Source organism: Ralstonia sp. OTU4908 (genome assembly GCF_038440115.1).
GTDB classification, from domain to species: Bacteria; Pseudomonadota; Gammaproteobacteria; order Burkholderiales; family Burkholderiaceae; genus Ralstonia; species Ralstonia pickettii.
In genome coordinates this window covers 1-112,864 of sequence record NZ_JASATD010000009.1, presented here as the reverse complement: position 1 = coordinate 112,864, position 112,864 = coordinate 1, and the positions used below count along the sequence as shown (strand labels likewise).

Genomic DNA, 112,864 nt, shown 5'->3' with positions numbered 1-112,864 from the left:
TTGTCTCGTCGGCTTGACGCCCAGTTGCATGTGCCTGATCTAAGATCGCTGGGTTACCGGCTCATCGGCGGACGGCAGACGGTCGTGGCCGATGCGCCCACGGCCATGCTGATGTATGAGGGGCCCGGCGGCACGCGCATCTCCGTGCAGTTGCGGCGCATGCCGAGCAATCGCGATACCGGCTTCCGGCTGGAGACGCTCGCCCCCGACAACCGTGTGCTGCAGGCGATCCATCCTGCCGTCGATCACCCGCCGCCGATGGCGTTCTATTGGGCGGATCACGGCCTTGGGTTTGCAGTCGCTGGCCCGCTTGCGCGGGCGCAGTTGCTGGAAGTGGCGCGGGTCGTGTTTCGGCAGTACAGCGAATTCACCGGCCCGGCGCCGCGCAAGGAATAGCGCTACATTTTTTTCGCCATGCGTTGTCAGGTCGGCAGCGCTGGAACGACCAACGCACATGGGACAGCGTTCCCGCACAACGAGGACCACGAATCATGTTGATTAAGACTGACCGCTGGCTGCGTGGCGACGACATCCCCGCCAGCGAGATCACGCCGCAGCACATCTTCGAGCAGCGCCGCCGCTTTTTGGCCGCTGCTGCCATGGGCGCTGCGGGTGCAACGCTGGCGCCTTGGGCGTCGCGCGAAGCCTTTGCCGCCAACCCGCCACTCGCCAAGTTGCCTGGCAAGCCGAATCCGGCGTACACGACTGTGGAAAAGGCCACCCCGTACGACCAGGTCACCACGTACAACAACTTCTACGAATTCGGCACCGACAAGGCCGACCCGGCGCGCTATGCCGGCACGCTGCGCCCGCACCCCTGGCAAGTCAGCGTGGAGGGTTTGGTGAAAACCCCCAAAACCTACGACCTGGACGACCTGATGAAGCTCGCGCCGATGGAAGAGCGTGTCTACCGCCTGCGTTGCGTCGAGGGCTGGTCGATGGTGGTCCCGTGGGTGGGCTTCTCGCTGGCCGAGTTGATCAAGCGGGTGGAGCCCCAGGGCAGCGCCAAGTACATCCAGTTCATCTCGCTGGCCGACAAGCGGCAGATGCCCGGCATCAGCAGCCCCGTGCTCGAGTGGCCGTACAGCGAAGGCTTGCGTCTGGACGAGGCGATGCATCCTTTGGCGCTGCTCACCTTTGGCCTTTACGGCCAGGTGCTGCCGAACCAGAACGGTGCGCCCGTGCGCGTGGTCCTGCCGTGGAAGTATGGCTTCAAGAGCGCGAAGTCCATCGTCAAGATCCGCTTTGTCGACAAGCAGCCGCCGACGAGCTGGAACATTGCCGCGGCCAATGAATACGGCTTCTATTCCAACGTGAACCCGACCGTGGACCATCCGCGCTGGAGCCAGGCCACCGAACGCCGCATCGGCGAGGACAAAGGCGGTTTCGGTGGCCTGTTCGCGCCCAAGCGCAAGACGCTGATGTTCAACGGTTACGACCAGGTGGCCCCGCTGTACGCCGGCATGGACCTGCGTAAAAACTTCTGAGGCCGACATGACATTGCTGCCGCCGATGTTGGCGCCCAAGCCATTGCGTGTGGTGAAGGCGATCGCATGGATCGTGGCGCTGCTGCCGTTCCTGCGCATCGTCTTCCTGGGCGCGACAGACCAGTTCGGGGCCAACCCTCTGGAGTTCGTCACGCGCTCGACCGGCACGTGGACGCTGGTGCTGCTGTGCTGCACGCTGGCCATCACGCCGCTGCGCCGCATCACGGGCATGAACTGGCTGATCCGGCTTCGTCGTATGCTCGGGCTGTACACGTTCTTCTACGGCACGATCCACTTCCTGATCTGGTTGCTGGTGGATCGCGGGCTCGATCCGGCGTCGATGCTCAAGGACATCGTCAAGCGGCCCTTCATCACCGTCGGCTTTGCGGCGTTCGTGTTGATGATCCCGCTGGCCGCCACGTCGACCAACGCGATGGTGCGCAGGCTCGGCGGCAAGCGCTGGCAGTGGCTTCACCGGCTGGTCTATGTGACCGGTGTGCTGGGCATCCTGCATTACTGGTGGCACAAGGCCGGCAAGCATGACTTTGCCGAGGTGTCGATTTACGCGGCAGTGATGGCGTTGCTGCTGGGCCTGCGGGTCTGGTGGGCCTGGCGCTCGCAGCGCAGTGCGATCACCGGAGCCGCGATGCCAGCCCGCGATTGATGCCGATCGCGCCCACAAAAAAAGCCGACGTTTGCGCGTCGGCTTTTTCTTTTTGCGATGCGGGCTTATGCCGGGAACAGATGCTCGCCGCGGATCAAGTCTTCGAAGCACTCGCGCTCGCGCGCCAAGTGGACTTTGTCGCCATCAACGATGACCTCGGCCGCGCGATTGCGCGTGTTGTAGTTCGAACTCATCGTGAAACCGTACGCGCCGGCCGACAGGATCGCCACCACATCGCCCGGCTGCACGGCCAGCGAACGGTCGCGGCCGAGCCAGTCGCCGGATTCGCACACGGGGCCCACCACGTCGTAGACGACCGGCGCGCTTTGGCTTTCGCGCACCGGCACGATGTGGTGATACGCCTCGTACATCGCCGGGCGGGCCAGGTCATTCATGGCCGCATCCACGATGCAGAAGTTCTTGCTCGCCCCAGGCTTGAGGTATTCGACGCGCGTGAGCAGCAGGCCGGCGTTGCCCACCAGTGACCGGCCCGGCTCGAACAGCACGGTGCGATCGCCAAAACCGCGCTGCTCGACGCGGTCCAGCAGCGTGCGCGCGAAGGCCGTGATGTCCGGCGGCGTCTCGTCCGTGTACGTGATACCCAGACCGCCGCCCACATCGATGTGCGCGAGGCGGATGCCCTCGGCGTCGAGCTGCGTCACCACGTCGAGCACCTTGTCCAGCGCATCCAGATACGGCGATACCTCGGTGATCTGCGAGCCGATATGGCAGTCGATGCCGACCACGCGCAGGTTCGGCATCGCAGCGGCTGCGCGGTAGGTCGGCAGCACTTCGTCAAACGCCACGCCGAACTTGTTGCCCTTCAGGCCCGTCGAGATATACGGATGCGTTTTGGCATCCACGTCCGGGTTGATGCGCAGCGACACGGGCGCGACCTTGCCCATCGATGCGGCCACGTCATTCAGCCGGTGCAGCTCGGGGATCGACTCCACGTTGAAGCACGCCACGCCCACTTTCAGGGCGAATCGCATTTCGTCCGCGCTCTTGCCCACGCCCGAGAACACCACCTTCGCGGCCGGCGCACCGGCGGCCAGCACACGCTTGAGTTCGCCGGCGGACACGATGTCAAAGCCTGCGCCAAGCTGGGCGAATACCTGCAGCACGGCCAGGTTCGAGTTGGCTTTCATGGCGTACTGCACATGCGCGTTGCGGCCCTCGCATGCGGCGGCGTAGGCGCGATAGTTGGCAGTGAGGGCGGCGCGCGAGTACACGTAGGTGGGCGTGCCGAACTGCGCGGCAATCGCGTCGAGCGCGACGCCTTCGATCATCAGCGCGCCTTCCTGGCGGATCAGGGACTCGGACATGAGTGGGAGCATTCTGGGCGTCGCCCCGGATAAGGGCGTCGCCGGTTGAGCAAAAAGACGGGATTAGCGGTTCGTGGGTACCGCGCTGGCCGCATCTGCGGCTGCGGGTTTGGCGCCCGGAACCGGGGGCTGCGGCACGGCGTTCGGGCCGGCGATGCCGGGGTCAGTGGTTTGCGGCGCGGTTGGCGCCGGCGGCACCTTGGGCATGTACAGCGGCCCGCGAATCCCGCAGCCGGATAGGCCTGCGACCGTCAGGGTCAGGCCGACAGTGGCTACAATGGCGGCGGTTCGTATCATCGGATGATGGTGCAGAAAGGATGCCCCAGGGTGTGACCCTTGCGGCGATCGGAGTCATATGGGACGAGGCGCCTGCTGGTCAGGACGGGCCGCAAATGGCCGCCACGCAACGTCCGCGCAAGATTTTGGAGTGTAGCATGCCCCCCCTGAGCGAATCGGAGTTCCTGGCGCTGGCCGAAGCGGAACTCACCCGCATCGAAAACATCGTCGAAACGGCTGCCGACGAGGCCGGTGCCGACATCGAGGTCAATCGCACCGGTAACGTGCTGACGCTGGAATTCGACGATGGCTCCAAGATCATCATCAACAGCCAGGCGCCGATGCAGGAACTGTGGGTGGCAGCGCGTGCCGGCGGTTTCCATTTCCGCCGGGGCGACGACGGCCGCTGGGTCGACACGCGCAGCAAGGAAGAGCTCTATGTGGCGCTCTCGCGCTATATCAGCCAGCAAAGCGATGTGGATGTGACATTGGCCGCCGGCTGAGCGTAACCGTCTCGTCGCATGACAAAAAGAAAAGCCGCCTCGAAGGGCGGCTTTTTCGTGGGCGCGACGTTCAGTTGCCGCGGAACATGTCGAGAATCTTCTGTTTCTCCTGTTCCTGCGTCGGCGCCAGGTTGATGCCAGGCTGTTGCGATTGATCGCCGGCCGGTGCGGAGCCTCCCGGCATCGCATCGCCCAGGCCAACCGAGGCCACGCCCTGGCCGTTGGCGTATTCCTCGTAAGCCCAGTCGCCGGCCATCTGCACGACGCCTTCGGGCGGCTGGCGCTCGGTCTGGGGTTCGCCCTTGAGCGCGTAGCTCATGTAGTTGATCCAGATCGGCAGGGCCAGGCCGCCACCGGTTTCGCGATCCCCCAGGCTGCGCGGGTTGTCGTAGCCCATCCAGGCCACGCCGACCAGCTTGGGCGTGTAGCCGCAAAACCAGGCGTCGAACGAGTCGTTGGTGGTGCCGGTCTTGCCTGCCATGTCGTTGCGGCCCAGCTTGACCTTGGCCTGGTAGCCCGTGCCGTTCGACACCACGCTGCGCAGCAGTGAATCCATGATGAAATCGTTGCGCGGATCGATCACGCGCACGGCGTCCTTGCCGGCGGTCATCGGATGGCTTTGCTGGACGACCGTGCCGCGCGCATCCACCACGCGATCGATGATGTACGGGTTCACGCGGTAGCCGCCGTTGGCGAACACCGAGTAGCCGCTCGCCATCTGCAGCATCGTCACCGAGCCTGCGCCCAGCGCCATCGGCAGATAGGCCGGGTGCCGATCGGCGTCGAAGCCGAAGCGGGTGATGTACTGCTGCGCGTACTGCGTACCAATCGCGCGCAGGATCCGCACCGACACCAGGTTCTTCGATTTCTGCAGCGCGCGGCGCATCGTCATCGGGCCGTCATAGCCGCCGCCGTAGTTCTTCGGCTCCCACACCTGGCCGCCCGTGTCGCCGGTCGGGATCGAGAGCGGCGCGTCGTTGATGACCGTAGACGGCGAGAAACCCTTGTCCACCGCCGCCGAGTAGATGAACGGCTTGAAGCTCGAACCCGGCTGGCGCCAGGCCTGCGTGACGTGGTTGAACTTGCTGCGGTTGAAATCGAAGCCACCCACCATCGAGTAGATCGCGCCCGTCTGCGGATCCAGCGAGATGAAACCCGAGGCCACTTCCGGCAATTGCGTGATCGACCACTTCTGCGTCTTCGTGTCCTCGATCACACGGATCACCGCGCCCGGGCGCAGCTTGATCTTGGGCTGTGCATTGTTCGACAGGGCCGCCTGTGCAAAGCGCAGGCCGTCGCCTGCCAGGTCGATCGTCTCACCGGTCAGCATCGTCGCGCGCACCAGCTTGGGTGTCACGCTCACCACCACGGCCGATTGCAGATCGTCGCTGTTCGGGTGTTCCAGCAGGGCGTCGTCGATGGCCTGTTCACGCTCCTCTGCATCGGAGGGCAGGTCGATGAACGCTTCAGGGCCGCGATAGCCGTGACGGCGCTCGTAATCGAGAATGCCGCGGCGCACGGATTGATAGGCGACGTCCTGGTCGGCCTTGCGCAGCGTGGTGTAGACGTTCAGCCCGCGCGTGTAGGTTTCTTCGCGGTATTGCGCGTACATGAGCTGGCGTACCATTTCGGCCACGTATTCGGCGTGCACGTCGAACTCATGGCCCTCGCCACGCACCGGCAGTTGCTCATTGACAGCCTGGGTGTACTGCTCCGGCGTGATGTAGTGCAGGTCGCGCATGCGTTGCAGGATGTACTCCTGACGCACCTTGGCGCGCTTGGGGTTCACCACGGGGTTGTACGCCGATGGCGCCTTGGGCAGGCCGGCCAGCATGGCCGCTTCGGCCAGGGTGATGTCCTTGATGTTCTTGCCGAAGTAGATCTGCTCGGCGCTGGCAAAGCCGTATGCACGCTGGCCCAGGTAGATCTGGTTCATGTACAGCTCGAGGATCTGATCCTTTGTCAGGCTCGCCTCGATCTTGTACGAGAGCAAGATCTCGTAAATCTTGCGCGTGTACGTCTTCTCGCTCGACAGGAAGAAGTTGCGCGCCACCTGCATCGTGATGGTCGACGCACCTTGAGAGAGACCGCCATGCAGGTTCGCCAGGCCCGCGCGCAGCACGCCGATGAAGTCGACGCCGCCGTGTTCGTAGAAGCGGTCGTCTTCGATCGCCAGGACCGCGCGCTTCATCACATCGGGCATCTGCGTGATCGGTACGAAGCTGCGGCGCTCCTCACCGAATTCACCGATGAGGACGTTATCGGCGGTGTAGACGCGCAGCGGAATCTTCGGACGGTAATCGGTGATGGCGTCGAGCGACGGCAGGTTGGGCGCGGCGACGAGCAGGGCATAGCCCAGCAGCAGCGCCCCGACGACCCCCATCGCAACGAACAGGCCGAGCATCCAGAGAAGCAGTCGCGCCCACAGCGGGCGGCGGGCTTTGGGCGGCTTGGGCGAAGCTGGGGTGGTTTGGGCAGTAGCCATTACGGGTGGGCACCGGGGGTGTCAGTCAGCGTGGCGGCGATTATATCGTTGGGGCTTCCGCAGTCCGGCCGCATCGGACGTAACAGCACGTAACGAGTGTCACCTCTGCTAACCAGACTGCACTTGTGCGCCGCGTCATGCGGGGCTAACGCGCTAAATTGTGCGTCTGCGGTCCCTTGATTCAAGGCGGCTAAGAATCCGCCGTTAGAAGTAGGCGAAGCGGAAATCAAGTCAGACGAAAGGGGTATCCCCCGACCGTGGGGTTTTGACAACGCTTTCGGAAAGGCATGGCGCGAAATGCGTCGCGGTCTGCCAGAGCGTTTGCCTGTTCTAAAGGATTTTGTGAGAATCCAGCAGCAAATCTAAGCAGGCTATGGCGCACGTTGGATTTGCGGCGGGCGCCAGGGTTCAAAAAACTATAAACGGTGGGGTGTCTCTGTGCGACGGGGTTTGTTGTCCGGCCTGCTGCGCCGCAATATCGTCGGGATAGATATCGGGTCTTCCAGCGTCAAGGTGGTGGAGTTGTCCGCCAACGGCAAGCAGGGAGATTTCCGTCTCGAAAAATGCGCCAGCGAGCTGATTGAACGCAGTGCCGTCGCTGACGGCAATCTGGTGAATATCGATGCGGTGGGCAATGCGGTCAAGCGCGCCATCGCCAAGGCCGGCATTCGCGGTAAGGAAGCCGTGCTTGCCATTCCCGCGAGCCTGACGGAATCGCAAACCGTCAGCCTGCCCGACAACCTGACCGAAGACGAGCTCTTCGTGCAGGTCGAGAGCGAAGCCAACCGGCTGTTTCCGCCCTCGCAGAACGTCAATTTCGACTATGTCGTGATCGGTCCGTCCGAAACCGAAGGCGGGATCGGCGTGCGCGTCACGGCAACGGTGTCCGAGCGTGTGACCGAGCGCGTGACCGCCGCCGAGATGGCCGGTCTGAAAGCGATCGTCATGGACGTGGAAGAAAACGCCATCCAGCGCGCCATGACGCACATGCTGGCCGTCAAGCCGGACGCCAACGAAATTGAAACGCGCGACATGCCCGTCGTGGCAATGTTCCACTTGGGTGGTGCGCGCTCGCACGCACTGTTCTACCAAGGCTGGAAGGAACTGTACGAGCAGCCGATGTCCGGCTCGGGCGACCAGCTCACGCAGAGCATCTCGCGTCTGTTTTCCCTCGATCTGCTCAAGGCCGAGGTGAAGAAGCGCAAGAACACTCTGCCCGACGAATACCGCAGTCAGCTGCTCAAGCCCTCGCTCGAGACGCTGGCCATGGAAGTCGGTCAGGCCATCCAGAATTTCCTGTCGACCTCGAGCGTCGGCCGCGTGGACGAGATCGTGCTCTCGGGCGGTCACGCATCGTTGCTGGGCGTGCAAACCGCCATCCAGCAGCAGACGCAGATCAATACGACGCTGGCCAACCCGTTCGCCAACATGGGCGCGGCCAAGAACGTCAACGCGCGCTATCTCCAGCGCGATCTGCCGGCCTACATCGTCAGCGCGGGCCTTGCCCTGCGCGGGCTGCAATAAGGAGCTGACGATGGCCAATGAAAGCGCGAATGCAGTGAATGCGCTCCCGAACGTCAACCTGCTGCCGTATCACGCAGAGCGACGCGCCGGCAAGCGCAAGAAAGTCTTCATGAGCCTGGGCGGCGCGGCCGTTGCGGGCGCGGTGGTGGTGTTCCTCGGCGGCATGGTGATCGATCACCAGACGGAAGAGGCGCAACGCATCAACGACATCCTCACGCAGAAGAACGCGGAGATGGACAAGCAGATCACCGAGGTCAACACCCTCAAGAAGGACATCGACGATCTGCTGCAGCGTCAGCAAGCGGTAGAAGGCCTGCAGAACCAGCGCAACCGCCCGGTCCAGTTGCTTGAAGAGCTGGTGCGCCAGGTGCCCGACGGGATCTATCTCACCTCGCTCAAGCAGGAAGGCGAGCGTTACACCGTGTCGGGCGTGGCGCAGTCCAACGAGCGCGTGTCGGACCTGCTGCGCAACTTGGGCGCGGTGCCTTGGCTTGATCATGCCGAACTGGGCGAATCGGTAGCCACCACCATGACGAACAACCTGAAGGAACAGCGTCGTCTGTTCAACTTCACGATCCGCTTCCAATGGAAGGCCGAGCCGGCAGCGCCGGCCAAGCCCGGTGCGGCCACGGCGGGGAAATAACCATGGCGCTCTCGACCGAAATTTCGTTGGAAGACCTGGTCAGCCAGTTCCGTGGCCTGAACCTGAACGAGCCGGAAACGTGGCCGATCGCGCCGCGCATCCTGTTCATGATTCTCTCTGCCGTGCTGGTGATCGGCCTGGGCTGGCAGTTGTATTGGAGCGGCAAGTTCGACGAGCGCGACGCCAAGCGCACCGAACAGGCCAACCTCAAGTCGGCATACCAGAGCAAGCTTGCGCAAGTAGTGAATCTGGAAGCGCTGCGCAAGCAGAAGGCTGAGGTCGAGCAGCGTGTCGCTAAGCTCGAACTGCAACTGCCCAACAAGACCGAGATGGATGCGCTGCTGGCCGACGTCAACCACGCCGGTATCGCGCGTGGCCTGACCTTCGACCTGTTCCGTCCGTCTGGCGCAGTGGTCAAGCCTTACTACGCCGAGATCCCGGTGGCGGTGAAGGTGAATGGCCGCTATCACGACATGGCGCTGTTTGCGGCCGACGTGGCGGCGCTGTCGCGCATCGTCACGCTGCAGAACATCTCGCTGACAGGCACCAAGGATGGCAGCATGGTGATGGAAACGCGTGCCGAGGCCTACCGGGCACTCGATGCCGATGAGCAGGCCGCGCAGCGCAAGGCGAACGCCGCCGCCAAGGGAGGCGCCAAATGAGGGGCCGCACCATGAGCCGTCGCCGCATGTCGCATGTTCTGCGTCTGTCGCCGCTGTGCCTGGCCGTCGTGCTGACGGCCTGCGGCGCGAGCGAAGACGATGAATTGCAGCAATGGATGCAGCAAGCGCGCCAGAGCGTCAGTACGACCGTGCCGCCGCTGCCCGAACCCAAGCCTTACGCGCCGCGCGAATACACGACCACCAAGCAGACTGATCCGTTCAGTGTGCAAAAGGTGGCAGAACTTTCGCGCGCGCAAAACGAATCGCCGGAACCGAATCGCCGTCGCGAGCCGCTGGAAGACTATCCGCTGGAAGCCTTCAAGCTGGTCGGGACGATGAAGCGCAATGGCGAGACGGAAGCCGTCGTGTCTGTCGGGGACAAGACGCAGCATGTGCATGTGGGGCAGTACATCGGACAAAACTATGGTCGCATCCTCCGCATCGGAGACCAGGAACTCACCCTGCGTGAGCTGGTGCGCGAAGGCACGACCGAATGGAAAGAAAAAATGACGACCCTGAAAGTTCAGGAGAGCGCGCAATGACGATGCGTCTTGTGAAGGGCGGCCTGTCGCAGGCAGCCCGAGTGGCCCGGGGGGGCGCGGTGGCATGGCTTTCGCTGTGCCTGTTCATGGTGGCCGGTCAGGCGGTCGCCCAGCAGGCAGCGCCTGCGGCGGCCGTCTCCGGCAACACGATCGAAAAGGTGGAGCAGGCCACGGCCGGTGAATCCACCGTGGTGACGGTCACGCTCAAGAGCGCGCCGACGCAGAAACCGGTGGAGTTCAGCACGCAGCAGCCTGCGCGTATCGCCATCGACTTCTTCGGGGCCAGCTTCGCGCAGGGCCGCGCCAATTACCAGTACGGCGGCAAGCTGCTGCGTTCGGCGAACGTCGTGCAGATCGGCGACCGTACCCGCGTCGTGCTCGATCTATCGCGCCAGACGCAATACAAGTCGGAGGTGCGTGGCAACCAGTACGTACTGACGCTGGAAGCTGCGCCAGTGGCGGCGGCTGTCGCGGCGCCGACATTCTCGGCCCCGGCACCCGTCGCGGGCGCTGAGCGCCCGGCGGTGCGCAATGTTGATTTCCGCCGTGGCGAGGACCTTGCTGGCCGCGTGGTGGTCGATCTGTCGACTGCCAACTCGGCGATCAACATCGCCCAGCAAGGCCAGAACCTCGTCGTGGACTTCGTCGGTGCGACGCTGCCACAGTCGCTGCGCCGTCGCTATGACGTGAGCGATTTCGGCACGCCGGTGCAGGCCATGCGTGCCACCGACAACGGCACAGGTGCACGCCTGATCATCGAGCCGCGCGGTAACTGGCAATACAGCTCGTACCAGACCGACACGCAGTTCGTGGTGGAGGTGCGTCCGACCAAGGAAGACCCGAACAAGCTGATTTCTGGCCCCGGCTACCGCGGTGAGCGCCTGTCGCTGAACTTCCAGAACATCGATGTGCGTTCGCTGCTGCAAGTCTTCGCCGACTTCACGAACCTCAACATCGTGACCAGCGATAGCGTGACGGGCACCCTTTCGCTGCGCCTGAAAGATGTGCCCTGGGATCAGGCACTGCAGATCGTGCTCGATTCGAAGGGGCTGGCATCGCGTCGCAACGGCAACGTCCTGTGGGTTGCCCCGCGCGGTGAGCTGGCCACGAAGGAAAAGGCCGAGCTTGAGTCGCAGCAGCAAGTGACCGAGCTGGAGCCACTGCGCAGCCAGGTGTTCCGCCTGAACTACCAAAGCGCTGGGGATGTGCGCAACATGCTGCTGGGTGCCGGCGCCGCGGGTGGGGCAGGCGGTGTCGCTGGCGGTGTCGCGACTTCCCGGATCCTGTCCAAGCGCGGCTCGCTCACCGCGGATACGCGGACGAATCAACTGTTCGTCTCCGACATCCCGAGCAAGCTTGAAGAGGTGCAGGCCTTCCTCTTGAAGATCGACATCCCGGTTCGCCAGGTGATGATCGAGGCGCGCATCGTCGAGGCGGACGACACGTTCAGCCGCAACTTGGGTGCGAAGCTGGGCTTCGCGTCGAAGACGAATGGCGCTGGTTACGGCAATACCTACACCAACGTGGTGTCGCCGATTACGCAGGGTGCCACGTGGGACAACAGCCCGGCGATCAGCTTCCCCGCCAATGGCATCAACGGCGTGAACGCAGCCAGCGTGGCCGTGAGCCTGTTTAACGCCGGTGCCGGCCGCTTCCTGGCGCTGGAGCTGTCTGCGCTGGAAGCTGACGGCCGCGGCAAGATCGTCTCCAGCCCGCGCGTGGTCACTGCCGACAACATCAAGGCGCTGATCGAGCAAGGTACTGAGATTCCGTACCAGCAGGCGACGTCTTCCGGTGCGACTTCGGTGTCGTTCAAGAAGGCCAACCTGAAGCTGGAAGTGACGCCCAAGATCACGCCGGACGGCAACATCTTCCTGGATGTGGACGTCAACAAGGACAGCGTAGGTATCCAGACCACCAACGGCTTCGCCATTGACACCAAGCACGTGCAGACGCAGGTGCTGGTCGAGAATGGCGGCACGGTCGTGATCGGCGGTATCTACACGCAGAACGAGCGGACCGACATCAACAAGGTGCCGCTTCTAGGCGACATTCCGGTACTCGGCAATCTGTTCAAGAGCACGAGCAAGATCAACAACCGCACCGAGCTGCTGGTCTTCCTGACGCCGCGTGTGCTGTCCGATCAACTGTCGCTGAAGTAACCCACGGCGGCGTTTCGCTCAAAAGGCCCGGCCTCCTGAATGGAGCGCCGGGCTTTTTTGTGTCCTGCGGCGGGGTTTGTGCGGGATGGCGTCCAAATGCCACTACAATCAGGCTCAAATTCCTGATTTCACGTGATTTTGTCTGTTTCGAACGTATTTTTCGTCGGCTTGATGGGCGCGGGCAAGACCACGGTCGGCCGGGCGGTGGCGCGCCGGCTCGATCTGCCGTTCTTCGACTCCGACCATGAGATCGAGGCGCGGTGCGGCGTGCGCGTGCCGGTTATTTTCGAGCACGAAGGTGAGGTGGGCTTTCGCGATCGAGAAACCCACATGATCGACGAGCTGACCGCGCGCGATGGCGTGGTCATCGCCACGGGTGGGGGCGCCGTGTTGCGGGCCGAAAACCGGGCGTTCCTGCGCGAGCGTGGCACGGTGATCTACCTGCGCGCCAATCCGCATGACCTGTATCTGCGCACGCGCCACGACAAGAACCGGCCGCTGCTGCAGACAGAGAACCCGCGCGCCAAGCTGGAGGAGCTGCATGCGATCCGCGATCCGCTGTACCGTGACGTGGCGCATTTCGTCATCGAAACCGGCAAGCCCACCGTCGCGCAGCTTGTTAATATGGTCTTGATGCAACTCGAAGTGGCCGGCATTGTGGCTCCGCCCGCAGGCTCTTCCACCTCCTCGCAAGTCTCCCCACAGTCATGATTACCGTTGATGTTGACCTTGGCGATCGCGCCTATCCGATCCATATCGGCTCGGGGCTGTTGTCCAAGGCCGAGTTGTTTGCCCCACACATTCGCGGCGCGCGTGCCGTGATCGTCACCAACGAGACCGTCGCACCGTTGTATGCGGCGAAGGTCGAAGCGGCCATTCGTTCGCTCGGCAAGGCGGTCGACACGGTTGTATTGCCTGATGGGGAATCGTTCAAGAAGTGGGACACGCTCAACCGCATCTTTGATGCGCTGTTGAAGGCGGGTGCGGATCGCAAGACCACGCTGATCGCGCTGGGCGGCGGCGTTGTCGGCGACATGACCGGCTTTGCCGCCGCCTGCTACATGCGCGGTGTGCCGTTCATCCAGGTGCCGACGACGCTGCTCTCACAAGTCGACTCTTCGGTGGGCGGCAAGACGGGCATCAACCACCCGCTGGGCAAAAACATGATCGGCGCGTTCCACCAGCCGCAGGCGGTGCTGGCCGATATCGATACGCTGCGCACGTTGCCTGCCCGAGAGCTGGCGGCCGGTATGGCCGAGGTCATCAAGCATGGCGCAATCGCCGATGCGGGGTACTTCGCCTGGATCGAGCAAAACATCAAGGGTCTCAACGGTTGCGATACCGGCCTGATGGCCGAAGCCGTGCGTGGCTCGGTGCGCATCAAGGCCGCAGTCGTGGCACAGGATGAGCGCGAGACCGGCCTGCGTGCCACCCTCAATTTCGGTCACACCTTTGGCCACGCCATCGAGGCCGGCCTGGGCTACGGTGAATGGCTGCACGGCGAAGCCGTCGGCTGTGGCATGGTGATGGCGGCGGATCTGTCGCATCGACTGGGCTTTATCGACATCGACACGCGCAACCGCATCACCGCGCTCACGCGTGCGGCGAACCTGCCGACGGTGGCGCCGGACCTCGGCGTTGATCGCTTCATCGACCTGATGCGCGTCGACAAGAAGGCCGAAGCCGGCGAGATCAAGTTCGTGCTGCTGCGCAAGCTGGGCCAGGCTTTCGTGACCGCGGTGCCCGATGCGGACTTGCGCGCCACCTTGCAGCACGCCGTCCTGCGACCACCGACCGAAGCACCCATCGCCTGATACGAGACGAGATGGCCCGATGAACGACCGATTTGATGTGCCGTCCGCGCCGTTCGATCTCGAAGGCCCTCTCGCTCCCTACGCCGCGCATTCGGCGCAGACGCGCGGCCGCGTCCACGCCGAGCCGCCGTCCACGTCGCGCACCGAGTTCCAGCGTGACCGCGATCGCATCATCCACAGCACCGCTTTCCGCCGGCTCGAATACAAGACGCAGGTCTTCGTGAATCACGAGGGCGACCTGTTCCGGACGCGGCTCACGCACAGTCTGGAAGTCGCGCAGATCGCCCGTTCGATCGCGCGCAGCCTGCGCCTGAACGAGGATCTCGTCGAAGCGATTTCGTTGGCACATGATCTGGGCCACACGCCGTTCGGCCATGCCGGGCAGGATGCGCTGAACGATTGCATGAAGCCGTACGGCGGGTTCGAGCACAACCTGCAGAGCCTGCTCGTGGTCGATCGGCTGGAAGAGCGCTACGGCGGTTTCGACGGGCTGAACCTGACGTTCGAAACGCGCGAGGGCATCCTCAAGCATTGTTCCCGCAATAACGCGGCGACGCTGGGTGACTTGGGGCGGCGCTTTCTCGAAGGGCAGCAGCCTTCGCTGGAGGCGCAGCTCGCCAACCTCGCCGATGAGGTCGCGTACAACAACCACGACATCGACGACGGCCTACGCTCCGGCCTGATTACGCTGGAGCAACTCGAAGACGTGCCGCTGTGGGCCATCCATCGGCGCGAAGCCGAGGCGGCATTTCCGGACGTTAGCGGCCGACGCCTGATCAACGAAACCATTCGTCGCATCATCAACGCGCTGATCGTCGATCTGATCGGCACCACGCGCACGGGCATCGCTGAAGTGGCGCCGCAATGCATCGACGATGTGCGCGCCGCGCCGCCGCTTGTTGCGTTCTCCGAGCCGATGCGCGAAGAGGCGCGCGCGCTCAAGCGTTTCCTGTTCGATAACCTGTATCGGCATTACCTCGTGATGCGCATGGCGGCCAAGGCACGCCGCATCATCGACGATCTGTTCGGCGCGTTCATGGATGACCCGCGTCTGCTGCCGCCGCAATACCAGGCAAAAGCCAACCCTGAAGAGCAGCCGCGCTGGATTGCGCATTACATTGCCGGCATGACGGATCGCTATGCCATCAAGGAGCATCGCCGCATCTTTGCGGTGGATGCAGTTTGAGCGACGGCGCCGGTGGGGCGGCCACTCGCTCGCTTGGCTCCCTAACCATCAGGCAGCGGATCTAAACCGAGCGCCCAAAAAAAATGCCCGGCCGCCCCAACGCATGCCGGGCCGAACGCGCCAACCACCGCCGACGAGCGCCCCCGCCGTCGACGGCCCCTGCGGCACGTCGGTAAAAGTCGATCAGGACAGTGTCAGTTCGCTGATCGTCCTCCCTTAAAAGCGATAGCCCAGGCCGACGCCCAGCAGCCACGGGTCAACCTTGACTTTGCTGATGGTCTGGCCGCCCATCTTCACGTCGGCGCTGATCCAGGTCTTCTTCAGGTCGACGTTGAAGTAGAGGCGTTCGGTCAGGCGATAGTCGAAGCCGACCTGCAGCGCGGGGCCGAAGCTGTTCTTGCTGAGGTCCAGCGAACCAACGCCGGGCACCTGGAGATCGACATTCGAGATGCGCGTGTAGTTGATGCCGGCGCCCACGTACGGCTTGAAGCGCGACTCGGGCGTGAAGTGATACTGCATCGTCAGGATGGGCGGCAAGTGGCGGAAACTGCCGATCTTGGTGGGGCCGCCCAGCGCGCTTCGCATGACCGTGACGTCCTGCTGTTGCGGGTAAGTCAGGATCAGCTCGGCGGCCAGATGTGGCGTAAAGAAATACGAGATGTCCAGTTCGGGCAGGACCTTGTTGTTGATCTGAATGGCGTCAGCCGGAATGGCCAGTGCAGGCACCGGATCGGATTTGTTGGCGGCTGTCAGGTTGACGGCGCGCAGACGTACCATCCAATTACCGGAGGCCGGCGGCAAATCCGTGCCCTGCGCAAAGGCGGCCTGGCTGAACCCGGCGGCAAGCATTCCGGCGGCAACAGCTACAACGGCTAGGCGGTGAAAAGCCATCAATCGCTCCCTCTCGTGTCGTCTTGTGATGTAGTGGGAGCCAGTCTCGCGGGGAAGTCGCCCGGCCGATTTGCTTGGGATCAAGTTGGACCAGTCGTCGATAGCGCATAGGGCCGCCGATTTGACGGCACGCAAACTTCTCCGTTGCGCCCCGACGACAGCGCTATGCAAGCGTTTGCGCCCTAAAAATTGGGGACAGATTCACGCGCTCCGGCTACGATGGCGCTTTTCTCCACCCGTTTTTCCATGGCTCGCCTGCCTCGTCTCAGCCCAATCGATGTCCCGGTGCACGTGTTGCAGCGCGGCAACAATCGCCAGACCGTTTTCCGCGGCGACGACGACTACGCGTTCTATCTCGACACGCTGCGCATGGCCGCCCGCGAGCATGACTTCGCCATCCATGGGTTTTCGCTGATGCCGAATCACGTCCATCTGGTGGGGACACCCAAGGTGGCGGACAGTCTTTCGCGAACGCTGCAGGCTGTGGGACGGCGCTATACGCGCTACTTCAACGCTGCGGCGGATCGCAGCGGCACGTTGTGGGAAGGGCGTTTCCGATCGACGGTACTGGACCCCGCCGAGTGGGTGCTGCCGATCCTGTTGTATGTGGAATCGAACGCGGTGCGCGCGGGGCTCGTCAGCACGCCGGAAGAAGATCGATGGAGCACGTATCGTCACCACGTCGGCATTCAATCCATTCCGTGGGTGAGTGACCACTTCTGTTACTGGCGCCTTGGCAACACGCCTTTTGAGCGCCAGTCGCGCTACCGAACGTTGTGGCATGAAGGTTTGGGCTCCGACCAGTTCGCGCAGATTCGCCAGCATGTGCACAGTGGTTGGCCGCTCGGCAATGAGGCGTTTCTCGCGACACTTGCGCGCACCGGAGGCCGTCGCGTTGCGCCATTGCCCAAGGGGCGGCCGCCGCGCCAAACCACGGCGGTGGAAGCGGAGGGCAGCGCGCGCACCGAATAGCGGGATGGCGGCGCTGTCATGTATGGGCGCATCGATTCGGGCGGTTTTAATCTGTCCCTATTAAAAAGCCCGCACTGAGACTACGCATTTATTAATTTACTCCGACCCCATTTAAAAAATTTTGCCTGTTACGGGCCACTCTTTTATATTCGTTTCACCCCGCATTCATGGTGCGGCGCGCCATTGCCTGTCTGCCTTCGCATCCGCACGATCGCGAGGGCCTTCTGCGGCGCGTTGTACCTACAACCTCGGAAGATCGCCGTGGAACAACATTCCTTCCCCATCACGCCGTCGGCCCAGGGTCTGTACGACCCGACCAATGAACACGACGCTTGCGGCGTCGGCTTCGTCGCCCACATCAAGGGCAAGAAGAGCCACGAGATCGTCCAGCAGGGCTTGCGCATCCTGCACAACCTCGACCACCGGGGCGCTGTGGGCGCTGACCCGCTGATGGGCGACGGCGCAGGCATCCTGCTGCAGATTCCCGACCAGTTCTTCCGTGAAGAAATGGCCAAGCAGGGTATCAACCTGCCGCCGGCCGGCGAATACGGCGTCGGCATGATCTTCCTGCCGAAGGAACACGCTTCGCGCCTGGCCTGTGAGCAGGAACTTGAGCGCACCGTGCGTCTGGAAGGCCAGGTTGTGCTGGGCTGGCGCGATGTTCCGGTCGACAAGACCATGCCGATGTCGCCGACGGTGCAGAAGACCGAGCCGGTGATCCGCCAGATCTTCATCGGGCGCGGCCGCGACATCATGACCACCGACGCGCTGGAGCGGAAGCTGTACGTGATCCGCAAGACCGCCAGCCACGCCATCCAGGCGCTCAAGCTCAAGCACGGCAAAGAATACTTCGTGCCCTCGATGTCGGCGCGCACGATCGTCTACAAGGGCCTGCTGCTTTGCGAACAGGTCGGCCGGTACTACCAGGATCTGGCTGATCCGCGCACGGTGTCGGCGCTTGCGCTGGTGCACCAGCGTTTCTCGACCAACACGTTCCCTGCATGGGAACTGGCGCACCCGTACCGCATGGTTGCGCACAACGGCGAAATCAACACCGTCAAGGGCAACGTCAACTGGATCAACGCACGTACGGGCGGCATCTCGTCGCCGGTGCTGGGCGATGACCTGCCCAAGCTGTGGCCGCTGATCTATCCGGGCCAATCCGATACGGCTTCGTTCGACAACTGCCTCGAACTGCTGACGATGGCGGGCTATCCGCTGGCCCAGGCGATGATGATGATGATTCCGGAAGCGTGGGAACAACACACGCTGATGGACGACAATCGTCGCGCCTTCTACGAATACCATGCCGCGATGATGGAGCCGTGGGACGGCCCCGCCGCCATCTGCTTTACCGACGGCCGCCAGATCGGCGCAACGCTCGACCGTAACGGCCTGCGTCCGGCGCGTTATTACGTGACCGATGACGACATGGTCGTGATGGCTTCGGAAGCCGGCGTGCTGCCGATTCCCGAGTCCCGCATCGTCAAGAAGTGGCGTCTGCAGCCGGGCAAGATGTTCCTGATCGACATGGAGCAGGGCCGCATCATCGACGACAAGGAACTCAAGGACAATCTGGCCAACGCCAAGCCGTACAAGAGCTGGATTGATGCCGTGCGCATCAAGCTCGACGAGCTGGAAGCCAAGCCTGAAGACGTGGCCGCCGAGACCAAGCCGGCCGCCAAGCTGCTTGACCGTCAGCAGGCGTTTGCCTACACCCAGGAAGACGTCAAGTTCCTGATGGCCCCGATGGCCGCCAACGGCGAAGAGGCCGCCGGCTCTATGGGCAACGACAGCCCGCTGGCCGTGCTGTCCTCGAAGAACAAGACGCTCTACAACTACTTCAAGCAACTGTTCGCGCAGGTCACGAACCCGCCGATCGACCCGATCCGCGAAAACGTGGTGATGTCGCTCGTCTCGTTCATCGGGCCGAAGCCGAACCTGCTTGAGCTGAACAACATCAACCCGCCGATGCGCCTTGAAGTGAGCCAGCCCGTGCTGGACTTCAAGGACATGGCGAAGATCCGCAACATCGAGCACTACACCGGCGGCAAGTTCATGGCTTACGAGCTGGACATCTGCTATCCGGTGGCGTGGGGCAAGGAAGGCATCGAAGCGCGCCTGGCTTCGCTGTGCGCCGAGGCTGTCGATGCGGTCAAGTCGGGCTACAACATCCTGATCGTTTCGGACCGCGCGGTCGACGAGAAGCAGGCCGCGATTCCCGCGCTGCTGGCCACGTCTGCCATCCACCATCACCTGGTGGACAAGGGCTTGCGCACGAGCACGGGTCTGGTCGTTGAAACAGGTTCGGCCCGTGAAGTGCACCACTTCGCACTGCTGGCCGGCTACGGTGCAGAAGCCGTGCACCCGTACCTGGCAATGGAAACGCTGGCCGAACTCGCGCCGAGTCTGGGTCTGACGGCCGAGAAGGCCATCTACAACTTCACCAAGGCGATCGGCAAGGGCCTGCACAAGGTAATGTCCAAGATGGGCATCTCGACGTACATGTCGTACACCGGCGCGCAGATCTTCGAAGCGATCGGCCTGTCGCGCGAACTGGTCGACAAGTACTTCCAGGGCACGGCATCCAACGTGGGCGGCATCGGCATCTTCGAGGTGGCTGAAGAGGCGCTGCGCCTGCACCGCGACGCCTTTGGCGATGCACCGGTGCTGGCGAACATGCTGGACGCCGGCGGCGAATACGCCTACCGCGTCCGCGGCGAAGAGCACATGTGGACGCCGGATTCGATCGCCAAGCTGCAGCATGCGACGCGCGCGAATTCGTACCAGACGTACAAGGAATACGCGAACCTGATCAACGATCAGAGCAAGCGCCACATGACGCTGCGCGGCCTGTTCGAGTTCAAGGTGGACCCGGCGCGCGCGATTCCGCTGGAAGAAGTCGAACCGGCCAAGGAGATCGTCAAGCGCTTCGCGACCGGCGCCATGTCGCTGGGTTCGATCAGCACGGAAGCGCACACCACGCTGGCCGTGGCGATGAACCGTATCGGCGGCAAGTCGAACACGGGCGAAGGCGGTGAAGACGAGCGCCGTTATCGCAACGAACTGCGCGGCATTCCCATCAAGCAGGGCACGAAGCTGTCGGACGTGATCGGCCGCGAAGTGGTCGAGCGCGATCTGGAACTGCAAGAGGGCGATTCGCTGCGCTCGAAAATCAAGCAGGTAGCCTCGGGCCGCTTTGGCGTGACGGCCGAGTACCTGGCGTCGGCTGATCAGATCCAGATCAAGATGGCGCAGGGCGCCAAGCCCGGCGAGGGCGGTCAACTGCCCGGCCACAAGGTGACGGATTACATCGGCAAGCTGCGTTATGCAGTGCCGGGCGTGGGCCTGATCTCGCCGCCGCCACACCACGATATCTATTCGATTGAAGATCTGGCGCAGCTCATCCACGATCTGAAGAACGTGAACCCGCGTTCGGACGTGTCGGTCAAGCTGGTGTCGGAAGTCGGCGTGGGTACGGTGGCGGCAGGTGTCGCCAAGGCCAAGGCAGACCACGTGGTGATCGCCGGTCATGACGGTGGCACGGGCGCCTCGCCGTGGTCGTCGATCAAACACGCCGGTACGCCCTGGGAACTGGGCCTGGCCGAGACGCAGCAGACGCTGATGCTCAACGGCCTGCGCAACCGCATCCGCGTGCAGGCTGACGGCCAGATGAAGACCGGGCGCGACGTTGTGATCGGCGCGCTGCTGGGCGCTGACGAATTCGGCTTTGCGACCGCCCCGCTGGTCGTCGAAGGCTGCATCATGATGCGCAAGTGCCACCTGAACACCTGCCCGGTGGGCGTGGCGACGCAGGATCCGGTGCTGCGCAAGAAGTTCTCGGGCAAACCTGAGCACGTGGTGAACTACTTCTTCTTCGTGGCCGAGGAAGTGCGCGAAATCATGGCGCAACTGGGCATCCGCACGTTCAACGAACTGATCGGCCGCGCCGACCTGCTGGACACAAAGGCCGGTATCGAACACTGGAAGGCCCGCGGCCTGGACTTCGCGCGCATCTTCTACCAGCCGGCCAAGAAGGAAGGCGAGCCGTGCTACCAGGTCGATGTGCAAGACCACGGTCTGGATCGTGCACTGGATCACCAGCTCATCGAGAAGTCCAAGGCTGCGCTGGAGAAAGGCGAGCGTGTTTCGTTCATCCAGCCGGTGCGCAACGTCAACCGCACGGTCGGCGCGATGCTCTCGGGAGAAGTCGCCAAGCGTTATGGCCACGAGGGTTTGCCCGATGACTCGATCCACGTGCAGATGCAGGGCACGGCCGGCCAGTCGTTCGGCGCGTTCCTGGCGCATGGCATCACGCTGGACCTGGTGGGCGACGGCAACGACTACGTGGGCAAGGGCCTGTCGGGCGGCCGCGTGATCGTGCGTCCGCCGCACGAGTTCCGCGGTGAGCCGACCAACAACATCATCGTCGGCAACACCGTGCTGTACGGTGCGCTGGCTGGTGAGGCGTTCTTCAACGGCGTGGCCGGCGAGCGCTTCGCGGTGCGCAACTCCGGCGCCACCACGGTGGTGGAAGGCACGGGCGACCACGGCTGCGAATACATGACCGGCGGCACGGTTGTCGTGCTCGGTGCCACCGGCCGCAACTTCGCGGCAGGCATGTCGGGCGGCGTGGCTTACGTCTATGACGAAGACGGCCTGTTCGACAAGCGCTGCAACACGGCAATGGTGGCGCTGGAATCCGTGCTTTCGGCGGCCGACCAGGAGAAGGCCCACACGCCGTCGACCTGGCACAAGGTGAACGGCGAGCGCGTGCTCGACGAGCAACTGCTCAAGGCGCTGGTGGAAAAGCACTTCCGCTACACCGGCTCTGAGCGTGCCAAGGAACTGCTGGCCGACTGGAACAATGCGCGCCGTCGTTTCGTCAAGGTCTTCCCGACCGAGTACAAGCGTGCACTGACCGAGATGTACGAGCGGGAACAGGAAGCGGGCCGCGAACAGATCGCCGCCTGAACCTGATTCCAAGCGACTTGGCGGGTGGTCGATCGATGATCGGCGCCCGCCGCCACTAAATACAACGCAACCTCACAAGACAGGCTCGACGCCTCGCCAGCACCGCTGTGCCGGCAAGGTCGAGACAGGAAGGACACCATGGGCAAGGCGACTGGTTTTCTCGAATTTCCCCGCCAGAACGAGGCATACGAAGCGCCCGAAGCGCGCGTGAAGCATTACAAGGAATTCGTGTTCGCGCTGGCGGACAACGAAGCCAAGATTCAGGGCGCACGCTGCATGGACTGCGGCATTCCGTTCTGCAACAACGGCTGCCCGGTCAACAACATCATCCCGGACTTCAACGACCTGGTATATCGCCAGGACTGGAAGACCGCGATTGAAGTGCTGCACTCGACCAACAATTTCCCCGAGTTCACGGGCCGCATCTGTCCCGCACCGTGCGAAGCGGCTTGCACGCTGGGTATCAACGAGCTGCCGGTCGGCATCAAGTCGATCGAGCACGCCATCATCGACAAGGCCTGGGAAGAAGGCTGGGTGACGCCGCAAGTGCCGAAGCACAAGACCGGCAAGACCGTGGCCGTGGTGGGCTCCGGCCCCGCTGGCATGGCCGCGGCGCAGCAACTGGCACGCGCCGGGCACGACGTGACGCTGTTCGAAAAGAATGACCGCATTGGCGGCCTGCTGCGCTACGGCATCCCCGACTTTAAGCTGGAGAAGGCGCAGATCGACCGCCGCATGCAGCAGATGGAAGCCGAGGGCGTGACGTTCCGCACCGGTGTGATGGTGGGCGACAAGACGGTTCCGGCCGGCATCACCAACGATGCCCGCGAGACCATCGCCGCGGAAGATATCCTCAAGCAATTCGACGCCGTGGTGCTGACGGGCGGTTCGGAAGTGCCGCGCGATCTGCCGGTGCCCGGCCGTGATCTGGATGGCGTGCATTACGCGCTCGAATTCCTGATCCCGCAGAACAAGGAAGTGGCCGGCGATGCGCCGAACCCGATCCGCGCCGATGGCAAGCACGTTATCGTGATCGGCGGCGGCGACACGGGCTCGGACTGCGTGGGCACGTCCAACCGCCACGGCGCCGCATCGGTCACGCAGTTTGAACTGCTGCCGCGTCCGCCCGAAGAAGAGAACAAGCCGCTGGTGTGGCCGTACTGGCCGATCAAGCTGCGCACGTCGTCGTCGCATGATGAAGGTTGCCAGCGCGACTGGTCGGTCGCCACCAAGGCGCTCATCGGCGAGAACGGCCGCGTGACGGGCCTCACCGCCGTGCGCCTGGAGTGGAAGGACGGCAAGATGGTCGAGGTGGCAGGCAGCGAGTTCACGCTCAAGGCCGATCTCGTGCTGCTGGCGATGGGCTTTACCAACCCGGTCGGCGGCTTGCTGGATGCCTTTGGCGTGACGAAGGACGCGCGCAACAACGCGCGTGCCGCCACCGAAGGCGACAACGCCTACGCCACCAACGTGCCGAAGGTGTTCGCTGCCGGCGATGTGCGCCGTGGCCAGTCGCTCGTCGTGTGGGCGATCCGGGAAGGCCGCCAGGCTGCCCGCTCGGTTGATGCGTTTCTCATGGGTCATTCGGACCTGCCGCGCTGACCACGCGGTTGACCGTTTGACTCAGGCCCGCCTGCCTCGGCGGGCCTTTTTGTTTGTGCCGCGTTTGCTGAGGCACAAGCGTCATGCCTCATGGTTTACGTCGACATGGTTTACATGAGTGCAGGGCGGACAGGCGGATTTCTAGAATGAGATTTCCCCGTGATCCCCAACTGCCTCATGCGACCTCGCGCCCGCAATGTGCGTGCAGATGTGCCCCACGCGCCCGATGTGCCGGATCGGCAGCGGAGGCGAGCGCTTGCGTGGCTTGGCATGCTGCCGGCGATGCTGGCGTCGCCCGCGCGTGCTTTGCTGCAAGGCTATCCGTCGCAACCGCTGCGTCTGGTCGTGCCGGCGGCGGAAGGCAGCGCGTTCGATGCACTGGCGCGCGCACTCGCGACGCAACTGCAGCAGCAGGTCGGCCGCGAGGTGGGCGTCGAGGATCGCCCGGCAGCCAATGGCATGGCCGCCGGCGAGGCCGTCGCCCGCGCGCCCTCCGATGGCCATACGTTGCTGCTCCAGCAGACCACGTTCGTCGCCCAGCCCGCGCTCGAGCCGGCGTCGTATGACCCGCTGCGCGATTTCCAGCCGGTCGCGATGGTGGCCACGCTGCCCCTGTTTCTCGCGGTCGATGCGCGCTTGCCGATCTATTCCGTGACCGATCTGCTCGCGCAGGCGAGCGGTGAGTCCGTCACGGTCAATTGCGGCTCGGATATCGTCGGCACGTGGTCGCACCTTGTCGCCGAGCAGTTTGTGCGCGACTACGCATTCCATGCGCCGCATGTGGCCGTCCGCGGTGAAGCAGGGCTCGTGCAACAGATCCTGGCTGGGCGCATGACGGCGTGTTTCGCCTGCTATCCGAGTGTGGCGGCCGCCGCGGCCAATGGCCAGCTACGGTTGCTCGGGGTGACGGGAGGGGCTCGCTCGCGTTTCGCACCCGCTGTGCCGACCCTGCGCGAAGGCGGTCTCGCCGGATTTGATCGCAGCGCCTGGATCGGCTCCTTCATGCCGGCACGCACTCCCCGGTCTTTCTCGATGCGCGCGGCGGCCGAATTGCGGCGCGCCGTCGCTTCAGGTGATGTCCGCGCTACGTTGCGTGCCGGCGGCTTCGAACCCGAATGGGATGCCCCCGACACGTTCGCCCAGACCGTGCGCCATGACGCCACGCACTGGCAGGGGGTGATTCGCCAAGCCGACCTACGGCTGGATAGCGGCGAGTAGGCTGCTCCTGCTGTCGCCTGCAGGTACCAACGCCAGCTGCGCAGGCGCACCACTTTCAGCAGCCCCGCAAGACCCGGAAACCCCCAGCGCGGCGAACAAGCCACACAAACTGTCGGTAAGCACGGCGTGACTGACGGGCTACGCGGGTTTCCACCTATAATGGCGGGCCGCGCGAAGCTGCGTCTGTTGGCGAGCCAGCGGTAGTCAAGACAACGAGATGCGGCAGCATGAAGCCGCCAACCTGCCGAGCCCTCTGCACCGATCTCCACCGTGTCCACCCAGCCTTCCAACGCCGTTGTCGAACTCGATCAGGTCGATTTCGCCTATCAGCCAGGCGCGCGGCGCATCCTGTCCGGCCTGTGCATGCGCGTGCCCAAGGGCAGCGTGGTGGCCGTCATGGGCGGCTCGGGCTGCGGCAAGACGACGATTCTGCGGTTGATTGGCGGCCAAGTGGCCGCTGCCGCCGGCACTGTACGCGTGCACGGCCAGGACATCGGCGCCATGGACAAGCGCGCGCTGTACGCTGCGCGCCGCCAGATGGGCATGCTGTTCCAGTTCGGGGCGTTGTTCACCGATCTGTCCGTGTTCGACAATGTGGCATTTCCACTGCGCGAACATACCGAACTGCCCGAACTGCTCATCCGCGATCTGGTGCTGATGAAGCTGAACGCCGTCGGCCTGCGCGGTGCGCGCGACCTGATGCCTTCGGAAATTTCCGGCGGCATGGCCCGGCGCGTGGCGCTGGCGCGGGCGATTGCGCTGGATCCGTCGCTCATCCTCTATGACGAGCCGTTCGCTGGGCTGGACCCGATCTCGCTGGGCCTGACCGCGTCGCTCATCCGCAAGCTGAACGACGCGCTCGGCGCGACCAGCATCATCGTCTCGCACGACGTGCAGGAGACGTTCCACATTGCCGATTACGTCTACTTCATTGCCAACGGTGGCATTGCTGCCGCAGGCACGCCGGCTGAGCTGACCGCATCGACCGATCCGTTCGTCCGTCAGTTCGTGCACGGAGAGGCGGACGGTCCCGTGCCGTTCCACTATCCCGGGGCACCGCTGGCAGATGACTTCGGTCTGGGCAAGAGCGGAGGCGCACGATGATTTCCACCATCGGCCGCTTTGTTCTGGTGCTGATCAGCCGCTTCGGCTATGCCGCACGCACGTTGATTTCGCTCATTGGCGCTTCGGGCGACGTGCTCCGTCGCCCGCGCCTGGTGCTCGAGCAACTGCGCTTCATCGGCAATGATTCGTTCATCATCATTGCTGTGTCGGGTCTGTTCGTTGGCTTCGTGCTTGGTTTGCAGGGCTACAACACGCTTAACCGCTACGGCTCCGAGCAGGCGCTGGGTTTGCTAGTGGCGCTGTCGCTGGTGCGCGAGCTGGGGCCGGTGGTGACGGCCCTGCTGTTTGCCGGTCGCGCCGGTACGTCGCTCACGGCCGAGATTGGCCTGATGAAAGCCGGCGAGCAGCTGATCGCCATGGAAATGATGGCAGTCGATCCGCTGGCCCGCGTGCTGGCGCCGCGTTTCTGGGCGGGCTTCATCGCCATGCCGTTGCTGGCCGCGATTTTCAGTGCGGTGGGTATTTTGGGCGGATACTTCGTCGGGGTCGGACTGATTGGTGTGGACCCCGGCGCGTTCTGGTCGCAGATGCAGGCCGGCGTCGATGTCATGGACGACGTGCTCAACGGCGTCATCAAGAGTGTCGTGTTTGGTGTGGCGGTCACCTTCATTGCGCTGTATCAGGGTTATGAGGCGAAGGCCACGCCGGAAGGCGTCTCGCGCGCGACTACCCGGACGGTGGTGATCGCGTCGCTCACCGTGCTGGCGCTGGATTTCGTGCTCACGGCGCTGATGTTCAGCTGAGCCGCCGGTTGTCGTTAGCGTTCAACGAGAAAAGATCATGCGTAAAAGCGTCCTCGATTTCTGGGTCGGCCTGTTCGTTCTGGTGGGCATCATTGCGCTGCTGTTCCTGGCGCTCAAAGCGGGCAATATGAGTTCGTTCTCGTTTGCCAAGACTTACCAGGTGAAGGCGGCCTTCGACAATATCGGCGGGTTGAAGGTGCGGGCGCCGGTCAAGAGTTCGGGTGTGGTGGTCGGCCGTGTGTCGCAGATACTGTTCGATGACAAGAGCTACCAGGCCATCGCGGTGCTCGACATGGATCAGCGCTATCAGTTTCCGAGAGACAGTTCGGCCAAGGTCCTGACCTCGGGTCTGCTCGGTGAGCAATACATTGGCATTGAACCGGGCGGCGACTCGGCCATGCTTGCCAGCGGCAGCAAGATCACCATGACGCAGTCGGCGGTGGTGCTGGAAAACCTGATCAGCCAGTTCCTCTATAGCAAGGCCGCGGATGCCGGTGCCGGCAGCGCGAATGGCAGTGCCGGCGGAACCAAGCCGGCCGAGGGTAGCGGGAGCACTAAGCCATGAAAATAACAACATCCATCCAAATGCTGCGCGGCTTTGCGCTGGCTGTGGCTGCAGGCGCCACGATGCTGGCCGGCTGTGCGACGGGGCCGAATGCCAATCCGGCTGACCCGATCGAACCGTTCAACCGCGAAGTCTTCCGCATCAACGAAGACCTCGACAAGGGCGTGCTGAAGCCGGTTGCGCAAACGTATGTCGATGTGGTGCCGTCGCCAGCGCGCACGGCGGTGTCGAATTTCTTCTCGAATGCGGGCGATGTCTATTCGGCCGTCAACAACCTGCTGCAATTGAAGGGCACCGCCGCGCTGGAAGACACCATGCGCGTGGCGATCAATACCGTGCTGGGTCTGGGTGGCCTGATCGACATTGCGTCGGACGCCGGCCTGCCCAAGCACAAGGAAGACTTCGGCCAGACGCTGGGCGTATGGGGTGTGCCGTCGGGTCCGTACGTCGTGTGGCCGCTGCTCGGCCCGAGCACTGCACGTGACACCGTGGGGTTCCTGGTCGACTGGCAGATGGACCCGCTCACGTACTGGCACGACAGCGCGATCACCTACTCGCTGGCCGCGTTGCGCGTGGTTGACGTGCGCGCGAACCTGCTTGGAGCCAGCAATGTGTTCGAACAGGCCGCGGTCGACAAGTACACCTTCCTGCGCGATGCCTATTTGCAGCGCCGCCGCTACCTGATCTATGACGGCAACCTGCCGGAAGACCAGGACAACACGAAGTCGCCGGATACCGGTGACGCGACGGTCTCGCCGTACCATCGCTTCACCCCCAACTGGCCGGTGTTCCGCCGCTGATCGGCACACGTAACAAGGTCGCCTCAAAGGTGACAAGGCGTAAAAGTGGCCGGCCCGCACGAACTTGGCTGCGGGCGGTCTGTTCTAATCGCCAACAAGATTGCCGCGCATGCGCAGCAAGCGACCCGAAAATCACACTATAAGGACGCGATATGTTGAAGAAGCTTTTCCGCACCCTGTTCGCCGGCCTCACGCTGACGGCTGCCGTGGCAGCCGCGCCGGTCCACGCCCAGGACGCCGACGCACAGGCGACGGTCAAGACGGCTGTGGACGACGTGCTCAGCACCATCAAGAGCGATCCGGAACTGCGCGGCGGCAACATGACCAAGGTGTTCCAGCTGGTGGATCAAAAGATTGTGCCGCGCGCCGATTTCAAGCGCACCACACAGATCGCGATGGGCCGTTTCTGGAACCAGGCGTCGCCGGAGCAACAGCAACAGATCCAGGAAGGCTTCAAAACGCTGCTGATCCGCACTTACGCCGGCGCCCTGTCGAATGTGAAGAACCAGACCGTTTCGTATAAGCCGTTCCGGGCGGCCGCAGATGACACCGATGTGGTGGTGCGCTCAACCGTGAACAACAACGGCGAACCAGTGGCCCTGGACTACCGTTTGGAAAAGACGGCCGGTGGCTGGAAGGTGTACGACATCAACATCAGCGGCCTCTGGCTGTCGGAGACGTACAAGAACCAGTTTGCCGATGTCATCAGCAAGCGCGGCGGCGTGGCTGGGCTGGTGAGCTTCCTGAACGAGCGCAACTCGCAGCTCGAGAAGGGTCCGGCAAAGTAAGCCACCTTCCGGTAGAATTCTCGCAGCGGTCAACTCTGGCCGCTGTTTCTTTTTCAGTGCCCCCATTCCCATCATGTTGACCTTGTCCGGCCCGCTGACTCACCGCGAAGCGCCGCGCGTTCTGCGCGAGGGCGAGGCTCAGCTCGGCCAAGCGCGCGAAGCCGGCAATGCCGCGCTGCACATTGATTGCGCCGGCTTGTCGCAGGTCGATTCGTCAGCGCTGGCGGTGCTGCTGTCGTGGCAGCGCACGGCGCAGGATGCCGGTATCACACTCGATATCGCAGGCGCTCCGCAGGCGCTGTCCAATCTCGCCACGCTGTACGGCCTGGAATCTCTGCTGGCTATCGCGCCCGCCTCTGCTGCGCACCATCACGCTCGACATTGAGGCGGCGTCCGGTGCGGGCGCGGGGTGATTGCTCCGAACCCGTCATCGCGATGCCGCGCTCCGGGCCGGGGTCGTGCGCACCCCTGTCATTCGCGGTTCGGCGTCTTCAGTGGTGACGCCGTGAGTTGGTCCAGTTCCCCTATAATTCTGGGTTTGTCGCTCTGCCGCCGCCGTGTGCGGCGTCCGCTGCCGTGATCGCCACGTCGATTCATGGCCACGATATGCGCAGGGTAGTTCACTTTGTCGGCCATGAAAGCCATCGAAATCGCTGACGTCCGCAAGCGCTACAAGTCATTGCAAGCGCTCAAGGGCGTGAGCCTGTCTGTCGAGCAGGGCGAGTTTTTCGGCCTGCTGGGCCCCAACGGCGCGGGCAAGACCACGCTGATCTCCATCCTCGCGGGCCTGAATCGTGCTGATTCCGGCAGCGTGCGCGTGCTCGGCCACGACGTCGTTTCCGACTACCGCACCGCGCGCCGCAAGCTGGGCGTGGTGCCGCAGGAACTGGTGTTCGATCCGTTTTTCACGGTGCGCGAAACGCTGCGCCTGCAGTCGGGCTACTTCGGCCTGACCAAGAACGACGACTGGATCGACGAGGTCATGGCCAATCTGGACCTGACCAACAAGGCCGACGCCAACATGCGTGCGCTCTCCGGTGGCATGAAGCGCCGCGTGCTGGTGGCGCAGGCGCTGGTACACCGGCCGCCCGTGATCGTGCTGGACGAGCCGACTGCCGGCGTGGACGTCGAGCTGCGCCAGACGCTGTGGAAATTCATCTCCCGCCTGAATCGCGAGGGCCACACTGTCGTGCTGACCACGCACTATCTGGAAGAGGCCGAATCCCTGTGCGACCGCATTGCCATGCTCAAGTTTGGCGAGGTGGTGGCGCTCGATCGCACGGCGAATCTGCTGTCCCAATTTGCCGGGTTGCAGCTGGTGCTGAGCTTTGCGAAGGGTGCGTTGCCGGCATCGCTCGAAAGCCTTCGCCTGCCGGGCAACCATGGCGAGCGCGGCGTGCGTCTGCGCCTGTCGGGCTACGGCGAGGTCGAACAGATTCTCTCCACGTGCCGCCTTGCCGGCTGCGAGATCGACGACATGGAAGTCGCCAAGGCCGATCTGGAAGACGTGTTCGTGCAGATCATGCGGCGCGAAAGCGGATTGCCCCTCGGGCCTCAGGCGCCTGCCATTCCTGATTCTGCGCTGGAGCCCGCCGCATGAACGTCATTCCCGAGAGCATGCCGGGCCGTTGGGTCGGTTTCCGTACGCTGCTGTACAAGGAAGTCCTGCGTTTCTGGAAAGTGAGCTTCCAGACCGTGGCCGCGCCGGTGCTGACCGCGCTGCTGTATCTGCTGATTTTCGGCCACGTGCTGGAAGACCGCGTCAAGGTGTTCGACCAGTTGAGCTACACCGCTTTCCTGGTGCCGGGTCTGGTAATGATGAGCGTGCTGCAGAACGCCTTCGCAAACAGCTCGTCGTCGCTCATCCAGTCGAAGATCACCGGCAACCTGGTGTTCATCATGCTGCCGCCGCTGTCGCACTGGGAGATGTTCGGTGCGTATGTGTGCGCGTCGATCATTCGAGGTCTGGCCGTGGGCACCGGCGTGCTGATCGTGACGACGCTGTTTGCGCACCTGCATTTCGCGCAGCCATTGTGGATCATCGTGTTTGCCGTGCTGGGCGCGAGCGTGCTGGGCACGCTGGGGCTGATCGCGGGCATCTGGGCTGAAAAATTCGACCAGCTTGCGGCGTTCCAGAACTTTCTGATCGTGCCGGCCACCTTCCTGGCGGGCGTGTTCTATTCGATTCATTCACTGCCGCCGTTCTGGCAGGCGGTGTCCCACGCCAACCCGTTCTTCTACATGATCGACGGCTTCCGCTACGGCTTCTTCGGCGTGTCCGATGTGCCGGTGGCGACGAGCCTCGGCGTGATGCTGATCGCGCTGGTCGTAGTGGGGGGAGTGGCCCTGCAGATGCTGCGCACGGGCTACAAGCTGCGCCATTGATGCGTCGATAACAAAACGAACGACGCTCACCCTAACGTTTTGCAGGAGAAGGGACGGCCATGTTGCCCACACCCGAACAAGTCAAGCAGTACATCGAAACCGGCCTGCCGTGCGAGCACCTCGAAGTCGAGGGCGACGGTCAGCACTTTTTTGCCACCATCGTCAGCGCGCAGTTTGAAGGCAAGCGGTTGATCCAGCGTCACCAGCTCGTCTATGCCGCGCTGGGTGAGCGGATGCGCGCCGAAATTCACGCGCTGTCCATGAAGACGCTCACCCCGGCGGAGTGGCAGCCCTGATGGCCGAGCTTGATCCTACCCCGGTTACCGTTTCAACGGATTCCGACCTTGCGCTCGCCGAGCGCCCCTTCCACAGTGATCGACGAGACGTCTCGCTCATGGACAAACTGCTGATCGAAGGCAATGGCCCGCTCTCGGGCGAAATCCGCGTGTCTGGCGCCAAGAACGCCGCGCTGCCCATCATGTGTGCCGCGCTGCTGACGGCCGAGCCGCTGGCGCTGAGCAACGTGCCGAATCTGCAGGACGTGCGCACGATGCTCAAGCTGCTGCGCCAGATGGGCGTGGAAGGCGTGCTCGACGGTCACAACCTCACGCTCGACGCTGCCACCATCCACACGCCCGAAGCTTCGTACGACCTGGTGAAGACCATGCGTGCGTCGATCCTGGTGCTGGGCCCGCTGCTGGCGCGCTTCGGCCATGCGCGTGTGTCGCTGCCGGGCGGTTGCGGCATCGGCGCGCGTCCGGTGGATCAGCACATCAAGGGGCTGCAATTGATGGGCGCCGAGATCGTCATCGAGCACGGCTACATTGAAGCCAAGCTTGCCGATGGCGCAAAGCGTCTGCGCGGCGCGCGCATCGTCACCGACATGGTGACGGTCACGGGTACGGAAAACCTGCTGATGGCAGCCGCGCTTGCCGACGGCGAGACCGTGCTGGAAAACGCCGCGCGCGAGCCTGAGGTCACCGACCTCGCCAATCTGCTCGTGAAGATGGGCGCGCGCATCGAAGGCATCGGCACCGACCGCCTGGTCATCCAGAGTGTTGAAGCGCTGCACGGCGCCGCGCACACGGTGATTGCCGATCGTATTGAAGCCGGCACATTCCTGTGTGCCGTGGCTGCGGCCGGTGGCGACGTGACGCTGCGCGCCGTGCCGCCCGGCATTCTCGATGCCGTGCTCGACAAGCTGCGCGAAGCCGGCGTGACGCTCACCACGGGCGATGACTGGATCCGTGTGCAGATGACCGGCCGCCCGAAGGCGGTGAGCTTCCGCACGTCGGAATACCCGGCGTTCCCGACCGACATGCAGGCTCAGTTCATGATGCTCAACGCCATCGCCGAGGGCTCTGCCACGGTGACGGAGACCATCTTCGAAAACCGCTTCATGCACGTGCAGGAACTGAACCGCCTGGGCGCCAATATCGTGATCGAAGGCAAGACGGCGGTGGTGACGGGCGTCGAGCAATTGTCGGGTGCAACCGTCATGGCCACCGACCTGCGCGCCTCGGCCAGCCTCGTCATCGCCGGGCTGATCGCGCAGGGCGAGACGCTGGTCGACCGCATCTATCATCTTGATCGCGGTTACGACCGCATCGAAGACAAGCTGTCCGCCGTCGGCGCCAAGATCCGCCGCATCCAGGGGTAAGCCGGCCATGAACGCATTCCAGTCCGCCTCCAACCAGCTCACGCTGGCGTTGTCCAAAGGGCGCATCTTTGAAGAGACGCTGCCGTTGCTGAAGGCTGCCGGCATCGAGGTGACCGAAGACCCGGAAACCTCGCGCAAGCTGATTCTGCCGACGTCCGATCCGGCGCTGCGCGTGATCATCGTGCGTGCCTCCGACGTGCCGACCTACGTGCAATACGGCGCGGCGGATTTCGGCGTGGCCGGCCGCGACGTGCTGATGGAGCACGGCATGGCGGGCCTGTATGCGCCCATCGACCTGAATATCGCCCGCTGCCGCATGTCGGTGGCGGTGCCCAAGGGCTTCGATTACGCCAACGCGGTGCGCCAGGGTGCGCGCCTGTCGGTGGCGACGAAGTATCTGAATACCGCGCGCGAACACTTCGCCAAGAAGGGCGTGCACGTCGACCTGATCAAGCTGTACGGCTCGATGGAGCTGGGCCCGCTGGTGGGCCTGGCTGACGCCATCGTCGACCTGGTCAGCACGGGCGGCACGCTGCGCGCAAACAACCTCGTCGAGGTGGAAGAGATCGTGCAGATCTCGTCCCGACTGGTCGTCAACCAGGCCGCGCTGAAACTCAAGCGTGACAGGCTGGCGCCCATCCTCGACGCTTTCGAGCGCGCCTCCGCGACGGACGCGCGTGTTGGGGAAGCCGCATGAGCCTGACCATCCGTAAACTGGATTCGGCCGACGCCGGATTCGCGGCGCAACTGCGCCAGGTGCTCGCGTTCGAAGCGAGCGAAGACGAAGCCATCGACCGCGCCGCTGCGCAGATCCTGGCCGACGTGAAGGCGCGCGGCGACGCCGCCGTCCTGGAAGCCACCCGCCGCTTCGACCGCATCGAAGCCGAGAGCGTAGCCGCGCTGGAGCTGTCGCCCACCGTGCTGCAGACCGCGCTGGACGGCCTGGAGCCCAAGCGCCGCGCGGCTCTGGAAGCCGCCGCCGCCCGCGTACGTGCGTATCACGAGAAGCAGAAGATCGAGTGCGGCACGCATAGCTGGGAATACGCCGAAGCCGACGGCACGGTGCTCGGCCAGAAGGTGACGCCGCTCGACCGCGTGGGCATCTACGTGCCAGGCGGCAAGGCGGCGTACCCGTCGTCGGTGCTAATGAACGCGATTCCGGCGCGCGTGGCCGGGGTCAAGGAAATCATCATGGTGGTGCCCACGCCGGGCGGCGTGCGCAACGAGCTGGTGCTGGCTGCGGCCTGCATTGCCGGGGTGGACCGCGTGTTCACCATCGGCGGCGCGCAGGCCGTGGGTGCGCTGGCTTATGGCACGGACACCGTCCCCGCCGTCGACAAGATCGTCGGCCCGGGCAACGCCTATGTGGCGGCCGCCAAGCGCCGCGTGTTCGGCACAGTGGGCATCGACATGATTGCCGGTCCGTCGGAAATCCTCGTCATCTGCGATGGCACGACCGATCCGGACTGGGTGGCGATGGACTTGTTCTCGCAAGCCGAGCACGACGAGCTGGCCCAGTCGATCCTGCTGTGCCCGAACGCCGAGTTCATCGCGCAGGTGGAAGCCAGCATCAACCGTCAGCTTGAAGACATGCCGCGCCGTAGCGTGATCGCAGAATCGCTGTCGGGCCGTGGCGCGCTGGTCAAGGTGCGCGACATGGACGAGGCGTGCGACATCGCCAACGACATCGCGCCGGAGCATCTGGAGATTTCGGCGGAGAACCCGCGCCAGTGGGCCGAGCGCATCCGGCACGCCGGCGCGATCTTCCTCGGCAAATACACCAGCGAATCGCTGGGCGATTACTGCGCGGGCCCGAACCACGTTCTGCCCACGTCCCGCACGGCGCGCTTCTCGTCGCCGCTGGGCGTGTACGACTTCATCAAGCGTTCTAGCCTGATCGAGGTGAGCGAAGCCGGCGCGCAGATGCTGGGCGAGATTGCTGCCGAACTGGCTTACGGCGAAGGCCTGCAAGCGCATGCCCGCAGCGCCGAATATCGCCTGCAACGCCCAACCTCCGAATAACGCCTGCAGCACGACGATGAACGCCACAGCTCCGGCCCAAGCCTCTCTGGATGACCTACTCGCCCGCATCGTGCGCGACGACGTCCGCGCCATGGGCGCGTACCACGTGCCCGACGCGACCGGCATGGTCAAGCTGGACGCGATGGAAAACCCATATCTGCTGCCGGCGATGCTGCGCGACGCGCTGGGCAAGCGCCTGGCCGAAGTCGCGCTCAACCGCTACCCGGTGCCGACCGCCGACGCGTTAAAGGCGCAGCTCAAGCAGGTGATGCATGTGCCGGCCGGTGCCGAGGTGCTGCTGGGCAATGGTTCGGACGAGATCATCAGCCTGATCGCCATTGCGGCGGCCAAGCCGGGCGCGACCGTGCTGGCGCCGGTGCCGGGTTTCGTGATGTACGCGATGTCGGCGCAGCTGCTGGGCCTGAACTTTGTCGGCGTACCCCTCAAGGCAGACCTGACGCTGGACCGTGAAGCGATGCTGGCGGCCATGGCCGAACATCAGCCCGCCGTCATCTACCTGGCGTATCCGAACAACCCGACGGGCAACCTGTTCGACGCGGCCGACATGGACGCGATCATCCGCGCCGCGCGCGGCCCGGTCTGCCAGAGCCTGGTGGTGGTCGACGAGGCGTACCAGCCGTTCGCGCAACATAGCTGGATGCCGCGCCTGCGCGATTTCGATCACCTGTTGGTGATGCGCACCGTCTCCAAGCTGGGCTTGGCGGGCATTCGTCTGGGCTACGTAGCCGGCCACCCGAAGTGGATTGCCGAGCTGGACAAGGTGCGCCCGCCGTACAACATCAATGTGCTGACCGAGGCCACCGCCCAGTTCATGCTCGAACACGTGGACGTGCTGGATGCCCAGGCAGCGACTTTGCGGGCCGAGCGCACCAAGCTGATCGACGCGCTGGCTGCGCTGCCGGGTGTTGAAGTCTTCCCGAGCGCCGCCAACTTCATCCTTGCGCGCGTACCCGATGCAGCGGGAATGTTCGATCGCCTGCTAAAACGGCGTGTTCTCATCAAAAACGTCAGTAAAATGCACCCGTTGTTGGCCAACTGTCTGCGCGTGACGGTCAGCAATCCCGAAGAAAACGCGCAATTTATCGATGCCTTTGTCGCATCGATGCAGGAAGCCCCATGAACCGCCGTGCCGAGGTCACTCGCAACACCTCTGAAACGCAGATCCGCGTCGCCCTTGATTTGGACGGCACGGGCAAGCAGACGCTGAACACCGGCGTCCCCTTCCTCGACCACATGCTCGACCAGATCGCCCGTCACGGCATGGTCGACCTGGACGTCTCGGCCACCGGCGATACCCATATCGACGATCACCACACCGTGGAAGACGTCGGCATCACGCTGGGCCAGGCCGTCGCCGAGGCCATTGGCGACAAGAAAGGCATCGTGCGCTACGGCCACAGCTACGTGCCGCTGGACGAGGCCCTGTCGCGCGTGGTCATCGATTTCTCCGGCCGTCCGGGCCTGGAGTTCCACGTGCCGTTCACGCGCGCACGCGTGGGCAACTTTGACGTTGACCTATCCATCGAATTCTTCCGCGGGTTCGTCAACCATGCCGGCGTGACGCTGCATATCGACAACCTGCGCGGCGTCAACGCGCACCACCAGATCGAAACCGTGTTCAAGGCCTTTGGCCGCGCGCTGCGCATGGCGGTAGAGATCGATCCGCGCGCTGCCGGCACGATTCCGTCGACCAAGGGCGCCCTGTAAATCACTGCGTCGGCCTGGCCGCGCCTACCCGACTCCAAAACCGGCCGCCGATCCGATGGATCTGACCAAAAGCTTTTTCTCGCTGCTCGCGCTGATCAACCCGATCGGCGCGATCCCGTTCTTCATCAGCCTGACCGAGAGCCAGACGGATGAGGAGAAGCGCCGCACCATCAAGGTCGCGTCGATTTCGGTGGCAATCGTGATCGGCCTATCGGCGTTGCTGGGCGAGCAGATCATCAGCTTTTTCGGGTTTTCGGTGGGTTCCCTGCAGGTGGGCGGCGGGATCATCATGATCATGATCGCGCTGAACATGCTCAATGCGCAGACCAGCCGCACCAAGGCCACGCCCGAAGAAGAGGACGAAGCCGGTGCCAAGGCCAGCATTGCGGTCGTGCCGCTGGCGATTCCGCTGCTCACGGGCCCGGGCTCGATCAGCACGGTCATCGTCTATGCGGGCAAGACGAAGCACTGGTGGGACTTGTTTCTCCTCGCTGGCGTCGGTGTGGCGATCGCAGTCGTGGTCTGGATCGTGCTACGCGCGGCCGAGCCGATCGCCCGTGTGATCGGTCGCACCGGCATCAACGTCGGGACGCGGCTGATGGGCCTGATCCTGGCGGCGCTGGCCGTGGAATTCATCGTTGATGGGCTGAAAACCCTGTTGCCCGTACTTAGGGCCTAAATTGAGTCATGACTAAGATCGCAATCGTCGATTACGGCATGGGCAATCTGCGCTCGGTGGCGCAAGCCCTGATCGCCGTTGCTCCCCAGGCCGATGTGCGCATCAGTGCGCAAGCGGATGAAATCCGCGCCGCCGACCGCGTCGTCCTGCCAGGGCAAGGCGCCATGCCCGACTGCATGGCCGCGTTCGACCGGTCCGGCCTGCGTGATGCCGTGCTGGAGGCATCGCGCAGCAAGCCGATGCTCGGCGTATGCGTGGGCGAGCAGATGCTGCTGGAGCGCAGCACCGAGGCGCGCCCCGGGCAGCAACACACCGAAGGGCTGGGCCTCATCAAGGGCGATGTGGTCCGCTTTGATCTGGACGGCAAGTTGCAGCCGGACGGTTCGCGGTACAAAGTGCCCCAGATGGGCTGGAACCGCGTGCACCAGAGTCGTGCCCACGCCCTTTGGGAAGGTGTGCCGGACCAGAGCTACTTCTATTTCGTGCACAGCTACTACGCGCGGCCCGCGAATGCCGACGAATCGGTCGGAGAGACCGAATACGGCGTGCGGTTTACCTCCGCCATCGCCCGGGATAATATTTTTGCAACACAGTTTCACCCGGAAAAAAGTGCGCAAGCCGGTCTGCAGATCTACCGGAACTTCGTGCACTGGAACCCGTGAACTCGGGCTCACAGTCGCAACCGAATCCCTTTTGCCCGTTTAACCTCACCCCCTCAACTTTGTCGTTACGACTATGCTGCTCATCCCGGCCATCGACCTGAAGGACGGTCAGTGTGTGCGCCTCAAACAAGGCGATATGGATCAAGCCACCGTATTCTCGGAAGACCCCGCTGCCATGGCGCGGCATTGGGTCGAGCAGGGTGCGCGCCGCTTGCACCTCGTCGACCTGAATGGCGCTTTCGCGGGCAAGCCGCGTAACGAGGCGGCCGTCAAGGCCATCCTCGCCGAGGTGGGCGACGAGATCCCCGTGCAACTCGGCGGCGGCATCCGCGATCTGGGCACCATCGAGCGCTGGCTCGACGACGGCTTGTCGTACGTGATCATCGGCACGGCGGCGGTCAAGGACCCGGGCTTTCTGCGGGACGCATGCACGGCGTTCGGCGGCCATATCATCGTCGGGCTCGATGCCAAGGACGGCAAGGTGGCGACCGACGGTTGGAGCAAGCTCTCGGGCCATGAAGTCGTTGACCTCGCGAAGAAGTACGAGGATTACGGCGTCGAAGGCATCATTTACACCGACATCGGCCGCGACGGCATGCTGCAGGGCATCAACATCGATGCCACCGTCAAGCTGGCGCAGTCGGTGAAGATTCCTGTCATTGCCAGCGGCGGCCTGTCGAACCTGAAGGACATCGACCACCTGTGCGCAGTCGAAGAGCATGGCGTGGAAGGCGTGATCTGTGGTCGCGCGATCTACTCCGGCGACCTGAACTTCAAGGAAGCGCAAGCCCTCGCGGACAAACTCGGCGCGGCCTGATTGTTGATCCAGCCGTGCACAACGGGCGCTCCGGCGTCCGACCCATCATGCTAGCCAAACGAATCATCCCCTGCCTGGACGTGACCAACGGCCGGGTGGTCAAGGGCGTCAACTTTGTCGAATTGCGCGACGCCGGCGACCCCGTAGAAATCGCACGCCGCTACGACGAGCAGGGCGCCGACGAAATCACCTTCCTCGACATCACGGCCACCTCCGACGGGCGCGACCTGATGCTGGGCATCATTGAAGCGGTGGCGTCGCAGGTGTTCATTCCGCTGACGGTGGGCGGCGGTGTGCGTGCGCTGGAAGATGTGCGACGGCTGCTCAATGCCGGTGCGGACAAGATCAGCATGAACTCCTCGGCGGTGGCGAATCCGCAGCTCGTGTCGGACGCCAGTGCCCGCCATGGCGCGCAGTGCATCGTCGTGGCCATCGACGCCAAGAAGGTGTCGGCCGAAGGCGAAGCGCCGCGCTGGGAAGTCTTCACGCACGGCGGCCGCAAGGGCACGGGCCTGGACGCCGTGGCATGGGCGCGTGAAATGGCACAGCGCGGCGCCGGCGAAATCCTGCTGACCAGCATGGACCGGGACGGCACCAAGGCCGGCTTCGATCTGGAACTCACGCGCGCCGTGTCGGACGCAGTGCCGGTTCCGGTCATCGCCTCGGGCGGCGTGGGCAACCTGCAGCATCTGGCTGACGGCATTCAGCGAGGTCACGCCGATGCGGTGCTGGCCGCCAGCATCTTCCACTACGGCGAATACACCGTTGGCCAGGCCAAGCAATTCATGGCAGAGCAAGGCATTCCAGTACGGATCGGATCATGAGCAAGAAGTGGCTGAACAAGGTCCACTGGGACGACAACGGCCTGGTGCCGGTGATCGTGCAGGAGCAGGGCAGCAATGACGTCCTGATGTTCGCCTTCATGAACCGCGAGGCGCTTCAGAAGACGGTGGAAACCGGCGAGGCCGTGTTCTGGTCGCGCTCGCGCAAGCGCTTGTGGCACAAGGGCGAGGAGTCCGGCCACATCCAGAAGGTGCACGAGATCCGCCTCGACTGCGATGAAGACGTGATCTTGCTCCGCGTCACACAAATCGGCGGCATCGCCTGCCATACTGGCCGCCACGCGTGCTTTTTCCAGAAGTTCGAAGGCAATGTGGAAGACGGCGATTGGCACACCGTCGAGCCGGTGCTCAAGAACCCCGACGACATTTACGCCGGCAAGCCCGGCCACAATCATGAGTGACACCCTGCGCCGCCTGGGCGAGGTGCTCGAATCCCGCAAGCTCGCCAACGGCGGCGACCCGGAAAAGAGCTACATCGCGCGCCTGTTCAACAAGGGCGACGATGCCATCCTCAAAAAGATCGGCGAAGAGGCCACCGAGACCGTGATGGCCGCCAAGGATGCCCGGGCCGCGGGCATGACCGCCGAGGCGCGCAGCAAAGTCGTCTACGAAGTAGCCGACCTGTGGTTCCACACCATGGTGCTGCTATCGCACTTCGACCTCACGCCGGATGACGTGGTGAGCGAACTGGCCCGCAGAGAGGGGCTTTCGGGTCTCGAAGAGAAGGCACTGCGCAAGTCCCAGGCGCGCGACGCGGCGGGTGACTGACTACGGTGACGAATCGTCGCAGGGAGGCAGTGTGGACAAATACGCAGCGGCAGTGGTGGTGACGGACGACGCGGAGCGCCTAGCCGGGCTGCGTCGCCTCACGCATATTTTGTATGCGCTCTACGCCATTTTTTGGCTGACCGGCGGTATCACTGCATTGATTGCCATCATCGTCGGCTATGTCAAGCGTGACGATGTGCGCGGCACGCTGTATGAGTCGCACTTTCGTTGGCAAATCCGTTCGTTCTGGTGGTGCGTACTCTGGGGTGTTGTCGGCGTGCTGCTCATTCCCGTCGCCTTCATCGGCTTTGCCGTGCTGTGGGCTCTGGGCATCTGGATGCTGTATCGTATTGTGAAAGGTTGGCTGTATCTGAATGACAGCAAGCCGATGTACGCAAATCCGTAAACTCAACCAATGGCGCCGCCATCGTTGCGGCGCCGCCAGCCGTATTTACGTGGGAGTAGGACATGGGTTCCTTTAGCATTTGGCACTGGCTGATCGTGCTGGTGATCATCATGATGGTGTTCGGCACGAAGAAGCTGCGCAACATCGGTTCGGATCTGGGCAGCGCCGTGAAGGGCTTCAAAGACGGCATGCGCGAAGGTCAGGAAGACAAGCCGGCCGGTTCGCAACAACCACAACAGACCGCCGGCCAGCCGCCGCGCGAGCTGCACGATTCGACGACGATCGACGTCGAAGCGCGCGACAAGTCCAAGCAAGGCTGAACACAGACGCCCCGCTGACCGATGATCGATCTCGGCATTTCCAAGCTGGCGCTGATTGGCATGGTGGCGCTCGTCGTCATCGGGCCGGAGCGTCTTCCCAAGGTGGCGCGCACCGCTGGCGCCTTGCTTGGCCGCGCACAGCGCTACATCGCCGATGTGAAGGCCGAGGTCAGCCGCGAAATCGAGCTCGAGGAACTGCGCAAGATGCGCACCGACTTCGAGCAGGCCGCGCGCAATGTGGAGCAGACCATCCACCAGGAGGTCAGCAAACACACGACGGAGATCAACGAGCGCCTGAACGAGGCGCTGGGTGACCCGGCCCAGACGTCGACCTCCGCGCCCGACTGGCGCCCCGCGCCGGGCAAGTCGCGCAACGGCCGTAACAGCTGGCGCAACAAGCAGCTCTCGATGCCCAAGTGGTACCGCCAGAAGCAGGGCGTGCGCATGTGGGCGCAATCGGGTGCGGCACGCGTCAAGCGCCATCGTCCGCCCATCGTTGCCGCACAGTCGCGTGCGCGCTCCTTCTTCGAATGATCTTCCGGGCGCGAGCCGTGTCTGCGGTGCCGCGTCCTGACTTCTCTCTTTTCCACCCGACATGAGTGCCGCTCCGCTCGATCCGCAAGAGTCGCCCGAGGATGGCGCGCAGGAAACCTTCATTTCGCACCTGGTCGAGCTGCGTGAGCGCATCGTCAAGGCGGGTGCCGGCGTGCTGCTGATTTTTCTGGGCCTGGTCTACTGGGCGCCGGATATTTTCAACCTGTTCTCGCGGCCGCTGATCCAGGCGTTGCCCAAGAACGGCCACATGATCGTCACCGACGTCACCGGCTCGTTCTTCGTGCCGATGAAGGTAACGCTGCTGGCTGCCTTCCTCATCGCACTGCCTTGGGTGCTATATCAAATCTGGCGTTTTGTAGCGCCGGGGCTGTACACGCACGAAAAGCGGATGATCATGCCGCTGGTGGTGAGCACTTATGTGCTGTTCCTGTGCGGCGTGGCGTTTGCATATTTCCTGGTCTTTCCGACGGTGTTCAAGGTGATGGCGCACTACAACGCCCCCCTGGGTGCCGAGATGTCCACCGACATCGACAAGTACCTGAGCTTCGCCATGACGACGTTCCTTGCCTTCGGCATCACCTTCGAAGTGCCGGTGGTGGTGATGGTGCTGGTGCGCTTTGGCATCGTGAGCCTGGAGAAGCTGCGGCAGGCGCGGCCGTACGTGGTGGTCGGCGCCTTCGTGATCGCCGCTGTTGTGACGCCGCCGGACGTGATGTCGCAGTTGCTGCTGGCGGTGCCGCTGTGGCTGCTGTATGAGCTGGGGCTGATCTTGGCGGCCATCTTCATCCGTAACACCACGGCACCGGAAAACAATCCGGAGCACCTGCCGGTGGTGAAGGACTGACCGACCGGTCCAGTATCAGCCAAAGAAAAAGGCAGCCGAGGCTGCCTTTTTTTTGTTGCCGATGAATCGGCGGTTACTGCTGTTGCTTCAAGCGGCGTACAGCCAGAACTGTTCGCGCGGGAAGGTCAGCGCGTACTTGCCGTCGCTGGGCGCGCTGGCGGAGTAGGCGCGCAGGCCTGTGCCCGTCGCGCCGCTGTCGTCGGTGGCGCGGAAGAGGCATTCCCACCGGTCTCCCAGGTACATGCGCGTGGCGAGCGGCAGGTGGATGGTGTTGTCGGCGTTGTCGATGCCCACCCGAACCTGTTCGAGCCGGATCACGCCGTGTGCTGAAGCACCCGGCTTCAGATCACCGCGCGCCACGCCCCATAGCGACCAACCTCCCGTTTCGTCTACCAGGCGGGCCATGCCATCACGCACTTCCGCAATCTTGCCGTTGACACGGTTGTTGCTGCCCATGAACTCGGCGGTGAAGAGCGTCTGCGGCGCGCCGTACATTTCTTCGGGCGTCCCTTGCTGTTCGATCACGCCGTTGTTGAGCAGCAGGATGCGATCGGACATGGCCATCGCTTCGCTCTGGTCGTGCGTGACCATCAGGGCCGACAGGCCCAGGCGGACGATCAGCTCGCGCAGGAACGCACGCGCTTCTTCGCGCAGCTTGGCGTCGAGGTTCGACAGTGGCTCGTCGAGCAGGATCACGGGCGGGTTGTAGACCAGCGCACGGGCAATCGCCACGCGTTGCTGCTGGCCGCCGGAGAGCTGGCTCGGGAAGCGTTCGCCCAGATGGCCGAGGCCCAGTTGCTGCAGCACGGCTTGTACGCGTTCCTTGATCTGCGAGGCGGGCGTCTTGCGCAGCTTGAGCGGGTAGGCGACGTTCTCCGCCACGGTCTTGTGCGGCCACAGCGCGTACGACTGGAACACCAGGCCCAGGTTGCGCCCTTCTGCCGGCACGTCGAGCTTCTTGGCGCCGTCGAACATGACCCGATCGCCGATCTGGACGGTCCCTTGACTGGCCTGTTCGAGGCCGGCGACAGCTCGCAGCAGCGTGGTCTTGCCCGAACCGGACGGGCCCAGCAGCGAGACGACCTCGCCCTTGTGCAGCTGCATCGAGACACCCTTGAGAACCGGGTTGTTGCCGTATTGCAGGTGCAGGTCGTTGACAGTGAGTTCAATCATGGAGCTTCACTCCGAAACGCAGTGCGATGCCGAGGCCGACGGCCACCAGCACGATATTGACGAAGGACAGCGCGGCAACGATATCGATGGCGCCGCCCGCCCACAGGGAAACCAGCATCGAGCCGATCGTCTCGGTGCCCGGCGACAGCAGATACACACCGGTCGAGTACTCGCGCTCGAAAATCAGGAAGATCAGCAGCCACGCGCCGAGCAGGCCGTAGCGCGTGAGCGGTACCGTCACGTCGCGCGTGGTGCGGGCGCGGGTGGCGCCGACCGAGCGTGCCGCCTCTTCCAGTTCCGGACCGACTTGCAGCAGCGCAGCCGAGATCAGCCGCAGGCCATATGCCAGCCACACGACCGTGTAGGCGATCCACACGCTGAAAATCGTGCTGCGCAGGTCGCGCAGGCTCGGCACGACGTTCTCGATGATCCAGTTGGCGAACGGCAGGCCGCTGTCGGTCAGGCCGGTCTCGATCCAGTTGGGCACGAACAGGAACACCCACAGGAACGCCAGGCCAGCCAGGAGACCCGGAATGGCACGGGGCACCAGCACGCTGTAATCGAGGAAGCGCGTCAAGCCATCCGGCTTGCGGTGCATGGCCAGGCCGATGCAGGTGTAGCAAGCCACGGCGATGGCGCCACCGATTACGCCGATCAGTACCGTGTTGACCATGGCGCGCAGGAATTGCGGCTGCGCGAAGATCTGCTGGAACGCGGTGGTCGAGAAGGCCTCCACCAGCGACACCCCTTCACCCCAGTTCGATACGAAGGCGCGCAGCGCGATGCCCGACAGCGGCACCACCACCGTCACGAAGAACCACAGCACCACGACAGCCCAGGCCGGCCAGCGCCACGAGCCCAGCGGCAGCGGGCGGCTGCGCGTGACCTTGCCCTTGACGGTGACGAAGCGATTGGCCGAGCGCAGCATGTAGCGTTGCAGCAGCACCAGCGGGAACGTCACCATCACCAGGCAGACCGCCACGGCGGCCATCAGGTGATAGGCCGGCGTGCCGAGCTTGTTGGTCAGCTTGTACAGGTACGTGGCGAGCACCAGATGGCCTTCCGGATCGCCCAATACGAGCACCAGGCCGAAGACCTCGAAGCCCAGGAAGATCACCAGCACGGCTGCGTACAGCAGGGCCGGGCGCACCATCGGCAGGCTCACGTTGAGCGCCACCGACAGCGGCGATGCCCCCGCGATACGCGCGGCTTCTTCCACATCCGAACCGAGGCTGCGCAGCGCTGAAGAGACATACAGATACACGTGGGGCACGTGCGTCAGGCCCGCAATGATGATGATGCTGGTGAACGAATACACGTTCCACGGCGCACCGCCAAACAGGCTCTTGAACCACACGGTGTAGAAGCCCACCGGGCCGGCGGAAACCACGTAGCCGAACGCCAGCACCATCGGCGAGACGAACACCGGAATCATCAGTAGCGGTTCGAGAATGCGGCGGCCCGGCAGGTCCGAACGCACCATCAGGAACGCCAGGATGCCGCCCAGCGGTACCGAGATCACCGCCAGCCCGAGAGCGAGCGCGGCGGATTTCTCGAAGGCGTGCCAGAAGTCCGAATCCGTAAAGATGAAGCGATACGCATCCAGCCCCGCCAGCGCGTCGGGCATGAAGAACGGCGCAGAAAGAAAGCTCTGGTAGAAGATCAGCGCCAGCGGCGTGAAAATCGCCAGCGCGGTAAGCAGAATGACCACGCCGCGCGGCAAAGCCTGTCCCACACGCGTCCAGGGCGAGCGCTTGAGGGTGGCTTGGCGAGCGGCGGCACGGTCTTGCGCTAGAGAACGCATGGTGCCTCCAGAAGGAACCGGCGCCAGATACGGATGGCGCCGGCAGGTCGGTCAGATGATAGGTGTGCCGGTGAACTGCGGATCAGGTCTCAGATCAACGGCCGGCGGCGGTGCGCCATTGCTTGATGAAGTCCAGGCGCTTCTTGGGTTCCAGGAACGCCAGGATCGATTCGTCGACCGGAATCGGCTTGATGCTGTTGCCGAGAATCTTCTTCAGGCCGGCGGCGGTGGCTTCGCCCGTCACGTCGTCCCGCAGCGAGTGCAGATCCGATTTGTTGGCGAGGATTTCCTGGCCGCGCTTGGACAGGATGTAGTCCAGCCAGAGCTTGGCCGCGTTCGGGTTCTTCGCCTTCTTGGCGATCATCGCCACGCGCGACACCACCAGCGTGTAGTCCTTCGGATAGACGATGCCGATCGACGGATCCTTCTTGGCGCGTGCAATCGCGTACGAGCCCAGGATGTTGTACGCCACCAGGTTTTCGCCCGAGGCCACGCGCTCCATCATCGTGCCGGTCGAGGACTGCAGCACCAGGTTCGGGCCCACTGCCTTGACGAAGTCGAAGTACTGCGGCGAATCGAGATTGTCCTGCGCAGCCATCATGAAGCCCACGGCCGACTTCTCGATGTCGTACGTCGTGACCTTGTTCTTGAAGCGCTCGGGTTGGCTGGCGACCAGCTTGGCGAAATCGGCGTGCGTTTGCGGCGCTTCCGAATCCTTGATCAGGCGCTTGTTGTACAGGAACACGGCGGGCTCGTACGTCGTGCCGTAGGCCAGGCCCTTGTAGACAGCCCACTTCGGCACGTTCGGCACTTCCGGCGAGTCGTACTTCATCGCGTAGGTCTGCGCCAGCTTGAGCTGCGAGTCCATCGACGAGTTCCACATCATGTCAGCCGAGGCGCCGCCGGCAGCCTGCTCACTGATGAAGCGGTTGTACAACTCGCTGCTGTTCATGTCGTTGTACTCGACCTTCACGCCGGGGTAGAGCGACTCGAAATCCTTGATCAGCGGGTCGGCGGCCTTGGTGTCGGTCGTCGCATACACCACCACCTTGCCTTCCTTCTTGGCGGCGGCAATGGTTTCGGCATAGCTGGCGGGGTAGCCGGCCGGGACTTGCGCGAAGGCGGCGGCGCTGAGGGTCAATGCGGCAGCTGCGATTGAAGCGAGAGCGGCGTGCGCAGGCGTAAAGCGTCCACGAAGCATGGGTTTGTCTCCTGTTTGCTTGTGATGGTGTGGGGCCGGCTACTTATGGCGTGTTGCTTGTAGCTTGGACGGATGGCCCCAGGTGCGGCGGATTATAGAAATCGCGCGCTTTCGCCACGCTTTCATTACGGCTGTTGCGTCGCAGCATGCTCGGTCGAGGCTGCCGCATCCGCCAGCGGCACGCGGATTCGCGCCGACAAGCCAACGCCGCCCTGCTCGTTCCGCTCCCCGTCGGCCAGCTCGATTTGCCCGCCGCTACGCGCTGCATAGGCTCGCGCGATGGCCAGACCAAGGCCGGAACCTTCGGCGGCGTAGCGGGCGTCTTTGGGCGCGACTTTGGGTTTACCCGAGTGACTTGCGCCCTCGTGCGCTCGGCGGAAGCGCTGGAACGCGTGTGCGCGCTCGTCGGCGTTCATGCCCGGCCCGGTGTCGTCCACGCAGACCAGCGCGGCATCGCCGTCAGCCGTGGCGCGTACGGTGATGCGTCCGCCGGCCGGCGTGTAGCGGATGGCGTTGTGCACGAGGTTGGAGAGCGCCTCGCGCAGGAAGGCCGGATAGCCGATGACGGGCAGCGCCATGACGAGGCCGCCGTCATCCCACCCGAGGTCCTGCTGTTTTTCACGCGCCAATGGCAGCGCATCGACCACCACGTCGCGTGCCAAATCACCCAGGTCGAAGGTTTCGGCTGGCGCATCCTGCCCCGCATGCCGGGCGCGGGCGAGGGCGAGCAGCTGTGTGGTCAGCCGGTTCGTCGACTGCAGGCGCGCGATGATGGCGGACAGACTTTCGCGCACGCGCACCGGGTCGGTTTCGCGCAGTGCGTATTCCGCTTGCGTGAGCAGCACGGCCAGCGGCGTGCGCAACTGGTGCGACGCATCGGCCAGAAACTGGCTTTGCGCCTCCGCAAGTTCGGCATAGCGATGAATGTGGTGGTTGATCGCATCGACCAGCGGGCGGACTTCGGCGGGCACGTCCGTGGCATCGAGCGGGCGGAGGTCGTCCGATGCACGTACGCCGATGCTGCGTGCCAGGCGATTGAGCGGCCGCAGCGCGACGGTTACGCCGAGCCACAGCAGCGCGGCGCTGACCGCCACCAGCGCTGCATCGCGCAGCAGCGTGCCGCGCCACACCGCCTGCTGCAGCGCGCGCCGCGTCTCGATGGTTTCTGCCACCTGAATGACGATGCGCGCCGGCAGCCCCGGTTGATAGAGCGGCTTGGCCACGGCGGCCACGCGTACGGGCTCGTCGTGGTACGTCGCGTCGTAGAAGAGCGGGGTGTCGTTCTCCAGCCGCGTCACGGGCAACGGCAGATCGTCGTAGCCGGTCAGCGCGGCTTCGGGCGCCTTGCCCGGCAAGGGCTCGAAAGCGACGCGGTAATAGACATTGCTCTGCGCGGTGGATTCGAACATGGACAACGCCACGTACGGCACGTTGACCTGAACCTGCCCGCGCTCGATCGTCACGCCGTTCTCGATGGCGCGCACCGAGCCGAGCAGCGCGCGATCGTAGGCGCGATCGGTCGCGCCACGCAGCGCCTGGTACGCCGAGACGATGTCGATCGCCAGCACACCTACCAGTCCCGGCAGCAGCAACCAGAGCAGCGTGAGTTTCAGGCTGCGCGGCAGCCGAAGCCAGGCGGGCCGCTGCATCATGCGCTGCTGTCGCTGGCGGCGGGCGCTTCACCATCGCCGGCTTCGAGCAGGTAACCCAGCCCCCGTACGGTGACGATCTGCACGCCCGTGCCCGCCAGCTTCTTGCGCAGGCGGTGCACGACCACCTCCACCGCGTCGGGGCTCGAATCGCTGTCCAGGTTGAAGACCTTGTCGAACAAATGCACCTTGCTGATCGGCTGGCCGGTCTTGTGCAGCAGTGCGGACAGCGCAGCGTGCTCACGCGGCGTGAGCGCCAGCGGCTCGCCCGACAGCAGGAATGCCTTGCGTCCGGTGTCGAACTCCAGGGGCCCGCAACGCAGACGCGGAAACGCCCGGCCGCGGCTGCGGCGGATGAGCGCCATCAACCTCGCTTCCAGCTCGGACAACGCGAACGGCTTGGTGAGGAAATCGTCCGCGCCGGCATTGAGCCCGCGCACGCGTTCATCCAGTGCGCCCTGCGCGGTGAGGATCAATACCGGCGTGCGATCGTCGCGCGCGCGCATGTCGGCCAGCACGGCAAAGCCATCCTTGCGCGGCAAGCGCAGGTCCAGCACCACTGCGTCAAATTCTCCGGAGCCCAGGAAGGCTTCGGCGATGACGCCATCAGCGGCGCGCTCGATCACGAAGCCGCTTTGCGCCAGCGCGCGCGCCAGCCATGCGGCCAATTCTTCCTCATCCTCCACCAGCAAAATCCGCATCGGGTGTCTCTCAATATCGTTCTGGCTACTTTTTCATGATAATGCGTGGCGCCTTGATCTCGGCCACATCGCCGATCACTCCGTCCACCTGACGCGTCGCACAGATGCGCTCCAACCAGCATGTCGTCCATCCCCAATTCCCGTCGCCGCTGGCTTTGTCAGACCGCCGCATTGCTGGCTGCAAGCGGCGCCGTCGCGCGCGGGGCGCACGGGCAATGGCTGGCCCGCCAAGCCCCGGAGCTGCCGTCGTACTACCCGCGCGATTACGGTGTGATGATCGACGCCGCGCGTCGCGAAGGCCGTGTCACGGTGTATTCCACGACGGATTTCTCTGCCGCCTACCCGCTGATCCGCGCCTTCGAAACGCGCTACCCCGGCATCACCGTCGACTACCGCGAGCAGAACAGTGACGATATCTACCGCCGCTTCCTCGCAGAATTCGCCGCCAAGTCGCCGGGCGCCGATGTGGTCTGGAGCTCGGCCATGCCCGAACAGTTCAAGCTCGTGAACGACGGCCACGCACTTCCTTACGCATCGCCCGAGCGGCCTTACCTGCCATCATGGGCGATCTGGAAGAACGAGGCGTACGGCACGAGCTACGAGCCGGTCGTCTTTGTCTACAACACGCGGCAGCTGCCGCCGGAGTTGATTCCATCCACCCACGCCGACTTCGCTCGCATTCTGAATAGCCATCGTGACTTGCTGCGCGGTCGGGTCGCCTCCTACGACATCGAACACTCCGGCTCCGCCTTCCTGTTCGCCGCCGAAGATGCGCGCACAACGCCGGTGTTCTGGGATGTTGCCAAGGCATTGGGTGGTGTCAACGTCAACCTGTACATCACCACGGCCGCGATGCTGGAGCGCGTCGCTTCCGGCGAAAGCCTGCTCGCGTACGACGTGATCGGATCCTATGCCGCGCGTTACGCCGATCGCAATCCGGCGCTCGCCATCAAGATGCCGACCGACTACACGCTGGTCGCGACGCGCGTCGCCTTTATTGCGCGGCGCGCTGCCCGCCCGAACGCCGCGCGCCTCTGGCTCGACTTCATGCTCTCCCGCGATGGCCAGAGCGTGATGGCAGACCGTGCGTTCTTGTTTTCGCTGCGCCAGGACGTTGAGACCGGGCTCACTGCGAAGCGCCTGCTCGCCGAACTGGGAAACACGCATCGGCCCATTCCCGTTGGCCCGGGTTTACTCGCCCATCAAGATCAGCTCCGCCGTGCCGATTTCCTAAAGCGATGGCACGCCGCACTCGGCCGATAAAAAGAGGATAAAGAAGCACTTATTGCCATAACGTGGTGCGAAGGCGACAATTCAGAACTGTCACCGACTGCCAAATTTGTTGCGCAGGAAGAGGGTGACAATCGCCCGCCAACCCCTGTGCCACCGCGCAACAAGCGGGTCGCGTCCCCCTCTCAATGGGGCTGGGCGCGTGTTGCCCATGAGCAACAACTTGGCCGCAAATCGCGGCCCAGAGCCAGAAAGGGTTTCCGGAATCAGTCAACGCTGGCACATAATGCGGTCAGACGTGAGGTATCTGCGTCGTCCATAAGGACAGTCAAGATTTCCCAATCAGTTGACAAGGAAAGTGTCGATATGAAGATGAAACTGTTTGCAGCTGCTGTCGCAGCTCTGGCCGCCGGTGGCGCCTATGCACAATCCTCCGTGACCCTGTACGGCGTGGTCGACGCTGGTCTGACCTACGCAAACAAGGTGCCGAACGGCAACCGCGGCGGTAGCTCGCGCGTTGGCCTGGATTCGGGCGGCCTGTCGGGCTCGCGTTGGGGCCTTCGTGGTGTTGAAGACCTGGGCGGTGGTCTGAAGGGTATCTTCAACCTGGAAAGCGGCTTCACCATCGACGACGGCAAGTCGGCCCAAGGTGGCCGCCTGTTCGGTCGTAACGCTTACGTTGGTCTGCAAGGCCAGTGGGGTCAACTGACCCTGGGTCGTCAGCAGAACCTGCTGTACGACTTCTCGCTGATCTATGACCCGATGGCGATCGCTTCGCGCTACGGTCTGGCTAACCAAGACGCGTTCTTCTCTGGCCGCGCTGACAACGCCGTCAAGTACATCGGCACGTTCGGTGGCCTGAGCGTCTCGGCTCTGTACTCGTTCAACCGCGATGGCAACGAGCAACCTGGTCTGCCTAAGCTGGGCCGTGAGTGGAGCCTGGGTGCCAACTACGCTGGTGGCCCGTTCTCGGTTGGTGCTGTGTACGACCAATCCAACCAGACGACCATTGCTACGGCAGACAACAAGGAACAACGCGCCACGATCGCTGGCACGTACGCCTTTGGTCCGGCCAAGCTGTACGCTGGCTACCGTTGGTACCATGCCAACTTCGCAACCGTTGCTGGCAACGGCAACCTGCGCTCGAACCTGTACTGGCTGGGCGCTGGCTACCAAGCTACGCCGGCTCTGACGCTGACGGGTACGGCTTACTACCAACAGTTCAAGAACAGCAACGCGGGTAACCCGTGGTTGTTCGTGGTCGGCACCGACTACGCTCTGTCGAAGCGCACCGACGCGTACTTCAACCTGGCCTATGCTAAGAACAGCAGCGGTTCGGGCCTGGGCGTGCTCAACCTGAACACGACCGATTCGTACGCCGGTACGACGCTGGGTAGCACCAACTTCGGCAACCAGAACGTGTACTCGAGCCCGGCTGCTGGCAACGCCAACCAGTTCGGCGCTACCGTTGGTATCCGCCACAAGTTCTAATTCGACGCGCTCGTAAGGGCGCATCGAATTAAACGGTTAAACGCCGATCCCGAAAGGGGTCGGCGTTTTTCTTTGTGCGAACGATTCGCGTGCTTCTATATGACCGAGGCGGTATCCGGGGTTGGCTTGGCTGATGCCGACGTGACTGTCGCCTATGTGCAAGATGTCTCCGCTGATGGTGCTGACGCGGGCGAAGCGGGGGCGGGGCGTCACGCTCACTGCCGTGTTTCGGCATACGCCCAGACGCGCCGCCTGTCTGGCCACGCAGGACAAGGCGCTCCTATCCACACAGCGCAGTTGTTGGTACGCCAAATCGCCGGTCGGGCGGAGGGCGGCATCGAGGTGGCTTCTCACCTCATCAATATGCCGGCTTGACGCTCAAGCGTGCGCGAAAAAAAACGGCGGCACATTTGGCCGCCGTTTTTTATTCCGAAGCCTGCTGCTTACTGCTGTTCTTCGTCGTCCTGCGAGGGCATCGGTACGTTGCGGCGCGTTGGCGGCGGACGTTTGCCGACAACGATGGTCAGTTCTACCGCCTTGCCCTTGCGCGACACCGTCACCTTGGCTTCCGCACCGGGTTTCAGCTGCGCGATGCTGTTCAGCAGCGCCGTCGTATCCAGGATCGGCTGACCATTCACGCTCGTGAGAATGTCCCCCGGGCGCAGGCCCGCCCTGTCCGCCGGCCCACCTTGGACCACGGCGGCAATCAGCGCGCCATCTTTGCGCGACAGGCCAAACGACTCGGCAATTTCCGGCGTCACATCTTGCGGTTCAACACCGATCCAGCCGCGGACCACGCTACCGGTCGAGATAATCGACTCCATCACCTGCTTAGCCAGCGATACCGGAATCGCGAAGCCGATGCCCAGCGAGCCGCCCGAGCGCGAGTAGATCGCGGTGTTGATCCCGAGGAGGTTGCCGTCGGCATCAACGAGGGCGCCACCCGAATTGCCTGGGTTGATCGCGGCGTCGGTCTGGATGAAGTTCTCGAAGGTGTTGATGCCCAAGTGGCTGCGTCCCAGTGCGGAGACAATGCCCATCGTCACCGTCTGGCCCACGCCAAACGGGTTGCCGATGGCGAGCACCACGTCGCCCACGCGCACATTCTCCAGCCGGCCCAGCGTAATGGCAGGCAGATTCGGAAGATTGATCTTGAGGACGGCCAGGTCGGTCTCGGGATCGGAGCCGACCACCTTCGCGTTGGCCTTGCGGCCGTCGGTCAGGGCGACCTCGATTTCGTCAGCGCCGTCCACCACGTGGTGGTTCGTTAGAATGTAGCCTTCTGAACTGACGATCACACCAGAGCCGAGGCTGGCCGTCGGTTCCTGGCGCTGCTCGGGAGCGCGGTCGCCGAAGAAGAAGCGAAACCACGGATCGGCGCTGGCTTGAGGGTTGGTGCCACGCTTCGGCGCGTTCTTGCTGCTGAAGATGTTGACCACCGCCGGCATCGCGACCTTGGCCGCTTCTGCGTAGGAGTTGCTGGAGGTGCCGCCGTGGCCGATCGGCGCGACTTCCTTCAGCGCGACGATGGGCGAGCCGGATTGCACTGCGACCCTGCCGCGCTGCAGCCAATCAGGCTTGAGCGTGGCGATCACAAACCAGACGGCCAGGACGACCGTGACGGCTTGCGCAAAAAACAGCCAAAAGCGGCGCAACATAGAGCGAAGTTGAGTCCAAATGGATCGAAAAGAACTTGAATTGTACTTGAACGACCTGTTGCAGGCGGCCCGTTTTCGGGACTACTGCCCCAATGGTCTGCAGGTGCAAGGGCGCGAAAGCGTTGCCCATATCGTGACGGGCGTGACGGCCAGCCTGGCCTTGATCGAGGCTGCCGTCGCAGCCCGTGCGGACGCCATCCTTGTGCATCATGGTTACTTCTGGAAGGGCGAGGATGGCCGTGTCGTAGGCCAGAAGCATGCGCGCTTGAAGCAACTTCTGACGCACGATCTCAACCTGTTCGCATATCACTTGCCGCTCGATGCGCACCCTGACCTGGGCAACAACGCGCAGCTAGGGGCCTTGCTGGGCATCTCGCCCCAAGGCCGGTTCGGCGACGATGAACTGGGTTGGATTGGCGCGCTCGCCGCACCTACCACGCTGCGTGCCTTTGCGCAGACGGTGTCGGCAAGGCTCAACCGGGTGCCGCTCGTGATCGGTGAGGAGGATTGTCCGGTGCGTACAGTCGGCTGGTGCACAGGCGGGGCGCAAGGCTGGTTTGATGCTGCGGTGGCCGCCGGTGTAGACGTGTATCTGAGCGGTGAAGCGTCGGAGCAGACCACGCATCTTGCGCGTGAATCGGGTGTTGCCTATATCGGTGCGGGTCACCACGCCACCGAGCGCGGTGGCGTTCGGGCGCTCGGCACTCATCTGGCCGAGCGCTTCGGTGTGCGTCACACCTTCATCGATATCCCGAATCCGGTGTGATCGGACGTGTGATTACGGTTTGTTCTTCAGGCTGTCGCGAATCTCGCGCAGCAGTTGAATGTCTTCGGGTGTTTCGGCGGGCGCTGCCGGTGGGTTGGCGTCGATCATGCGCGTGATGGCGCGCACCATCAGAAATACGATAAACGCGAGAATCAGAAAATTGACCGCCACGGTGATGAAATTGCCGTAGGCGAAGACCGGCACGCCTGCCTTCTTCAGATCCGCCAGGGTATGCGGCACACCAGCGGGCGCCTCTGCGAGTTGGATGAACAGGCTCGAGAAATCCAGCTTGCCGACGATGCGGCTGATCAGCGGCATGATCAGATCATTGACGAGCGAATCCACGATTTTGCTGAACGCCGCACCGATGATCACACCCACTGCCAGGTCGATCACGTTGCCGCGCATCGCGAATTTCTTGAAGTCTTGCATCAGTGCCATCGGTTTTCTCCGGATTGTTTGATTCGAGACAAACGGTCAAGCTGGCGAACGGTTGACCTGAATTGTAGAAAGCGAGGTTGCAAGAGACATGCCGAAGCCTTGCCTGGATTGGGCTGGCGGGCAATCGGTGCGTCCACTATATCCGCAACGACCGCCCCCCGCGACCGCTACCGTTGGCTAGGTACGCTCGGGTATAATTTTTGGTTGACGCGAATCTATCTTGATTTCTCACCCTGGGGTCTTGAATGAGTGACCAGCAAAACGTGGACAAGGGTCGCCGCAATCTATTGATTGCGACGTCCGTGGCTGGTGGTGTGGGAGGGGTTGCAGTTGCGGCCCCTTTCGTTTGCACATTCGCACCATCTGAAAAAGCCCGCGCAGCGGGCGCGCCCGTAGAGGCGGACGTGAGCGACCTGGCCCCGGGCCAGATGAAGGTGGTGGAATGGCGCGGCAAGCCCGTCTGGCTGCTCAAACGCACGCCCGACATGCTGGAGTCGCTCAAGAAGACCGATAACGAAGTTGCAGACCCCAAGTCCGACGTGCCCTTCACCATGAAGACGCCGGACTATTGCAAGAACGAAACCCGCTCCCGTGCCGAGCACAAGGACCTGCTGGTCGTGGTCGGCATCTGCTCCCATCTCGGCTGCTCCCCATCTGGTCCGTTTCCCGCAGGTGCCAACGTGCAGCTCGCTGGAGACCCCGGCTTCGTCTGCCCGTGCCATGGCTCCACGTTCGACCTGGCTGGTCGCGTGTTCAAGAACAAGCCCGCGCCCCAGAACCTCGACGTTCCGCCGTACATGTTCCTGTCCGACACGAAGCTGGTGATCGGTAAAGACGAGAAAGGAGAGGCTTGATCATGGCCGAGAAGAAGGTGGAGACAACCGGGCTGCTGGGCTGGATCGATGCACGCTTCCCGGCATCGGAGCTGTGGAAGGCGCATCTGTCCGAGTACTACGCGCCGAAGAATTTCAACTTCTGGTATTTCTTCGGGTCGCTGGCGCTGCTGGTGCTGGTGATCCAGATCGTCACGGGCATTTTCCTGGTGATGAATTACAAGCCGGACGGCACACTCAACGCCGCCGGCATCCCCGTCGCCTATGCGAGCGTGGAGTTCATCATGCGCGAGGTGCCGTGGGGCTGGCTGGTGCGCTACATGCACTCGACCGGCGCTTCGGCGTTCTTCATCGTCGTCTATCTGCACATGTTCCGCGGCATGCTGTACGGCTCGTACCGTAAGCCCCGCGAGCTGGTCTGGATCTTCGGCTGTCTGATCTTTCTGTGCCTGATGGCCGAGGCCTTCATGGGGTATCTGCTGCCATGGGGCCAGATGTCGTACTGGGGCGCGCAGGTGATCGTGAACCTGTTCTCGGCCATCCCGCTGATCGGCCCGGACCTGTCGCTGTGGATCCGCGGCGACTACGTGGTGTCGGACGCGACGCTGAATCGCTTCTTCTCGTTCCACGTTATTGCGGTGCCGCTGGTGCTGCTGGGCCTGGTGGTGGCGCACATCATCGCTCTCCACGAAGTGGGTTCGAACAACCCGGACGGCGTCGAGATCAAGGCCAAGAAGGACGAGCGCGGCATTCCGCTCGACGGCATTCCGTTCCACCCGTATTACTCGGTGCACGATATCGTGGGCGTGGCGGTGTTCCTGTTCATCTTCAGCGCGATCGTGTTCTTCGCGCCGGAAATGGGCGGCTACTTCCTGGAAGCCAACAACTTCATCCCGGCAGACTCGCTGAAGACGCCGCCACACATTGCGCCGGTCTGGTACTTCACGCCGTTCTACTCGATGCTGCGCGCGACTACGTCGGACTTCCTGCCGTGGCTGTGGGGCTTCATCGCAATCATGCTGGGGCTGCTGTTCGCGCGTTCCAAGAGCATGAAGGTCAAGGGCGTGGCCGTGGCTGTGGCCGTGATTCTGGCGCTGGGCTTTGCCTTCATTGACGCGAAGTTCTGGGGCGTGGTCGTGATGGGCGGCTCGGTGGTGATCTTCTTCTTCCTGCCGTGGCTGGATCATTCGCCGGTCAAGTCGATCCGCTATCGCCCGGGCTTCCACAAGACGCTGCTGATCCTCTTCGTGATCGCCTTTGCGGTCCTGGGTTACCTGGGCATTCAGCCGCCGAGCCCGGTCGGTTCGATCATCTCGCAGATCGGCACCATTCTGTACTTCGCGTTCTTCCTCGCGATGCCGATCTGGAGCCAGATCGGGACGTTCAAGCCAGTGCCTGAGCGCGTCACGTTCACGCCGCACTGATAGAGCCCGCGCACAAGGACCCATGAAGGACACAAGAATGAAAAAGCTGCTTGCGATTTTCGCCTTGGCCGGTCTCGTGTTTGCCGCGCCCGTGATGGCCAATGAGGGCGGCGTGCCGCTCGATCCGGCGCCCAACCAGTCCAGCGACACGTCTGCACTGCAGCGCGGCGCCAAGCTATTCGTCAACTATTGCCTGAACTGCCACGGCGCCAGCGCCATGCGCTACAACCGTCTGCGCGACATCGGTTTGACCGAGGAGCAGATCAAGCAGAACCTGCTGTTCACATCAGACAAGGTTGGCGACACGATGCACATCGCCATGGACCGCGAGGACGCCAAGAAGTGGTTTGGCGCCGTACCGCCGGACCTGTCGGTGATCGCCCGCGCGCGCGGCAGCGACTGGCTCTACACCTACCTGCGCACGTTCTACCGAGACGACACGCGTCCGACCGGCTGGAACAACCTTGTCTTCGACAAGGTTGGCATGCCGCATGTGCTGTGGGAGCTGCAAGGCCAGCAAGTGCCGAAGTACGCCGAAGTGAAGTCCGAGCACGGCGAGGCCGAGAAGAAGCTCGTTGGCCTTGAGATATCGGTGCCGGGCAAGATGAACAAGGTCGAATTTGACCAGGCGGTGGCCGATCTGGTCAGCTATCTGGACTGGATGGCGGAGCCCGCTGGCAACCTGCGCAAGCGTCTCGGCGTCTGGGTACTGTTGTTCATTGGCGTGTTCTTCGTGCTGGCCTGGCGCCTGAATGCGGCCTATTGGAAGGACATCAAGTAAAATCCGTGTTTTCCGGGCAAGGGCTAGGCCGGTGGGGAACTGGTCCTAGCCCTTTGCCTTTTCGCAGTTTGTGCCGCGGAGACGCTGTTTGTCGCCGCGGTTGTACCGTCATCGGGCCGCCCCCGGCCCATGCGCCAAGGAACTACAACCATGATGGTCTTGTACTCGGGCACCACTTGCCCGTTCTCGCAGCGTTGCCGCCTCGTCCTGTTCGAAAAGGGCATGGATTTCGAGATTCGCGACGTCGATCTCTTCAACAAGCCGGAAGATATCGCGGTGATGAACCCGTACGGCCAGGTGCCCATCCTGGTTGAACGCGATCTGATTCTGTACGAGTCGAACATCATCAACGAATACATCGACGAGCGCTTCCCGCACCCGCAGCTGATGCCGGCTGATCCGGTGCAACGCGCCCGCGCCCGCCTATTCCTGTTCAACTTCGAAAAGGAATTGTTCACGCACGTGTCCGTGCTGGAGAACGAAAAGGGCAAGGCTGCCGAGAAGAATCACGAGAAGGCCCGTGCGGCCATCCGTGACCGCCTCACGCAGCTCGCTCCGATCTTCCTGAAGAACAAGTACATGCTGGGCGAAGAGTTCTCGATGCTCGACGTGGCGATCGCGCCGCTGCTGTGGCGCCTGGACCACTACGGTATTGAGGTCTCGAAGAATGCCGCCCCGCTGATGAAATACGCCGAGCGTATCTTCAGCCGTCCGGCGTATATTGAAGCGCTGACGCCGTCCGAAAAGGTCATGCGCCGCTGATCGCCGCCGGGTCGCGGGCCGTGCCCGGGCTGAGCCTGCGCGCGGCCGAGCCCAACGGTCACTGATTTCATCATGTCGGAAACCTCCACCAAGCCCTATCTGATCCGAGCCATCTATGAGTGGTGCACGGATAACGGCTTTACGCCGTACATCGCTGTCTTCGTCGACAACAGTACCAACGTGCCGCGCGAGTTCGTCAAGAACGACGAGATTGTGCTGAACGTGAGCTTTGACGCGACCAGCCAGCTCGACATGGGCAACGAGTGGATCACGTTCCACGCACGCTTCTCGGGCGTGTCTCGCAAGATCGAGGTGCCGATCGAGAACGTGCTCGCCGTGTACGCGCGCGAGAACGGTCAAGGTATGGCATTCCCGGTGGAGCGCAGCACCCCGACGACCCCGGCGGCGACCGAACGCGAGAACAATCCGCCGCCCAAGCTGGCCGCGGTGGATTCGGAGTCGGCACCTGCGCCGGTCCCCGCCGAAGCGGAAACAGGCCCGGAAGACGAGCCCACTCCGCCAAACGTGCCACGCATCGGTGGAAAGCCCGCGCTAAAGGTCGTCAAGTAACGCGTGTTAGGTTAGAATCGCGTTTCTTTGCCGGCTTAGCTCATCTGGTAGAGCAGTTGATTTGTAATCATCAGGTGGCGGGTTCGAGTCCTGCAGCCGGCACCAAATGCAAAAGCGGCTTCCGAAAGGAAGCCGCTTTTTCTTTGTCCGTCCACAATGCCTTGCGGCGCGAGGGGAAACCTCAACCCCGTCGCACCCAAATCACCTTGCCGTCCTGGATACCCAGATTACGGCGTTCTCCCCGATAGTCCATCGTGCCCGGCAACGCCTTGCCGTCCCGTTCGCTGACGCGCCACAGGCAGCCGTTCAGCAGCGTCGATGCGTCCTGCTCGGATTTGCCGATGAGTGTGTCGTCTGGACCAGAGGCGGCCGGGCATGTGCCTGCCGGTTGGTTGTATTCAGCCATGGATGCCTCGCGTCCGTTCTGGATTTGTTCGCTGCCGGCCGTCGAGCATCCGGCCAAGTTTGCAAGGGCGACAACTGCCATGAGCATCGATGCAATGCGCGTCATACAACCTCTCTTTCGATGTTTGAAGTGGTGTGCGGCCGAGTGCGATGCGTGAGCAGCGCGGTGCGCTCGGTTTGTCGCGGAGCCTATCTACAGGGTCAGTTAAGCAGGCGCGGCAGCCGGGTGCGAATGCCTACGACATTTGTTCAGCACATCGCAAAAAGGCACGTGCATTGTGCGGTGACGAGCGTACTTAGGGGGAGTATTTTCTGATGTGACCAAGATGCTTGCAAATGGCGCCCGCAAGCCAATTCCGCACCAGTCGTGGGTTTGCGGGGTATGCGCGTGTTGCCGGCCCGCAAAGCGCCTTTCACCCCCTCCAAAAAACGCTTGCCGAGTCCGAGAACACTTTGTTACTCTGCGCCCCGTCATCACTACGGAGATGTTCTCCATGGACAGTTGTTCTAGTCGATCTTCGATCGCACTCTGAACGGCTAGACAGTCTCGGCGCATCGTTTTCGCTTTGCGCCATCCACTGCCTAGCCGCATTGCACGGCGGGTAGTGGCACTTGCGCGGGTTCTCCGTTCAAGCCCATTCCCACAATTCGATTGTTTTACCGACACGGCCATGTAGCTGCGTGCGCGTTCGCGTTCGTGGTTTCCTGGGAGGATCGTGGTCGGCTCATGCCTACGTTCGTCATAGAAACGAACGGGGGAGGTCTCATGCTGTTTCTCTCGATGCTGCAATACGTATGGGTCGCAGTGCGTCCGCTCGTTCTGGTGCGTGCCGCCGCACTGCGTCCGTTCCGTCGTCCGGCCCTGCTGGCCGAGATGACCTCGTTCTCTGTTTTCACCCATGCAGCTCAAGCGCAAGAAGCCCCGGCTTCCGCGCCGGCTGCAGATGCACTGCCGATCGCTGGCGGTGAACTGGATGACCGCTTCGGTTTCCACGGTCAATCGACCTGGGTTTGGCAAGCCAAGCCCGCGTTCAAGTCTCCGTACAGTGGCGACAACAGCCTGACCGGCGACCGCGCGATCAGCTACTCGTTCAGCACCACGCTCGATCTGGGCATGCGGTTGTGGAAGGGCGCCGAGGTCCACTTCAATCCAGAAGTCGTGATGGGCAAGGCTTTCTCCGATCTGCACGGGCTTGGCGGCCCAACCAACGGGGAACTTGCCAAGGTCACCGGTACCGACCCGACGCTCTACCGCGCCCGCGTGTTCCTGCGCCAGACCTGGGGTCTGGGTGGCGACACCGAAAAGGTCGACGCCGACTTCAACCAGTTCGCCGACGTGGTGGACAAGCGTCGCGTGGTACTGACCGTGGGCAATTTGCCCGTGCTCGACGTGTTCGATGCGGTGGAGTACGCCCACGATCCGCGCACGCAGTTCCTGAACTGGTCGTTCATGACGCATCCGTCGTTCGACTATGCAGCGGATGCTCGCGGCTACAGCTGGGGGCTTGCGCTCGAGTACATCGATAGCGAGCTTGGCTGGGCGGTGCGCGCGGGCCGTTTCCTCCAGCCGGTGGAGTCCAACGGCTTGCCGCTCGACACGCGTCTTCTCAAGCATTACGGCGACATGCTCGAACTGGAGAAGAGCTACACGCTGCTCGGCCAGGAGGGCAAAGTCCGCCTGCTCGGATGGCGAAACTTCGCCCGTATGGGCCGCTTTGACGATGCCCTTGCGCTCGGTCAAGCCACTGCGGGCCAGCCCGATTTGAGTCTGGTGCGGCGCGAGCACGCCAAGGTCGGCGTGGGTTTGTCCTTCGAGCAAAAGGTGGGTGAAAACTTGGGCCTCTTTACCCGATTGAACTGGTCGGACGATAAGACGGAGACCTATGCTTTTACCGAGGCGGGGCGCAACGTGTCGTTCGGCGGTCTGCTCAAGGGCACGGCGTGGGGGCGCCCCAATGATGTGGTGGGTGCGGCATTTTCGCTGAATATGCTGGGCCCGGATCACCGCGCCTACCTGGCGGCGGGCGGCAGTGGCGCGTTCCTGGGGGATGGCGCGTTGAACTACGGCCACGAGCGCGTACTCGAATTGTTTTACAGCTTTCAGCCGGTCAAGGGCCTTATGCTCAGCCCCGATTTTCAATTGATCCAGAACCCTGGCTACAACCGGGACCGCGGCCCTGCCAAGTTTTACGGCATGCGCGTCCACGCCGAGTTCTAAGACTTACGGAGGACCCATATGGACAGTCCGAGTCGACCTTATCCGACATTTCTTTCCTACTAGGCGAGTCCGCCGCACGGTTGTTCCCTGCTGCTGACTTGCCGCCCCGGCAAGGCAGCGGTGTCTGCATCGCTCCTTGATTGTCTGAATCTGCCGCCTTGGGTACGAAACCCATGCGCGGCGATTGCCGCATGCCGCGCACGCGTCGCGCCCATGCGGTCAGGAGTTGTTATGCGCAAATTCACCATTCCCGCCCGTCGTTTCTCGGCCATTGCGCTGCCGTTCAGCTCGCCGTTCGTGCAGGTCCGCGCTGGTGCGCCGGAGCGTGCCAACACTGCACCGGCCACGTCGGACCGCCGTGCTGATGACGGTGGCCAATCGCTCTCCAACCACGGCTACGCAGCAGCTGCCATCCGGCTGTCGCGCACCTACTGGTAATCCAACGACAGGTAATCCCTCACCCAATAACAAATCGGAGGTCGATATGACCCAAATTGCTACTGGCATCGACGCACCACCACGTCATGCCGCGCTTGATGAGGCGCATGTGGGCGACATTCGTGGTGCGCTCGGCACCATTGCGCACCACGATACCGGCGCGCGTGACGGCTGGCGTGCACGCTTGCGCACGCTCCTGGCCATCCTCGGCCCTGGCCTGATCGTGATGGTCGGCGACAACGACGCCGGAGCCTTCGGCACGTACACGCAAGCCGGGCAGAACTACGGCACCACGCTATTGTGGACGCTCATGTTGCTCATCCCCGTGCTGTACGTGAACCAGGAGATGGTGCTGCGCCTGGGTGCCGTCACACGCGTCGGGCACGCGCGGTTGATCTTTGCGCGCTTCGGCAAGTTCTGGGGCAGCTTTTCCGTCATCGACCTGTTCTTGGTGAATGCGCTGACGCTCGTGACCGAGTTCATCGGCATCAGCCTGGCGCTGGAGTACCTCGGCATCCCACGACATTGGGGCGTTTGCGCAGCGGCGGCGCTGGTGATGTTGGCCGCGTCCACGGGTGACTTCCGACGGTTCGAGCGCTTTGCACTAGCGCTGGTGGCTGGCAGTCTCACGCTCATTCCGATCTTTCTGTTGGTGCATCCGCCGATGGGGCAGGTGGCGCGCGATTTCTTCGTGCCTGCTCTACCGGCCGGTGCACCCCTGGCGGAAGTGATGCTGCTGATCATCGCCATCGTCGGGACGACCGTGGCGCCGTGGCAATTGTTCTTCCAGCAGAGCTACGTGATCGACAAGCGCATCACCGCCCGTTTCATCCGCTATGAACGCGCGGATCTGTGGCTGGGCATCGTCCTCGTGATTGCCGGCGCGGTGGCGATGATCGCCTTCAGCGCGCAGGCCTTTCACGGCACGCCGGAGTTCGGCAACTACACCGATGCACTTGGCACGGCGCATGGCCTGGAGCGCCACTCGGGCCGCTGGGCCGGTGTCCTGTTTGCGATTGCGCTGCTGGACGCCAGCATCATCGGGGCCTGCGCGGTGTCGTTGTCGACCGCGTATGCGATTGGCGATGTGTTTGCCGTACGGCATTCGCTGCATCGCAAGCCGACGGAAGCCAAGGGCTTCTACGCGATCTACTTCGGGCTGACCTTGCTGGCCGCAGGATTGGTGCTGACGCCCGGCGTGCCGCTCGGTTTGTTGACCAATGCAGTGCAATCGCTGGCCGGCGTGCTGCTGCCAAGCGCGACAGTGTTCCTGCTGCTTTTGTGCAACGACAAGGCCGTGCTGGGCCCGTGGACGAACGGCCGCGCGATGAACCTCTTCACCGGCGGTGTGGTGGCGGTGCTGGTGATGCTCTCGGTCATCCTGACGGCGGCTGTTTTGTTTCCGGGGATCGGTGAATTCGAGATCGGCGCCATCCTGATCGGCGGTTCGCTCATCGCCGTGGTCATGTCGCTGGTGCTATGGCGCATCGAGCGACGCAGGCACCGGCCGCACCATCCACAGCGCGTGAGCGTGCTGGATCGCAATCACTGGACGATGCCGCCGCTCGAGCAGCTCACGCCTGCCCGTTGGACGCCGCTCAAGCGCACGTGGATGTTTGTGCTGCGCGGCTACCTCGTGGTGGCTGCGGGGCTGGTGCTGGTGCGGATTGCCGGGTTGCTCGCCCAATGAGGCCGTAGGGAAAGCACAGGGAGGCCGCCTCGGAGGCCTCTCTCAGATGAGAATTGTTCTTATTATCAGCTCAATCTTCGGGCGCACATTTGGTGACAACGTCGGCTGCGCGCCACTGTGGCTGATTGTCGCAGTGCAACAACAGGCACTTTCGATGGGCTTACCCGCAAAGCCACGTAAACCCTAGCCCTGCGGTTAGGAAACCACTTGTCAATCGACGTCGTTTTCTATTTGCCTGAGCGGATAGCGCGATCAAAAGCGCCGTCTGGCGGTAAGATCGCGCCCGCATTCCACTTCCAATCGCGCTCCCCCGACGGGCGCATGACGCAGTGCCTGCTCCGACCTTTCACGCCCCCGATCTGTCGTCCGCCGCTTTGTGCGACGCGGCGGAGTTCGACCTCGCCCGTGCCCGGCACGAGCGAAGCCCGCCTCGCCAACTGAGGGCGTTGGGTTCAGTTTCTCCCTGACCGGCGCCTGATGTGACCGAAGATCCGCTGCTGCACCTCAGCTGTACTCGAGGCGCCGGTAGTTCGGTCTTCTCTCACTTCCCGCGTTTCTCCCCTTGTGGCCGCTGTCCGGGCTGCTGGGCTCCTGTGATGTTGGTGCGCATCGCCGGCGCAATTGTGCAAGACATGAAGAACACACTCGTTCCACATATGAAGCGGCTCCTCGCCGCAAGCCTCCCGCTCCTGCTGGCGGGTTGCAACCTGACGGTCCTGGACCCGAAGGGGATGATTGCGGCTGAAGAAAAGACGCTGATCCTGGTGGCGACCGGCCTGATGCTGCTGGTGGTCATTCCCGTGATCGTGTTGACGCTGGTGTTTGCGTGGAAGTACCGCGCGTCCAACACCAAGGCCCGCTACGAGCCGGACTGGTCGCACTCCAACGCCATCGAAGCCGTGGTGTGGCTGATTCCCTGCCTGATCATCATCGTGCTGGGCGTGATCACCTACAAGTCCACGCACGCGCTCGATCCGTACAAGCCGATCGAATCGGATGTGAAGCCCATCACGGTCGAGGCGGTTTCGCTCGACTGGAAGTGGCTGTTCATCTATCCGGAATTGAAGATCGCGACGGTCAATCAGCTCGCATTCCCGGCCAATACCCCGATCAACTTCAAGATCACGTCCGACACGGTGATGAACGCGTTCTTCATCCCGCAGCTGGGTAGCCAGGTGTATGCCATGGCCGGCATGCAGACCAAGCTGCACCTGATCGCCAACGAGACGGGCGTGTTTGACGGCATGTCGTCGAACTACAGCGGCTCGGGCTTCACGGGCATGAAGTTCAAGGCCACGGCCATGACGAACGAAGAGTTCGATGCCTGGGTGAAACAGGTGCGCGCCTCGTCGCAGAACCTGACCAAGGAAGGCTACGCCGAGCTGTCCAAGCCGAGCGAGAAGGTGCCGCCCGCGGCGTACGCATCGGTCGACCCGATGCTGTATCACAGCATCCTGCACAAATACATGGACAAGATGGGCGAAGGGGAGAAGGTCCTGACGCTCGACGAGGCGCTCGAAGGCGCCAACTGCACGACGGCCACGGCTGAGGCGGCAACGCGCCCGCTGCCGGTGCAGTCCGCCCTGCCTGCGCCCAAGAGCGCGGCCAAGAATTCCTAGGAGTTGACGATGTTTGGCAAGTTGAGTCTGGAGGCCATTCCGCTGCACGAGCCCATCGTGGTCGTGACGGTGTCGGCCATTCTGCTGGGTGGCGCGGGCCTGTTCGGCCTGATCACCTATCTCAAGAAGTGGACCTACCTCTGGAATGAGTGGATCACCTCGGTCGACCACAAGAAGATCGGCGTGATGTACTGCATTCTGGCCATCGTGATGCTGCTGCGCGGCTTTGCCGACGCCATCATGATGCGCTCGCAACTGGCAGTTGCCTCGGGCGGCGGTGCCGGCTATCTGCCGCCTGAGCACTACGACCAGATCTTTACCGCGCACGGCGTGATCATGATCTTCTTCATGGCCATGCCGTTGATGACGGGCCTGATCAACCTGATCGTGCCGCTGCAGATTGGCGCGCGCGACGTGGCATTTCCGTTCCTGAACACGCTGTCGTTCTGGTTGGCTGCTGCAGGTGTGGTGCTGATCAACGTGTCGCTGGGCGTGGGCGAATTCGCTCGCACCGGCTGGCTGGCGTACCCGCCGCTGTCGGAGCTGGCCTACAGCCCGGGCGTGGGGGTCGATTACTACATCTGGGCCTTGCAGATATCGGGCCTCGGGACATTGCTGACCGGCGTGAACTTCGTCGCGACCATCTTCAAGATGCGCGCGCCGGGGATGACGCTGATGCGCATGCCGATCTTCACCTGGACCGCCCTGTGCGCCAACATCCTGATCGTGGCTGCGTTTCCGGTGCTGACCGTTGCGCTGGCGCTGCTGGGTGCCGACCGCTATCTGGACATGCACTTCTTCACGAACGACGGCGGCGGTAACGCCATGCTGTACGTGAACCTGATCTGGATCTGGGGCCACCCCGAGGTGTACATCCTGATCCTGCCGGCCTTCGGCATGTTCTCGGAAATCGTCTCGACGTTCTCGCGCAAGAAGCTGTTCGGCTACACGTCGATGGTGTGGGCGACTGCCGCCATCACCGTGCTGTCGTTCCTGGTGTGGCTGCACCACTTCTTCACCATGGGCTCGGGGGCGAACGTCAACGCGTTCTTCGGCATCGCGACGATGATCATCTCGATCCCGACGGGCGTGAAGATCTTCAACTGGCTGTTTACGATGTACCGCGGCCGCGTCGAGCTGAACTCGATGATGCTGTGGACGATCGGCTTCATGATCACCTTCGTGATCGGCGGCATGACCGGTGTGCTGCTGGCTGTGCCGGGCGCCGACTTCCTGCTCCACAACAGCCTGTTCCTGATCGCTCACTTCCACAACACCATCATCGGTGGCGTGGTGTTCGGTTACCTCGCGGGTATCACGTACTGGTTCCCGAAGGCCTTCGGCTTCAAGCTGGACGAGAAGTGGGGCAAGCGCGCCTTCTGGTGCTGGTTCGTGGGCTTCTACACCGCCTTCATGCCGCTGTACGTGCTGGGCTTCATGGGCATGACGCGTCGTCTGAACCATACCGACAACCCGGCATGGCAGCCGTGGCTGATCGTCGCCGTGATCGGCGCCGCGATCATCGCCTGCGGTATCGCTTCGCAGCTCATCCAGATCTTCGTGAGCGTCCGCAACCGTCATGCGCTGGCTGATCTGACCGGTGATCCGTGGGGCGGCCGCACGCTGGAGTGGGCGACGTCGTCGCCGCCGGCGCACTACAACTTCGCTCGCGTGCCGGTCATCCGTGACATCGACGCCTTTGCCGACATGAAGGCGCGTGGGGAAGTGCCGACGCAGGTCGCACCGAGCTACGAAAAGATCCACATGCCGAAGAACACCGGCGCCGGCTTCTTCATCGGCATGTTCTCGATCGTGATGGGCTTTGCGCTGATCTGGCACATCTGGTGGATGGCCGTGCTGGGTCTGGTCGGCATGATCGGCAGCTTCATCCTCCGCAGCAACAACGACGACATCGATTACTACGTGCCCGCTCACGAGGTTCACGAGACCGAGTCGGCCTACTTCCAACGTATCGGTTCGCAGGCTTAAACCATGGCTTCCAATGTTCTAGACGGTCACGCCGCGCACGGTCACGCGCACGGCCACGACCACGCGCATGACCATGCGCACCACCACGATGCCGCAGACACCAAGGTCTTCGGCTTCTGGGTGTACCTGATGAGCGACTTGATCATCTTCGCGTCGCTGTTCGCCACGTTCTGCGTCCTGCGCGGTGCGACGGCCGGCGGCCCGACTGGCAAGGAACTCTTCGATCTGTCGTACGTGGCGATCGAAACCGGCATCCTGCTGGTGTCGTCCATCACCTACGGCATGGTGATGATCAGCCTGCAGAACGGCCGCAAGGATCAAGTGATGCTGTGGCTGGGCATCACCCTGCTGCTGGGTGCAGCGTTTGTCGGCATGGAAATCAACGAGTTCCACCATCTGATCGCAGAAGGCGCCGGCCCGAGCCGCAGCGCATTCCTGTCGTCGTTCTTCCTGCTGGTCGGCACGCACGGCCTGCACGTGGCGAGCGGCATGCTGTGGATCATCGTCCTGATGTGGCAGATCGGTGCCAAAGGCCTGACTCCGACCCAATCGACTCGACTGTCGTGCCTGAGCCTGTTCTGGCACTTCTTGGACGTGGTGTGGATCGGTGTGTTTACCGTCGTCTATCTGCTGGGAGCGATGTAATGGAACAGACCAACGCAACATCCGCCATCGCCCACGGCGAGGATCACGGTCATGCAGCCGGCGGCGCCGGCCATGCCACCGTCAAGGGCTACCTGATCGGCTTCGTGCTGGCGGTGATCCTGACGGCCATCCCGTTCAAGATGGTGATGGACGGCGGCTACTCGCACCAGACGGTGCTGGTGACGGTGATGGCTCTGGCGGTCGTGCAGATCGTCGTACACCTGATCTATTTCCTGCACCTGGATGGATCGTCTGCCCAGCGCTGGAACGTGATGGCTTTCCTGTTCACGCTGCTGATCCTGGCGATCGTCGTTGTCGGCTCGCTGTGGGTCATGCATAACATGAACGCCAACATGATGACGATGTAACGAGCCAGCCTGCCGCTGCATCGGAAGGGCGCCCCTGGTGGGCGCCTTTTCTTTTGCTCGAGCGGCCTTGAGCCCTGGGCTTGCCGTGCCCCGGCTTTGTTAAACTCGCCGGATTCCCCATTTCTGCGTTTCCCCCCGCAATTCCGCCATGTCACAGTACGTTTTCACCATGAACCGCGTGGGCAAGATCGTTCCGCCCAAGCGCCAGATCCTCAAGGACATCTCGCTGTCCTTCTTCCCCGGCGCCAAGATCGGCGTGCTGGGCCTGAACGGCTCGGGCAAGTCGACCGTGCTCAAGATCATGGCCGGCCTCGACAAGGACATCGAAGGCGAAGCCACGCCGATGCCCAACCTGAACATCGGCTACCTGCCGCAGGAGCCGCAGCTCGATCCCGCCAAGACGGTGCGCGAAGAAGTCGAGAGCGGCCTGGGCGAAGTGATGGATGCGCAAAAGCAGCTCGAAGCCATCTACGCCGCGTACGCCGAGGAGGGGGCCGACTTCGACAAACTGGCCGAAGAACAGGCCCGTCTGGAAGCCATCATCGCCGCCGGCTCCGGTGACAACGTGGAACTGCAGCTCGAAATTGCCGCCGACGCACTGCGCCTGCCGCCGTGGGATGCCAAGATCGAGCACCTCTCGGGCGGTGAAAAGCGCCGCGTTGCCCTGTGCAAGCTGCTGCTCTCCCGCCCTGACATGCTGCTGCTCGACGAGCCGACCAACCACCTGGATGCGGAATCGGTGGACTGGCTTGAACAGTTCCTCACGCGCTTTCCTGGCACCGTTGTGGCCGTGACCCACGACCGCTACTTCCTCGACAACGCTGCCGAGTGGATTCTCGAACTCGACCGCGGCCATGGCATCCCCTGGAAGGGCAATTACAGCTCCTGGCTCGATCAGAAAGAGACGCGCCTGAAGCAGGAAGAGTCGAGCGAATCGGCGCGCCAAAAGGCGTTGAAGAAAGAACTGGAATGGGTGCGCCAGAACCCGAAGGGCCGCCAGGCCAAGTCGAAGGCGCGTCTGGCCCGCTTTGACGAGTTGAACAGCCAGGAATATCAGAAGCGCAACGAGACGCAGGAAATCTTCATCCCGGCCGGCGAGCGTCTGGGTAATGAAGTGATCGAGTTTCAGAACGTCAGCAAGAGCTATGGCGACCGCCTGCTGATCGACAACCTGAGCTTCACGATTCCGCCGGGCGCGATCGTCGGCATCATTGGCCCGAACGGCGCCGGCAAGTCGACGCTTTTCCGCATGATCACGGGCAAGGAGCAGCCGGATTCGGGCACCATCAAGATCGGCCCGACGGTCAAGCTGGCTTACGTTGACCAGAGCCGCGATGCGCTTTCCGCAGACAAGACCGTCTTTGAAGAGATTTCGAACGGCTCGGACATCCTGACGGTGGGCCGGTATGAGACGCCATCGCGCGCCTACATCGGCCGCTTCAATTTCAAGGGCGGCGATCAGCAGAAGCATGTTGGCACCCTGTCGGGCGGTGAGCGCGGGCGTCTGCATCTGGCCAAGACGTTGATCTCGGGCGGCAACGTGCTGCTGCTCGATGAGCCGTCAAACGACCTCGACGTCGAAACGCTGCGTGCGCTGGAAGATGCGCTGCTCGAGTTCGCGGGCTGCGTGATGGTGATCTCGCACGATCGCTGGTTCCTCGATCGCATCGCCACGCACATCATCGCGTTCGAAGGCGATTCGCACGTCGAGTTCTTCCCGGGCAACTATCAGGAATACGAAGCCGACAAAAAGAAGCGTCTGGGCGAAGAGGGCGCGAAGCCCAAGCGCATCCGCTACAAGCCCGTTACGCGTTAAGCAGGCGCATCGGGCACAGGCGCGTCGAGGTTGCTGTCAAACTCAACGCGCTTGTGCGACCCGTCACAGAACGGCTTGTTCAAGGAGTGCCCGCAGCGGCACAGCCATGCCTGGCCTTCTTCTACGGCCAACTCGCGCCCGCCTTGGGTGGCGACCCGGAAGGTTCCCTTGATATGGTACGGCCCGTTGTTGCGGACCGTGATGACAACGTCGTCTGCCATGGCGGGTCCTCAGAAGAGCATGCCCTGCATGCGATACGCGAAGTGTCCGGGCTTGGCGTCGCGCATTAAAGCCATGAACTGATCCATGTCCATATGCACGACATTTTCGTGGTCGCCGGCTTCGAAGTAGACGTCGCCGTGGGCCATCAGACTGCTGTCGATGTAGGTGGGCATGCCGTAAGCCATGCCAACGGGTGGTACGGCGCCGGCATCGCAGTCCCGAAAGACTTCGCGCAACTCGGATTCATCCGCCAGTGTCAGGTCCAGGCGGCCAGTTTCCTTTTGCAATTCCGACAGATGCAGGTGATACGTCGATGGCAACACGGCCGCGACATAGCCGAGCTTGTCTTCGAGCAGCAGCGTCTTGGCCAGACGGTCGCCCGGGACATGTGCAGACTGCGCGGTCTCCGTGCTGGTATGGGTATGCGGATGGCGAATCACCTCGTACAGGCAGCCCTTGCTGCGCAGGCAGCCGTCGAGGGTGCTGGAGATCGACATGGCGTCCTCCCGTGTGATGTGCGGCCAGCGGCGGGATTGCAGGGGCCACTACGTCAGCATAGGTCGGTTTGCAGATTGCGCGGGCATTCGAGCATACAAAAGCAACGGGCCGCTCGTGTGAGCGGCCCGTTGCGGATGTAGCTGCCTGTTTCCGCCAGGCGTTAGCGGTCCCAGCCGCGGTGCCAGCCGTGATCGTGGTGCCCTTCGTGTTCGTGCCATTCGCGTTCGCGCCATTCGTGGCGGCGCCATTCGCGCTCACGCCAGTCGTCGCGGTCACGATAGTAGCCGCCATAGATCACCGGGGCCGGGGCATAGACCGGGGCAGGGCGATATACCACGGGCGGGGGTGCATAGACAGGTGCCGGGGCCACATACACCGGCGCAGGCACGCCGATCGCCACGCCGACATCCACATGCGCCAGCGCCGCCGTCGAGGCGCACAGCGCGGCGCCACCCAGAACGAATGCCAGCAGTGTGCGTTTCATGATGCTCTCCTTACGGTTGCGAGGCCGGGGCTGCTGTGCCGTCGACTTCGTGAATCAAATTCGTGATGCCATTCTAGGAACCGTCGGGCGCTTCAGGTGATACGCAAATCCTACGGATGTAACGGGAAGTAAAACGCCCCACCGGCAAGACGCTGGTGGGGCGCGGCACTTCAAGTGGGGTGGCGCGTTCAGCCCTATGCAGCTTCCCAGGCCGCACGCTGTGCAGATGACGACCACACCGCCAGGTGCAGCGCCGACAGGGAAAATGGATCCGACAGCAACACCAGCTTCTGCTTGCCCGTGAGCTTGTCCGGGCCAACCTCCAACGCATGGCGCACATGCGCCTCACGCACGGCAATCAGGCGCCGGTCCCTTGGAAAGCGCGCCGTGCCGATCGCGCACATCAGCGCGTTGGTGACGGGGTCGACCACGGCTTGGCGGAAATCCGGCATCGGCGGCGCATTGCGCAGGTGCTTGCGCGTGGCGCGCAACTCACGCGGCGGGCGCACTTCCTCGGGGATCATGAACAGGCGCAGCCGCCGCATGCGGCGTCCCAGGCTCACGCGGCTGGAGAACACCGACAGCGGGATCGACACGATGAGCGCACCCACGACCGGCGACAGCCACCACAGGAAGCTCGGGTTCAGCCAATACACGATTGCAGCCCAGACGATGCCGATGACGGTGTGCAGACCGTGGCGGCGCACGGCGTCGCCCCAATGCGTCTGTGCGTCTTCGCGCGGGGGCGATTTCCAATGCACCTTCCAGCCGAGGAACGCGGCGGTCACAAAGCGCGTGTGGAACAGCATGCGCACCGGCGCCGCCAGCACCGAGAATGCCGCCTCGATCGCCATCGACAACGCCAGGTGGATCGCCCCGCCAAAGCGTTTCGGCCCCTGCGCCCACAGTACAAGCACGCTCAGGATCTTCGGCAGGAACAGCACGGTGGCGGTGGCAGAAAACAGCGCGGCGGCTTTTTCCGGATGCCACTCCGGCCAGATCGGGAAGAGCTGGCGCGGCTGCGTGAAGTATTCGGGCGCGATCAGCGTGTGCTTGGCCAACAGGGCCGTCGACAGGATCAGGAACAGGAACCACAGCGGCGCGGACAGATAGGCCATGACGCCGGTGATGAACACCGCGCGGTGCACACGGTGGAAGCCCGGTGCGCCGAACAGGCGGAAGTTCATCAGGTTGCCGTGGCACCAGCGGCGGTCGCGGCCCAGCTCGTCGAGCAGATTGGGCGGCATTTCTTCGTAGCTGCCGTCGAGGTCGTAGGCGATCCACACGGCCCAGCCGGCCCGGCGCATGAGTGCGGCTTCGACAAAGTCGTGCGACATGATCTCGCCGGAAAGCGAGCCCTTGCCAGGAATGGGCGCCAGCGCACAGTGCTTGATGAACGGGTCCAGCCGGATGATGGCGTTGTGGCCCCAGTAGTGCGATTCGCCGAGTTGCCAGTAGTGCAGGCCGGCGGTGAACAGCGGCCCGTACACACGCGTGGCGAACTGCTGGATACGCGCATACAGCGTGTCGCGGCCGGCCGCGCGCGGGGCGGTCTGGATAATGCCCGCGCTGGGCGCGCCTTCCATCAACTGCACCAGGCGCGTCAGGCAATCGCCGCTCATCACGCTGTCTGCGTCGAGCACGATCATGTAGCGGTACCGGCCGCCCCAGCGCCGGCAGAAATCGTCGATGTTGCCGCTCTTGCGCTTCACGCGGTGGCGGCGCCAACGGTAGAAGATACGACCGAAACCATCGAGTGCGCGGCAGATGTGCAGCCAGGCATCGGCTTCTGCCGTGCGGATGTCCGGGTCGCCGGAGTCCGACAGTACGAAAAAGTCGAAGTGCTCCAGATGCCCCGTGCGCTGCAACGATTCGTACGTCGCGCGCAGCCCCGCGAAGACGCGCTGCACATCTTCATTGCAGATCGGCATGACGATGGCCGTGCGTGCGTCGTCGGGAATGGTGGCGTCGGGCGTGGCGCGGCGCGAGATGACGAAGCGGTCGCCGTGGAAGGCCAGCAGCAGGAAGCCGGTGATGGCCGTCCAGAAGCCCGCCGACACCCAGCAGAACAGCACCGCAAACAGCACGATGATGATGGCTTCGAGCCAGTCGGCGCCGTGGTACGGCAGCACCGTGCTCATCGCCCAGGTGGCAGCCACGGTCTGCGCGATCATCAGTGCGAGCAGCGTCAGGCGGCGACGCGCGCCGACGAAGCGCCAGATGCCTTTCGGGTCCGGCGAGTCAGGCGCTTCGTACGGAACCGGCTTCTTGCCGCCATGCATCCAGCGGTCGACGGCCTTGCGCGCGCGCCAGATCGGCCCGAGCACCCACGGCCACGGCACCATCGAACGGCGCGCAGGGGTGGGGCCGGTATCCAGGTGGATGCGGCCCTGGCTGTCGTGCTCAACGGGTGGAGCAGGTTGGGCGGAGGGCTCGGTCGATGCGGCATCGGCGCGCGTGGCGCCATAGGCGGCATCCAGACGCGAGCCTACGGAGGCGTAGGCCGGTGCGTCGGCGTCGAGCGAGGTCGTTTGCGCCGGGTCAAGCCGGGCGAGCGCACGATGCAGCTTGGCAAGCGCTGCTGCATCGTCGTCGCCGGCCGTGATGCCCGCATTGCGCAGCAGCGCAGCACGCGCATCGGGCCCCAGCGGCAGCGCATCAAGGTAATGGTCGGCCACAGACTGCGCTGTGGCAGGGCTGGTGGAGGGGGCGGTGCCGGCAGCACCGACAGTCTGGGCTGTCGTCACGTTCAGCCCGGAGGTAACAGGTAGCTCCACGTCTCGGAGAGTCCGGTGCCGCCGCTGCGCAGGTAACCGCGCAGTTCAACGGGTTTATCGTCGTCGACCCGCTTGAGGCGCACGGTCACGCGCCAGCCGCCGGTCGCGGTGTTGGGTTGACCGAAGATCGATTCGATCTTGCCGTTGGCATCTGCCGAAAACACCGGCTCAACCGGAGCGTTCGGCGCGAGCTTGGCCAGCGCCGGGCCTTCAAAGTCGACCACAAAGGCGATCGTATCGTCCGGCTTGCGCTCGTCGGGGCGCTTGGTGGTCCAGCCGTGCGAGCGGCGCGTCTGCGCAACCCAAGCCAGCGCCGGTTTCTTGTCGGCGTCCTTCTGCCACAGCAGGCGGTATTCGAGATTGAACGGCTGCTGCGGTTTGGGCGGATTCTCGGGCACCCAGTAGGCGACCACGTTGTCGTTGGTCTCGTCGGGTGTCGGAATCTGTACGAGTTCCACGCGGCCGGCGCCCCATTTGCCGACGGGCTCGACCCACGCGCTCGGGCGCAGTTCGTAGCGGTCGCCGATTTCCTGGTAGCTTGAGAACGCGCGGTCACGCTGCATCAGGCCGAAGCCGCCCGGATTGGTCGTCCCGAAGGAGCTGACCAGCAGGCGCTTGGGGTTCGTCAGCGGACGCCAGATCCATTCGCCCGTGCCGGACAGCACCGACAGGCCGTCGGAGTCGTGCACCTCGGGGCGGAAATCCAGCGCAGGCGCCGGTTGGTTCTCCCCAAAGAAGAACATGCTGGTGAGCGGCGCAATGGCCAGCTTGCTCACGTTCTCGCGCATGTACACCTGCGCCTTCACGTCGACCGCCGTATCGCTGCCCGGCTTGATGACGAAGCGGTAGGCACCCGTGGCGCGGCGCGAGTTCAGCAGCGCGTAGATCGTCAACTCCTTGGCGTTGGCGGCGGGGCGTTCGATCCAGAAATCGGTGAAGCGGGGGAACTCCTCGCCCGAATTGAGCGCGGTGTCGATGGCGAGGCCGCGCGCGGACAGGCCGTAGACCTGCCCCTTGCCGATGCCACGGAAGTACGACGCGCCCAGGAACACGATGACCTCGTCCTTGTATTTGGGCGTGTTCATCGGATAGTGCACGCGGAAGCCGGCAAAGCCGAGCTTCTGTACCTGTTTCGGATCGAGCTTGACCGGGCCGTAGTCGAACAGGCGTGGATCGAACCGGATTTCGCGCACGCCGGCGGGTGATACCTCGTTGATCTTCACAGGCTGGTCGTAGTACGAACCCTCGTGGAAGAAGCCGAGTTCGAACGGCAGCTTGTCGCGGCGCCAGTAAGCCTGGTCAGACTTGAAGCGGATTTCGCGGTACTGGTCGTAGCGCAGCTCACGCAGTTCGCGGGGCAGGGTATCGGCGGGCGCTTGGTACGGTTTCGCGGCCAGTTGCTTGGCGCGTGCGGCCACATCGTTGAAACCGAAGGCCAGCGCCGCATGCGCCGAAGCCAGCGCCAGCAGGCCTACGGCGAGCCGCGCATAGCCGGCTACCGAACGGGTGCGTGCCGCACGAGCGGCTCCCGGCGTGCGGGAGGAAACAGCGGAGGGAATGTTCAAAATGAGATCGCGTCTATGCGGCGGGCCGAGGAACGTGACGCTTCGGTCCTGCCGGTCATTCGTCTGTGCCGCCGAGATTTTACCCGCCGTACCTTTACGAGATCAAAACCGGCAACATTTTGATAATGTTTCCGGCCGCATCGGGCTGGTATCCGCGTCAAATGGCGTGTAACCAGGCGGTCTTTGGTGGGTCAGCCGTCCGGTTGACGGGAACGCACGCCGCCGGCCGTCGGTCAGACCCGCTTTCCCGTGCACCAGCATTCCTGCGTGGCACACTCTCGGCTCTTTCCCTCATGGAGTTCGCATGACCTGCTGGACGCGACGCGCCACCGCAACTGCCGCGCTTGCCCTCTCGACCTCGTTGCTCGCGCCCGTGGCGTTTGCCGCACCCGCAGCCAAGGCTGCTCCCAAGGCCGCACCACCCGCCAAAGCGGTGCGCGACCCCGGCGACGTGGCGGCGTTGCTTGACGTCTTCCCGCTTGGCAAGCCGCTGCGCAAGCTGCCCTCATGCGAAGACGTACGCGCGAACGGCGGCAAGGATGTCGCCGAATACTGCTCCGATGCGCTGGAATCGCATGGCCGCACGCGCTCGCTGGGCGTGCCTCAGGCATCGCGCCCCGAATTGATGGACGGGCCGCAAGCCGTGCTCCTGATTGACCAGGATGGCAACATCGCCGGCCTGTTCGTGCCGACGCGCGGCGTGGATACCGAACAGCGCGTGTTCCAGGCCCTGTCGGATCGCTACGGCAAGCCCGCACAGGAAGGCAAGGCGCCCCTCAAGCTCAAGTCTGGCAAGACAGTCGATTCGCTTCGCGCACGTTGGGCAGGCCAGCAGACGATCATCACGATGTACGCGATTCCTGAAGAGCCGCAGAACGGCACGGTGGAATTCCTTTGGGCGCCGCGCGCCGGGGCGGTCATGGACCAGATGCGCGCGGAAGTCGACCCGAATGCACCCAAGCCGGCTGCGGCGTCCGGTGTGGCCGCCTCCGCGCCCACCGGGACGGCCAAGCCTTCTGCAGGAAAGCCGACGCCTAAGCAGTGAGCTTACGAACACCCGTTCGTAGTTTTCGGTTACACCGCTTACACCCGCATGACGCCGGCGCCGCTCGCGCCGGCTTATAACGTCCACACGGCCTCACTAGCGAGGCCAAAGGACACTAATCATGAAAATCGTGGCTCTGGCCTTGTTGGCCGCGACGCTTGGGGGTTGTGCCGTGTATCCGGCACCGGTGGCTGTGGCGCCTGCGCCGGTCTATGCGGCACCGGCTTATCCCGCCTACTACGGCGGCTATTGGGGTGGGCCGTTGGTGTACTTCAATTACCACCACCGTTGATTGGCGGTCGGCTGATCGGCGCTTAGTCCGTTGAGCGCAAGCCCGGCCAGCCGGGTGCCAACGTCTGCGGCAAGCCCAGAAGGTCCAATACGCGCCCCACGGTGTGGTCGACCAGGTCGTCGATCGTCTTGGGGCGCTGGTAAAACCCTGGCACGGGTGGAAATACGATTCCGCCCATCTCCGTGACCGCTGTCATGTTGCGCAGATGCGCCAGATTCAACGGCGTTTCGCGCACCATCAGGATGAGGCGGCGGCGCTCCTTGAGCGTGACGTCGGCAGCGCGCGCAATGAGGTTGTCTGACAGGCCATGCGCGACGGCCGCCAGCGTCTTCATCGAGCAGGGCGCCACTACCATCGCTTCGGCAGCAAAGGAACCGCTCGCGATGGTGGCGCCGATATCGCGCACGTTATGCACGACGTGCGCCAGCGCTTCCACTTCTTCGCGTGCCATGTGCAGCTCGTGCTGCACGTTCATCAGCCCTGCGGGCGACATCAGCAGGTGCGATTCCACGCCGGCCGAGTCACGCAGGCCCTGCAGAACCTGCAGCAGCCGCACCCCGTAAATCGCGCCCGACGCCCCCGTGATCGCCACGATGATGCGGCGCACGGCGGGCGTTTGAGCGGTGGCGTTCGCGGTCTGGGTCACGCTGAAACGAGAACGCAGCTCAAGCAGCCAGCAGCGGCTGCAGTTCGCCGCTCTGGTACATCTCCATCATGATGTCCGAGCCGCCGATGAACTCGCCGTTGATATAGAGCTGCGGAATGGTGGGCCAGTTGGCGTAGTCCTTGATGCCCTGGCGGATTTCATCGTCTTCCAGCACGTTGACGGTGTGCGGACGGTCCACGCCGCAGGCCTTCAGGATCTGGATGGCGCGGCCCGAAAAGCCGCACATCGGGAATTGCGCCGTGCCCTTCATGAAGAGGACGACGGGGTGGCCTTTGACGATCTGGTCGATCTTTTCGTGCGTGGTGCTCATGGGGAGACTCGATTGGGTGAGGGGCGGCAGCCGGGTTCCCGAGCTGACATCCACATTGGAAAACCCCTCTATTTTAGCGAGGAACGCGCACCGGCGTTTTGATCCGGCCATTGCCCACCGCTGCACCGGTCGTGGCCGGCCAGGTCCTGCGCGGTGAAGACGTTGGCGAATCCCGCGCCGCCCAGCAGCGCACGCACAGGTTCGCCTTGGTCGTAGCCGTGTTCGACCAGCAGCCATCCCCCGGAGACAAGCCGCGCCGGCGCCCCGGCGACGATGCTGCGCAGGTGGCGCAGGCCGTCATCGTGGTCGGTGAGGGCGCTGGCGGGCTCGAAGCGCAGGTCGCCCTGGTCGAGGTGCGCGTCGGTGGCGGCGATGTAGGGCGGGTTGCTGGCGATCAGGTCGAAGGCGGGTGGCGCATCGGTTCCGGCCAGCGCGCCGTACCAGTCGCCCAGCGCAGCCTGGACGTTGGTGGCACCGAGCGCCTTGGCGTTGTCGATCGCCACGGCCAGCGCATCGGCGGAGGCGTCGGTGGCCCACACGCGCGCGTCGCGTCGCGCCAGCGCAATGCTGATGGCGATGATGCCGCTGCCCGTGCCCATGTCGAGCACGGCGGGTGCATCGCGTTCTTCGAGGCGGTCCAGCGCCTGCTCCACCAGCACTTCGGTATCGGGGCGGGGGATCAGCACGGCTGGCGTGACCTTGAACGTGCGGCCGAAGAATTCACGTTCGCCGAGCAGATACGCCATCGGCTCGCCGGCCAAGCGGCGCGCCGCGAGTTCGCTGATACGCGCGCGCGCGGCCACGTCGATGGCGCAGGCGTCTTGCGTGATGAGTTGCACACGCGACAGGCCCGTCACATGCGAAACCAGCATGCGCGCTTCAAGCGCAGGCAAGCCCGCGCGTGCCAGCGCCGTCAGCGCGTCGGACACGCGAGCCAGGTTTTCGGGCGGAATGACGGGGGAAGACGACACGGCAACAGACCAGCAGCGAAGATCGGGCGCACAAAATAACACGGGCCCGGCCGATGTGGCGCGGGCCCGCGAGCGGGTCAGTGCGGTTAAGCAGCGCTTATTGCTTGGTTGCGTCCTTGACCTTGTTGGCTGCTTCCTTGGTGGCGTCAGCGGTTTTGTCTGCAGCAACCTTGGCGGCATCGGCCGTCTTGTCGGCTGCGGTCTTGGCAGCTTCCTTGGCCTGCGCCAGCGCGCCCGAAGCGGAGACCTGCGCATCCGAAGCCGCTTGCGAGAGTTCCACCTTGGCAGCGTCCGCGGCCTTGCTCACGGCGGTGCCGGCATTGTCGAGCGCTTGCTTCGCGGCGTCTTTCGATTGTTCCATTGCGCTCTTGGCGGCCTGGTCGGCGGCGTCGTCTTTCTTGCCGCAGGCGGCCAAGCCGAGTGCGAGGGTGGTAGCGACAGTGATGGCCAGCAGTTGGTTACGCATTGCGATTCTCCTAATCGTGATGTTGCCGCGCTTGTTGGTGAGTGCGCCCCCGATGCGACCGGCGACGCACTCGGCGTGATCGAGTTCGATTATAGGAACGCGAGGCCGGGCCGCCATCGCGCAAAGCTGTATCAAACGCAAGCGGATGTTACGAAGCGCGCGCTTTTTAACGATTGAGAGCGTCAGGCGTCGTCACCCAGCGCCGCAAGCTGCTCGGCCTGATGCTCGGCCGCCAATGCGCCGACGAGTTCGTCGAGGTCGCCATCCATGATCGCGTCGATCTTGTACAGCGTCAGGTTGATGCGGTGATCCGTCACGCGCCCCTGCGGGAAGTTGTACGTGCGGATGCGGTCGGAGCGGTCGCCCGAGCCGATCAGGCTCTTGCGTGCGCTGGCTTCCTTGGCTTGCGCCTCGCGCTCCTGGCGATCCTTCAGGCGGGCGGCGAGGACTTGCATGGCGCGGTCCTTGTTGCGGTGCTGGCTGCGGTCGTCCTGGCACTCCACCACCAGGCCGGTCGGCAGGTGGGTGATGCGCACGGCCGAATCCGTCTTGTTGATGTGCTGGCCACCCGCGCCGGACGCGCGGAACGTGTCAATGCGCAAATCCGCCGGGTTGATCTGGATGTCGGCCAGCGCATCGGCCTCGGGCATGATCGCCACGGTGCAGGCTGAGGTGTGGATGCGCCCCTGTGCCTCCGTGGCTGGCACGCGCTGCACACGGTGGCCGCCCGATTCAAACTTCAGGCGCGAGTACGCACCTTCGCCCACCAGCCGCGCGATCACTTCCTTGTAGCCGCCCAGGTCCGACGCCGATTCGCTGACGATCTCCACCTGCCAGCGCTGCCGTTCGGCGTAGCGTGTGTACATCCGCAGCAGGTCGCCGGCAAAGAGCGCGGACTCATCGCCGCCAGTACCGGCACGGATTTCCACGAAGATGTTGCGATGGTCGTTCGGGTTTTTCGGAAGCAGCAGGCGTTGCAGCTCGCCTTCGAGAGACTCCATGCGCTCACGCGCGGCGCGCAGTTCGTCTTCGCCAAACGCCTTCATGTCAGGATCGGCCGCCAACTCCTGCGCTGTGGCGATGTCTTCCTCGGCCCGCTTCCAAGCGGCAAATTGCGCGACCACCGGCTCCAGCTCGGCATGTTCGCGCGTGAGCTTGCGGTATTGGTCGAGGTTGGCGGTGGCGTCTTCACGCGCAAGCAGCGCGTTGATTTCGACGATGCGCTCGGCCAGTTGGTCGAGCTTGGACAGCATGCTGGGCTTCATTCGGGCAGTCGCGGAGGGAAACGCTGGAAGCGAAGGCGGCGCATGATACCGCGCCAGAGGTTGCGTGCCGGAGTGAAAGCGGGCGGCGCGCGAGCGAAGCGCTGGCCGCTAGCGCTCGGAGTGGCTGGACTGGCGGAACAACGCCGGCAACAGGTCGATGAGCTGTTCGCGGCCTTCGCCCTGCGCATGGTTCAGGGCATGCGTCGGGCCGTGGAGGAATTTCTTGGTGAGCGCCTGCGACAGCGCTTCGAGCACCAGCGCCGGATCGTCGCCACGCGCGAGCATGCGCTGAGCGCGTTCCAGTTCACCTTGGCGCAGCGTTTCAGCCTGCGCGTGCAGATCTCGGATGATCGGCACCACGCTGCGCGCATCGAGCCAGTGCATGAAGTTCAGCACGCGCGTTTCGATGATGGCCTCGGCCTGCGCCACGGCGGCCTGCCGCAGCGCGTTGCCCTCGCGCACGATGGCGCCAAGGTCGTCCACGGTGTAGAGGAACACGTCGGACAGGCGTGCAACCTCGGGTTCGATGTCGCGCGGCACCGCCAGGTCGACCATGAACATCGGGCGGTGGCGGCGCTGCTTGATGGCGCGCTCCACGGCGCCCAGGCCGATGATGGGCAGCGTGCTGGCGGTGCACGACACAACGATGTCGAACTCGGCAAGCTTGGTCGGCAGTTCGGCCAGCCGCACGGCGCGGGCGTTCAGGCCCTGATTCGACAACGATTCGGCGAGCTTCTCGCCGCGTTCCAGCGTGCGGTTGGCGATCACCACTTCGCGCGGCGTCTGCGCGGCGAAGTGGGTGGCGCACAGTTCGATCATCTCGCCGGCGCCAATGAACAGGACGCGCTGGTCCGCAATCGATTCGAAGATGCGCTGCGCCAGTCGCACGGCGGCGGCGGCCATCGACACGGAATGCGCGCCGATCTCCGTGGTGCCGCGCACTTCCTTGGCCACGGCAAAGGTGCGCTGGAACAGCTGATTCAGGTACGTGCCCAGGGCGCCCGCCTCGGTGGCGGTGCGCACGGCGTCTTTCATCTGCCCGAGGATCTGGGTCTCGCCCAGCACCATCGAATCGAGCCCGCTGGCCACGCGAAACGCGTGGCGTACCGCCAGCGACTGGCCGAGCGAATACACATGGGGCGCAAGTTCGCCGGGGTCGATGTTGTGGTGCTGTGCCAACCAGCGAATCGCATGCTCGTGCGCGGTCTGCTCGGGCAGGTTGCCGTCGGTGGCGCAGTAGATTTCGGTGCGATTGCAGGTGGAGAGAATGGCGGCTTCTGCCGTGCTTCGGAGGTGCGGCAAATGCTGGCGCAGCGTGCCCAGCGCGGGCTTGAGCTGCTCGAGCGGAAACGCCACCTTCTCGCGCAGGGAAAGCGGCGCAGTGTGGTGGTTGATTCCGAGCGTCAGCAACTGCATGTGGGGCGGCCGGTTAAAGGAACGGCACGAATTTTGAGCACTTCGGATTATAACGCCCGGCCCCCGGATGAGCAGGCGGCAGGTCAAATCTGGTGATATGTATTGAGGAATGTCGATTATTCGTCACGCGCGACGCGCAGTGCGATCGTGGCCTTCTGCACCGTCCTGCGCTAAGGTACGCGTCCAGTTGAATCGCTCAAGGGCAATACGGAGAACAGGCATGGGGTGGATCGGGCCGCTTTGGATCGGGCTGGCGGTGGGCGTGGCGGCGCGTTGGCTGCATCCCGCAGGCAAACGCCTGGGATGGGCGGCTGCGCTGGTAACGGGCGGGCTCGGCGCGTTGCTCGGTTACTACAGCGGCCAATTCGCCCACCTGTATGCCGATGGCCAGATCATGGCGTGGACGGCCGCCGTGGTGGGCGCCATGCTGCTGCCGGCGGCATGGGGCCTGTCGCGCCGCTAGGGCGACGACCGCCACTGCGGCATTCTGGCGCGGCTAGCTTGCGTCCACGCCCGCGGTCCGCGCGTCGCGCGCGGCCAAATAGCCGGCCAACAGCGTTTCCAACCGCTTGAAGTCCACCGGCTTGGTCAGGTGATCGGTAAAGCCCGCGTCGCGGCACCGGGCAATATCGTCTTCCATGCCGTAGCCGGTGATGGCAATCGATGGGGCAGCTTGCCGCTCGGCAAATACGCGCACCACGTCCAGGCCGCTGCCGTCCGGCAGACCAATATCGCTGATCAGCAGATCGAACGCGCCAGACTCCGCGGCTTGCATGGCCGTGCGCGCGCCATTGGCAACGGTGACGGTGTGGCCAAGGATCTCCAGCATCTGCGACATGGCCTCGGCCGTATCGGCGTTGTCTTCCACCAACAGCACGTGCAGGCCGCGCGTCGGTTGGGCGCGTGGCGAGGGCGGCGACGGCGGCGTCTCGGGCTGCACCATCTCGGTGGCCAGCGGCAGCGTGAGTGTGAACGTGGCGCCCTCGTGGCGGCCGGCGCTCTCAGCGATCAATGAACCCTCATGCTTCTGCACCAGCGCATAGGCAATCGCCAGGCCCAGGCCAAGCCCGCCAAAGCGCTGTGTGATCGATGCATCGGCCTGCTCGAACGCCGAGAAGATGCGCGGTAGCGCGTCGGGCTCAATGCCGATGCCGTTGTCCTTCACGGACACGGCCACGGTGGAGGCCGACGGGTTCCAGACGCGCACCTCGATGGCGCCGCCTTCGGGCGTGAACTTGACCGCGTTGCGCACCAGGTTCCAGATCACTTGTTGGATGCGCGCGCCGTCCGCGTACAGCCGGCTGCGGCCCGCCTCGAAGCGCGTCTTGAGCGAGAGCCGCTTGGCCTGCATGTCGTTGCGCGATATCTCCAGCGTGCTCTCCAAAAGCGGATACAGGTCGACCAGCGCAAAGCTCACGGCCAGCTTGCCGCGCGCAATGCCGGTGATGTCGAGCAGGTCGTCGATCAGGCGCGCTTCCAGCTCGGCATTGCGGCGCACGACTTCGAGCTGCGCGACCGCATACGCCGGCAAATCCTGGCGCAGCTCCAGCAGATGCACGGCGGTCAGGATGGGCGTAAGCGGCGTGCGCAGCTCATGCGAGAGCACGGCCAGGAAGTGGTCCTTGGCGTGGTTGGCGGTCTCGGCTTCTTCCTTGGCACGGCGCAGGGCGTCTGCGGCGATGCGCTCTTCCGTCGAGTCGCGGATGATCTTCGAGAAGCCGACCAGTTGCCCCGTCTCGTTGTGGATGGCGGTGACCACGCTGGATGCGTAGAACGGCGTGCCGTCCTTGCGCAGCATCCAGCGGTCGTCGGTGAGGCTGCCTTCGCGGCGCACGCGTTCGAGCTTGCGCTGGAATTCACCGGCCTCGCGCGCGGCTTGCGGGTAGAGAATCTCGGCCGACTTGCCTAGGATGTCTTCACGCGCATACCCGAGAATGCTGCGCGACGCGGCGTTCCACGTACGCACGATGCCCTGCGGGTCGAGCGAGAGCACGGCGTGCTCCTTGAGCGCATTGATCAGCAATCGGAAGTGCGTTTCCGCTTCGCGCAGGGCAGCTTCTGCGGCGATGCGCTGGCGGCGTTCGGCCGCCTCGGCCAGCGCCCGCAGCAGCACCACGGGCAGGCGTTGCAGTCGCTGCTTGATGACGTAATCGGTGGCGCCACGCTTGAGCATGTCCACCGCGTGCTCCTCGCCCAGCGCACCGGATACGAAGATGAACGGCGTTTGCGGTGCCATGCGGCGCGCAATGTCGAGCGCCTCTGCCCCCGTGAACTGCGGCAGCATGTAGTCGGCCAGGATGGCGTCGAAGGTCCGCGCGCTCAGTTGGGCGATGAAGTCGGTTTCGTTGTCGACCAGCGTGATGTCAGCCTGCAGGTTGGCGGTTTCCAGCCGTGCGCGCGTAAGTTCTGCGTCGAGCGGATTGTCTTCGACCAGCAGCAGTTGAAGATTGGGCATGGGGGCGAATGCTCCGGATGGGCCGCTAGCTTGCCGGCAGCAATGTGCGGCGTGCCCGGGTGGAGCCGGGCGGCGGTTCATTGAGCACCGCCCAGAATACGCCCAGGTCGGCAATCGCATCGACAAACGCCCGGAACTCCACCGGTTTGACCACGTAGGCGTTGACGCCCAGTTCGTAGCTGCGCAGCAGATCGGTTTCTTCGCGCGACGACGTGAGCATGACCACGGGCAGGCTCTTGAGCACGGGCGTGGCCCGGATCTCGGCCAGCACTTCCAGCCCGTCGACCTTGGGCAGCTTCAAGTCGAGCAGCACCACGGCAGGGTTGCCCGGCACGCGTTGCGCGTACAGGTTGCGCGCGTGCAGGTAGTCCAGCGCTTCAGCGCCGTCGCGGGTGACGACCACATCGTTGGCAAGCTGGCTGCGCTCCAGCGCCAGCAGGGTCAGCTCGAGGTCGTTCGGATTGTCTTCAACGAGCAGGATGGGTTTGAGCATGGTGACAATGAACGTGGAAAGAACGATCAGGCATCGCGGGTCACGGGCGTGCGGAGGCCGGTCCCGGATGCCGCCAGCGGGTGGGGCGCGCGCGGCAGCGCAAAGTAGAACGTGGCGCCGCGATCAAGCTCGCCCTCAGCCCAGGTGCGGCCGCCGTGGCGATCGATGATGCGCCGCACATTGGCCAATCCGATGCCGGTGCCCTCGAATTCGTCCATGCGATGCAGCCGCTGGAACACGCCGAACAGCTTGGCCACGTATTCCATCGAGAACCCCACGCCGTTGTCGGCAATGCGCACGATGGTTTCTGTGTCAGTCTGTTCGGCGTCGATATGGATGCGCGCCGGCTCGCGGCCGCGTGTGTATTTGATGGCGTTGGAGAGCAGGTTGCGCATCGCCAGTTGCAGGAATGCCGGGTCGGCGCGCACCACGGGCAAGGCGGCGATGTTCCATTCGATGTGGCGCCGCCCCTGGTCTACCGTCAGATCGCGCACCACGCCGCGCACCAGCAGGGCAAGGTCGACATCGGTCAGGTGAAGCGCGCCGCGGCCCATCTGCGAGAAGGTAAGCAGGTCGTCGACGAGCTTGCCCGCAAAACGCGACGACTCGGAAATCGTCTGCAGAAAGTGCCGCCCCCGCTCCGACACGTGCTGGCCCTCCATTTCGTCGAGCAGTTCGGCGTAGCCGGCGATGTGGCGCAGCGGTGCGCGCAAGTCGTGCGATACGGAATACGAAAATGCTTCGAGTTCGTGGTTGGCGCGGCGCAGTTCGCTGGTCAGCTCCGCGGCTTCTTCAGCGCGGCGCAGCACGATGTTCAGGACGGCATAGCGGAACTCCGAGGCAGTTTCCACTTCGCTCGTGCGCCACGGCCGCGACGTGTGTGCGATGTGCTCCTGCCAATGGCGCGTGCGACCCAGAATGTGGTGGCTGTCGTCATCGATGCTCACGTGCGGTGCGTGGTCGCCCGCCCAGCGCACCGTGTGCGGGGTTTCGGGGCGGAACCACAGCACGTAGTGACGATGCAGCTGCGAAACCTGCACGGCCAGCACGCCGCTGGCCTGCGGCAGCAGCGCGGCGCCGTCCGGATAGATACTGGCCAGCCGGTCGGTGTGGAACACCTCGCCGGGGCGCTCCTTGGCAAGCCATTCGGTGAGCCGCAGGATGCTGGCCTCATCGGGCGCTGCGCCGATGCGCACGCATTCGCCCTGGCGCACGATGGCCGCGCCGCTGGCCGAGGCAAAGCGCAGCAGATCGGCAGGATGCTCGATCAGGCCATCCTCGAAATGGTCGCGGTCGGACATCGCGGCCAGCAAGCGCACCAGGATGCGCCGCAGTTCCAGCCGGTGGGCGATTTCTGCGCGGTCTTCCTTCGCTTCGATCTGCAGCGACAGGATCTGTGCCAGGTGTTCACATGCCGTACGCACTTCGAAAGAGAGCGAACAGGGCGTGGCATGGTGGCAGGCGATCAGCCCCCAGAGACTCCCGCGCACGGTCAGTGCCAGCGTGAGGGACGCCCTCGCGCCCATGCCGCGCATGGTTCCCCGCTGCGCTTCGGACGCGGCGCGCAGGGCTGCATAGGTCAGGTCGGTGGCCCGCCCGGTGGACGGATGCAGTGGCGGCACCAGACCTACGGGCGTGTCGTCCACGTCCGCCACCAGACGCAACGGGTTGTGGCTGTACAGGCTGCGCAGTTCGGGCGCCATGCCGTCGCCGCGCCAATGCGTCCCGACCAGCGTGTCGTAAGCAACGTCACGCGCTTCCGCCAGCGCCTGCAAGGAGCCGTCGCTGTCGATCCGGTAGATCGTCACGCGGCCAAAGTTGGTGAGGCGGCGAACCTCGCGTGCAGCCAGGTCGGTCAGGGCATCGATCGTGCCTGCGGCTTGCAGGCTGCCGACGAACGTCCGGACCAGCGGGTACATCGACACAAACGCGCCGTCGGCGGCATGCACGGCAGGTTCGAGCTCAAGAATGAGCGTGCCTTTGTGACGGTGCACCACCGCGTCGAGCGCATGACCGTGCGGCGTCTGCAGCGTACCGATGTAGAGCGGGTGGCCGTCGATGCTCTGCGTGGCCAGCGCGCGCTCCAGCACCTCGCGGCCCGCGGCACCCGTCACATGGTCAACCGGCGCCTGCAGCGCGGCGGCCAGCGGTGTTCCCAGCGCGGTCTCGAGGTTTTCGCTGACCTGTTGGATGCGTAGATCGGGTTCGGACAGGCACAGCAACACTCCGCGCGACTGGATGGCAGCGTTGCTGCCAATTCCGGGCGAGGCGTCGATGTCGTCAACTGCAGACAAGGGCGGGGGCGATTGCGAACTCATGGCGTCGGGCGAGTGCGCCGTCCCAAGCGCCTGATCTAATGCGCCAGGCGGGGGCGGCGGGCTGCCCCGGGCTTCGGGCCTGCCGGGGTTCAGCGTATCCGGTCTGGGCTACGCAACCGGCGTGCCAGGGGCGGCAAAATGGCTCAGCGGCGGGCGTTGGCGAGCGCCAGCGCCGTCCGGTCGATTGCGCTGGCGTGTAAAAAAGTGATGCGGAGTCGCCTCAACGTTACAAGCGCGGGGCGGCATCCGCGAGGCGCGGGGCCGCGTCTTCGGGATTCGACCATGAAAAAAAGCCCCGCGTCGCTTGCGGGGCTTTTCGGGCACTTCGTGCGGGGTCAGACGTTGAACAGGAAGTGCAGTACATCGCCGTCTTTGACAATGTATTCCTTGCCTTCCGCACGCATCTTGCCGGCTTCCTTGGCACCCTGTTCGCCCTTGTACTGGATGTAATCCTCGTACGAGATTGTCTGGGCGCGGATGAAGCCGCGTTCAAAGTCGGTGTGGATGGCCGCAGCTGCGCGAGGGGCTGTGTCGCCGATATGGATCGTCCAGGCGCGCACTTCCTTCACGCCGGCGGTGAAGTAGGTTTGCAGGCCGAGCAGCTTGAAGGCGGCACGGATCACGCGGTTCAGGCCCGGCTCCTCCATCCCGATGTCGGCCAGGAATTCGGCCTTGTCAGCGTCATCCAGGTCTGCGATTTCGGCTTCGATGGCGGCGCACACGGCCACCACCGGCGAATTCGTCTGCGCGGCGTAGTTGCGCACCGCGTCGAGGTGCGGGTTGTTCTCGAAGCCGTCTTCGCGCACGTTGGCAACGTACATGGTCGGCTTGGCGGTGATCAGGCACAGCGGCTTGAGCGTCGCCCACTCGTCGTCGGTCAGGTTCAGGCCGCGCACTGGCTTGGCTTCGTCCAGAACCTTCTGCGCTTTTTCCAGCACGGCGACCAGCTTGGCGGCTTCCTTGTCGTTGCCCGACTTGGCGGCCTTGGTGTAGCGCTGCAGCGCCTTTTCCACCGTAGCCAGGTCAGCGAGGGCCAGTTCGGTGTTGATGACTTCGATGTCAGCGATCGGGTCGACCTTGCCGGCAACGTGAATCACGTTTTCATCTTCGAAACAGCGCACCACGTGCGTGATGGCATCCGTCTCACGGATGTTGGCCAGGAACTGGTTGCCCAGGCCTTCCCCTTTGGAGGCGCCCGCCACGAGGCCTGCAATATCGACGAACTCGACCACCGCCGGCAGCACCCGCTCGGGCTTGACGATGTCGGCCAGTGCCTGCAGACGGGCGTCCGGCACTTCCACCACGCCGACGTTGGGCTCGATCGTGCAGAACGGGTAGTTCTCGGCGGCGATGCCGGCTTTGGTCAGGGCATTGAACAGGGTCGACTTACCGACGTTCGGCAGACCGACGATGCCGCATTGGAGGCTCATGGTGAAAAAGGCTCTGAATCAAGGGGTTGCGTGACGCGGGAGGCTGCAGCAGCACAGTGGAATCCGGGCTGGGGGCGTCGTTCACGGAAAGGCGTGATTGTAACCGCTCTGGGTGGGGTCCAGCCCTGCAATGCCTCCGTCGGCGCATAGCTTCGGGCCGGGGAGCTGGCGCCCGCCCAGAGAGCGTTACGACCCCGTTACGCGTTACGTTCCAGAAACGTAACAACTTCGACTCGCAAGGCCATGTTTCAGGCCTGCGTTGCCCGTTGCCGCACACCCTCCGTATTCTGTAAAACCAAGCCAGGAAAGGGTTTGGCGGCATTTCGGGTGGCTGGGAAACGGCTGGGCATCCCCGGGCACGCCTATTGCACTGCTTGCCACAAACAACACATCTAATATCGGAGCACAGCATGTCCTGGACCGTCGCCACCGCCGCCCGCCCGATCCATACGGTTTCCGACAGCGCCGGCCTGTTCGCCTGCTACGAGGCCATCGCCAGCCTGTCCGAAGACATGGTGGATGCTGCAGAACGCGGCGACTGGGACGAAGTGAGCTTGCTGGAGCGCGAATGCGCGGCGCACATGGAGCGCTTGGGCCACGGTCTGCGCCCGGCCTTGTCGCACGAAGAAATACAGCGCAAGCGCGACCTGATGATGCGCATTCTGGCCAACGACGCCCGTGTGCGTGCGCTGGTCTGTCCGCGCCAGGATGAATTGATGCGCCTGGTCAGCGGGGAGCGCCGCGCCATCGGCGCACGTCAGGCCTACGCCGCCGTCTCGTACTACTGAGCGGCAGCCGGCTTCCGGAGCCGGACCCGATTCAGCGGTCGGCCCGCAATTCCCCCCACGACATCAGCACCCGCTGGATGCTGCGCGCATAGGCGTCGCGGTGGGCGGGCGTTTCGGAGTGATACGCGCCGATGGCCCGCCATGTGTTTCCGTGGCGAACCATTTTTTGCTTGAGCAGCCAGGCCGCCACGAATACGTTCACGCAAGCGTCGGTCAGCGCGTGGCGCGGCACGCCATAGCGCGCCAGCGTGCCGAAGTGGATCGAGTTGATCTGTGCCTGGCCGATGTCGACCGAGCCGTCAGCGTTGCGATGGATGGCGCCCGCATCGCCCTTCGATTCAAACCACACGATCGCGCGCAGCACCGTCGGGTTGACGCCCTGATAGGTCCCGGCCTGCTCGAAGCAATCACCCGAGGCGGCGTGCGCTGCAACGCTGGAAGCAGCTAGCAAAAGGGCCCCGGCAAGGCGGCACCAGTTCAAGCAAAGAAGGCGGGCGAGGGGCATGACGGCTCCGGCGGAGATCGTGGATTACTTCTGCAGGGCCACTTCAAGCTGTCGCTCGATACCGGCCAGATACGTGTGCGATGCCTCCGACACCACCATGCGCGGTACCGGCTCGGTCGCCTTGCGCCACTGCGTTGTCACAACCTTGCGCTTGCTGCCACGCGAGTGTGCGGCCGGCGCAGCCTCGATTTCGGCACCGCCGCTGGGCGGCAGCATCGCCAGCGAGGGCAGGGGCGGATAGACGCGGTCGGGCGCGGCGGCCGTCGCCGGCATCAGTGCATCGGGCGGCGCGGCAAAAGCCGAGGCGGCCGGTACCGTCAGCAGGCCGACGGTGAGCGGGAAGAGCAGATGGGTCATACGCATGACGTTCCTCTTAGTCCTGCATGCGGATCGTCACGCTGTAAGGCTGGCTGGCGCTGACGGTGAGGTTTTCCAGGCGGACAGAGCCGGCGCGCTGGGCCGGCACGCCGTTCCACAGCGCCTGGTTGAGATAGCGGAAATCCTGTGCCAATGCGGCCACCTGGATCGTCGCCGGGCGTTTTTGCGCTGCGGCCAACGCACCGGCCTTGGTCAGCACAGCGGTCAATTGCGGATCGTGCGCGCCCAGCGCATCGGGCGGGATGACGAACGTCATGACTTCACCCGTGGGCGCGGAGCGGGCCACCGGGGCAGGCGTCTGGGCGGGCATTTGCGCACAGCCGGCCAGGGCCAGCAGCGCGGCCAGGGTCAAAGATGCGGCAGAGCGTTCGGAAAAAGTCCACATGGCGATGAGAAATGCGTGGATCGGACCCGCACTGTATCGGCGGCCCGAGCCCTTCAAAACGTCGAATTGCCCGGCTTTTATCGTCCATCCCGGCGTATGACTTGAGCGCGGGAAGCTGAGGTGCAAATGGCGTCACTTCGCGGGTTTGCAGATAGCGACGTCATTCGCACATATGCGGCGCACATGGCACATATGTGCAGCCGATATGCTTCGGACACGCGAAGGATTTGAAGTGACTTTCCCGCCTCTTCAGGGGCGAGATTCATCCACACCGAGCCCGTATGCGGCGGCGCCCCTATCTGTCGCGACACTTTTGCGCGCCCGCAAGGCTGCAACACCCCCCGCCGCTATAATCGGCCCACCATGAATACACCCGCGTTTTCCTCTTCGAAGGCGGCTTCCCGGGAGGCAGCGCCTTACCACTTGGCCGTGGTGGGCGGCGGCATCGTCGGGCGCGCCTGCGCGCTGCGGCTGGCGCAGATCGGCTTGCGCATTGCGCATATCGCGCCACCCGCCCCAGCCGCCACACCCGCCGGGCCGGACGCGTGGGACGCACGTGTTTACGCGTTCTCGTCCAGCTCCCAGGCGTTGCTCGAGCAATTGCGCATCTGGCCGGCGCTCGACATGACGCGCGTGCAGCCGGTGCACGACATGCGTATCTTCGGCGATGACGCCGCCGCGCGCGGCGAGCACGCCCACCCCGACCTGCACTTTTCCGCCTACGCCGCCGGCACGCCGCAACTAGCGTGGATTGCCGAATCGTCGCTGGTCGAGCGCGCGCTGGAAACCGCGCTGCGCTTTGCCCACACGGTGCAGACGTTCGCGCATGCCGCCACCGGTTTCGAAATGGAAGCCGACGCCGTAAAGCTCACGCTGGCCGACGGCCAGACGATCCGCGCGGAATGCGTGATCGGCGCCGACGGCAAGCATTCGTGGGTGCGCGAGCAGGCCGGCATCCAGGCTGAAGCGAAACCGTATGGGCAGCTTGGTGTGGTGGCCAACTTCCAGGCCGAGCACTGGCATCAGGACACCGCGTGGCAATGGTTCCTCGGTGCATCCGCCGAGCAGGCGGCAGCGCCGGGTGACGGCCCCCCCGTACGCGGCGAGATCCTCGCGATGCTGCCGTTGCCCGATCGGCGTGTGTCGATGGTGTGGTCTGCCAGCGAAGAGCACGCCCGCGAATTGCTCGCGCTGTCGCCCGAGGCGCTGTGCCGTGCCGTGGAAGCCGCGGCGGGTGGCGCCGTCGCCGCACGCTTCGGGCGCTTGTCGAACATCACGCCTGCGCAGGGTTTCCCGCTCGTGCTGCAGCACGCCAGCCGGGCCGTCGCCCCGCGCGTGGCGCTGGTGGGCGATGCGGCCCATGTGATCCATCCGCTCGCCGGGCAGGGCATGAACCTCGGGCTTCGGGATGTGTCCGAAATCGGCCGGGTAATGGCGGAACGTGAAACCATGCGCGATCATGGCGATCTGAGGTTGCTGCGCCGTTACGAACGTGCCCGCCGCGAAGACCTGCTTTCGCTCACGGCCGCCACCGACGGTCTGCATAAACTGTTCGCCCTGCCGGGGGCGCTGCCCCGCACGGTACGCAACGCGGGGATGCGCATGGTGGGCATGACGCCATTTATCAAACGCTTGTTGATCAAGCACGCACTCGGCTGAGGCAATCTCAGCGGATTTGTGGTTTTTCGGGGTTCCAGGAGTCGTTATGTCGTTTCGTATTCGGGTGGCGGCCATCGCCTCTGCGGTGGCTGTTGCGGCCATTGGCGCGGGCTATGTCTTGAGCGCCGGTGCCGCCGAGCCCGCCTTGGACAAGGTCAAGGCCACCGTACAGAAGGCCCTGGGCCCGAACGTGGAGATCAAGAGCGTCGCCAAGTCGCCGCTCGCGGGCCTGTACGAGATCAACCTCGGCAGCCAGGTCGTCTACAGCGATGCCACCGGCCGCTACGTGCTCAACGGCGACCTGCTCGACACACAGACCGCCACCAACCTCACGCAGGAGCGCCTGGCCGAGTTGAACCGCGTGAAGTGGTCCGACTTGCCGCTGGACCGCGCCGTGAAGTGGGTCAAGGGCAACGGCGCACGCAAGATCGCCGTATTCTCCGATCCGAACTGCCCGTACTGCCACAAGCTGGAACAGATGCTGACGCAGGTCGACAACGTCACGGTCTACACCTTCCTGTTCCCGATCCTGTCGGAGGACTCAAACACCAAGGCCAAGCAGATCTGGTGCTCGGCCGACCGCGCCAAGGCTTGGCGCGACTGGATGACCGCCAAGACCGCCCCGGGCGGCGCCGGCACCTGCGATACACCGCTCGAGGCCAACCTGAAGCTCGGCCAGCAACTGAACGTGACCGGCACGCCGGCCATCATCTTCCCGGATGGCTCGCGGGCGCCGGGCCTGATCGATGCGGCCACGCTGGAGCGCAAGTTCGCCGCGCTCAAGAAGTCGTAATTCGCACGCAGGAAGCGCCGGTCGATCCGGCGCTTTTTCTTTGGGCGCTTGCATTGAACTCACCTTTGGAGACTTGGTATGTCGTTTCGCGCGCTGATGCTTGAAAAGCAGGATGGCGGCCCGCTGGCCCACATCGTCGACCTCGATGACGCGGCGTTGTCCACACCCGAAGCGCTTGCCAACGACGTCACCGCCGGTGACGTGCTGATCCGCGTGGACTGGTCGACCATCAATTACAAGGACGGCCTGGCCATCACCGGCAAAGGCCCTGTCGTGCGCAAGTGGCCGATGGTGGCCGGTATCGACGGCGCGGGCGTCGTGCTCGAATCCACGCACGCGGATTGGCGGACCGGCGATGCGGTCGTGCTCAACGGCTGGGGCGTCGGCGAGACGCATTGGGGGTGCCTCGCCCAGCAGGCGCGGCTTTCCGGCGATTGGCTGGTGGCATTGCCGGCGGGGCTCGATGCGCGGCAGGCCATGGCGATCGGCACGGCGGGTTACACGGCGATGCTTTCGGTGCTGGCGTTGGAGCGTGCCGGCGTGAAACCGGGCGACGGCGAGGTGCTGGTGACCGGCGCGTCGGGCGGCGTGGGCTCGATCGCCATTGCGCTGCTCGGCAAGCTGGGCTATCGCGTGGTGGCGTCGACCGGGAAGACCAATGAGGCCGATTTCCTGCAGGCGCTGGGCGCGACGGATGTCATTGACCGCGCCGAGCTTTCCGCCCCCGGCAAGCCGTTGCAGAAAGAGCGCTGGGCGGCGGTGGTCGATTCGGTGGGCTCGCACACGCTGGTCAACGCGTGCGCACAGGTGCGCTATGGCGGCGTGGTCACGGCTTGCGGGCTGGCGCAGGGCATGGATTTTCCGGCCACCGTCGCGCCGTTCATCCTGCGTGGCGTGACCCTGTGCGGGATCGACAGCGTGATGGCGCCGCGTGCGCTGCGCCAGACCGCATGGCAGCGCCTCGCCGCCGATCTGCTGCCGGATCGCCTGGCCGCCATCACGCGCGAAGTGACGCTTTCCGAGGCCATCGACGCTGCACACGACATCGTGGCGGGCAAGATGCGCGGGCGGGTCGTGGTCGACGTCAACCGATAGGCTGGCAAGCCGGTTTGCGGACGATTTGCCTTCGGCAGCATGGGACGGCAACGCTACAATGTCCGCCATGAAGCCGATCCGCTACACCATCGCCCCCGCCGCGCCCGAGGCGCACGTTTTCACCGTCACCGTCACGGTTGACGCGCCTGACAGCCAAGGCCAGCGATTTTCGCTGCCGGCGTGGATTCCGGGCAGCTACATGATCCGCGAGTTCGCGCGCAACATCGTGCGGATCGAGGCGTCGTCCGCCCACAGGCCGGTGCGCCTGACCAAGGTCGACAAGCACACGTGGTGGGCCGCACCGTGTACCGGGCCGCTGACGATTTCCTACGACGTCTATGCGTGGGACTTGTCGGTGCGCGCCGCGCATCTGGATACCACGCACGGCTTCTTCAACGGCACGTCGGTGTTCCTGCGTGTGGAAGGCGCGGATGACCAGCGTTGCCTGGTCGACATCCAGCCGCCCGCCGGAGATGCCTACCGCGGCTGGCGCGTGGCCACCGCGCTGCGCGAGGCCACTGGGCGCATCGCGGGCAAGGCCGGCGCCAAGCGCTACGGCTTTGGCTGGTACGAAGCGGCAAATTACGATGAGCTGATCGACCACCCGGTGGAGATGGGCACGTTCGAGCTGGTGTCGTTCGAGGCCTGCGGTGCACAGCACGACGCCGTCTTTACGGGCCGCGTGCCGAATCTTGATCTGGAACGCATCGCCCGCGATTTCAAGCGCATCTGCGAAGCGCAGATCCGCCTGTTCGAGCCGCAGACCGCCACGGCGCCGTTCCTCGACAGCAACCGGCGCTACGTCTTCATGACGATGGTGACCACCGACGGCTATGGCGGCCTGGAACACCGCGCCAGCACCGCATTGATGTGTGCGCGCGCCGATCTGCCCGTGACCGGCCGCGATGAGACCACCGAGGGCTATCGCACCTTCCTGGGCCTCGTCAGCCACGAGTATTTCCATACCTGGAACGTCAAGCGCATCAAGCCGGCCACCTTTGTGCCGTACGCGCTCGATCGCGAGGTCCACACGCCGCTGCTGTGGCTGTTTGAAGGCTTCACGAGCTACTACGACGATCTGATGCTGGTGCGCTCGGGGCTGATTTCCGAAGCGCAGTATCTGGAGATGCTCGGCAAGACGTGGAACGGCGTGCTGCGCGGCAGCGGCCGCCTGAAACAGAGCGTGGCCGAAAGCTCCTTCGACGCCTGGACGAAGTACTACCGCCAGGACGAAAACGCCCCCAACGCCATCGTCAGCTACTACACCAAGGGCTCGCTCGTGGCGCTGGCGCTCGACCTCACGATCCGCACGCAGACCCACGGCGAACGCTCGCTCGACGACGTGATGCGCGCCCTGTGGGTGACGTACGGCCGTGATTTCTACGCCGCGGGCCACGCGCAGCGCGGCGTGACCGAAGCCGGGCTCATCACCCTGATGGAAGAGACCACCGGTGTGCGCCTGCGCACGCTGGTCCGCCAGTTGACCGAGGGGCGCGACGACCCGCCGCTGCCGGCGCTGTTCAAGGCGATGGGCGTCAGCGCCACGCGCAAGGCGGCAGACCCCGCGCTTGCCCTGGGCGTCAAGATCGGCGCCGAGAACGGCTACGTCAAGCTGCAGCAGGTCTTCGACGACAGCCCCGCGCAGCAAGGCGGTCTGTCTGCAGGCGACCTGGTCGTCGCGGTAGACGGCCTGCGTGTGCCGACCGGCCAGCTCGACAAGATGCTCGCGCGCCACCGCGCCGGCGACACCGTTCCCGTGCATGTGTTCCGTCGCGACGAATTGATGCAGCTTGACGTAACGCTCGCTGCCGACGCCACGCCGCAGTTCACGCTGGCGCTCGCGTCCGAGCCGTCGCCGCTGCGCTCGGCATGGCTCGGCAAACGGGCAGCGGCGCGCAGCACGCGCGCGGCACGCGGTAAGTCAGCCTGACGCGTCGCCCGATGGACTACGTCCACGATCCACGCACGTTCCTCTACAGCCATTACGTCTCGCGCGGCATCCGTACTGCCACCGGCGTGATCGGCCTGACGCTGCTCGCACTGCTGGTGATGGACCTGCAGGGCGCGATGGTGGTGTCCATCGGCGCGCTCTGCACGAGCCTCATGGACTTGCCCAGCCCGCTGCGGCACAAGTTCAACGAGATGATGGCGTGCGTGCTGCTGACGACCGCCGTCACCTTTCTCGTGGCGGTGGCGACGCCGTACGCGATCCTGCCGGCGGTGATCGTAGTGGTGAGCTTCCTCGCGGGGCTCATGGTGGCGTACGGCAACAAGACGATGCCGCTGCAGTTCGCGGCGCTGTTCGTCATGACGCTTACGTTTACAGAGGAATTCGCCTTCCGCGAAGCCGTGGAGCACACGCTGCAGTTCTTCCTCGGCGCCATCGGCTACATGGCCTTTGCGATGGCGGTAGCGTGGGGCCAGCGCCGCCGCATCAAGGAGCAGGTGCTGGCCGAATGCCTGTACGAACTGGCCGTGTACGTGGAGTGCAAAGCCGGCTTCTACGACGCATCCAAGGATTTCGACGAGCAGTTCAATGCGCTCGTACGCCAGCAGATTTCGGTGGCGGACAAGCAGCAGGTGGCGCGCGATTTCGTTTTTCGCGACAACCGCACCACCAGCGACGGCCGCCTCGTGCAGATTCACATGCGGATGCTCGATATCTACGAGTATCTGCTGTCGTCCAACACCGACTACCCGCTGCTGCGCCAGTGGCTGGCCGACGCCGAGGTGATGCGCCTGCTGCGCGACGTGATCGAACGCTTGCGCATGGACATCGAAGGCGTCGCCTATGCCGTCGGCCGCGACCGGCCGTCACCCACGCCGGTGTCGTACGACCAGGAGGTGGCCGCCATTGAAGGCGCGCTGCACGAGCTGCAGCACAACCATCACGGCGTGCCGATCGAGGCGATTGCCGCGCTCGAAGAATCGGTGGCGACGGTGCGGGGCGCGATCCGCCTCATGGCACAGCTGCACGCGGCCACCGCTACGCCGGTCGAGCTGTCGCAGGTGCTGCTGCGCCCCGACATGACGCCGTTTCTCACACGCCAGAAGTACGAGCTGCGGCTGGTGCTCGAAGAGCTGACGTGGCGTTCACCGGTGCTGCGCTTTGCACTGCGTATTTCGATGGCCGTGGCGGCGGGGCTGTGGATTGCTGATCACCTCCCATATAGCTCGCACGGTTACTGGGTTTTGCTGACCATCGTCGTGATCCTCAAACCGACGTTCAGCATGACGCGCCAGCGCAACCTCGACCGGGTGCTGGGTACGCTGATCGGCTGCGTCATTGCCGCCGTGATCCTGCGGTATACGCATTCGACGTGGATCCTGATGGGCGTGCTGTACCTGTCCACTGCCGCCAGCGCCGCGTTCGTTACCGTGCGCTACCGTTACACGGCCATTGCGGCGTGCGTGCAGGTGCTCATCCAAATCAACTTGCTGCTGCCTGGCAGCAAGGGCGCGATTGGTGAACGCCTCGTCGACACGCTGATCGGCGCGGCCATCGCCACCGCGTTCAGCTACGTCTTGCCGAGTTGGGAATACCGCAATCTTCCCAAGCTGGTGGACGATGTGCTGCGCACCAACCGCCGCTTTATCGAGGCCGCGCGGGACCTGCTGCTCGGCACACTCAAGGACGACTTCGCTTACCGCGTGCAGCGCAAGCAGTTCATGGAATCGCTCACAGGGCTCATCGCGGCGTTCGCGCGCATGCTGGACGAGCCCAAGAGCCGGCACCGCGCCGTCGACAACCTGAACCGCTTCATCGTGCAGAACTACCTCGTGGCGGCGCACGTCGCGGCGGTGCGCATTCTCGTGCGGCAATGGGCGCAGGAACTGGACGAGGCGGATACGCGGGCGCTGGTCGAGCAAACGGCCGAGGCCGCGCTGGAAAGCCTGACCCGCGCCAAGGAGCGCTTTGACCAGGCCGTGCACGAAGGCGGCTGGGGCGTACGCCCACGCGACACACAGGAGCTGGGCGCGGCCGACTTCGCCGATCAGTCGGCACGCTCGCGCATGGTCGATGCGGCCGCCGAATCCGAATCGCTGTCGGCGATGCACCTGCTAGAGCGGCGCCTGCAAGCGCTGCGGGCTGATACGTCCAAGATTGCATTGCGCTGTGGTGCGCTCGGACGCGCGCTGCGTATTTCGAAAGATTAGACGCGGCCGGCGGCTGAAAGGCTTCGCAGGGGCGGCGATCTTCCTCCGCAGCGCTGAGCCTTGGACCCTCGACGACGGGGCTCAAGGAGCCGACGTCCAGCGTCAGACCGTCGACTCCCAGTATCCGAGCGTCAAAGGTCAGCCTCTGAGGGTCGAAGTCGAGTCTCGGAGGGTCGAAGCCGAGCCTCGGAGGGCCGAAGTCGAGCCTCGGAGAGTCGAAGCCGAGCCTCGGAGAGTCGAAGCCGAGTCTCGGAGAGTCGAAGTCGAGTCTCGGAGAGTCGAAGCCTGGCCTCAATGATTCAACGTTGAGTCCTGGAGCACCGAACTCGTCTCTCAGACGGTCAAGGCCGACGCTTTGGGGCTCGTCGATCGGGCCGCCTGGCCCGCGCCGTTCAAGCGGCCTGCGGTTTCAGCCAATCGATGGTCGGTTGGCGCTGCGCCGCCAGCCAATCATTGGCCGTCTTGAAATGCCCGCATCCCAGGAACCCGCGATGCGCCGACAGCGGCGAGGGGTGCGGCGCCTCCAGCACGAGATGCCCGTCCGACAGCAGCGCCCGCTTGGCTTGCGCGTGGCTGCCCCACAGCATGAACACGCGCTTGTGGCCGACACGCGCCAGTTGCTCCAGCAGGCAATCGGTAATGCGTTCCCAGCCGCGCTTGGCGTGGCTGGCGGCCTGGCCTTGTTCGACGGTGAGCACCGTGTTGAGCAGCAGGACACCTTGCTGTGCCCAGCCCTCCAGGTTGCCGGAGGCGCCAGGCAGCTTGCAGCCGAATTCCGCTTCGATTTCCTTGTAGATATTGCGCAGGCTGGGCGGCACGCGCACACCGGCCGGCACCGAGAACGCCAAGCCGTGCGCCTGCGGAATCTCGCGGCCATCGACGGTGCCCGTGCCGTGGTACGGATCCTGGCCGAGGATGACGACGCGCACATCGTCCACTGACGTCAGGTGCAGGGCACGGAAAACGTCCGTCGGAAAGATCGGCTTGCCGGCTGCGCGCTCGCCATCGACAAAGGCGCATAGCTCCGGCCAGTTGGTCTGCGCGATACACGGCGTGAGGATTGCCTTCCAATCAGCGGGCAGGGCGTCGAACTGCTGGGCCAGCGGGGTGAAACCTACGGCGGTGGTGTCTGCTGCCGGTTCGTCGAAGAGGGCGGCTTGCGCCGGATTGGCGCGTTGCGTCACGGCTGGCCCCCGGTGGTTTTCTCGTGCAGCCGGTAGCCGCGTTGCGCCTTGCTGATGTCGAGCGGCGTGAGACCGGCCACGGCGGCGCGCAGCTTTTTCGTCCAGGCGTGCAGACGCTCGGCAATCGTGTCTTCGCTGAGCGTGCTGCCGGCGGCGGGCTTCCACTCCAGTTCCAGCTCGTCGATCGGCTCGCGCGCCTGGGTGCCGGGGATGAGGATGGCGCCGGCGTCCAGTGCAATCTCGATCTCGCCGCCCTCGGATTTCGCGTGCCACAGGCGGCGCGTGAAGTCCGTGCGGAACAGCGGGACGAGCGCCGCCGCGTGGGGCCGAACATAGTCGGCTGCTTCACTGGCGTTGTTGGCGACGAAGGCATCGACGGACAGTGCGTCGTTCTGCAGCGGCACCTCCCATTCGTGGCGGGCGCTCAGACCGGACGTACTCACGGCTGCGGTCTTCAGCGTTTGCAGCCATTGGCTGCCCTGACGGCGCACGCGCAATGCGGCACGGCTGCGCGCCAGCGCCTGGTCGGGTGTGTCGTAGTAGACGTTCGCCAATTCCACCGAGCCGGCCGCCCGCGCATTGGCGTCCAGCCAGCTGACCAGTGCGTCGTGCGTGCCGGCCGAAACGGCCAGCTTCAGTTCAATCTCGCGGGCCATGGTGTGGCGCTCAGGCGAACAGGCGGGCCAGTTCGGCGCCCGGGTCGTCTGCACGCATGAAGGCTTCGCCGACGAGGAACGCGTTGACGGCGGCGGCGCGCATCTTGCGCACGTCGTCCGGCGTGAGGATGCCGGATTCCGTGACGACGATGCGATCGTCCGGCATGTGCTTGAGCAGGCCGAGAGTGTTGTCGAGCGACGTCTCGAACGTGCGGAGGTTGCGGTTGTTCACGCCCACCAGCGGCGTTTGCAGACGCAGCGCGCGGTCCAGTTCGTGGCCGTCGTGCACTTCTACCAGCACGTCCATGCCGAGTTCCAGCGCGCACGCTTCGAGTTCTTCCATCAGGCCCTGATCCAGCGCGGCCACGATCAGCAGGATGCAGTCCGCGCCCCATGAGCGCGCTTCGTACACCTGGTACAAGTCGACCATGAAATCCTTGCGCAGCACCGGCAGCGTGCAGGCGGCGCGGGCTTCGCGCAGGTAATCGGCGTGGCCTTGAAAGAACTGCTCGTCGGTCAGGACGGAGAGGCACGCGGCGCCGTACTCGGCATAGCTGCGGGCGATGTCGGCGGGCTTGAAGTTCGGGCGCAGCACGCCTTTGGACGGCGACGCCTTTTTCACTTCGGCGATGATCGCCGCGTTGCCGGCGGCGATCTTGTCGCGCATTGCCTTGGCAAAGCCGCGGGCGCCGAGCGTGCTGTCGGTGCGGTTGGCTTCGGCTTCGGCGCGCACGCTGGGCAGGTCGCGGTGCTTGCGCGCGGCGGCCACTTCTTCGGCCTTCACGGCCAGGATTTTCTGCAGGATGTCGGACATATCAGGCTTTGAACTGGTTGGTGACGCGCACGAGTTCGTCGAGCTTGGCGCGCGCGGCGCCCGAGGCGATGGCTTCGCGGGCCAGCTTCATGCCGTCGCCGATCGAGCCGGCGATGTTGGCCGCGTACAGGGCCGCACCGGCGTTGAGCGAGACGATCTCGCGCGGCGTGCCCGGCTTGTTTTCCAGCGCTTCGATCAGCATGGTTTTGGATTCGTCGGCGTCGGCCACCTTCAGGCTGCGGTTGGAGACCATCTGCAGCCCAAAGTCTTCCGGATGGATTTCGTATTCGGTCACCACGCCGTCCTTCAGTTCCCCGACCAGCGTGGCGGCGCCGAGTGACACCTCGTCCATGCCGTCCTTGCCGTAGACGACCACGGCGTGCTTCGCGCCCAGCCGCTGCATCACGCGCACCTGAATGCCGACCAGGTCCGGATGGAACACGCCCATCAGGATATTCGGCGCGCCGGCCGGGTTGGTCAGCGGCCCCAGGATGTTGAAGATCGTGCGCACGCCCAGCTCCTTGCGGATCGGGGCGACGTTCTTCATGGCCGGGTGGTGGTTGGGCGCGAACATGAAGCCGATGCCGACCGTTTCGATCGATTCGGCCACCTGCTCGGGCGTGAGCATGATGTTCACGCCCAGCGCTTCGAGCACATCGGCACTGCCCGACTTGGAGCTGACGCCGCGTCCACCATGTTTGGCGATGCGTGCGCCGGCGGCTGCTGCCACGAACATCGAGGCGGTGGAGATGTTGAAGGTGTTGGCGCCGTCGCCGCCCGTGCCGACGATGTCGACAAAGTGGTCGGACACCTCAGCGGGCACGTCGACCTTGGTGGCGAATTCGCGCATGACGGTGGCAGCGGCCGCGATCTCGCCGATGGTCTCTTTCTTGACGCGCAGCCCCATGGTGAGGGCGGCTGCCATCACGGGCGACATCTCGCCGCGCATGATGAGCCGCATCAAGTGCAGCATCTCGTCGTGGAAGATTTCGCGGTGCTCGATGCAGCGCGTCAGCGCTTCTTGCGGTGTAATGGTCATGGTCGTTTCGTATTCAGTTGGGCGCTGCCGGGGCCGCAGCCGGGGTGGCCGGCTGTGCGGCGTCGCGCAAGGCGCCGATGCGCTCGCGCGACAGATCGGCCTCGCACGCGGCTTCAGCCAGGTCGGCATCAGGCGTATTGCGGGCCAGGCGGCGGGACAGGTCGCATTCGGCCTGTCGATAGAGTTGGTGTGCGCGCACGGTGCGGTCGAATGCCATGGCGGCGCCGCGGTCCATGCTTTTGTTGGCAGCGATGCGGGCGCGTAACGCAGTGCGGCGTGTCGATTCGGCAGATGCCAGTTCCGCTTGCGCCGCCTTGCGTGCGGTCTGCACGCATTGGGCGACGTTGCCGACCTCGGGCTGGGCGGCGCGGCAGGCTTCGAGCGTGCCGGCCATCGCTGGCAGGCTTGCCATCAGCGCCAGCGCCAGCGGCATGGCAATCGCGCACGCGCCGCGCATTAGACGCGTTCCTTCAGGAAGTTCCCGAGCAGCGCGTGGCCGTGTTCCGACAGGATCGATTCCGGGTGGAACTGCACACCTTCCACCGGCAGCGTCTTGTGGCGCACGCCCATGATTTCGCCGTCTTCGGTCCAGGCGGTAATTTCCAGGCAGTCGGGCAGTGTCTCGCGCTCGATCGCGAGCGAGTGATAGCGCGTTACCTTGAAATGCCGCGGCAGATTGGCGAACACGCCCACGCCGGTGTTCTCGATCGTGCTGACCTTGCCATGCATCACCTTCTGCGCGCGGATCACCCGCCCGCCAAATGCATCGGCAATGGCCTGGTGCCCGAGGCACACGCCCAGGATGGGCATGCGTCCCGCAAAGTGCTTGAGCGCCGGAACGAGAATGCCGGCTTCCGTCGGCGTGCACGGGCCGGGCGACAGGCAGATGCGCTCCGGATTCAGCTTTTCGATCTCTTCGATCGTGATCTCGTCGTTGCGCACCGTGTGCACGTCCTGGCCGAGTTCGCCGAAGTACTGGACGATGTTGTAGGTAAAGGAGTCGTAGTTATCGAGCATCAGCAGCATGGTGGTCTCCTTGACCTCAGAAATCGGCGTCGAGGCCGTCTTGCACTTGCTCGGCCGCACGCAGCACGGCGCGCGCCTTGTGTTCGGTTTCTCTCCATTCGGCATCCGGGTCCGAGTCGGCCACCACGCCGGCGGCGGCTTGCACATAGAGATTGCCGTCCTTGATGATGCCGGTGCGGATGGCGATCGCCAGGTCCATCTCGCCCGAGAACGAAAGGTAGCCCACCGCGCCGCCGTAGATGCCACGCTTGACCGGCTCCAGCTCGTCGATGATCTCCATCGCGCGCACCTTGGGCGCACCCGAGAGCGTGCCCGCCGGGAAGGTCGCGCGCAGCACGTCCATGTTGGTCATGCCGGGTTTCAGGCGCCCCTCGACCGAGCTGACGATGTGCTGCACGTGCGAGTACTTCTCGATGACCATCTGGTCTGTCACCTTGACGGAGCCGATTTCGGCAATGCGGCCGATGTCGTTGCGCGCCAGATCGATCAGCATGACGTGCTCGGCGATTTCCTTCGGGTCGTTGAGCAGTTCGGTGGCCAGTTCGGCATCGCGTTCCGGGGTGCTGCCGCGCGGGCGCGTGCCGGCCAGCGGGCGGATCGTGACGATGCGGGCGGATTCGTCGGTGCCGTTGCCATTGTTTTCAGCAGCCGGCACACGACGCTCTTCCTGACGCACCAGGATTTCCGGCGATGCCCCGACGATCTGCATGTCGCCGAAGTTGTAGAAGTACATGTACGGCGACGGGTTCAGCGAGCGCAGCGCGCGGTACAGCGACAGCGGCGCGTCGCGGAACGGCTTGACCAGGCGCTGGCCGATCTGCACCTGCATCATGTCGCCGGCGGCGATGTATTCCTTGGCCTTGAGTACGGCGGTGATGTAGTCCGTCTTGTCAAACTCGCGGATGGTGTTGGTGCGCACCGACGGCGAAGTCACCGGCACATCCACCGGCTGGTGCAGCTTGGTGCGCAGGGCGCGCAGGCGCTGCTTGGCGTGCGAATACGCCTCGGGCTTGGACGGATCGGCGTAGACGATCAGGTAAAGCTTGCCTGACAGGTTATCGATGACGGCCAACTCTTCGCAGAGCATGAGCTGGATGTCGGGCAGTTGCAGATCATCGGGCGGGGCGGTTTCAGCCAGACGCGGCTCGATGAAGCGCACGGCGTCGTAGCCAAAATAACCGGCGAGGCCGCCGCAGAAGCGGGGCAGGCCCGGGCGCAGAGCGACTTTCTGGCGGCGCTCGAACGCCGCAATGAAGTCCAGCGGATTGCCTTCGTTCGTTTCCACGACTTTGCCGTCGGTCACCACTTCCGTGCGATTGCCCTTCACGCGCAGCAGCGTGTGCGCATGCAGGCCGATGAAGGAGTAACGCCCAAAGCGCTCGCCGCCCACCACCGATTCCAGCAGGAACGTATGCGTGCCGCGATCGTGCGATTGCGCCAGCTTCAGATACAGCGACAGCGGCGTCTCCAGGTCGGCCAATGCCTCGGCAATCAGCGGAATGCGGTTGTAGCCCTGGTCGGCCAGCGATTTGAATTCGAGTTCGGTCATGAGCGGTCGGGTCGATTTGCCGAGCGGGCAGGTGCGCGCCCGCCGGCATGCGTTCGCTCCACGGCAAACGCAAGAGCGTCAATGATGCCGTCGGAACGTTAGCAGAACATCAGGGATGGGAACGCGCGAACGTCGTAAAAGCGACTGTGCGATCCCGCAAGGGTCGCCCGCAGCCGATAGCGGGCCAGCGGAAGACCGGCGGGCGGTCAGCGTTTGGGGCGGGAGACGCGGGGGGTGGTTTGGGCGGCGCGCTCGTGACGCGCCGGAATGCCGAAACCGAGGAAGAACGATCAGCAGCCGTGCAAACGCTTACGCCCGGACGAGGGCGTGCCAGGGCCGCCAGGGCCAGGCCCCCCGGTCACCACCAGCGTCGACGCGTTTGCGATTCAGGAACATGGATCGTCAGTTGGAAGCGGCAGAGACGGCGTTGTGTGGCTCTGCATAGGGCCGGATCAACTCGGCTGCCGCAAAAAGTGTGTCGACTATAGCATCGGCTCCCGCGCCCTGTATAGGCTGGCCGTGGTTGTAGCCATACGGCACCGCCAGCACGCGCATGCCGGCGGCACGGGCCGCGCGGGCGTCGTTTTCGGAGTCGCCAATGGCCACGATTTCAGCCGGGGCCACGCCAAATGCCTCGGCCACCCGCAGCATGGGGTACGGATCGGGCTTGCGATATTGGAAGGCGTCGCCTGGGTAGACGAGGTCGAAATACGTGTTCAGGCCGAGTTGCGCCAGAAGCGGCTGCGTGAAATCGTGTGGCTTGTTCGTCACGCACGCGAGGGCGATGCCCATGTCGCGCAGTGCCGCCAGCCCTTCGCGCACGCCGTCATAGACGTTCACGTGCTGTCCGTTGATGGCGATGTAGGCGCGCTGGTATGCCTCCAGCCCCTCCGCAAAGCGGCTGTTGGCCTGGGCGGGCGGTAAGCGCGCATCAAGCACGCGCCGCACCAGATTTTCCGAGCCCTTGCCGACGTAGCCGACCACTTCCTCGGACGGCATGTCCGGGGTGGCGCCAAGCGCCCCCAGCATCGCATTGATGGCGGCGTGGAAGTCGCCCGCCGTGTCGACCATCGTCCCGTCGAGGTCGATGATGACGGCGCGAACGGGGCCGGCGGGTAGCACGCCCGTCGTCATGCCAGGGGGGCCAGCGCTTGGCGCAGCGCGCCCACGGTGCCCCGGTAGCCGCCATCCGCATCCGGCTTGCTGAACACGGCCGAACCCGCGACGAACGTGTCGGCGCCGGCCTTGGCAATCTCGGCGATGTTGTCGGCCTTCACGCCGCCGTCAATCTCAAGCAGGATCTTTCGGCCGGTCTTGTCCTGGTATGCGTCAAGCTTCTGGCGAACGGCGCGCAGCTTGTTCAGCGCCTCCGGGATGAACGACTGGCCGCCAAAGCCCGGGTTGACCGACATGATCAGCACCATGTCCAGGCGATCCATCACGTGGTCAAGATAGTGCAGCGGCGTGGCCGGGTTGAAGACGAGGCCGGCCTTGCAGCCGTTGTCGCGGATCAGCGCGAGCGAGCGGTCGATGTGCTCGGAAGCTTCCGGGTGGAACGTGATCAGGTCGGCGCCGGCCTTGGCAAAGTCCGGAATGATGCGATCAACCGGGCTGACCATCAGGTGCACGTCGATGGGCACCGGCTTGCCGTCCTTTTGCGCGTGTGGGCGGATCGCCTCGCAGACCAGCGGCCCGACAGTCAGGTTCGGCACATAGTGGTTGTCCATCACATCGAAGTGAATCCAGTCGGCGCCCGATTCGAGCACGCGGCGCACTTCTTCGCCCAAGCGGGCAAAGTCGGCGGACAGGATGGACGGGGCGATGCGGAAACCGGACGGATCGATGGCTGCGGACATGATGGGAGACGGATAAGGCGCGCGAACTTTCACGCGAATGCGCAAAGAAGGGCGCTATTTTAGCCGGATCGGCCGTCTGCCCGCGCCTTGCCGCTGCCACGGCCATGCCGCACAATGGGCGCCAATTCTGATTGTGGATCGACATGCCCAGCTACGAACTCACCGTCCAGGTCCGGACGCGCTATCTGCCGGAGCAATCCGAGCCCGAGCAGGGCAACTACGCCTTCGCCTACACCATCACCATCCGCAACACCGGCGACGTGCCGAGCCAGCTCATTTCCCGCCACTGGGTGATCACCGACGCCGAAGAGCAGGTGCAGGAAGTGAACGGCCTGGGCGTGGTCGGCCATCAGCCGCTGCTGCCACCGGGCGAGTCGTTCGAATACACGAGCTGGGCGACCATCAAGACGCCCGTGGGCACGATGCGCGGCGAATACTTCTGCGTGGCGGAAGACGGCCACCGTTTCGAGGCCCCCATCCCCGAATTTGCGCTGGTGATGCCGCGCATGCTGCACTGATCGGGAATCAGGGCGCGTCGGAATTGGCGGCTTGAGAATCTTTTGGCGCCGCTTCGGTCGATTGCGAAGGCTTGGCTGCGTCGCTGTGGCGCGACGGGTGGTCGGGAGGCGCACGCAGCGGGCGCGGATGCTTCTTGGCGCCCGACATGGTCCAGATCACGATGAAGATCAGCAGGAACAGCGCCACGCCGGCCTCCAGGCCGAACAGCATCATCGGATGGTTTTCAAAGAATTGGCTCATGGTCGACGGCGGGAAGCTCGGGTGCGAGGCATTGTAGCCAAGCTCGCGGCCGCACCGGACAGGATGAAACACGCATGACAGCAGCAACCTTGGACGCATTGACACCAGCCCGCAACGCTCTGCGCCGCCGATGGGCTGCCCGGTTTGGTTCCTTTGCCGCAGCCCTGGTCGCCGCAATGCTGGCAGCCTGCACGAGCGGGCCTCCGCCGCGCGTCGAAACGCCGCAAGCGCCCACCGGCACGCTCGGCGGGCATCTGGCCCCCGCCACCTGGGCCGATGTGTCCGGGTGGACCGCCGATGACCTCGCCTCTGCCTGGCCCGCGCTCCAATCCAACTGCCAGGCGATGAAGCGCCGCGCCGATTGGTCGCGCGTGTGCGCCGCTGGCCTGATGGTCGATGCCGGCGACCCGATCGCCATGCGAGTCTTCTTTGAAGACAACTTCACGCCGTATCGCGTGGTGAAAGAGGACGGCACCGACAGCGGCCTCATCACCGGTTACTACGAACCGCTGCTGCGCGGCTCGCGCACCCGCCACGGGGTCTATCAGACGCCGCTGTACCGCATGCCCGCTGCATGGCGCGGCAAGACGCTGCCGGCGCGCGCGCAATTGATCCGCAGTCCGGCGCTTCAGGGGCAAGAAATTGTCTGGGTGGACGATCCGGTCGAAGCGGCGTTCCTGCAGATTCAGGGTTCGGGCCAGGTCCAGTTGGAAGAGGGCGGCATCATGCGCCTGGGCGTGGGTGGTACGAACAACCAGCCGTTCCGCTCATTTGCGCGCTGGCTGCTCGACATGGGTGAGATCACACCCGTACAGGCGACCATGCAGGGCATCAAGGCCTGGGCGCGCGCCAATCCAAGTCGTGTGGAAGAGATGCTCAACATCAATCCGCGCTACGTATTCTTTGCCGAGACGCCCGGCAACACGGGCGGCCCGATCGGCAAGCTGGGCGTGCCGCTCACGGACGAACGCTCGATCGCCGTTGATCCGACCTACATTCCGCTGGGCTCGCCGGTATTCCTGTCGACGACCAAGCCGCTGTCGACCGATCCGATCCAGAAGCTCGTGTTTGCGCAGGACGTGGGTTCGGCCATTCGCGGTGCCGTGCGAGCCGACTATTACTTTGGCCATGGCGATGCCGCCGGTGACTTGGCCGGGCGCATGAAGCAGGCGGGGCGCCTGTGGGTGCTCGTTCCGAAGGGCGGCAGCGTCGGCGTCGCCACCCGCTAGGACGGACACGGACTAACCGCGTCGCAAGTCCACCACGCGGCGCGCCTTGCCGACTGACCGCTCGATTCCACCGCTGGCGAGCGTCTCGATCGCGGCGGTCACGCCAATCAACGACTTGATGTCGTGCGCCAGTTGGCTGCTCGCCGACTGGGCCGCTTCAGCCGGCACGCCCAGCGCCGCCTCGATCCGCACCGTCAGCGTGTCCAGCGGTCCTTCCTTGCCCAGCACGCATTGATAGTGCGGCGACAGCGCTGCGTGCTTCAGGATCAATTCCTCGATCTGCGATGGGAACACGTTCACACCGCGCACGATCATCATGTCGTCGCAGCGCCCGGTGATTTTTTCCATGCGCCGGAAGCCCGGGCGGGCGGTGCCCGGCAATAGACGCGTCAGATCGCGCGTGCGATAGCGCACCACGGGCATCGCTTCCTTGGTCAGCGACGTGAAGACCAGTTCGCCGAATTCGCCGTCGGGCAGCACCTCGCCGGTTTCCGGATCGATGATCTCTGGATAGAAATGGTCTTCCCAGATGGTCGGGCCGTCCTTGGTTTCGGCGCATTCGCTGGCGACGCCGGGCCCCATCACTTCTGACAGGCCGTAGATATCGACTGCCGAAAGCCCCATGCGCGCTTCGATGGCGCTGCGCATCTCGGGTGTCCATGGTTCGGCGCCGAAGATGCCGATCTGCAGGCTTGACGCCGCCGGGTCCATCCCCTGGCGCTCGAACTCGTCGGCAATCGCCAGCATGTAGCTGGGCGTCACCATGATGATCTGCGGCTGAAAATCGTTGATGAGCTGCACTTGCCGCTCGGTCTGTCCGCCGCCGAACGGGATGGCCGTCAGCCCCGCGCGCTCCACGCCGTAATGCGCGCCCAGGCCGCCGGTAAAGAGGCCGTAGCCATAGCTCACGTGAACCTTGTCGCCGCGCCGGGCACCCGCCGCCCGGATCGAGCGCGCCACCAACCCGGCCCAGGTATCGATGTCCGCCAGCGTGTAGCCGACCACCGTGGGTTTGCCTGTCGTGCCCGACGACGCGTGGATGCGTGCGATCCGGTCCTGCGGCACCGCAAACATGTCGAACGGATAGTTGTCGCGCAGATCGGTCTTGGTTGTGAACGGAAACTTCGCCAGATCGGCAAGCGATCGCAAGTCCGACGGATGCACGCCCGCCGCGTCGAACTTGGCCCGGTAGGCGGGCACGTTCTCGTACGCATGCGCGAGGCTGCGCTTCATGCGTTCAAGCTGCAGCGCCTGGATGGCGTCACGGCTGGCGGTCTCGATCGGATCGAGCGGCAGGTCGGTCGAGCGGGGGCGCATGCGGTCTCCTCGGGGCGCCGTCGTGCGAACCTGCTCACGGTCCTACTGCACGTCCCGAGGTTGGCCGAGCAGCGCAACCGTACATAGGTACGGTGAGCATCGCAGGGCCAACCTCGGGCCGCTCGCTACGGATCGTGAACAGGTTATGAGGCGTCCTCTAATGGTGAATGCGGTTTTGTGGGAGGCTTTATATCGAAGTCGAACTAGGGTTCTGCGCTGCCAGTGACCGGAATGGCCGGGCCGCGAATCTGCGCGGACTTCCCTCGAAACATGGCGACCACCTCGCCGGCCTGGTTTGTTACGCGTACGTCGTAGATACCATGGCGACCGGATAAAACCTGCTCGGTTGCCTCTGCGACGAGCACATCGCCGCCGTGTGCCGGGCGCAGGAATTCGACGCTGCAACCAGCCGCCACCGTGTTGTGGTTGTGGCTGTTGCAGGCAAACGCAAAAGCCGAGTCGGCGAGCGTGAAGATGAGCCCACCATGGCAGGTGCGATGCCCGTTGAGGAATTCAGGCCGCACCGCCATCGACAGCCGTGCATAGCCGGGCGCGACCGCCTCCACGCGCATGCCGAGCCAGCGGGTGCAGGCATCAGCGTCGAACATGCTTTTGCAGGCCGCTTCAGCCAGGGCCTGCGCATCGTGGAGGGTCGTTTCTGTCACGCTGATGTCCTTATTCGCCGGTGAAATGCGCCACGCGCTTGTTGAGGAACGCGTCGACCCCCTCTGCATAGTCGCGGGAATTGCCGAGTTCGCGCTGCAAGTCGCGCTCCAGATCAAGCTGGGCGTCCAGCGACTGTGTGGGCGCCGCGTGCATGGCGCGCTTGATGGCGGCCAGCGCCCGTGTCGGCTGCTTGGCCAGGTGGTCGGCCATGCAGTTCACCTCAGTCATCAGAATTTTTGCGTCGTGATAGACGCCCCAGATCAGGCCCCAGGCGAGCGCGGTCTTGGCGTCGAGCTTCTCCCCCAGCATTGCCAGCCCCATCGCCCGTGCCACCCCGATGCGCTGCGGCAGGAACCACGTCCCGCCCGAATCCGGCAGCAGGCCGATCTTCACGAAGGCTTGCAGGAAGCACGCGTTCTCGGCCGCCATCACGATGTCGCACGCCAGTGCCAGGTTGGCGCCCGCGCCGGCGGCTACGCCATTCACAGCGGCAATCACGGGCAGGGGCATGGCGCGCAGACGGCGCACCAGTGGGTTGAATTGCTCGTCGATGAGCTGGCCCAGGTCGGTCATCTGCCCGGGCGTGAAATTGAGTTCGGAGAGATCCTGCCCTGCGCAGAAGCCGCGGCCCGCACCGGTCAGGATCAAGGCGCGGGCGCGCTGGCGCTCCACCTTGTCCAGCGCGTCGCGCAGTTCCCTGTGCATGCCGGCCGTGAAGCTGTTGAGCTGATCGGGCCGGTTCAGCGTGATGGTGGCCACGTGTTCATGCCAGTCAAGCAGAATGGTCGGGCTGGTCATCTTGTCTCCTCCTCGGTCATCGGTTCATTGATTAACCGACCGGTTGGTCGGCTAATATTACATCCATTCCCACTGGAGCTTCCATGTCCTACGAAAACATTCTGGTCGAAACGCGCGGCCGCGTCGGTCTTATTACGCTCAATCGTCCGAAGGCGCTCAATGCCCTCAACGATGCGCTGATGGATGAACTTGGCGCCGCGCTGCTTGCCTTTGATGCCGACGCCAACATTGGCGCCATTGTCATTACCGGCAGTGAAAAGGCGTTCGCCGCCGGCGCGGATATCGGCGCCATGGCCGATTACGACTTCGCTACCGTCTACAAGAACGAATACATCACGCGCAACTGGGAAACCATTCGCCGCATCCGCAAGCCGGTGATCGCCGCGGTGGCCGGCTACGCGCTCGGTGGCGGCTGTGAACTGGCCATGATGTGCGACATCATCCTCGCCGCCGATACCGCCAGGTTCGGCCAGCCGGAAATCAAGCTCGGCACCATGCCCGGCGCAGGCGGCACGCAGCGCCTGCCGCGCGCAGTCTCCAAAGCCAAGGCCATGGACCTCTGCTTGACGGCCCGCATGATGGGCGCCGAGGAAGCCGAGCGCGCGGGCCTGGTCTCGCGCGTCATCCCCGCCGACAAGCTGCTCGACGAAGCGATCCAGGCGGCAGAAACCATTGCCGGCTTCTCGCTGCCCACGGTCATGATGATCAAAGAGTCGATCAACGCGGCCTACGAGACCTCGCTCAGCGAAGGCGTCCATCTGGAGCGCCGCCTGTTCCATTCCACGTTTGCCACCGAAGATCAGAAAGAGGGCATGCGCGCCTTCATCGAGAAGCGTGCGCCCGCGTTCAAGCACCAATAAGGGCGGCATAGCGGGTGACTTCGGGAATACCTGAGTAATGGTCTCGGGTATCCCGCGCGCGCTCGCCAGGTGTTCGGCGGCCGCAATCCCAGGTGCGGCCTGGGTTGGCGGCCATTCTTCATGAAGTCGTCATCAACCCGTCACGACAAAGGTGTTGCCAACCTCCAAGAACCCGCCTATAGTTCGCCCCTCGCTGCAAAACACAGCGCCGAAACGCAAGTGGCGGTGGTGGTGTTGGGTGGTGGAGAAGCAGGATTGGAGCGGGTTTGCGGTCGATTGGGTGGTTGGCGATTGGCTGGGGATTCGGTGGTGGTTGGCAGCGCGTTGGTGGATAAAAATTCTTCGACGAGTTGTTGACAGCGACA

At 64.1% G+C, this 112,864-nt stretch carries 111 protein-coding genes and 1 tRNA gene (1 of these 112 cut by a window edge); 69 read left to right on the top strand and 43 right to left on the bottom strand.

The window, feature by feature from the left end; all coding sequences use genetic code 11:
- From AAHM38_RS10585 to msrQ, 3 genes are all read left to right on the top strand, one after another.
- On the top strand, positions 1-396 hold the end of the coding sequence (locus AAHM38_RS10585) for an anti-sigma factor family protein (RefSeq protein ID WP_012763143.1). It extends 465 nt beyond the left edge of the window; 396 of the gene's 861 nt are visible here — the last part of the coding sequence; its start codon lies beyond the left edge, outside the window; the stop codon is at positions 394-396.
- A 95-nt stretch (positions 397-491) separates the two neighbouring features.
- The gene (gene msrP, locus AAHM38_RS10580; RefSeq protein ID WP_012763142.1) at positions 492-1,487 is read left to right on the top strand and encodes a protein-methionine-sulfoxide reductase catalytic subunit MsrP; all 996 of its coding nucleotides are present in this window, start codon (positions 492-494) and stop codon (positions 1,485-1,487) included.
- A 7-nt stretch (positions 1,488-1,494) separates the two neighbouring features.
- Positions 1,495-2,151: a protein-methionine-sulfoxide reductase heme-binding subunit MsrQ gene (gene msrQ, locus AAHM38_RS10575; protein ID WP_012763141.1), complete on the top strand. Its 657-nt coding sequence runs from the start codon at positions 1,495-1,497 to the stop codon at positions 2,149-2,151.
- A gap of 65 nt (positions 2,152-2,216) precedes the next feature.
- On the opposite strand, the gene lysA is transcribed toward msrQ, so the two are convergent.
- Together lysA and lptM are read right to left on the bottom strand one after the other, a co-directional pair.
- Entirely contained in the window at positions 2,217-3,476 is a 1,260-nt protein-coding gene (gene lysA, locus AAHM38_RS10570; RefSeq protein WP_039375798.1) for a diaminopimelate decarboxylase, read from the bottom strand.
- A gap of 63 nt (positions 3,477-3,539) precedes the next feature.
- A complete protein-coding gene (gene lptM / locus AAHM38_RS10565) occupies positions 3,540-3,773 on the bottom strand; it encodes an LPS translocon maturation chaperone LptM (RefSeq protein ID WP_009241914.1) in 234 nt (77 codons plus the stop codon).
- A 137-nt stretch (positions 3,774-3,910) separates the two neighbouring features.
- On the opposite strand from lptM, the gene cyaY reads away from it, so the two are divergent.
- Complete coding sequence (gene cyaY, locus AAHM38_RS10560; RefSeq protein WP_041668550.1) at positions 3,911-4,255, top strand: iron donor protein CyaY; 345 nt, start codon at positions 3,911-3,913, stop codon at positions 4,253-4,255.
- A 70-nt stretch (positions 4,256-4,325) separates the two neighbouring features.
- Here the strand turns inward: cyaY and AAHM38_RS10555 are convergent, their stop codons facing one another.
- A complete protein-coding gene (locus AAHM38_RS10555; protein ID WP_041668365.1) occupies positions 4,326-6,740 on the bottom strand; it encodes a penicillin-binding protein 1A in 2,415 nt (804 codons plus the stop codon).
- 453 nt (positions 6,741-7,193) lie between these two features.
- On the opposite strand from AAHM38_RS10555, the gene pilM reads away from it, so the two are divergent.
- The 8 genes from pilM to AAHM38_RS10515 all read left to right on the top strand — a co-directional run bounded on the left by pilM (position 7,194) and on the right by AAHM38_RS10515 (position 15,273).
- The gene (gene pilM / locus AAHM38_RS10550) at positions 7,194-8,264 is read left to right on the top strand and encodes a type IV pilus biogenesis protein PilM (RefSeq protein ID WP_181004950.1); all 1,071 of its coding nucleotides are present in this window, start codon (positions 7,194-7,196) and stop codon (positions 8,262-8,264) included.
- Positions 8,265-8,274: 10 nt separating this feature from the next.
- A complete protein-coding gene (locus AAHM38_RS10545; RefSeq protein ID WP_012763136.1) occupies positions 8,275-8,907 on the top strand; it encodes a PilN domain-containing protein in 633 nt (210 codons plus the stop codon).
- 2 nt (positions 8,908-8,909) lie between these two features.
- Complete coding sequence (locus tag AAHM38_RS10540) at positions 8,910-9,569, top strand: type 4a pilus biogenesis protein PilO (protein WP_012763135.1); 660 nt, start codon at positions 8,910-8,912, stop codon at positions 9,567-9,569.
- Positions 9,566-10,111: a pilus assembly protein PilP gene (locus tag AAHM38_RS10535; RefSeq protein ID WP_009241919.1), complete on the top strand. Its 546-nt coding sequence runs from the start codon at positions 9,566-9,568 to the stop codon at positions 10,109-10,111. Before AAHM38_RS10540 ends, AAHM38_RS10535 begins: the two co-directional genes overlap by 4 nt.
- Before the next feature lie 2 nt (positions 10,112-10,113).
- On the top strand, positions 10,114-12,273 hold the full coding sequence (pilQ, locus tag AAHM38_RS10530) for a temperature dependent type IV pilus secretin PilQ (RefSeq protein WP_009277662.1): 2,160 nt from the start codon (positions 10,114-10,116) through the stop codon (positions 12,271-12,273).
- Between the two features lie 138 nt (positions 12,274-12,411).
- Positions 12,412-12,984, top strand: coding sequence for a shikimate kinase (locus tag AAHM38_RS10525; RefSeq protein WP_171924780.1), 573 nt, complete (start codon positions 12,412-12,414; stop codon positions 12,982-12,984).
- Entirely contained in the window at positions 12,981-14,087 is a 1,107-nt protein-coding gene (aroB, locus tag AAHM38_RS10520) for a 3-dehydroquinate synthase (protein WP_012763134.1), read from the top strand. The genes AAHM38_RS10525 and aroB overlap by 4 nt, the downstream gene beginning before the upstream one ends.
- A 19-nt stretch (positions 14,088-14,106) precedes the next feature.
- Positions 14,107-15,273, top strand: coding sequence for a deoxyguanosinetriphosphate triphosphohydrolase (locus AAHM38_RS10515; RefSeq protein ID WP_012763133.1), 1,167 nt, complete (start codon positions 14,107-14,109; stop codon positions 15,271-15,273).
- 216 nt (positions 15,274-15,489) lie between these two features.
- Here AAHM38_RS10515 and AAHM38_RS10510 read toward each other — a convergent pair whose 3' ends face one another.
- Positions 15,490-16,164 carry an OmpW/AlkL family protein gene (locus AAHM38_RS10510; RefSeq protein ID WP_009241924.1) on the bottom strand — a complete coding sequence of 225 codons (675 nt, stop codon included), beginning with the start codon at positions 16,162-16,164 and terminating at the stop codon, positions 15,490-15,492.
- Positions 16,165-16,410: 246 nt separating this feature from the next.
- Between AAHM38_RS10510 and AAHM38_RS10505 the strand changes: the two genes are divergently transcribed.
- The 28 genes from AAHM38_RS10505 to tatC all read left to right on the top strand — a co-directional run bounded on the left by AAHM38_RS10505 (position 16,411) and on the right by tatC (position 42,639).
- The gene (locus AAHM38_RS10505; RefSeq protein ID WP_009241925.1) at positions 16,411-17,136 is read left to right on the top strand and encodes a transposase; all 726 of its coding nucleotides are present in this window, start codon (positions 16,411-16,413) and stop codon (positions 17,134-17,136) included.
- A gap of 261 nt (positions 17,137-17,397) precedes the next feature.
- Positions 17,398-22,110 (top strand): glutamate synthase-related protein, encoded by a 4,713-nt coding sequence (locus AAHM38_RS10500; protein WP_012763131.1) that lies wholly within the window; start codon positions 17,398-17,400, stop codon positions 22,108-22,110.
- A 138-nt stretch (positions 22,111-22,248) separates the two neighbouring features.
- A complete protein-coding gene (locus AAHM38_RS10495) occupies positions 22,249-23,712 on the top strand; it encodes a glutamate synthase subunit beta (protein ID WP_012763130.1) in 1,464 nt (487 codons plus the stop codon).
- 177 nt (positions 23,713-23,889) lie between these two features.
- A complete protein-coding gene (locus AAHM38_RS10490) occupies positions 23,890-24,930 on the top strand; it encodes a Bug family tripartite tricarboxylate transporter substrate binding protein (RefSeq protein ID WP_039374850.1) in 1,041 nt (346 codons plus the stop codon).
- 270 nt (positions 24,931-25,200) lie between these two features.
- Positions 25,201-26,034 (top strand): ABC transporter ATP-binding protein, encoded by an 834-nt coding sequence (locus AAHM38_RS10485; RefSeq protein ID WP_004634573.1) that lies wholly within the window; start codon positions 25,201-25,203, stop codon positions 26,032-26,034.
- Positions 26,031-26,798 (top strand): lipid asymmetry maintenance ABC transporter permease subunit MlaE, encoded by a 768-nt coding sequence (gene mlaE / locus AAHM38_RS10480; protein WP_012763128.1) that lies wholly within the window; start codon positions 26,031-26,033, stop codon positions 26,796-26,798. The genes AAHM38_RS10485 and mlaE overlap by 4 nt, the downstream gene beginning before the upstream one ends.
- A 37-nt stretch (positions 26,799-26,835) precedes the next feature.
- A complete protein-coding gene (gene mlaD / locus AAHM38_RS10475; RefSeq protein WP_012763127.1) occupies positions 26,836-27,363 on the top strand; it encodes an outer membrane lipid asymmetry maintenance protein MlaD in 528 nt (175 codons plus the stop codon).
- The gene (locus AAHM38_RS10470; protein ID WP_009241931.1) at positions 27,360-28,163 is read left to right on the top strand and encodes an MlaA family lipoprotein; all 804 of its coding nucleotides are present in this window, start codon (positions 27,360-27,362) and stop codon (positions 28,161-28,163) included. Before mlaD ends, AAHM38_RS10470 begins: the two co-directional genes overlap by 4 nt.
- A gap of 152 nt (positions 28,164-28,315) precedes the next feature.
- Positions 28,316-28,951, top strand: coding sequence for an MlaC/ttg2D family ABC transporter substrate-binding protein (locus AAHM38_RS10465; RefSeq protein WP_012763126.1), 636 nt, complete (start codon positions 28,316-28,318; stop codon positions 28,949-28,951).
- A 73-nt stretch (positions 28,952-29,024) separates the two neighbouring features.
- Positions 29,025-29,336, top strand: a complete 312-nt coding sequence (locus AAHM38_RS10460; RefSeq protein WP_012763125.1) for an STAS domain-containing protein — start codon at positions 29,025-29,027, stop codon at positions 29,334-29,336.
- 249 nt (positions 29,337-29,585) lie between these two features.
- Positions 29,586-30,551, top strand: coding sequence for an ABC transporter ATP-binding protein (locus tag AAHM38_RS10455; protein ID WP_009241934.1), 966 nt, complete (start codon positions 29,586-29,588; stop codon positions 30,549-30,551).
- Positions 30,548-31,336 (top strand): ABC transporter permease, encoded by a 789-nt coding sequence (locus tag AAHM38_RS10450; protein WP_012763124.1) that lies wholly within the window; start codon positions 30,548-30,550, stop codon positions 31,334-31,336. Before AAHM38_RS10455 ends, AAHM38_RS10450 begins: the two co-directional genes overlap by 4 nt.
- A gap of 59 nt (positions 31,337-31,395) precedes the next feature.
- Entirely contained in the window at positions 31,396-31,632 is a 237-nt protein-coding gene (locus AAHM38_RS10445) for a BolA family protein (protein ID WP_009241936.1), read from the top strand.
- A 98-nt stretch (positions 31,633-31,730) separates the two neighbouring features.
- Positions 31,731-32,996 carry a UDP-N-acetylglucosamine 1-carboxyvinyltransferase gene (murA, locus tag AAHM38_RS10440; protein WP_039373945.1) on the top strand — a complete coding sequence of 422 codons (1,266 nt, stop codon included), beginning with the start codon at positions 31,731-31,733 and terminating at the stop codon, positions 32,994-32,996.
- A 7-nt stretch (positions 32,997-33,003) separates the two neighbouring features.
- Positions 33,004-33,693, top strand: coding sequence for an ATP phosphoribosyltransferase (gene hisG / locus AAHM38_RS10435; RefSeq protein WP_009241938.1), 690 nt, complete (start codon positions 33,004-33,006; stop codon positions 33,691-33,693).
- A complete protein-coding gene (gene hisD, locus AAHM38_RS10430) occupies positions 33,690-35,018 on the top strand; it encodes a histidinol dehydrogenase (protein ID WP_012763122.1) in 1,329 nt (442 codons plus the stop codon). The genes hisG and hisD overlap by 4 nt, the downstream gene beginning before the upstream one ends.
- 16 nt (positions 35,019-35,034) lie before the next feature.
- A complete protein-coding gene (hisC, locus tag AAHM38_RS10425; RefSeq protein ID WP_012763121.1) occupies positions 35,035-36,159 on the top strand; it encodes a histidinol-phosphate transaminase in 1,125 nt (374 codons plus the stop codon).
- Positions 36,156-36,746, top strand: a complete 591-nt coding sequence (gene hisB / locus AAHM38_RS10420) for an imidazoleglycerol-phosphate dehydratase HisB (protein ID WP_012763120.1) — start codon at positions 36,156-36,158, stop codon at positions 36,744-36,746. Before hisC ends, hisB begins: the two co-directional genes overlap by 4 nt.
- Positions 36,747-36,801: 55 nt before the next feature.
- Positions 36,802-37,425, top strand: coding sequence for a MarC family protein (locus AAHM38_RS10415; RefSeq protein ID WP_004634603.1), 624 nt, complete (start codon positions 36,802-36,804; stop codon positions 37,423-37,425).
- Between the two features lie 8 nt (positions 37,426-37,433).
- On the top strand, positions 37,434-38,087 hold the full coding sequence (gene hisH, locus AAHM38_RS10410) for an imidazole glycerol phosphate synthase subunit HisH (protein WP_012763119.1): 654 nt from the start codon (positions 37,434-37,436) through the stop codon (positions 38,085-38,087).
- A 73-nt stretch (positions 38,088-38,160) separates the two neighbouring features.
- Entirely contained in the window at positions 38,161-38,904 is a 744-nt protein-coding gene (hisA, locus tag AAHM38_RS10405) for a 1-(5-phosphoribosyl)-5-[(5-phosphoribosylamino)methylideneamino]imidazole-4-carboxamide isomerase (protein ID WP_004634607.1), read from the top strand.
- Positions 38,905-38,951: 47 nt separating this feature from the next.
- Positions 38,952-39,728, top strand: a complete 777-nt coding sequence (gene hisF, locus AAHM38_RS10400) for an imidazole glycerol phosphate synthase subunit HisF (protein ID WP_004634609.1) — start codon at positions 38,952-38,954, stop codon at positions 39,726-39,728.
- Positions 39,725-40,147 carry a phosphoribosyl-AMP cyclohydrolase gene (gene hisI, locus AAHM38_RS10395; protein WP_012763118.1) on the top strand — a complete coding sequence of 141 codons (423 nt, stop codon included), beginning with the start codon at positions 39,725-39,727 and terminating at the stop codon, positions 40,145-40,147. Before hisF ends, hisI begins: the two co-directional genes overlap by 4 nt.
- The gene (locus tag AAHM38_RS10390) at positions 40,140-40,514 is read left to right on the top strand and encodes a phosphoribosyl-ATP diphosphatase (RefSeq protein WP_009241945.1); all 375 of its coding nucleotides are present in this window, start codon (positions 40,140-40,142) and stop codon (positions 40,512-40,514) included. Before hisI ends, AAHM38_RS10390 begins: the two co-directional genes overlap by 8 nt.
- A 31-nt stretch (positions 40,515-40,545) precedes the next feature.
- Positions 40,546-40,920 (top strand): DUF4870 family protein, encoded by a 375-nt coding sequence (locus tag AAHM38_RS10385; RefSeq protein WP_009241946.1) that lies wholly within the window; start codon positions 40,546-40,548, stop codon positions 40,918-40,920.
- A gap of 62 nt (positions 40,921-40,982) precedes the next feature.
- On the top strand, positions 40,983-41,240 hold the full coding sequence (tatA, locus tag AAHM38_RS10380; RefSeq protein WP_009241947.1) for a Sec-independent protein translocase subunit TatA: 258 nt from the start codon (positions 40,983-40,985) through the stop codon (positions 41,238-41,240).
- A gap of 21 nt (positions 41,241-41,261) precedes the next feature.
- The gene (gene tatB / locus AAHM38_RS10375; protein WP_009241948.1) at positions 41,262-41,774 is read left to right on the top strand and encodes a Sec-independent protein translocase protein TatB; all 513 of its coding nucleotides are present in this window, start codon (positions 41,262-41,264) and stop codon (positions 41,772-41,774) included.
- A gap of 61 nt (positions 41,775-41,835) precedes the next feature.
- Positions 41,836-42,639 (top strand): twin-arginine translocase subunit TatC, encoded by an 804-nt coding sequence (tatC, locus tag AAHM38_RS10370; RefSeq protein WP_009241949.1) that lies wholly within the window; start codon positions 41,836-41,838, stop codon positions 42,637-42,639.
- An 87-nt stretch (positions 42,640-42,726) separates the two neighbouring features.
- On the opposite strand, the gene AAHM38_RS10365 is transcribed toward tatC, so the two are convergent.
- The 5 genes from AAHM38_RS10365 to AAHM38_RS10345 form a co-directional block, all read right to left on the bottom strand.
- A complete protein-coding gene (locus AAHM38_RS10365) occupies positions 42,727-43,812 on the bottom strand; it encodes an ABC transporter ATP-binding protein (RefSeq protein ID WP_009241950.1) in 1,086 nt (361 codons plus the stop codon).
- Entirely contained in the window at positions 43,805-45,616 is a 1,812-nt protein-coding gene (locus AAHM38_RS10360; RefSeq protein WP_012763117.1) for an ABC transporter permease, read from the bottom strand. Before AAHM38_RS10360 ends, AAHM38_RS10365 begins: the two co-directional genes overlap by 8 nt.
- 94 nt (positions 45,617-45,710) lie before the next feature.
- Entirely contained in the window at positions 45,711-46,817 is a 1,107-nt protein-coding gene (locus tag AAHM38_RS10355; protein ID WP_012763116.1) for an ABC transporter substrate-binding protein, read from the bottom strand.
- Positions 46,818-46,942: 125 nt separating this feature from the next.
- Positions 46,943-48,469, bottom strand: coding sequence for a sensor histidine kinase (locus tag AAHM38_RS10350; RefSeq protein WP_012763115.1), 1,527 nt, complete (start codon positions 48,467-48,469; stop codon positions 46,943-46,945).
- Positions 48,466-49,167 carry a response regulator gene (locus tag AAHM38_RS10345; protein WP_012763114.1) on the bottom strand — a complete coding sequence of 234 codons (702 nt, stop codon included), beginning with the start codon at positions 49,165-49,167 and terminating at the stop codon, positions 48,466-48,468. The genes AAHM38_RS10350 and AAHM38_RS10345 overlap by 4 nt, the downstream gene beginning before the upstream one ends.
- 120 nt (positions 49,168-49,287) lie before the next feature.
- Here AAHM38_RS10345 and AAHM38_RS10340 point away from each other — a divergent pair, with 120 nt between their 5' ends.
- Together AAHM38_RS10340 and AAHM38_RS10335 are read left to right on the top strand one after the other, a co-directional pair.
- On the top strand, positions 49,288-50,430 hold the full coding sequence (locus AAHM38_RS10340) for an ABC transporter substrate-binding protein (RefSeq protein WP_012763113.1): 1,143 nt from the start codon (positions 49,288-49,290) through the stop codon (positions 50,428-50,430).
- A gap of 333 nt (positions 50,431-50,763) precedes the next feature.
- The gene (locus AAHM38_RS10335) at positions 50,764-51,888 is read left to right on the top strand and encodes a porin (RefSeq protein ID WP_103519360.1); all 1,125 of its coding nucleotides are present in this window, start codon (positions 50,764-50,766) and stop codon (positions 51,886-51,888) included.
- 443 nt (positions 51,889-52,331) lie between these two features.
- Here AAHM38_RS10335 and AAHM38_RS10330 read toward each other — a convergent pair whose 3' ends face one another.
- The gene (locus tag AAHM38_RS10330) at positions 52,332-53,546 is read right to left on the bottom strand and encodes a Do family serine endopeptidase (RefSeq protein ID WP_012763111.1); all 1,215 of its coding nucleotides are present in this window, start codon (positions 53,544-53,546) and stop codon (positions 52,332-52,334) included.
- 19 nt (positions 53,547-53,565) lie between these two features.
- On the opposite strand from AAHM38_RS10330, the gene AAHM38_RS10325 reads away from it, so the two are divergent.
- Positions 53,566-54,312, top strand: coding sequence for a Nif3-like dinuclear metal center hexameric protein (locus tag AAHM38_RS10325; protein ID WP_012763110.1), 747 nt, complete (start codon positions 53,566-53,568; stop codon positions 54,310-54,312).
- A gap of 12 nt (positions 54,313-54,324) precedes the next feature.
- Here the strand turns inward: AAHM38_RS10325 and mscL are convergent, their stop codons facing one another.
- Entirely contained in the window at positions 54,325-54,753 is a 429-nt protein-coding gene (gene mscL, locus AAHM38_RS10320) for a large conductance mechanosensitive channel protein MscL (RefSeq protein WP_012763109.1), read from the bottom strand.
- Between the two features lie 245 nt (positions 54,754-54,998).
- On the opposite strand from mscL, the gene petA reads away from it, so the two are divergent.
- The 6 genes from petA (at position 54,999) to AAHM38_RS10290 (ending at position 59,228) form a co-directional block, all read left to right on the top strand.
- On the top strand, positions 54,999-55,607 hold the full coding sequence (petA, locus tag AAHM38_RS10315; RefSeq protein ID WP_009241960.1) for a ubiquinol-cytochrome c reductase iron-sulfur subunit: 609 nt from the start codon (positions 54,999-55,001) through the stop codon (positions 55,605-55,607).
- Positions 55,607-57,010, top strand: a complete 1,404-nt coding sequence (locus AAHM38_RS10310; protein ID WP_041668548.1) for a cytochrome b — start codon at positions 55,607-55,609, stop codon at positions 57,008-57,010. Before petA ends, AAHM38_RS10310 begins: the two co-directional genes overlap by 1 nt.
- A 37-nt stretch (positions 57,011-57,047) precedes the next feature.
- Positions 57,048-57,791, top strand: a complete 744-nt coding sequence (locus AAHM38_RS10305) for a cytochrome c1 (protein ID WP_012763107.1) — start codon at positions 57,048-57,050, stop codon at positions 57,789-57,791.
- Positions 57,792-57,941: 150 nt separating this feature from the next.
- On the top strand, positions 57,942-58,553 hold the full coding sequence (locus AAHM38_RS10300; RefSeq protein ID WP_004634649.1) for a glutathione S-transferase N-terminal domain-containing protein: 612 nt from the start codon (positions 57,942-57,944) through the stop codon (positions 58,551-58,553).
- Positions 58,554-58,625: 72 nt separating this feature from the next.
- Positions 58,626-59,123 carry a ClpXP protease specificity-enhancing factor gene (locus AAHM38_RS10295; protein ID WP_012763106.1) on the top strand — a complete coding sequence of 166 codons (498 nt, stop codon included), beginning with the start codon at positions 58,626-58,628 and terminating at the stop codon, positions 59,121-59,123.
- A gap of 29 nt (positions 59,124-59,152) precedes the next feature.
- A tRNA-Thr gene (locus AAHM38_RS10290) sits at positions 59,153-59,228 on the top strand.
- A gap of 76 nt (positions 59,229-59,304) precedes the next feature.
- Here the strand turns inward: AAHM38_RS10290 and AAHM38_RS10285 are convergent.
- Positions 59,305-59,634, bottom strand: coding sequence for a hypothetical protein (locus AAHM38_RS10285; RefSeq protein ID WP_041668355.1), 330 nt, complete (start codon positions 59,632-59,634; stop codon positions 59,305-59,307).
- A gap of 660 nt (positions 59,635-60,294) precedes the next feature.
- Between AAHM38_RS10285 and AAHM38_RS10280 the strand changes: the two genes are divergently transcribed.
- The 8 genes from AAHM38_RS10280 to ettA all read left to right on the top strand — a co-directional run bounded on the left by AAHM38_RS10280 (position 60,295) and on the right by ettA (position 70,311).
- Positions 60,295-61,746 (top strand): carbohydrate porin, encoded by a 1,452-nt coding sequence (locus AAHM38_RS10280; protein WP_103519358.1) that lies wholly within the window; start codon positions 60,295-60,297, stop codon positions 61,744-61,746.
- Between the two features lie 231 nt (positions 61,747-61,977).
- Entirely contained in the window at positions 61,978-62,184 is a 207-nt protein-coding gene (locus AAHM38_RS10275; protein ID WP_012763069.1) for a hypothetical protein, read from the top strand.
- A gap of 46 nt (positions 62,185-62,230) precedes the next feature.
- A complete protein-coding gene (locus AAHM38_RS10270) occupies positions 62,231-63,874 on the top strand; it encodes an Nramp family divalent metal transporter (protein WP_012763068.1) in 1,644 nt (547 codons plus the stop codon).
- A gap of 632 nt (positions 63,875-64,506) precedes the next feature.
- Positions 64,507-65,493, top strand: coding sequence for a ubiquinol oxidase subunit II (cyoA, locus tag AAHM38_RS10265; RefSeq protein WP_009277670.1), 987 nt, complete (start codon positions 64,507-64,509; stop codon positions 65,491-65,493).
- A gap of 9 nt (positions 65,494-65,502) precedes the next feature.
- Positions 65,503-67,482: a cytochrome o ubiquinol oxidase subunit I gene (gene cyoB / locus AAHM38_RS10260; RefSeq protein WP_012763066.1), complete on the top strand. Its 1,980-nt coding sequence runs from the start codon at positions 65,503-65,505 to the stop codon at positions 67,480-67,482.
- A 3-nt stretch (positions 67,483-67,485) separates the two neighbouring features.
- Positions 67,486-68,127 (top strand): cytochrome o ubiquinol oxidase subunit III, encoded by a 642-nt coding sequence (gene cyoC, locus AAHM38_RS10255; protein WP_004634666.1) that lies wholly within the window; start codon positions 67,486-67,488, stop codon positions 68,125-68,127.
- Positions 68,127-68,495 carry a cytochrome o ubiquinol oxidase subunit IV gene (locus AAHM38_RS10250; RefSeq protein ID WP_004634669.1) on the top strand — a complete coding sequence of 123 codons (369 nt, stop codon included), beginning with the start codon at positions 68,127-68,129 and terminating at the stop codon, positions 68,493-68,495. The genes cyoC and AAHM38_RS10250 overlap by 1 nt, the downstream gene beginning before the upstream one ends.
- A gap of 148 nt (positions 68,496-68,643) precedes the next feature.
- Positions 68,644-70,311 carry an energy-dependent translational throttle protein EttA gene (gene ettA, locus AAHM38_RS10245; RefSeq protein ID WP_009241971.1) on the top strand — a complete coding sequence of 556 codons (1,668 nt, stop codon included), beginning with the start codon at positions 68,644-68,646 and terminating at the stop codon, positions 70,309-70,311.
- Here the strand turns inward: ettA and AAHM38_RS10240 are convergent.
- The 5 genes from AAHM38_RS10240 to AAHM38_RS10220 all read right to left on the bottom strand — a co-directional run bounded on the left by AAHM38_RS10240 (position 70,308) and on the right by AAHM38_RS10220 (position 75,851).
- Positions 70,308-70,532: a CDGSH iron-sulfur domain-containing protein gene (locus AAHM38_RS10240; RefSeq protein ID WP_004634673.1), complete on the bottom strand. Its 225-nt coding sequence runs from the start codon at positions 70,530-70,532 to the stop codon at positions 70,308-70,310. The genes ettA and AAHM38_RS10240 overlap by 4 nt on opposite strands.
- Positions 70,533-70,541: 9 nt before the next feature.
- A complete protein-coding gene (locus AAHM38_RS10235) occupies positions 70,542-71,030 on the bottom strand; it encodes an aminoacyl-tRNA deacylase (protein ID WP_004634675.1) in 489 nt (162 codons plus the stop codon).
- A gap of 161 nt (positions 71,031-71,191) precedes the next feature.
- Positions 71,192-71,515: a hypothetical protein gene (locus tag AAHM38_RS10230; protein ID WP_009241972.1), complete on the bottom strand. Its 324-nt coding sequence runs from the start codon at positions 71,513-71,515 to the stop codon at positions 71,192-71,194.
- A 194-nt stretch (positions 71,516-71,709) separates the two neighbouring features.
- Entirely contained in the window at positions 71,710-74,292 is a 2,583-nt protein-coding gene (gene mdoH, locus AAHM38_RS10225) for a glucans biosynthesis glucosyltransferase MdoH (protein WP_012763065.1), read from the bottom strand.
- Positions 74,265-75,851, bottom strand: coding sequence for a glucan biosynthesis protein G (locus tag AAHM38_RS10220; RefSeq protein WP_049779123.1), 1,587 nt, complete (start codon positions 75,849-75,851; stop codon positions 74,265-74,267). Before AAHM38_RS10220 ends, mdoH begins: the two co-directional genes overlap by 28 nt.
- Before the next feature lie 310 nt (positions 75,852-76,161).
- Between AAHM38_RS10220 and AAHM38_RS10215 the strand changes: the two genes are divergently transcribed.
- Positions 76,162-76,902 (top strand): hypothetical protein, encoded by a 741-nt coding sequence (locus tag AAHM38_RS10215; RefSeq protein ID WP_012763063.1) that lies wholly within the window; start codon positions 76,162-76,164, stop codon positions 76,900-76,902.
- A gap of 121 nt (positions 76,903-77,023) precedes the next feature.
- Positions 77,024-77,194, top strand: a complete 171-nt coding sequence (locus AAHM38_RS10210; RefSeq protein WP_012763062.1) for a hypothetical protein — start codon at positions 77,024-77,026, stop codon at positions 77,192-77,194.
- Positions 77,195-77,216: 22 nt separating this feature from the next.
- Here AAHM38_RS10210 and AAHM38_RS10205 read toward each other — a convergent pair whose 3' ends face one another.
- From AAHM38_RS10205 to hemA, 6 genes are all read right to left on the bottom strand, one after another.
- Positions 77,217-77,840 (bottom strand): UbiX family flavin prenyltransferase, encoded by a 624-nt coding sequence (locus AAHM38_RS10205; protein WP_012763061.1) that lies wholly within the window; start codon positions 77,838-77,840, stop codon positions 77,217-77,219.
- Positions 77,841-77,859: 19 nt separating this feature from the next.
- Positions 77,860-78,171, bottom strand: coding sequence for a Grx4 family monothiol glutaredoxin (gene grxD, locus AAHM38_RS10200; RefSeq protein ID WP_012763060.1), 312 nt, complete (start codon positions 78,169-78,171; stop codon positions 77,860-77,862).
- Positions 78,172-78,239: 68 nt separating this feature from the next.
- On the bottom strand, positions 78,240-79,142 hold the full coding sequence (gene prmC, locus AAHM38_RS10195) for a peptide chain release factor N(5)-glutamine methyltransferase (RefSeq protein WP_012763059.1): 903 nt from the start codon (positions 79,140-79,142) through the stop codon (positions 78,240-78,242).
- Between the two features lie 97 nt (positions 79,143-79,239).
- A complete protein-coding gene (locus AAHM38_RS10190) occupies positions 79,240-79,608 on the bottom strand; it encodes a hypothetical protein (RefSeq protein WP_012763058.1) in 369 nt (122 codons plus the stop codon).
- A 182-nt stretch (positions 79,609-79,790) separates the two neighbouring features.
- The gene (prfA, locus tag AAHM38_RS10185) at positions 79,791-80,873 is read right to left on the bottom strand and encodes a peptide chain release factor 1 (RefSeq protein WP_012763057.1); all 1,083 of its coding nucleotides are present in this window, start codon (positions 80,871-80,873) and stop codon (positions 79,791-79,793) included.
- A 108-nt stretch (positions 80,874-80,981) separates the two neighbouring features.
- Entirely contained in the window at positions 80,982-82,289 is a 1,308-nt protein-coding gene (gene hemA / locus AAHM38_RS10180) for a glutamyl-tRNA reductase (RefSeq protein ID WP_009241981.1), read from the bottom strand.
- Between the two features lie 220 nt (positions 82,290-82,509).
- Between hemA and AAHM38_RS10175 the strand changes: the two genes are divergently transcribed.
- Complete coding sequence (locus AAHM38_RS10175) at positions 82,510-82,752, top strand: GlsB/YeaQ/YmgE family stress response membrane protein (RefSeq protein WP_012763056.1); 243 nt, start codon at positions 82,510-82,512, stop codon at positions 82,750-82,752.
- 33 nt (positions 82,753-82,785) lie between these two features.
- Here the strand turns inward: AAHM38_RS10175 and AAHM38_RS10170 are convergent, their stop codons facing one another.
- The 4 genes from AAHM38_RS10170 to ychF all read right to left on the bottom strand — a co-directional run bounded on the left by AAHM38_RS10170 (position 82,786) and on the right by ychF (position 88,985).
- Positions 82,786-84,744 carry a hybrid sensor histidine kinase/response regulator gene (locus AAHM38_RS10170; RefSeq protein ID WP_012763055.1) on the bottom strand — a complete coding sequence of 653 codons (1,959 nt, stop codon included), beginning with the start codon at positions 84,742-84,744 and terminating at the stop codon, positions 82,786-82,788.
- A gap of 25 nt (positions 84,745-84,769) precedes the next feature.
- The gene (locus AAHM38_RS10165; protein ID WP_009241984.1) at positions 84,770-85,237 is read right to left on the bottom strand and encodes a response regulator; all 468 of its coding nucleotides are present in this window, start codon (positions 85,235-85,237) and stop codon (positions 84,770-84,772) included.
- Between the two features lie 26 nt (positions 85,238-85,263).
- Complete coding sequence (locus AAHM38_RS10160) at positions 85,264-87,555, bottom strand: ATP-binding protein (RefSeq protein ID WP_012763054.1); 2,292 nt, start codon at positions 87,553-87,555, stop codon at positions 85,264-85,266.
- A 335-nt stretch (positions 87,556-87,890) separates the two neighbouring features.
- The gene (gene ychF / locus AAHM38_RS10155) at positions 87,891-88,985 is read right to left on the bottom strand and encodes a redox-regulated ATPase YchF (RefSeq protein ID WP_065856156.1); all 1,095 of its coding nucleotides are present in this window, start codon (positions 88,983-88,985) and stop codon (positions 87,891-87,893) included.
- A 410-nt stretch (positions 88,986-89,395) separates the two neighbouring features.
- On the opposite strand from ychF, the gene AAHM38_RS10150 reads away from it, so the two are divergent.
- On the top strand, positions 89,396-89,773 hold the full coding sequence (locus AAHM38_RS10150) for a flagellar protein FliT (protein WP_004636652.1): 378 nt from the start codon (positions 89,396-89,398) through the stop codon (positions 89,771-89,773).
- A gap of 31 nt (positions 89,774-89,804) precedes the next feature.
- On the opposite strand, the gene AAHM38_RS10145 is transcribed toward AAHM38_RS10150, so the two are convergent.
- Genes AAHM38_RS10145 through AAHM38_RS10135 form a run of 3 tightly spaced genes read right to left on the bottom strand, consistent with a single transcriptional unit; the run spans position 89,805 to position 91,041 of the window.
- Positions 89,805-90,278: a lytic transglycosylase domain-containing protein gene (locus AAHM38_RS10145; RefSeq protein ID WP_012763052.1), complete on the bottom strand. Its 474-nt coding sequence runs from the start codon at positions 90,276-90,278 to the stop codon at positions 89,805-89,807.
- A gap of 24 nt (positions 90,279-90,302) precedes the next feature.
- On the bottom strand, positions 90,303-90,641 hold the full coding sequence (locus AAHM38_RS10140) for a hypothetical protein (protein WP_012763051.1): 339 nt from the start codon (positions 90,639-90,641) through the stop codon (positions 90,303-90,305).
- A gap of 10 nt (positions 90,642-90,651) precedes the next feature.
- Positions 90,652-91,041 carry a hypothetical protein gene (locus AAHM38_RS10135; RefSeq protein ID WP_012763050.1) on the bottom strand — a complete coding sequence of 130 codons (390 nt, stop codon included), beginning with the start codon at positions 91,039-91,041 and terminating at the stop codon, positions 90,652-90,654.
- Positions 91,042-91,404: 363 nt separating this feature from the next.
- Between AAHM38_RS10135 and AAHM38_RS10130 the strand changes: the two genes are divergently transcribed.
- The 5 genes from AAHM38_RS10130 (at position 91,405) to AAHM38_RS10110 (ending at position 98,746) form a co-directional block, all read left to right on the top strand.
- A complete protein-coding gene (locus AAHM38_RS10130) occupies positions 91,405-92,700 on the top strand; it encodes a UbiH/UbiF family hydroxylase (protein ID WP_012763049.1) in 1,296 nt (431 codons plus the stop codon).
- 46 nt (positions 92,701-92,746) lie between these two features.
- A complete protein-coding gene (locus AAHM38_RS10125) occupies positions 92,747-93,493 on the top strand; it encodes a DsbC family protein (RefSeq protein ID WP_012763048.1) in 747 nt (248 codons plus the stop codon).
- A gap of 78 nt (positions 93,494-93,571) precedes the next feature.
- Complete coding sequence (acuI, locus tag AAHM38_RS10120) at positions 93,572-94,588, top strand: acrylyl-CoA reductase (NADPH) (protein ID WP_012763047.1); 1,017 nt, start codon at positions 93,572-93,574, stop codon at positions 94,586-94,588.
- A 67-nt stretch (positions 94,589-94,655) separates the two neighbouring features.
- Entirely contained in the window at positions 94,656-96,518 is a 1,863-nt protein-coding gene (locus AAHM38_RS10115) for a M61 family metallopeptidase (protein WP_041668544.1), read from the top strand.
- Between the two features lie 11 nt (positions 96,519-96,529).
- A complete protein-coding gene (locus AAHM38_RS10110) occupies positions 96,530-98,746 on the top strand; it encodes an FUSC family protein (protein WP_012763045.1) in 2,217 nt (738 codons plus the stop codon).
- Positions 98,747-99,138: 392 nt separating this feature from the next.
- Here the strand turns inward: AAHM38_RS10110 and AAHM38_RS10105 are convergent, their stop codons facing one another.
- From AAHM38_RS10105 to rpe, 9 genes are all read right to left on the bottom strand, one after another.
- On the bottom strand, positions 99,139-99,930 hold the full coding sequence (locus AAHM38_RS10105) for a uracil-DNA glycosylase (protein ID WP_012763044.1): 792 nt from the start codon (positions 99,928-99,930) through the stop codon (positions 99,139-99,141).
- Positions 99,927-100,586: a CYTH domain-containing protein gene (locus AAHM38_RS10100; protein WP_012763043.1), complete on the bottom strand. Its 660-nt coding sequence runs from the start codon at positions 100,584-100,586 to the stop codon at positions 99,927-99,929. The genes AAHM38_RS10105 and AAHM38_RS10100 overlap by 4 nt, the downstream gene beginning before the upstream one ends.
- Positions 100,587-100,596: 10 nt before the next feature.
- Positions 100,597-101,400 (bottom strand): indole-3-glycerol phosphate synthase TrpC, encoded by an 804-nt coding sequence (trpC, locus tag AAHM38_RS10095; RefSeq protein ID WP_012763042.1) that lies wholly within the window; start codon positions 101,398-101,400, stop codon positions 100,597-100,599.
- Between the two features lies 1 nt (position 101,401).
- Positions 101,402-102,439: an anthranilate phosphoribosyltransferase gene (gene trpD, locus AAHM38_RS10090; RefSeq protein ID WP_009241999.1), complete on the bottom strand. Its 1,038-nt coding sequence runs from the start codon at positions 102,437-102,439 to the stop codon at positions 101,402-101,404.
- Positions 102,440-102,452: 13 nt separating this feature from the next.
- Entirely contained in the window at positions 102,453-102,896 is a 444-nt protein-coding gene (locus AAHM38_RS10085; protein ID WP_012763041.1) for a lysozyme inhibitor LprI family protein, read from the bottom strand.
- The gene (locus AAHM38_RS10080) at positions 102,896-103,465 is read right to left on the bottom strand and encodes an aminodeoxychorismate/anthranilate synthase component II (protein WP_009242001.1); all 570 of its coding nucleotides are present in this window, start codon (positions 103,463-103,465) and stop codon (positions 102,896-102,898) included. The genes AAHM38_RS10085 and AAHM38_RS10080 overlap by 1 nt, the downstream gene beginning before the upstream one ends.
- 16 nt (positions 103,466-103,481) lie before the next feature.
- A complete protein-coding gene (gene trpE, locus AAHM38_RS10075) occupies positions 103,482-105,014 on the bottom strand; it encodes an anthranilate synthase component I (protein WP_012763040.1) in 1,533 nt (510 codons plus the stop codon).
- 402 nt (positions 105,015-105,416) lie between these two features.
- The gene (locus AAHM38_RS10070; protein ID WP_012763039.1) at positions 105,417-106,148 is read right to left on the bottom strand and encodes a phosphoglycolate phosphatase; all 732 of its coding nucleotides are present in this window, start codon (positions 106,146-106,148) and stop codon (positions 105,417-105,419) included.
- Complete coding sequence (gene rpe / locus AAHM38_RS10065) at positions 106,145-106,870, bottom strand: ribulose-phosphate 3-epimerase (protein WP_012763038.1); 726 nt, start codon at positions 106,868-106,870, stop codon at positions 106,145-106,147. The genes AAHM38_RS10070 and rpe overlap by 4 nt, the downstream gene beginning before the upstream one ends.
- Before the next feature lie 143 nt (positions 106,871-107,013).
- Between rpe and apaG the strand changes: the two genes are divergently transcribed.
- The gene (gene apaG, locus AAHM38_RS10060; protein ID WP_009242005.1) at positions 107,014-107,388 is read left to right on the top strand and encodes a Co2+/Mg2+ efflux protein ApaG; all 375 of its coding nucleotides are present in this window, start codon (positions 107,014-107,016) and stop codon (positions 107,386-107,388) included.
- A 7-nt stretch (positions 107,389-107,395) separates the two neighbouring features.
- Here the strand turns inward: apaG and AAHM38_RS10055 are convergent, their stop codons facing one another.
- Positions 107,396-107,629: a hypothetical protein gene (locus AAHM38_RS10055; RefSeq protein ID WP_012763037.1), complete on the bottom strand. Its 234-nt coding sequence runs from the start codon at positions 107,627-107,629 to the stop codon at positions 107,396-107,398.
- Between the two features lie 74 nt (positions 107,630-107,703).
- On the opposite strand from AAHM38_RS10055, the gene mltA reads away from it, so the two are divergent.
- A complete protein-coding gene (gene mltA, locus AAHM38_RS10050) occupies positions 107,704-108,858 on the top strand; it encodes a murein transglycosylase A (RefSeq protein WP_012763036.1) in 1,155 nt (384 codons plus the stop codon).
- 12 nt (positions 108,859-108,870) lie between these two features.
- Here the strand turns inward: mltA and paaK are convergent, their stop codons facing one another.
- The 3 genes from paaK to paaG form a co-directional block, all read right to left on the bottom strand.
- Entirely contained in the window at positions 108,871-110,175 is a 1,305-nt protein-coding gene (gene paaK / locus AAHM38_RS10045) for a phenylacetate--CoA ligase PaaK (protein ID WP_012763035.1), read from the bottom strand.
- Positions 110,176-110,378: 203 nt separating this feature from the next.
- Complete coding sequence (gene paaI / locus AAHM38_RS10040) at positions 110,379-110,846, bottom strand: hydroxyphenylacetyl-CoA thioesterase PaaI (RefSeq protein ID WP_041668543.1); 468 nt, start codon at positions 110,844-110,846, stop codon at positions 110,379-110,381.
- A gap of 4 nt (positions 110,847-110,850) precedes the next feature.
- Complete coding sequence (paaG, locus tag AAHM38_RS10035) at positions 110,851-111,639, bottom strand: 2-(1,2-epoxy-1,2-dihydrophenyl)acetyl-CoA isomerase PaaG (RefSeq protein ID WP_012763033.1); 789 nt, start codon at positions 111,637-111,639, stop codon at positions 110,851-110,853.
- Positions 111,640-111,722: 83 nt separating this feature from the next.
- Here paaG and AAHM38_RS10030 point away from each other — a divergent pair, with 83 nt between their 5' ends.
- A complete protein-coding gene (locus AAHM38_RS10030; RefSeq protein WP_012763032.1) occupies positions 111,723-112,499 on the top strand; it encodes an enoyl-CoA hydratase in 777 nt (258 codons plus the stop codon).
- Positions 112,500-112,864: the final 365 nt, after the last annotated feature.

Coding starts and splice junctions, on each gene's coding strand:
- AAHM38_RS10555 (WP_041668365.1), bottom strand. CDS start 6,740: ATGGCTACTGCCCAAACCACCCCAGCTTCGCCCAAGCCGCCCAAAGCC.
- AAHM38_RS10325 (WP_012763110.1), top strand. CDS start 53,566: ATGGATCGAAAAGAACTTGAATTGTACTTGAACGACCTGTTGCAGGCG.
- AAHM38_RS10415 (WP_004634603.1), top strand. CDS start 36,802: ATGGATCTGACCAAAAGCTTTTTCTCGCTGCTCGCGCTGATCAACCCG.
- AAHM38_RS10125 (WP_012763048.1), top strand. CDS start 92,747: ATGTCGTTTCGTATTCGGGTGGCGGCCATCGCCTCTGCGGTGGCTGTT.
- AAHM38_RS10240 (WP_004634673.1), bottom strand. CDS start 70,532: ATGGCAGACGACGTTGTCATCACGGTCCGCAACAACGGGCCGTACCAT.
- trpD (WP_009241999.1), bottom strand. CDS start 102,439: ATGACCATTACACCGCAAGAAGCGCTGACGCGCTGCATCGAGCACCGC.
- AAHM38_RS10350 (WP_012763115.1), bottom strand. CDS start 48,469: ATGATGCAGCGGCCCGCCTGGCTTCGGCTGCCGCGCAGCCTGAAACTC.
- AAHM38_RS10455 (WP_009241934.1), top strand. CDS start 29,586: ATGAAAGCCATCGAAATCGCTGACGTCCGCAAGCGCTACAAGTCATTG.
- apaG (WP_009242005.1), top strand. CDS start 107,014: ATGCCCAGCTACGAACTCACCGTCCAGGTCCGGACGCGCTATCTGCCG.
- aroB (WP_012763134.1), top strand. CDS start 12,981: ATGATTACCGTTGATGTTGACCTTGGCGATCGCGCCTATCCGATCCAT.
- AAHM38_RS10445 (WP_009241936.1), top strand. CDS start 31,396: ATGTTGCCCACACCCGAACAAGTCAAGCAGTACATCGAAACCGGCCTG.
- hemA (WP_009241981.1), bottom strand. CDS start 82,289: ATGCAGTTGCTGACGCTCGGAATCAACCACCACACTGCGCCGCTTTCC.
- AAHM38_RS10460 (WP_012763125.1), top strand. CDS start 29,025: ATGTTGACCTTGTCCGGCCCGCTGACTCACCGCGAAGCGCCGCGCGTT.
- hisF (WP_004634609.1), top strand. CDS start 38,952: ATGCTAGCCAAACGAATCATCCCCTGCCTGGACGTGACCAACGGCCGG.
- AAHM38_RS10135 (WP_012763050.1), bottom strand. CDS start 91,041: ATGTGGACTTTTTCCGAACGCTCTGCCGCATCTTTGACCCTGGCCGCG.
- murA (WP_039373945.1), top strand. CDS start 31,731: ATGGACAAACTGCTGATCGAAGGCAATGGCCCGCTCTCGGGCGAAATC.
- AAHM38_RS10330 (WP_012763111.1), bottom strand. CDS start 53,546: ATGTTGCGCCGCTTTTGGCTGTTTTTTGCGCAAGCCGTCACGGTCGTC.
- AAHM38_RS10505 (WP_009241925.1), top strand. CDS start 16,411: ATGGCTCGCCTGCCTCGTCTCAGCCCAATCGATGTCCCGGTGCACGTG.
- hisI (WP_012763118.1), top strand. CDS start 39,725: ATGAGCAAGAAGTGGCTGAACAAGGTCCACTGGGACGACAACGGCCTG.
- paaG (WP_012763033.1), bottom strand. CDS start 111,639: ATGACCAGCCCGACCATTCTGCTTGACTGGCATGAACACGTGGCCACC.
- AAHM38_RS10355 (WP_012763116.1), bottom strand. CDS start 46,817: ATGCTTCGTGGACGCTTTACGCCTGCGCACGCCGCTCTCGCTTCAATC.
- petA (WP_009241960.1), top strand. CDS start 54,999: ATGAGTGACCAGCAAAACGTGGACAAGGGTCGCCGCAATCTATTGATT.
- hisA (WP_004634607.1), top strand. CDS start 38,161: ATGCTGCTCATCCCGGCCATCGACCTGAAGGACGGTCAGTGTGTGCGC.
- pilQ (WP_009277662.1), top strand. CDS start 10,114: ATGCGTCTTGTGAAGGGCGGCCTGTCGCAGGCAGCCCGAGTGGCCCGG.
- AAHM38_RS10235 (WP_004634675.1), bottom strand. CDS start 71,030: ATGTCGATCTCCAGCACCCTCGACGGCTGCCTGCGCAGCAAGGGCTGC.
- AAHM38_RS10145 (WP_012763052.1), bottom strand. CDS start 90,278: ATGCCCCTCGCCCGCCTTCTTTGCTTGAACTGGTGCCGCCTTGCCGGG.
- AAHM38_RS10250 (WP_004634669.1), top strand. CDS start 68,127: ATGGAACAGACCAACGCAACATCCGCCATCGCCCACGGCGAGGATCAC.
- ychF (WP_065856156.1), bottom strand. CDS start 88,985: ATGAGCCTCCAATGCGGCATCGTCGGTCTGCCGAACGTCGGTAAGTCG.
- hisD (WP_012763122.1), top strand. CDS start 33,690: ATGAGCCTGACCATCCGTAAACTGGATTCGGCCGACGCCGGATTCGCG.
- cyoB (WP_012763066.1), top strand. CDS start 65,503: ATGTTTGGCAAGTTGAGTCTGGAGGCCATTCCGCTGCACGAGCCCATC.
- acuI (WP_012763047.1), top strand. CDS start 93,572: ATGTCGTTTCGCGCGCTGATGCTTGAAAAGCAGGATGGCGGCCCGCTG.
- AAHM38_RS10535 (WP_009241919.1), top strand. CDS start 9,566: ATGAGGGGCCGCACCATGAGCCGTCGCCGCATGTCGCATGTTCTGCGT.
- tatB (WP_009241948.1), top strand. CDS start 41,262: ATGATCGATCTCGGCATTTCCAAGCTGGCGCTGATTGGCATGGTGGCG.
- AAHM38_RS10540 (WP_012763135.1), top strand. CDS start 8,910: ATGGCGCTCTCGACCGAAATTTCGTTGGAAGACCTGGTCAGCCAGTTC.
- AAHM38_RS10030 (WP_012763032.1), top strand. CDS start 111,723: ATGTCCTACGAAAACATTCTGGTCGAAACGCGCGGCCGCGTCGGTCTT.
- cyoA (WP_009277670.1), top strand. CDS start 64,507: ATGAAGAACACACTCGTTCCACATATGAAGCGGCTCCTCGCCGCAAGC.
- lysA (WP_039375798.1), bottom strand. CDS start 3,476: ATGTCCGAGTCCCTGATCCGCCAGGAAGGCGCGCTGATGATCGAAGGC.
- ettA (WP_009241971.1), top strand. CDS start 68,644: ATGTCACAGTACGTTTTCACCATGAACCGCGTGGGCAAGATCGTTCCG.
- AAHM38_RS10170 (WP_012763055.1), bottom strand. CDS start 84,744: ATGCCCAATCTTCAACTGCTGCTGGTCGAAGACAATCCGCTCGACGCA.
- AAHM38_RS10305 (WP_012763107.1), top strand. CDS start 57,048: ATGAAAAAGCTGCTTGCGATTTTCGCCTTGGCCGGTCTCGTGTTTGCC.
- hisB (WP_012763120.1), top strand. CDS start 36,156: ATGAACCGCCGTGCCGAGGTCACTCGCAACACCTCTGAAACGCAGATC.
- AAHM38_RS10515 (WP_012763133.1), top strand. CDS start 14,107: ATGAACGACCGATTTGATGTGCCGTCCGCGCCGTTCGATCTCGAAGGC.
- prfA (WP_012763057.1), bottom strand. CDS start 80,873: ATGAAGCCCAGCATGCTGTCCAAGCTCGACCAACTGGCCGAGCGCATC.
- mltA (WP_012763036.1), top strand. CDS start 107,704: ATGACAGCAGCAACCTTGGACGCATTGACACCAGCCCGCAACGCTCTG.
- AAHM38_RS10150 (WP_004636652.1), top strand. CDS start 89,396: ATGTCCTGGACCGTCGCCACCGCCGCCCGCCCGATCCATACGGTTTCC.
- AAHM38_RS10295 (WP_012763106.1), top strand. CDS start 58,626: ATGTCGGAAACCTCCACCAAGCCCTATCTGATCCGAGCCATCTATGAG.
- cyoC (WP_004634666.1), top strand. CDS start 67,486: ATGGCTTCCAATGTTCTAGACGGTCACGCCGCGCACGGTCACGCGCAC.
- trpE (WP_012763040.1), bottom strand. CDS start 105,014: ATGACCGAACTCGAATTCAAATCGCTGGCCGACCAGGGCTACAACCGC.
- AAHM38_RS10270 (WP_012763068.1), top strand. CDS start 62,231: ATGACCCAAATTGCTACTGGCATCGACGCACCACCACGTCATGCCGCG.
- mlaD (WP_012763127.1), top strand. CDS start 26,836: ATGCGTAAAAGCGTCCTCGATTTCTGGGTCGGCCTGTTCGTTCTGGTG.
- AAHM38_RS10545 (WP_012763136.1), top strand. CDS start 8,275: ATGGCCAATGAAAGCGCGAATGCAGTGAATGCGCTCCCGAACGTCAAC.
- trpC (WP_012763042.1), bottom strand. CDS start 101,400: ATGTCCGACATCCTGCAGAAAATCCTGGCCGTGAAGGCCGAAGAAGTG.
- AAHM38_RS10130 (WP_012763049.1), top strand. CDS start 91,405: ATGAATACACCCGCGTTTTCCTCTTCGAAGGCGGCTTCCCGGGAGGCA.
- paaK (WP_012763035.1), bottom strand. CDS start 110,175: ATGCGCCCCCGCTCGACCGACCTGCCGCTCGATCCGATCGAGACCGCC.
- AAHM38_RS10280 (WP_103519358.1), top strand. CDS start 60,295: ATGCTGTTTCTCTCGATGCTGCAATACGTATGGGTCGCAGTGCGTCCG.
- AAHM38_RS10470 (WP_009241931.1), top strand. CDS start 27,360: ATGAAAATAACAACATCCATCCAAATGCTGCGCGGCTTTGCGCTGGCT.
- AAHM38_RS10055 (WP_012763037.1), bottom strand. CDS start 107,629: ATGAGCCAATTCTTTGAAAACCATCCGATGATGCTGTTCGGCCTGGAG.
- tatC (WP_009241949.1), top strand. CDS start 41,836: ATGAGTGCCGCTCCGCTCGATCCGCAAGAGTCGCCCGAGGATGGCGCG.
- grxD (WP_012763060.1), bottom strand. CDS start 78,171: ATGAGCACCACGCACGAAAAGATCGACCAGATCGTCAAAGGCCACCCC.
- AAHM38_RS10335 (WP_103519360.1), top strand. CDS start 50,764: ATGAAGATGAAACTGTTTGCAGCTGCTGTCGCAGCTCTGGCCGCCGGT.
- lptM (WP_009241914.1), bottom strand. CDS start 3,773: ATGATACGAACCGCCGCCATTGTAGCCACTGTCGGCCTGACCCTGACG.
- AAHM38_RS10465 (WP_012763126.1), top strand. CDS start 28,316: ATGTTGAAGAAGCTTTTCCGCACCCTGTTCGCCGGCCTCACGCTGACG.
- AAHM38_RS10495 (WP_012763130.1), top strand. CDS start 22,249: ATGGGCAAGGCGACTGGTTTTCTCGAATTTCCCCGCCAGAACGAGGCA.
- AAHM38_RS10340 (WP_012763113.1), top strand. CDS start 49,288: ATGTCGTCCATCCCCAATTCCCGTCGCCGCTGGCTTTGTCAGACCGCC.
- AAHM38_RS10140 (WP_012763051.1), bottom strand. CDS start 90,641: ATGCGTATGACCCATCTGCTCTTCCCGCTCACCGTCGGCCTGCTGACG.
- AAHM38_RS10100 (WP_012763043.1), bottom strand. CDS start 100,586: ATGGCCCGCGAGATTGAACTGAAGCTGGCCGTTTCGGCCGGCACGCAC.
- mlaE (WP_012763128.1), top strand. CDS start 26,031: ATGATTTCCACCATCGGCCGCTTTGTTCTGGTGCTGATCAGCCGCTTC.
- AAHM38_RS10085 (WP_012763041.1), bottom strand. CDS start 102,896: ATGCGCGGCGCGTGCGCGATTGCCATGCCGCTGGCGCTGGCGCTGATG.
- AAHM38_RS10190 (WP_012763058.1), bottom strand. CDS start 79,608: ATGCGTAACCAACTGCTGGCCATCACTGTCGCTACCACCCTCGCACTC.
- AAHM38_RS10160 (WP_012763054.1), bottom strand. CDS start 87,555: ATGAGTTCGCAATCGCCCCCGCCCTTGTCTGCAGTTGACGACATCGAC.
- AAHM38_RS10175 (WP_012763056.1), top strand. CDS start 82,510: ATGGGGTGGATCGGGCCGCTTTGGATCGGGCTGGCGGTGGGCGTGGCG.
- AAHM38_RS10165 (WP_009241984.1), bottom strand. CDS start 85,237: ATGCTCAAACCCATCCTGCTCGTTGAAGACAATCCGAACGACCTCGAG.
- tatA (WP_009241947.1), top strand. CDS start 40,983: ATGGGTTCCTTTAGCATTTGGCACTGGCTGATCGTGCTGGTGATCATC.
- AAHM38_RS10115 (WP_041668544.1), top strand. CDS start 94,656: ATGAAGCCGATCCGCTACACCATCGCCCCCGCCGCGCCCGAGGCGCAC.
- cyaY (WP_041668550.1), top strand. CDS start 3,911: ATGCCCCCCCTGAGCGAATCGGAGTTCCTGGCGCTGGCCGAAGCGGAA.
- AAHM38_RS10230 (WP_009241972.1), bottom strand. CDS start 71,515: ATGAAACGCACACTGCTGGCATTCGTTCTGGGTGGCGCCGCGCTGTGC.
- msrQ (WP_012763141.1), top strand. CDS start 1,495: ATGACATTGCTGCCGCCGATGTTGGCGCCCAAGCCATTGCGTGTGGTG.
- rpe (WP_012763038.1), bottom strand. CDS start 106,870: ATGTCCGCAGCCATCGATCCGTCCGGTTTCCGCATCGCCCCGTCCATC.
- AAHM38_RS10210 (WP_012763062.1), top strand. CDS start 77,024: ATGAAAATCGTGGCTCTGGCCTTGTTGGCCGCGACGCTTGGGGGTTGT.
- hisG (WP_009241938.1), top strand. CDS start 33,004: ATGAACGCATTCCAGTCCGCCTCCAACCAGCTCACGCTGGCGTTGTCC.
- AAHM38_RS10510 (WP_009241924.1), bottom strand. CDS start 16,164: ATGGCTTTTCACCGCCTAGCCGTTGTAGCTGTTGCCGCCGGAATGCTT.
- AAHM38_RS10215 (WP_012763063.1), top strand. CDS start 76,162: ATGACCTGCTGGACGCGACGCGCCACCGCAACTGCCGCGCTTGCCCTC.
- AAHM38_RS10285 (WP_041668355.1), bottom strand. CDS start 59,634: ATGACGCGCATTGCATCGATGCTCATGGCAGTTGTCGCCCTTGCAAAC.
- hisH (WP_012763119.1), top strand. CDS start 37,434: ATGACTAAGATCGCAATCGTCGATTACGGCATGGGCAATCTGCGCTCG.
- AAHM38_RS10360 (WP_012763117.1), bottom strand. CDS start 45,616: ATGCGTTCTCTAGCGCAAGACCGTGCCGCCGCTCGCCAAGCCACCCTC.
- mscL (WP_012763109.1), bottom strand. CDS start 54,753: ATGGCACTGATGCAAGACTTCAAGAAATTCGCGATGCGCGGCAACGTG.
- AAHM38_RS10080 (WP_009242001.1), bottom strand. CDS start 103,465: ATGCTGCTGATGCTCGATAACTACGACTCCTTTACCTACAACATCGTC.
- AAHM38_RS10275 (WP_012763069.1), top strand. CDS start 61,978: ATGCGCAAATTCACCATTCCCGCCCGTCGTTTCTCGGCCATTGCGCTG.
- AAHM38_RS10490 (WP_039374850.1), top strand. CDS start 23,890: ATGCGACCTCGCGCCCGCAATGTGCGTGCAGATGTGCCCCACGCGCCC.
- AAHM38_RS10070 (WP_012763039.1), bottom strand. CDS start 106,148: ATGACGACGGGCGTGCTACCCGCCGGCCCCGTTCGCGCCGTCATCATC.
- AAHM38_RS10110 (WP_012763045.1), top strand. CDS start 96,530: ATGGACTACGTCCACGATCCACGCACGTTCCTCTACAGCCATTACGTC.
- AAHM38_RS10300 (WP_004634649.1), top strand. CDS start 57,942: ATGATGGTCTTGTACTCGGGCACCACTTGCCCGTTCTCGCAGCGTTGC.
- msrP (WP_012763142.1), top strand. CDS start 492: ATGTTGATTAAGACTGACCGCTGGCTGCGTGGCGACGACATCCCCGCC.
- AAHM38_RS10390 (WP_009241945.1), top strand. CDS start 40,140: ATGAGTGACACCCTGCGCCGCCTGGGCGAGGTGCTCGAATCCCGCAAG.
- AAHM38_RS10365 (WP_009241950.1), bottom strand. CDS start 43,812: ATGATTGAACTCACTGTCAACGACCTGCACCTGCAATACGGCAACAAC.
- hisC (WP_012763121.1), top strand. CDS start 35,035: ATGAACGCCACAGCTCCGGCCCAAGCCTCTCTGGATGACCTACTCGCC.
- AAHM38_RS10345 (WP_012763114.1), bottom strand. CDS start 49,167: ATGCGGATTTTGCTGGTGGAGGATGAGGAAGAATTGGCCGCATGGCTG.
- AAHM38_RS10450 (WP_012763124.1), top strand. CDS start 30,548: ATGAACGTCATTCCCGAGAGCATGCCGGGCCGTTGGGTCGGTTTCCGT.